The 113,828-nt window shown below is 57.6% G+C and carries 120 protein-coding genes (2 of these 120 running past the window's edge); 49 read left to right on the top strand and 71 right to left on the bottom strand.

From position 1 onward, the window contains the following. Positions 1-483: the start of a pyridoxal phosphate-dependent aminotransferase gene (locus HW561_RS07240; protein WP_176863151.1), read on the bottom strand. It extends 681 nt beyond the left edge of the window; the window shows 483 of its 1,164 coding nt (coding positions 1-483); it begins with the start codon at positions 481-483; the stop codon falls past the left edge of the window. Between HW561_RS07240 and HW561_RS07245 the strand changes: the two genes are divergently transcribed. From HW561_RS07245 to HW561_RS07255, 3 genes are all read left to right on the top strand, one after another. Further along, positions 482-1,864, top strand: coding sequence for a M48 family metalloprotease (locus HW561_RS07245; protein ID WP_176863153.1), 1,383 nt, complete (start codon positions 482-484; stop codon positions 1,862-1,864). The genes HW561_RS07240 and HW561_RS07245 overlap by 2 nt on opposite strands. After that, positions 1,861-2,619 (top strand): DsbA family protein, encoded by a 759-nt coding sequence (locus HW561_RS07250; protein ID WP_176863155.1) that lies wholly within the window; start codon positions 1,861-1,863, stop codon positions 2,617-2,619. Before HW561_RS07245 ends, HW561_RS07250 begins: the two co-directional genes overlap by 4 nt. Positions 2,620-2,690: 71 nt before the next feature. After that, on the top strand, positions 2,691-3,764 hold the full coding sequence (locus HW561_RS07255; RefSeq protein WP_176863157.1) for an agmatine deiminase family protein: 1,074 nt from the start codon (positions 2,691-2,693) through the stop codon (positions 3,762-3,764). A 43-nt stretch (positions 3,765-3,807) separates the two neighbouring features. On the opposite strand, the gene ispG is transcribed toward HW561_RS07255, so the two are convergent. From ispG to hemA, 3 genes are all read right to left on the bottom strand, one after another. Next, positions 3,808-4,929, bottom strand: a complete 1,122-nt coding sequence (gene ispG / locus HW561_RS07260; RefSeq protein WP_176863159.1) for a flavodoxin-dependent (E)-4-hydroxy-3-methylbut-2-enyl-diphosphate synthase — start codon at positions 4,927-4,929, stop codon at positions 3,808-3,810. A gap of 71 nt (positions 4,930-5,000) precedes the next feature. After that, entirely contained in the window at positions 5,001-6,209 is a 1,209-nt protein-coding gene (locus tag HW561_RS07265) for a helix-turn-helix domain-containing protein (RefSeq protein WP_176863161.1), read from the bottom strand. 129 nt (positions 6,210-6,338) lie between these two features. Beyond that, positions 6,339-7,562 carry a 5-aminolevulinate synthase gene (gene hemA / locus HW561_RS07270; protein ID WP_176863163.1) on the bottom strand — a complete coding sequence of 408 codons (1,224 nt, stop codon included), beginning with the start codon at positions 7,560-7,562 and terminating at the stop codon, positions 6,339-6,341. Between the two features lie 333 nt (positions 7,563-7,895). Here hemA and HW561_RS07275 point away from each other — a divergent pair, with 333 nt between their 5' ends. Beyond that, positions 7,896-9,281 (top strand): M20/M25/M40 family metallo-hydrolase, encoded by a 1,386-nt coding sequence (locus HW561_RS07275; protein ID WP_176863165.1) that lies wholly within the window; start codon positions 7,896-7,898, stop codon positions 9,279-9,281. Positions 9,282-9,422: 141 nt separating this feature from the next. Here the strand turns inward: HW561_RS07275 and lpdA are convergent, their stop codons facing one another. Then, complete coding sequence (gene lpdA / locus HW561_RS07280) at positions 9,423-10,817, bottom strand: dihydrolipoyl dehydrogenase (RefSeq protein WP_176863167.1); 1,395 nt, start codon at positions 10,815-10,817, stop codon at positions 9,423-9,425. A 215-nt stretch (positions 10,818-11,032) separates the two neighbouring features. Here lpdA and HW561_RS07285 point away from each other — a divergent pair, with 215 nt between their 5' ends. Further along, the gene (locus HW561_RS07285) at positions 11,033-11,467 is read left to right on the top strand and encodes a hypothetical protein (protein WP_176863169.1); all 435 of its coding nucleotides are present in this window, start codon (positions 11,033-11,035) and stop codon (positions 11,465-11,467) included. Here the strand turns inward: HW561_RS07285 and HW561_RS07290 are convergent. The 4 genes from HW561_RS07290 to HW561_RS07305 all read right to left on the bottom strand — a co-directional run bounded on the left by HW561_RS07290 (position 11,464) and on the right by HW561_RS07305 (position 18,000). Continuing rightward, the gene (locus HW561_RS07290) at positions 11,464-12,042 is read right to left on the bottom strand and encodes a DUF924 family protein (protein WP_176863171.1); all 579 of its coding nucleotides are present in this window, start codon (positions 12,040-12,042) and stop codon (positions 11,464-11,466) included. The genes HW561_RS07285 and HW561_RS07290 overlap by 4 nt on opposite strands. 109 nt (positions 12,043-12,151) lie before the next feature. Then, positions 12,152-13,423: an MFS transporter gene (locus HW561_RS07295; RefSeq protein ID WP_176863173.1), complete on the bottom strand. Its 1,272-nt coding sequence runs from the start codon at positions 13,421-13,423 to the stop codon at positions 12,152-12,154. A gap of 111 nt (positions 13,424-13,534) precedes the next feature. Next, complete coding sequence (queA, locus tag HW561_RS07300) at positions 13,535-14,581, bottom strand: tRNA preQ1(34) S-adenosylmethionine ribosyltransferase-isomerase QueA (protein WP_176863673.1); 1,047 nt, start codon at positions 14,579-14,581, stop codon at positions 13,535-13,537. 44 nt (positions 14,582-14,625) lie between these two features. After that, a complete protein-coding gene (locus HW561_RS07305) occupies positions 14,626-18,000 on the bottom strand; it encodes a YhdP family protein (protein WP_235962830.1) in 3,375 nt (1,124 codons plus the stop codon). Positions 18,001-18,080: 80 nt separating this feature from the next. Here HW561_RS07305 and HW561_RS07310 point away from each other — a divergent pair, with 80 nt between their 5' ends. From HW561_RS07310 to HW561_RS07345, 8 genes are all read left to right on the top strand, one after another. Continuing rightward, the gene (locus HW561_RS07310) at positions 18,081-18,542 is read left to right on the top strand and encodes a peroxiredoxin (protein WP_176863177.1); all 462 of its coding nucleotides are present in this window, start codon (positions 18,081-18,083) and stop codon (positions 18,540-18,542) included. 89 nt (positions 18,543-18,631) lie between these two features. Continuing rightward, positions 18,632-19,450, top strand: a complete 819-nt coding sequence (locus tag HW561_RS07315; RefSeq protein ID WP_176863675.1) for a ferritin-like domain-containing protein — start codon at positions 18,632-18,634, stop codon at positions 19,448-19,450. Between the two features lie 175 nt (positions 19,451-19,625). Then, on the top strand, positions 19,626-20,951 hold the full coding sequence (locus HW561_RS07320; protein ID WP_176863179.1) for a DUF5930 domain-containing protein: 1,326 nt from the start codon (positions 19,626-19,628) through the stop codon (positions 20,949-20,951). Continuing rightward, the gene (locus HW561_RS07325; RefSeq protein ID WP_176863181.1) at positions 20,941-21,441 is read left to right on the top strand and encodes a bactofilin family protein; all 501 of its coding nucleotides are present in this window, start codon (positions 20,941-20,943) and stop codon (positions 21,439-21,441) included. The genes HW561_RS07320 and HW561_RS07325 overlap by 11 nt, the downstream gene beginning before the upstream one ends. A gap of 129 nt (positions 21,442-21,570) precedes the next feature. After that, a complete protein-coding gene (locus tag HW561_RS07330) occupies positions 21,571-22,380 on the top strand; it encodes a M90 family metallopeptidase (protein ID WP_176863183.1) in 810 nt (269 codons plus the stop codon). A gap of 210 nt (positions 22,381-22,590) precedes the next feature. Continuing rightward, on the top strand, positions 22,591-23,280 hold the full coding sequence (aqpZ, locus tag HW561_RS07335) for an aquaporin Z (protein WP_176863185.1): 690 nt from the start codon (positions 22,591-22,593) through the stop codon (positions 23,278-23,280). A gap of 203 nt (positions 23,281-23,483) precedes the next feature. Beyond that, entirely contained in the window at positions 23,484-24,773 is a 1,290-nt protein-coding gene (locus HW561_RS07340; RefSeq protein WP_176863187.1) for an isoprenylcysteine carboxyl methyltransferase, read from the top strand. Positions 24,774-24,945: 172 nt separating this feature from the next. Continuing rightward, on the top strand, positions 24,946-25,788 hold the full coding sequence (locus HW561_RS07345; protein ID WP_176863189.1) for an alpha/beta fold hydrolase: 843 nt from the start codon (positions 24,946-24,948) through the stop codon (positions 25,786-25,788). Positions 25,789-25,829: 41 nt separating this feature from the next. Here the strand turns inward: HW561_RS07345 and HW561_RS07350 are convergent, their stop codons facing one another. Further along, positions 25,830-26,387 (bottom strand): peptidylprolyl isomerase, encoded by a 558-nt coding sequence (locus tag HW561_RS07350; RefSeq protein WP_176863191.1) that lies wholly within the window; start codon positions 26,385-26,387, stop codon positions 25,830-25,832. Beyond that, positions 26,380-26,886, bottom strand: a complete 507-nt coding sequence (locus tag HW561_RS07355) for a peptidylprolyl isomerase (protein ID WP_176863193.1) — start codon at positions 26,884-26,886, stop codon at positions 26,380-26,382. Before HW561_RS07355 ends, HW561_RS07350 begins: the two co-directional genes overlap by 8 nt. Positions 26,887-27,019: 133 nt before the next feature. Between HW561_RS07355 and HW561_RS07360 the strand changes: the two genes are divergently transcribed. From HW561_RS07360 to HW561_RS07390, 7 genes are all read left to right on the top strand, one after another. Beyond that, on the top strand, positions 27,020-28,210 hold the full coding sequence (locus HW561_RS07360; RefSeq protein WP_176863195.1) for a phosphoglycerate kinase: 1,191 nt from the start codon (positions 27,020-27,022) through the stop codon (positions 28,208-28,210). Positions 28,211-28,281: 71 nt separating this feature from the next. Continuing rightward, positions 28,282-28,626: a lysozyme inhibitor LprI family protein gene (locus tag HW561_RS07365; protein ID WP_176863197.1), complete on the top strand. Its 345-nt coding sequence runs from the start codon at positions 28,282-28,284 to the stop codon at positions 28,624-28,626. Between the two features lie 176 nt (positions 28,627-28,802). Further along, on the top strand, positions 28,803-29,102 hold the full coding sequence (locus HW561_RS07370) for an FtsB family cell division protein (protein WP_176863199.1): 300 nt from the start codon (positions 28,803-28,805) through the stop codon (positions 29,100-29,102). Between the two features lie 176 nt (positions 29,103-29,278). After that, positions 29,279-30,268, top strand: a complete 990-nt coding sequence (pdhA, locus tag HW561_RS07375) for a pyruvate dehydrogenase (acetyl-transferring) E1 component subunit alpha (RefSeq protein ID WP_176863201.1) — start codon at positions 29,279-29,281, stop codon at positions 30,266-30,268. Positions 30,269-30,283: 15 nt separating this feature from the next. Continuing rightward, complete coding sequence (locus HW561_RS07380; protein WP_176863203.1) at positions 30,284-31,645, top strand: pyruvate dehydrogenase complex E1 component subunit beta; 1,362 nt, start codon at positions 30,284-30,286, stop codon at positions 31,643-31,645. A 14-nt stretch (positions 31,646-31,659) separates the two neighbouring features. Further along, positions 31,660-32,952 carry a pyruvate dehydrogenase complex dihydrolipoamide acetyltransferase gene (locus tag HW561_RS07385; RefSeq protein WP_176863205.1) on the top strand — a complete coding sequence of 431 codons (1,293 nt, stop codon included), beginning with the start codon at positions 31,660-31,662 and terminating at the stop codon, positions 32,950-32,952. A 155-nt stretch (positions 32,953-33,107) separates the two neighbouring features. Further along, on the top strand, positions 33,108-33,350 hold the full coding sequence (locus HW561_RS07390; protein ID WP_176863207.1) for a hypothetical protein: 243 nt from the start codon (positions 33,108-33,110) through the stop codon (positions 33,348-33,350). A gap of 17 nt (positions 33,351-33,367) precedes the next feature. Here HW561_RS07390 and cysE read toward each other — a convergent pair whose 3' ends face one another. Continuing rightward, the gene (gene cysE / locus HW561_RS07395) at positions 33,368-34,177 is read right to left on the bottom strand and encodes a serine O-acetyltransferase (RefSeq protein WP_176863209.1); all 810 of its coding nucleotides are present in this window, start codon (positions 34,175-34,177) and stop codon (positions 33,368-33,370) included. Positions 34,178-34,260: 83 nt separating this feature from the next. Here cysE and HW561_RS07400 point away from each other — a divergent pair, with 83 nt between their 5' ends. Beyond that, a complete protein-coding gene (locus tag HW561_RS07400) occupies positions 34,261-34,599 on the top strand; it encodes a TraR/DksA family transcriptional regulator (protein ID WP_176863211.1) in 339 nt (112 codons plus the stop codon). Here HW561_RS07400 and HW561_RS07405 read toward each other — a convergent pair. From HW561_RS07405 to HW561_RS07480, 16 genes are all read right to left on the bottom strand, one after another. After that, complete coding sequence (locus tag HW561_RS07405) at positions 34,580-34,876, bottom strand: DUF7742 family protein (protein ID WP_176863213.1); 297 nt, start codon at positions 34,874-34,876, stop codon at positions 34,580-34,582. The two genes, HW561_RS07400 and HW561_RS07405, sit on opposite strands and share 20 nt — an antisense overlap. Positions 34,877-34,884: 8 nt before the next feature. Then, complete coding sequence (locus HW561_RS07410; RefSeq protein WP_176863215.1) at positions 34,885-38,832, bottom strand: baseplate multidomain protein megatron; 3,948 nt, start codon at positions 38,830-38,832, stop codon at positions 34,885-34,887. Next, positions 38,832-39,278 carry an NlpC/P60 family protein gene (locus tag HW561_RS07415; RefSeq protein WP_176863217.1) on the bottom strand — a complete coding sequence of 149 codons (447 nt, stop codon included), beginning with the start codon at positions 39,276-39,278 and terminating at the stop codon, positions 38,832-38,834. The genes HW561_RS07410 and HW561_RS07415 overlap by 1 nt, the downstream gene beginning before the upstream one ends. Beyond that, positions 39,275-40,162 carry a DUF2163 domain-containing protein gene (locus tag HW561_RS07420; RefSeq protein ID WP_176863219.1) on the bottom strand — a complete coding sequence of 296 codons (888 nt, stop codon included), beginning with the start codon at positions 40,160-40,162 and terminating at the stop codon, positions 39,275-39,277. Before HW561_RS07420 ends, HW561_RS07415 begins: the two co-directional genes overlap by 4 nt. Then, on the bottom strand, positions 40,162-40,794 hold the full coding sequence (locus HW561_RS07425; protein WP_176863221.1) for a DUF2460 domain-containing protein: 633 nt from the start codon (positions 40,792-40,794) through the stop codon (positions 40,162-40,164). Before HW561_RS07425 ends, HW561_RS07420 begins: the two co-directional genes overlap by 1 nt. 15 nt (positions 40,795-40,809) lie before the next feature. Then, a complete protein-coding gene (locus HW561_RS07430) occupies positions 40,810-41,472 on the bottom strand; it encodes a phage tail tape measure protein (RefSeq protein ID WP_176863223.1) in 663 nt (220 codons plus the stop codon). Next, the gene (locus HW561_RS07435) at positions 41,459-41,668 is read right to left on the bottom strand and encodes a rcc01693 family protein (protein ID WP_176863225.1); all 210 of its coding nucleotides are present in this window, start codon (positions 41,666-41,668) and stop codon (positions 41,459-41,461) included. Before HW561_RS07435 ends, HW561_RS07430 begins: the two co-directional genes overlap by 14 nt. Beyond that, on the bottom strand, positions 41,665-41,985 hold the full coding sequence (locus HW561_RS07440) for a gene transfer agent family protein (protein ID WP_176863227.1): 321 nt from the start codon (positions 41,983-41,985) through the stop codon (positions 41,665-41,667). The genes HW561_RS07435 and HW561_RS07440 overlap by 4 nt, the downstream gene beginning before the upstream one ends. Positions 41,986-41,989: 4 nt before the next feature. Next, positions 41,990-42,403 carry a phage major tail protein, TP901-1 family gene (locus tag HW561_RS07445; protein WP_176863229.1) on the bottom strand — a complete coding sequence of 138 codons (414 nt, stop codon included), beginning with the start codon at positions 42,401-42,403 and terminating at the stop codon, positions 41,990-41,992. 20 nt (positions 42,404-42,423) lie between these two features. Next, the gene (locus HW561_RS07450) at positions 42,424-42,837 is read right to left on the bottom strand and encodes a DUF3168 domain-containing protein (protein WP_176863230.1); all 414 of its coding nucleotides are present in this window, start codon (positions 42,835-42,837) and stop codon (positions 42,424-42,426) included. Then, positions 42,834-43,172 carry a phage head closure protein gene (locus HW561_RS07455; protein ID WP_176863232.1) on the bottom strand — a complete coding sequence of 113 codons (339 nt, stop codon included), beginning with the start codon at positions 43,170-43,172 and terminating at the stop codon, positions 42,834-42,836. The genes HW561_RS07450 and HW561_RS07455 overlap by 4 nt, the downstream gene beginning before the upstream one ends. Continuing rightward, positions 43,169-43,768 carry a head-tail connector protein gene (locus HW561_RS07460; protein ID WP_176863234.1) on the bottom strand — a complete coding sequence of 200 codons (600 nt, stop codon included), beginning with the start codon at positions 43,766-43,768 and terminating at the stop codon, positions 43,169-43,171. The genes HW561_RS07455 and HW561_RS07460 overlap by 4 nt, the downstream gene beginning before the upstream one ends. Before the next feature lie 170 nt (positions 43,769-43,938). Next, entirely contained in the window at positions 43,939-45,120 is a 1,182-nt protein-coding gene (locus HW561_RS07465; RefSeq protein WP_176863236.1) for a phage major capsid protein, read from the bottom strand. Positions 45,121-45,153: 33 nt separating this feature from the next. Further along, positions 45,154-45,699: an HK97 family phage prohead protease gene (locus HW561_RS07470; RefSeq protein ID WP_176863238.1), complete on the bottom strand. Its 546-nt coding sequence runs from the start codon at positions 45,697-45,699 to the stop codon at positions 45,154-45,156. 26 nt (positions 45,700-45,725) lie between these two features. Then, a complete protein-coding gene (locus HW561_RS07475; protein WP_176863240.1) occupies positions 45,726-45,944 on the bottom strand; it encodes a GTA head formation protein, RCAP_rcc01685 family in 219 nt (72 codons plus the stop codon). Next, positions 45,937-47,100 carry a phage portal protein gene (locus tag HW561_RS07480; protein WP_176863242.1) on the bottom strand — a complete coding sequence of 388 codons (1,164 nt, stop codon included), beginning with the start codon at positions 47,098-47,100 and terminating at the stop codon, positions 45,937-45,939. The genes HW561_RS07475 and HW561_RS07480 overlap by 8 nt, the downstream gene beginning before the upstream one ends. A 404-nt stretch (positions 47,101-47,504) precedes the next feature. Here HW561_RS07480 and HW561_RS07485 point away from each other — a divergent pair, with 404 nt between their 5' ends. Continuing rightward, entirely contained in the window at positions 47,505-47,840 is a 336-nt protein-coding gene (locus HW561_RS07485) for a hypothetical protein (protein ID WP_176863243.1), read from the top strand. 173 nt (positions 47,841-48,013) lie between these two features. Here the strand turns inward: HW561_RS07485 and HW561_RS07490 are convergent, their stop codons facing one another. The 4 genes from HW561_RS07490 to HW561_RS07505 all read right to left on the bottom strand — a co-directional run bounded on the left by HW561_RS07490 (position 48,014) and on the right by HW561_RS07505 (position 51,387). After that, positions 48,014-49,384: a DNA-packaging protein gene (locus HW561_RS07490; RefSeq protein ID WP_176863677.1), complete on the bottom strand. Its 1,371-nt coding sequence runs from the start codon at positions 49,382-49,384 to the stop codon at positions 48,014-48,016. Continuing rightward, entirely contained in the window at positions 49,293-49,637 is a 345-nt protein-coding gene (locus HW561_RS07495) for a hypothetical protein (RefSeq protein WP_176863245.1), read from the bottom strand. Before HW561_RS07495 ends, HW561_RS07490 begins: the two co-directional genes overlap by 92 nt. A gap of 386 nt (positions 49,638-50,023) precedes the next feature. Beyond that, on the bottom strand, positions 50,024-51,004 hold the full coding sequence (gene speB, locus HW561_RS07500; RefSeq protein ID WP_176863247.1) for an agmatinase: 981 nt from the start codon (positions 51,002-51,004) through the stop codon (positions 50,024-50,026). Next, the gene (locus tag HW561_RS07505) at positions 51,004-51,387 is read right to left on the bottom strand and encodes an arginase family protein (RefSeq protein ID WP_328803261.1); all 384 of its coding nucleotides are present in this window, start codon (positions 51,385-51,387) and stop codon (positions 51,004-51,006) included. Before HW561_RS07505 ends, speB begins: the two co-directional genes overlap by 1 nt. A 785-nt stretch (positions 51,388-52,172) precedes the next feature. Between HW561_RS07505 and HW561_RS07510 the strand changes: the two genes are divergently transcribed. After that, on the top strand, positions 52,173-53,435 hold the full coding sequence (locus tag HW561_RS07510; protein ID WP_176863249.1) for a DEAD/DEAH box helicase: 1,263 nt from the start codon (positions 52,173-52,175) through the stop codon (positions 53,433-53,435). Between the two features lie 109 nt (positions 53,436-53,544). On the opposite strand, the gene mltG is transcribed toward HW561_RS07510, so the two are convergent. The 7 genes from mltG to fabD form a co-directional block, all read right to left on the bottom strand. After that, positions 53,545-54,705 (bottom strand): endolytic transglycosylase MltG, encoded by a 1,161-nt coding sequence (gene mltG / locus HW561_RS07515; protein WP_176863251.1) that lies wholly within the window; start codon positions 54,703-54,705, stop codon positions 53,545-53,547. Beyond that, entirely contained in the window at positions 54,706-55,971 is a 1,266-nt protein-coding gene (fabF, locus tag HW561_RS07520) for a beta-ketoacyl-ACP synthase II (protein WP_176863253.1), read from the bottom strand. Between the two features lie 196 nt (positions 55,972-56,167). Beyond that, a complete protein-coding gene (locus HW561_RS07525; protein WP_176863255.1) occupies positions 56,168-56,911 on the bottom strand; it encodes a 1-(5-phosphoribosyl)-5-[(5-phosphoribosylamino)methylideneamino]imidazole-4-carboxamide isomerase in 744 nt (247 codons plus the stop codon). Between the two features lie 123 nt (positions 56,912-57,034). After that, complete coding sequence (locus HW561_RS07530; RefSeq protein ID WP_176863256.1) at positions 57,035-57,574, bottom strand: GNAT family N-acetyltransferase; 540 nt, start codon at positions 57,572-57,574, stop codon at positions 57,035-57,037. 139 nt (positions 57,575-57,713) lie between these two features. Further along, positions 57,714-57,947 carry an acyl carrier protein gene (locus HW561_RS07535; protein WP_008756330.1) on the bottom strand — a complete coding sequence of 78 codons (234 nt, stop codon included), beginning with the start codon at positions 57,945-57,947 and terminating at the stop codon, positions 57,714-57,716. A 211-nt stretch (positions 57,948-58,158) separates the two neighbouring features. Continuing rightward, positions 58,159-58,896 (bottom strand): 3-oxoacyl-[acyl-carrier-protein] reductase, encoded by a 738-nt coding sequence (fabG, locus tag HW561_RS07540; RefSeq protein WP_176863258.1) that lies wholly within the window; start codon positions 58,894-58,896, stop codon positions 58,159-58,161. A 42-nt stretch (positions 58,897-58,938) separates the two neighbouring features. Next, positions 58,939-59,877 carry an ACP S-malonyltransferase gene (gene fabD / locus HW561_RS07545; RefSeq protein ID WP_176863260.1) on the bottom strand — a complete coding sequence of 313 codons (939 nt, stop codon included), beginning with the start codon at positions 59,875-59,877 and terminating at the stop codon, positions 58,939-58,941. A gap of 175 nt (positions 59,878-60,052) precedes the next feature. Between fabD and HW561_RS07550 the strand changes: the two genes are divergently transcribed. Further along, positions 60,053-61,279, top strand: a complete 1,227-nt coding sequence (locus HW561_RS07550; protein ID WP_176863262.1) for a cytochrome b/b6 domain-containing protein — start codon at positions 60,053-60,055, stop codon at positions 61,277-61,279. Between the two features lie 64 nt (positions 61,280-61,343). On the opposite strand, the gene HW561_RS07555 is transcribed toward HW561_RS07550, so the two are convergent. Then, positions 61,344-61,916 carry a YceI family protein gene (locus HW561_RS07555; RefSeq protein ID WP_176863264.1) on the bottom strand — a complete coding sequence of 191 codons (573 nt, stop codon included), beginning with the start codon at positions 61,914-61,916 and terminating at the stop codon, positions 61,344-61,346. A 126-nt stretch (positions 61,917-62,042) separates the two neighbouring features. Continuing rightward, positions 62,043-62,561, bottom strand: coding sequence for a hypothetical protein (locus HW561_RS07560; RefSeq protein ID WP_176863266.1), 519 nt, complete (start codon positions 62,559-62,561; stop codon positions 62,043-62,045). 284 nt (positions 62,562-62,845) lie between these two features. Here HW561_RS07560 and rpsF point away from each other — a divergent pair, with 284 nt between their 5' ends. From rpsF to HW561_RS07590, 6 genes are all read left to right on the top strand, one after another. Beyond that, positions 62,846-63,199 (top strand): 30S ribosomal protein S6, encoded by a 354-nt coding sequence (gene rpsF, locus HW561_RS07565; protein ID WP_176863268.1) that lies wholly within the window; start codon positions 62,846-62,848, stop codon positions 63,197-63,199. Between the two features lie 27 nt (positions 63,200-63,226). Beyond that, positions 63,227-63,454 (top strand): 30S ribosomal protein S18, encoded by a 228-nt coding sequence (gene rpsR / locus HW561_RS07570; protein WP_005982441.1) that lies wholly within the window; start codon positions 63,227-63,229, stop codon positions 63,452-63,454. Positions 63,455-63,466: 12 nt separating this feature from the next. Beyond that, positions 63,467-64,087 (top strand): 50S ribosomal protein L9, encoded by a 621-nt coding sequence (gene rplI, locus HW561_RS07575; RefSeq protein WP_176863270.1) that lies wholly within the window; start codon positions 63,467-63,469, stop codon positions 64,085-64,087. Between the two features lie 155 nt (positions 64,088-64,242). Then, entirely contained in the window at positions 64,243-64,728 is a 486-nt protein-coding gene (locus HW561_RS07580; RefSeq protein ID WP_176863272.1) for a lytic transglycosylase domain-containing protein, read from the top strand. Positions 64,729-64,953: 225 nt separating this feature from the next. Next, on the top strand, positions 64,954-65,655 hold the full coding sequence (locus HW561_RS07585; RefSeq protein WP_176863274.1) for an autoinducer binding domain-containing protein: 702 nt from the start codon (positions 64,954-64,956) through the stop codon (positions 65,653-65,655). A gap of 107 nt (positions 65,656-65,762) precedes the next feature. Next, positions 65,763-66,617, top strand: coding sequence for an acyl-homoserine-lactone synthase (locus tag HW561_RS07590; RefSeq protein ID WP_176863276.1), 855 nt, complete (start codon positions 65,763-65,765; stop codon positions 66,615-66,617). 93 nt (positions 66,618-66,710) lie between these two features. Here HW561_RS07590 and tig read toward each other — a convergent pair whose 3' ends face one another. The 3 genes from tig to HW561_RS07605 form a co-directional block, all read right to left on the bottom strand. After that, a complete protein-coding gene (gene tig, locus HW561_RS07595; protein WP_176863278.1) occupies positions 66,711-68,042 on the bottom strand; it encodes a trigger factor in 1,332 nt (443 codons plus the stop codon). Positions 68,043-68,229: 187 nt separating this feature from the next. Beyond that, complete coding sequence (locus tag HW561_RS07600) at positions 68,230-69,354, bottom strand: porin (RefSeq protein ID WP_176863280.1); 1,125 nt, start codon at positions 69,352-69,354, stop codon at positions 68,230-68,232. 308 nt (positions 69,355-69,662) lie between these two features. Beyond that, positions 69,663-71,240: an NAD(P)H-hydrate dehydratase gene (locus tag HW561_RS07605; protein WP_176863282.1), complete on the bottom strand. Its 1,578-nt coding sequence runs from the start codon at positions 71,238-71,240 to the stop codon at positions 69,663-69,665. 169 nt (positions 71,241-71,409) lie between these two features. Between HW561_RS07605 and HW561_RS07610 the strand changes: the two genes are divergently transcribed. The 5 genes from HW561_RS07610 (at position 71,410) to HW561_RS07630 (ending at position 75,613) form a co-directional block, all read left to right on the top strand. Further along, complete coding sequence (locus HW561_RS07610; protein WP_050602105.1) at positions 71,410-71,748, top strand: P-II family nitrogen regulator; 339 nt, start codon at positions 71,410-71,412, stop codon at positions 71,746-71,748. 32 nt (positions 71,749-71,780) lie between these two features. Next, the gene (gene glnA, locus HW561_RS07615) at positions 71,781-73,187 is read left to right on the top strand and encodes a type I glutamate--ammonia ligase (protein ID WP_176863284.1); all 1,407 of its coding nucleotides are present in this window, start codon (positions 71,781-71,783) and stop codon (positions 73,185-73,187) included. Positions 73,188-73,342: 155 nt separating this feature from the next. Continuing rightward, positions 73,343-73,621: a hypothetical protein gene (locus HW561_RS07620; protein WP_176863287.1), complete on the top strand. Its 279-nt coding sequence runs from the start codon at positions 73,343-73,345 to the stop codon at positions 73,619-73,621. A 90-nt stretch (positions 73,622-73,711) separates the two neighbouring features. Next, positions 73,712-74,509, top strand: a complete 798-nt coding sequence (locus HW561_RS07625) for a lytic murein transglycosylase (RefSeq protein ID WP_176863289.1) — start codon at positions 73,712-73,714, stop codon at positions 74,507-74,509. 198 nt (positions 74,510-74,707) lie between these two features. Beyond that, on the top strand, positions 74,708-75,613 hold the full coding sequence (locus HW561_RS07630) for a hypothetical protein (RefSeq protein WP_328803262.1): 906 nt from the start codon (positions 74,708-74,710) through the stop codon (positions 75,611-75,613). A 36-nt stretch (positions 75,614-75,649) separates the two neighbouring features. Here the strand turns inward: HW561_RS07630 and HW561_RS07635 are convergent, their stop codons facing one another. Then, complete coding sequence (locus HW561_RS07635) at positions 75,650-76,393, bottom strand: heme-dependent oxidative N-demethylase family protein (protein WP_176863293.1); 744 nt, start codon at positions 76,391-76,393, stop codon at positions 75,650-75,652. 123 nt (positions 76,394-76,516) lie between these two features. On the opposite strand from HW561_RS07635, the gene dddP reads away from it, so the two are divergent. Then, positions 76,517-77,860, top strand: coding sequence for a dimethylsulfonioproprionate lyase DddP (gene dddP, locus HW561_RS07640; RefSeq protein WP_176863295.1), 1,344 nt, complete (start codon positions 76,517-76,519; stop codon positions 77,858-77,860). 10 nt (positions 77,861-77,870) lie between these two features. Here dddP and HW561_RS07645 read toward each other — a convergent pair whose 3' ends face one another. Next, entirely contained in the window at positions 77,871-78,065 is a 195-nt protein-coding gene (locus tag HW561_RS07645) for a hypothetical protein (RefSeq protein ID WP_176863297.1), read from the bottom strand. A 284-nt stretch (positions 78,066-78,349) separates the two neighbouring features. Between HW561_RS07645 and HW561_RS07650 the strand changes: the two genes are divergently transcribed. Continuing rightward, on the top strand, positions 78,350-79,564 hold the full coding sequence (locus HW561_RS07650; RefSeq protein WP_176863299.1) for a bifunctional alpha/beta hydrolase/OsmC family protein: 1,215 nt from the start codon (positions 78,350-78,352) through the stop codon (positions 79,562-79,564). Between the two features lie 38 nt (positions 79,565-79,602). On the opposite strand, the gene HW561_RS07655 is transcribed toward HW561_RS07650, so the two are convergent. The 5 genes from HW561_RS07655 to HW561_RS07675 form a co-directional block, all read right to left on the bottom strand. Next, positions 79,603-79,938 carry a hypothetical protein gene (locus HW561_RS07655; protein ID WP_176863301.1) on the bottom strand — a complete coding sequence of 112 codons (336 nt, stop codon included), beginning with the start codon at positions 79,936-79,938 and terminating at the stop codon, positions 79,603-79,605. 11 nt (positions 79,939-79,949) lie between these two features. After that, on the bottom strand, positions 79,950-80,510 hold the full coding sequence (locus HW561_RS07660) for a hypothetical protein (RefSeq protein ID WP_235962831.1): 561 nt from the start codon (positions 80,508-80,510) through the stop codon (positions 79,950-79,952). Between the two features lie 140 nt (positions 80,511-80,650). Next, a complete protein-coding gene (locus HW561_RS07665) occupies positions 80,651-81,238 on the bottom strand; it encodes a biotin transporter BioY (protein WP_176863303.1) in 588 nt (195 codons plus the stop codon). A 76-nt stretch (positions 81,239-81,314) separates the two neighbouring features. Further along, on the bottom strand, positions 81,315-81,737 hold the full coding sequence (locus HW561_RS07670; protein ID WP_176863305.1) for a DUF6314 family protein: 423 nt from the start codon (positions 81,735-81,737) through the stop codon (positions 81,315-81,317). Beyond that, positions 81,734-82,066, bottom strand: coding sequence for a hypothetical protein (locus HW561_RS07675; protein WP_176863307.1), 333 nt, complete (start codon positions 82,064-82,066; stop codon positions 81,734-81,736). Before HW561_RS07675 ends, HW561_RS07670 begins: the two co-directional genes overlap by 4 nt. Before the next feature lie 88 nt (positions 82,067-82,154). On the opposite strand from HW561_RS07675, the gene purB reads away from it, so the two are divergent. The 5 genes from purB (at position 82,155) to HW561_RS07700 (ending at position 86,609) form a co-directional block, all read left to right on the top strand. Continuing rightward, positions 82,155-83,459 carry an adenylosuccinate lyase gene (purB, locus tag HW561_RS07680; protein ID WP_176863309.1) on the top strand — a complete coding sequence of 435 codons (1,305 nt, stop codon included), beginning with the start codon at positions 82,155-82,157 and terminating at the stop codon, positions 83,457-83,459. Positions 83,460-83,583: 124 nt separating this feature from the next. Beyond that, the gene (locus tag HW561_RS07685) at positions 83,584-83,736 is read left to right on the top strand and encodes a hypothetical protein (RefSeq protein WP_176863311.1); all 153 of its coding nucleotides are present in this window, start codon (positions 83,584-83,586) and stop codon (positions 83,734-83,736) included. Between the two features lie 103 nt (positions 83,737-83,839). After that, entirely contained in the window at positions 83,840-84,382 is a 543-nt protein-coding gene (locus HW561_RS07690) for a tetratricopeptide repeat protein (protein ID WP_176863313.1), read from the top strand. Positions 84,383-84,448: 66 nt separating this feature from the next. Next, complete coding sequence (locus tag HW561_RS07695; protein ID WP_176863315.1) at positions 84,449-85,546, top strand: flagellar motor switch protein FliG; 1,098 nt, start codon at positions 84,449-84,451, stop codon at positions 85,544-85,546. A 139-nt stretch (positions 85,547-85,685) separates the two neighbouring features. Beyond that, complete coding sequence (locus tag HW561_RS07700; protein ID WP_176863317.1) at positions 85,686-86,609, top strand: lysophospholipid acyltransferase family protein; 924 nt, start codon at positions 85,686-85,688, stop codon at positions 86,607-86,609. On the opposite strand, the gene HW561_RS07705 is transcribed toward HW561_RS07700, so the two are convergent. Then, the gene (locus tag HW561_RS07705; protein ID WP_176863319.1) at positions 86,610-87,311 is read right to left on the bottom strand and encodes a DUF1223 domain-containing protein; all 702 of its coding nucleotides are present in this window, start codon (positions 87,309-87,311) and stop codon (positions 86,610-86,612) included. 224 nt (positions 87,312-87,535) lie between these two features. On the opposite strand from HW561_RS07705, the gene acnA reads away from it, so the two are divergent. Beyond that, on the top strand, positions 87,536-90,226 hold the full coding sequence (gene acnA / locus HW561_RS07710; protein WP_176863321.1) for an aconitate hydratase AcnA: 2,691 nt from the start codon (positions 87,536-87,538) through the stop codon (positions 90,224-90,226). Positions 90,227-90,305: 79 nt separating this feature from the next. Here the strand turns inward: acnA and HW561_RS23690 are convergent, their stop codons facing one another. Continuing rightward, a complete protein-coding gene (locus tag HW561_RS23690) occupies positions 90,306-90,467 on the bottom strand; it encodes a globin family protein (protein WP_211198544.1) in 162 nt (53 codons plus the stop codon). Between HW561_RS23690 and HW561_RS23695 the strand changes: the two genes are divergently transcribed. Together HW561_RS23695 and HW561_RS07720 are read left to right on the top strand one after the other, a co-directional pair. After that, positions 90,466-90,651: a hypothetical protein gene (locus HW561_RS23695; RefSeq protein WP_211198545.1), complete on the top strand. Its 186-nt coding sequence runs from the start codon at positions 90,466-90,468 to the stop codon at positions 90,649-90,651. The two genes, HW561_RS23690 and HW561_RS23695, sit on opposite strands and share 2 nt — an antisense overlap. Positions 90,652-90,811: 160 nt before the next feature. Further along, the gene (locus HW561_RS07720) at positions 90,812-91,504 is read left to right on the top strand and encodes an SDR family NAD(P)-dependent oxidoreductase (RefSeq protein WP_176863323.1); all 693 of its coding nucleotides are present in this window, start codon (positions 90,812-90,814) and stop codon (positions 91,502-91,504) included. Between the two features lie 25 nt (positions 91,505-91,529). On the opposite strand, the gene HW561_RS07725 is transcribed toward HW561_RS07720, so the two are convergent. The 10 genes from HW561_RS07725 to yajC form a co-directional block, all read right to left on the bottom strand. After that, positions 91,530-92,069 (bottom strand): DsbE family thiol:disulfide interchange protein, encoded by a 540-nt coding sequence (locus HW561_RS07725; RefSeq protein WP_176863325.1) that lies wholly within the window; start codon positions 92,067-92,069, stop codon positions 91,530-91,532. Beyond that, positions 92,062-92,220 (bottom strand): heme exporter protein CcmD, encoded by a 159-nt coding sequence (gene ccmD, locus HW561_RS07730; protein WP_176863327.1) that lies wholly within the window; start codon positions 92,218-92,220, stop codon positions 92,062-92,064. Before ccmD ends, HW561_RS07725 begins: the two co-directional genes overlap by 8 nt. Then, the gene (locus HW561_RS07735; RefSeq protein ID WP_176863329.1) at positions 92,217-92,990 is read right to left on the bottom strand and encodes a heme ABC transporter permease; all 774 of its coding nucleotides are present in this window, start codon (positions 92,988-92,990) and stop codon (positions 92,217-92,219) included. Before HW561_RS07735 ends, ccmD begins: the two co-directional genes overlap by 4 nt. A gap of 61 nt (positions 92,991-93,051) precedes the next feature. Next, the gene (ccmB, locus tag HW561_RS07740) at positions 93,052-93,708 is read right to left on the bottom strand and encodes a heme exporter protein CcmB (RefSeq protein WP_176863331.1); all 657 of its coding nucleotides are present in this window, start codon (positions 93,706-93,708) and stop codon (positions 93,052-93,054) included. Next, positions 93,705-94,319 carry a heme ABC exporter ATP-binding protein CcmA gene (gene ccmA, locus HW561_RS07745; protein WP_176863333.1) on the bottom strand — a complete coding sequence of 205 codons (615 nt, stop codon included), beginning with the start codon at positions 94,317-94,319 and terminating at the stop codon, positions 93,705-93,707. The genes ccmB and ccmA overlap by 4 nt, the downstream gene beginning before the upstream one ends. Before the next feature lie 67 nt (positions 94,320-94,386). Next, on the bottom strand, positions 94,387-94,740 hold the full coding sequence (locus HW561_RS07750; RefSeq protein ID WP_176863335.1) for an Mth938-like domain-containing protein: 354 nt from the start codon (positions 94,738-94,740) through the stop codon (positions 94,387-94,389). A gap of 9 nt (positions 94,741-94,749) precedes the next feature. Next, positions 94,750-95,547, bottom strand: coding sequence for a TSUP family transporter (locus HW561_RS07755; RefSeq protein WP_328803263.1), 798 nt, complete (start codon positions 95,545-95,547; stop codon positions 94,750-94,752). After that, positions 95,489-96,463, bottom strand: coding sequence for a protein translocase subunit SecF (secF, locus tag HW561_RS07760; RefSeq protein ID WP_176863337.1), 975 nt, complete (start codon positions 96,461-96,463; stop codon positions 95,489-95,491). Before secF ends, HW561_RS07755 begins: the two co-directional genes overlap by 59 nt. Position 96,464: 1 nt before the next feature. Next, a complete protein-coding gene (gene secD, locus HW561_RS07765) occupies positions 96,465-98,126 on the bottom strand; it encodes a protein translocase subunit SecD (protein WP_176863339.1) in 1,662 nt (553 codons plus the stop codon). A gap of 33 nt (positions 98,127-98,159) precedes the next feature. Beyond that, complete coding sequence (yajC, locus tag HW561_RS07770; protein WP_176863342.1) at positions 98,160-98,447, bottom strand: preprotein translocase subunit YajC; 288 nt, start codon at positions 98,445-98,447, stop codon at positions 98,160-98,162. A 201-nt stretch (positions 98,448-98,648) separates the two neighbouring features. Between yajC and HW561_RS07775 the strand changes: the two genes are divergently transcribed. Together HW561_RS07775 and serS are read left to right on the top strand one after the other, a co-directional pair. After that, entirely contained in the window at positions 98,649-100,310 is a 1,662-nt protein-coding gene (locus HW561_RS07775; protein WP_176863344.1) for a mechanosensitive ion channel family protein, read from the top strand. Between the two features lie 86 nt (positions 100,311-100,396). Further along, positions 100,397-101,689, top strand: a complete 1,293-nt coding sequence (gene serS, locus HW561_RS07780) for a serine--tRNA ligase (protein WP_176863346.1) — start codon at positions 100,397-100,399, stop codon at positions 101,687-101,689. Positions 101,690-101,754: 65 nt separating this feature from the next. Here the strand turns inward: serS and HW561_RS07785 are convergent, their stop codons facing one another. The 5 genes from HW561_RS07785 to HW561_RS07805 form a co-directional block, all read right to left on the bottom strand. After that, positions 101,755-102,366, bottom strand: coding sequence for a helix-hairpin-helix domain-containing protein (locus HW561_RS07785; protein WP_176863348.1), 612 nt, complete (start codon positions 102,364-102,366; stop codon positions 101,755-101,757). 93 nt (positions 102,367-102,459) lie between these two features. After that, positions 102,460-103,446 carry a fatty acid desaturase gene (locus tag HW561_RS07790; RefSeq protein ID WP_176863350.1) on the bottom strand — a complete coding sequence of 329 codons (987 nt, stop codon included), beginning with the start codon at positions 103,444-103,446 and terminating at the stop codon, positions 102,460-102,462. A gap of 163 nt (positions 103,447-103,609) precedes the next feature. Beyond that, positions 103,610-105,073: a ribosome biogenesis GTPase Der gene (gene der, locus HW561_RS07795; protein ID WP_176863351.1), complete on the bottom strand. Its 1,464-nt coding sequence runs from the start codon at positions 105,071-105,073 to the stop codon at positions 103,610-103,612. Between the two features lie 48 nt (positions 105,074-105,121). Then, entirely contained in the window at positions 105,122-106,444 is a 1,323-nt protein-coding gene (locus HW561_RS07800; RefSeq protein WP_176863353.1) for a PQQ-like beta-propeller repeat protein, read from the bottom strand. Positions 106,445-106,484: 40 nt separating this feature from the next. Next, the gene (locus tag HW561_RS07805) at positions 106,485-107,156 is read right to left on the bottom strand and encodes a hypothetical protein (protein ID WP_176863683.1); all 672 of its coding nucleotides are present in this window, start codon (positions 107,154-107,156) and stop codon (positions 106,485-106,487) included. A gap of 225 nt (positions 107,157-107,381) precedes the next feature. Here HW561_RS07805 and HW561_RS07810 point away from each other — a divergent pair, with 225 nt between their 5' ends. Both HW561_RS07810 and HW561_RS07815 read left to right on the top strand, forming a co-directional pair. After that, positions 107,382-108,614, top strand: coding sequence for an efflux RND transporter periplasmic adaptor subunit (locus tag HW561_RS07810; RefSeq protein WP_176863355.1), 1,233 nt, complete (start codon positions 107,382-107,384; stop codon positions 108,612-108,614). Continuing rightward, positions 108,611-112,408, top strand: coding sequence for an efflux RND transporter permease subunit (locus HW561_RS07815; protein WP_176863357.1), 3,798 nt, complete (start codon positions 108,611-108,613; stop codon positions 112,406-112,408). Before HW561_RS07810 ends, HW561_RS07815 begins: the two co-directional genes overlap by 4 nt. Positions 112,409-112,457: 49 nt before the next feature. Here HW561_RS07815 and HW561_RS07820 read toward each other — a convergent pair whose 3' ends face one another. The 3 genes from HW561_RS07820 to HW561_RS07830 all read right to left on the bottom strand — a co-directional run. Next, positions 112,458-112,781 carry a hypothetical protein gene (locus HW561_RS07820; protein ID WP_176863359.1) on the bottom strand — a complete coding sequence of 108 codons (324 nt, stop codon included), beginning with the start codon at positions 112,779-112,781 and terminating at the stop codon, positions 112,458-112,460. Between the two features lie 120 nt (positions 112,782-112,901). Continuing rightward, positions 112,902-113,306: a DUF2147 domain-containing protein gene (locus tag HW561_RS07825; protein WP_235962832.1), complete on the bottom strand. Its 405-nt coding sequence runs from the start codon at positions 113,304-113,306 to the stop codon at positions 112,902-112,904. A 58-nt stretch (positions 113,307-113,364) separates the two neighbouring features. Next, positions 113,365-113,828: the 3' portion of an ABCB family ABC transporter ATP-binding protein/permease gene (locus tag HW561_RS07830; RefSeq protein WP_176863361.1), read on the bottom strand. The gene runs 1,360 nt beyond the window's last position; only the last 464 of its 1,824 coding nucleotides appear in the window; its start codon lies off the right edge, out of view — the gene reads right to left on this strand; the stop codon is at positions 113,365-113,367.

Genomic DNA, 113,828 nt, shown 5'->3' on the forward strand with positions numbered 1-113,828 from the left:
CTGCAGATCCAGCCCGGCAAAATCTGCGGAAACAGGTTGCAACCGGTTCTCCGGCGCAGTCGGCAGGTCGACAGGCACCAGCCCCAGCGCCTTGAGAATCTGGCGATAAGACGGATATCCCGGTGCGCCGATGCCGACACGATCACCACTGTCAAACAGTGCGGTGAAGGCCAACAGAAATCCGCCCGAGGACCCGGGAGTGATCACCACCCTCTCGGGGTTCAGATCGACATTGTACCACTCGCCATACAGCTGCGCGATCCGCTGTCGCAATGCAGGCAAACCCAAAGCCACGGTGTACCCCAGTGGGGCTTGCTGCATGGCCTTTGCCAAGGCATCAACTGCCCCTTTTGGTGCTCCGGTTCCGGGTTGGCCAACTTCCATATGAATAATGTGGCGCCCGGCCTCTTCGGCACGGCGCGCAGCCTCCATCACATCCATCACGATAAAGGGATCGACCCCGGACCGGGTTGAGTTTCTCATGCCCATCTCCCATGTTGCAGCCATGGCTTTTGAACGCGTATCCCGGCTGGCGTCAATCCCGGCCCTGATGCTGACGGTTGTCGTTTGGCTGACGGCAGCAGTGCAGAGCCATGCGCAAAGCCTGATCCGCGATCCCGATATAGAACATGGGCTGCAAGAACTGGCCTTTCCGGTGTTGCGAGCTGCGGGTCTGAACACAAACCGCGTCAGAATACTTGTGGTCAACGACAGCACCTTCAACGCCTTTGTCATCGACTACAATGCCATCTATCTGAACTACGGTCTGATTCTGACGGTGGACAGCCCCGAAATGCTGCAAGCCGTCATCGCGCATGAGGCCGCCCATATCGCCAACGGTCATCTGGCGCGACGGGTTGAAAACCTGCGGGCGGCCCAGCGAAACGCCGGGCTTGGCACTGCCCTTGCCCTGATCGCAGCTGCCGCAGGGGGTGGTGAAGCTGCGGCGGGAATCGCTGCAGGCACACAGGCCTCTGCGTTACGCAGTTTTCTGGGCCATACACGGGCCGAAGAATCCTCGGCTGACCGCAGTGCGGCCAGTTATCTGCGACAGGCAGGTATCTCGCCCATTGGCATGGTCACACTGCACCGCAAATTCGCCGGTCAGGATTTGTTGAGTACGGCAAGGCAAGACCCTTACATGCGATCGCATCCAACAAGCCGAGAGCGTCTGCGCGCTGCCGAGACATTTCTGGAGCAATATGGCGATCAGTCGAATCCAAACGCCCGCGCTGATTATTGGTTCGCGCGTGTAAAAGGCAAGTTATCTGCCTTCCTGCGCTCACCCACCTGGACCTTGCGAAACGCCAAAGGCGAACCTGACCGCGATATTCGCATGATGCGCGAGGCCTCGGCCCATCATCAAAACCGCGATCTGGCCCGCGCGCGTGCAGCAATCGGCGAAGCCCTGACCATTCGCCCGGACGATCCTTTCTATTACGAGTTGAAAGGACAAATCCTGTTGGAAAACAGACAAGTGCAAGAGGCTGTCACCGCCTATGGTCAAGCGGTTGAGATGGCCCCGAACGATTCTCTGATACTGGCTGGGTATGGGCGTGCACTTCTGGCACAGGGGCAAACGAAGGAAGCCTTGCAAGCTCTTGAAAAGGCTCGCGCACGCGATTATCGCAACGCCAGATTGATGCAAGATCTTGGCGCGGCTTATGCCAAAGTTGGCAACAACGGGATGGCTTCAGCCGTCACCGCTGAACGTTACGCCTTGCAAGGCCGACTGGCCGATGCGGGCATCCACGCAAAACGCGCGGTCCGACAATTGCCCGAAGGTTCTCCGGGTTGGCAAAGGGCACAGGATGTGTTGATTGCCTCGGAACGCGCAAAGAAAAACAAAAGGAAACGGAAATGATCCTCAGACATGCTGCACCCGCCCTTCTGGGGCTTTCCCTGATTACTGGCCCGGCGCAGGCGCTGGACCTGAACGCCCTGAGCGACGCAGAGAAAACCGAATTCGGCGCGCAGGTCCGCGAGTACCTTCTGGAAAATCCCGAAGTGATCATCGAGGCGATCAACATCCTTGAACAGCGCAATGCTACAGTCGAGGCACAGGCGGACAAGGAACTGGTCGCGGCCAATGCCGATGAACTGTTCAATGACGGGTTCAGCTGGGTCGGCGGTAACCCGGACGGCGACATCACACTGGTCGAGTTCATGGACTACCGCTGCGGCTATTGTCGTCGTGCGGTTCCGGAAGTGGCCAACCTGTTGGCTGCAGACGGCAATATCCGTCTGGTGATCAAGGAATTCCCGATCCTGGGCGATGCTTCAGTCGTGTCCTCGCGCTTTGCGCTGGCAACCAAGCATGTGGCAGGTCGGGACGCTTACAAACAAGTTCATGACGCCCTGATGGAATTCAGTGGTGAGCCTACCGAAGTTACTCTGCGCCGTATCTCAGACGGTCTGGGTCTGGATAGTGAAGCGATTGTTGCTGCAATGGACAGCGATCAGGTCACGGATGAAATTGCCAAAACCCGTGCTCTGGCGCAGCGGATGCAGATTTCCGGGACGCCTTCATTTGTGCTGGGAACAGAAATGCTGCGTGGGTTCCTTCCTGCGGATCAGATGCAGCAGATTGCAGACGGGGTTCGTGCCGAGCAAGGCTGAAGAAACACAAGCATCGTTGGTTCGCGCCAGCGATGCTCTTCTCGACAATCAGTCATGAAGGTCACTGTGGTATGAACAGGCGGGATTTACTGATTACCGGTGGAGCGTTGGGGATTGTGAGTATTGCAAATCAGTCGTTAGCCCAATCAGCTTTGGGTTTTTATGTACCCGCAGAAGAAACGCGACATCAACGCACGTTCATGCAGTGGCCCAGCAGCCGCAAGGTCTATTCCGACCGTTTCCTCCTGGAGATCGTACAACAAGCAATTGCGGATATTGCCAATACCATTGCCGAGTTTGAACCTGTTGTGATGCTGGCTGCGGCCAAGCATCACGCGCAGGCGCGTCGCAAACTCTCGTCCTTGGTAGAGCTTTGGGATGTTCCCACCGAAGACCTCTGGTGCCGGGATGCGGGGCCAGTCTTCGTGATAAGTGACAGCGGCGGGCTCGCTGTCAGTCAGATACAATTCAACGGTTGGGGAAAGAAACAAGTTCACAACCATGATGCACGTATCGCTGGGCTGGTTGCCAAGCACTTGGATCTACCCATTTTACCAACCGGTTTATTTGGCGAAGCGGGTGGTGTTGAGCAAGACGGTCGCGGCTTGCTCATGGCACATGAAAGTTCCTGGGTGAACGACAACCGTAACCCCGGACTAACCCGAGATGAAATCGAGGGCCGGCTGCTGGCAGCTTACGGAGCAAATCGCATGATCTGGTCCGACGGTGTTTGGGGCGAAGATATTACGGACTATCATATAGACAGTCTGGCGCGCTTTACCGGGCCAAACCGCGTTTTGATGAATCTGCCGGACAAGCCTGATATGAACGACCCCTTCCATACCTCTGCTTTAGATACGCACGATCGGTTGCTTGCCGAAAACGTACAGGTTGAGACTATCCCGGAGCCAAATATTCGGCGCGTCAGTGATCTGGAGTTCGTTGCATCATACGTAAACTACTATGTCTGCAACGGCGCTGTTATCACGTCTCAATTCGGTGACAGAGAAACAGATGAGATTGCGCAAGAAGCGCTGAGCCGCCATTTTCCCGGGCGCGAAATCGTCGCGCTGAACGTAGATATACTGGGGGAATTGGGGGGAGGTATTCATTGCGCAACGCAACAGATGCCTGCCGTTCAGTAGCAGCCCGTTCGGCGGGACCATAAACCCCTCCAAACCAAATGGGTTACTCCGCCGCTTCCTGCGCGGCGTCCAGCTCGGCCGCCTTCTTCTCGACCTCTTCCACGATATGGTCGACCATCTGATCGTTCGACATCTTGTGGCTGGCCTTTCCGGCCAAATAGACCATGCCAGCCCCCGCTCCGCCGCCGGTGAACCCGACATCGGTCATCAGCGCTTCGCCAGGGCCGTTCACCACGCAACCGATGATCGATAGCGACATCGGCGTTTTGATGTGTTCCAAACGGTGCTCCAGCGCTTCGACCGTTTTGATCACGTCAAAACCCTGCCGCGCGCAGGACGGGCAGGAGATGATGTTGACACCACGATGGCGCAGACCCAGAGATTTCAGAATCTCGAAGCCGACTTTGACCTCTTCGACCGGATCGGCGGACAGGCTGACGCGGATCGTATCGCCGATGCCCATCCACAAAAGGTTACCCAGCCCGATGGCAGATTTGATGGTGCCTGAAACCAGCCCGCCTGCCTCGGTAATGCCAAGGTGGATTGGGGCGTCCGTCGCCTCGGCAATGCCTTGATAGGCCGCGGCGGACAGAAACACGTCGCTGGCCTTCACGCTGATCTTGAAGTTGTGAAAGTCGTTATCCTGCAGAATGCGGATATGGTCCAAACCGCTTTCAACCATCGCCTCAGGGCACGGCTCACCGTATTTTTCCAGCAGGTGCCGTTCCAGACTGCCCGCATTCACCCCGATGCGGATCGAGCAATTGTGGTCACGCGCAGCCTGAATAACCTCTTTCACCCGTTTTTCGTCGCCAATATTGCCCGGATTGATCCGCAGACAGGCTGCACCAGCTTCGGCCGCTTCGATGCCGCGACGATAGTGAAAATGGATGTCCGCCACGATCGGCACCGGGCTTTCGCGCACGATGTCTTTCAGCGCTTTTGACGATGCCTCATCCGGAACAGAAATGCGCACAATATCAGCGCCAGCCTCAGCTGCGGCCTGTACCTGCGCGACTGTCCCTGCCACATCAGTGGTCAACGTGTTTGTCATCGTTTGCACGGCGATTGGCGCGTCACCCCCGACAGGTACGTTACCCACCATGATCTGACGGGATTTGCGGCGATAGATATCGCGCCAGGGACGTACGTGATTAAGGGACATATGGACGGATCCGCAACTGCCTAGGTTCCGACTTTAAATAGTTCGGCAACCGCAGTATCGCAATGGCTAGATCACTCGGCGGGCGCTTCTGTCACCTGTGTCTGAAGTTCGGCCACCAATTGCTTGAGCGCGCTGTTATGCTCGGCTTCGAGATCGGCAACGTTATAGGTATCGGAAACGGCGTCCTTGGACAGGACAACGCCTTTGGCCACCGTACCGGGTGCACCCGCAGGCCCGAAATGCTCACCGTTCATCGAGAAATAAACCGATCCCGATGCCCCTGCGCGCAGCAAAGGTGGCTCTTCGGTCAACGGTACCTCGAACACGTTGCCCTGTTCGACGGTGCCAAGAGTACCCTCGAATATCACACTGCCATCCGCAGCGGTGACCCGCATCCACGCCGGGTCAACGGCAACAATCTTGAGCGTCGAATCGACCTGTTCGACAACCTGAGGGAGGGCTGGTCGTTCGACCGTGTGTATGTCAGCAACCTCGAACTGCGGCAATTCCGGCGGACGAAACGCACCGACATTGCGCGGATCAAGCGTTGAAATCGGCGCATCGCGGGCGACCAGAACTGGTACGTCCAGCGCCTGCGGACGATACAGACGGTCCAGCGCTTCGGTGTTCGGAGCCTCCGCCGTTTCAACGTCACCTGTGCTGAGGCGTGCTGCATCCAGCGGATCAAGATCCGAAAGAACCACAGGCGCCTGTTCAACCGGGCTGACCTGTACCTGCTGGATCTTGTTCAAAACCGCCCAACCGCCATAGCCAATACCGCCAATCAGCGCCAGCAGCACCAGCGAAGACCCGATAGCGCGCGGTTCAATCTGACTGACCAGGGATTCCTTGCCCGGAATGTAAGGTGTATTCGGCGAGATGAACGGATCGCGCCCCATTGGCCCCCGTGAAGGCAAATCACCCGTAGCCTTGCGGACAACCGACGCCTCGGCGGACATGCCATGCGCCACCTCAAATCCGCTTTCCAGACAGAAGGCGGCAAAGGTTTCGTCGGGGTTCATACCAAGATAACGGGCGTAAGAACGCACATACCCGGCGATGAAGCCGGGTGTGTCAAATGCGTCAGGATCGGCATTTTCTATGGCAGCGATGTAGTTGGCTTTGATCCGCAACTCGCGCTGAACGTCCAGAAGGGACTTGCCCATGGTGGCCCGTTCGCCACGCATCTTATCACCAAGCCGCACCTCGTAGTCGTCAAAGCCCTTTGGCCTGACATCCATACCTTCTTCGGAATCGCGCTGTGATCTGCGCCCAATCATCCCTGCTGCCCCATTTTGCCTGTCGCGTGTTTCACGCTAACGGCGAATCATCCCTATAATGATTCGTCCGATACTTTTGTTAGCGTAATCTTAACACGCGACAACCGAGTTGCACACTTTGGCGTGATATTATCCGGCAAGTTCGGCGCGATTTAGCGCACAATGTGACCAAAGTTCGTCCATCGCCTGCACCAAACGGTTCATTTCGTCAGGTCCATGCACCGGAGACGGGGTAAAACGCAGACGCTCGGTTCCGCGCGGAACGGTCGGGAAATTGATCGGCTGCACATAGATACCGTGATCATCCAGCAACATATCGCTCAACTTTTTGGTGTGCACAGGGTTGCCGACGATCACCGGCACGATGTGGCTACCGTGATCAATCAGTGGCATGCCCAGCCCCTTCAGCCGCAGCTTGAGGATCTTCGCCTGTGTCTGGTGCTGCTCACGCAGCTCCGGTGCGCGCTTCAGATACGCCACCGATGCCGCCGCACCAGCAGCAACCGCCGGTGGCAGAGATGTGGTGAAGATGAAGCCCGGCGCATACGAGCGTACGGCGTCACACATTTTCTCACTGGCGGCGATGTATCCACCCATCACGCCATAAGCCTTGGCCAGCGTGCCATTGATGATATCGATGCGATGCGCCAGGCTGTCCCGTTCGGTCACACCACCGCCACGCGGGCCATACATGCCGACTGCATGAACCTCATCAATGTAAGTCAGTGCGCCAAATTCGTCCGCCAGATCACAGATCTCTTCGATGGGTCCAAAATCGCCATCCATCGAATAGACCGACTCAAATGCGATCAGTTTGGGTGCAGCCGGATCATCGGCCTCAAGCAGCTCGCGCAGATGAGCGACATCATTGTGACGGAAGATGCGCTTTTCCCCGCCATTGCGGCGGACACCTTCAATCATCGAGGCATGGTTCAGCGCATCGGAATAGATAATCAGGCCGGGGAACAATCTTGGCAATGTGCTCAGCGTCGCATCATTGGCAATATACGCGCTGGTAAACAGCAAGGCAGCTTCTTTGCCATGAAGATCTGCCAATTCGGCCTCGAGCCGCTTGTGATACACCGTGGTGCCCGAGATGTTGCGCGTCCCGCCCGAGCCTGCCCCGGCCGAATCGACGGCCTCGTGCATCGCATCCAGAACGACGGGATGCTGCCCCATACCCAGATAGTCGTTCCCACACCAAACGGTGATGTTCTGCTGCGAGCCATCCAAGCGGGTGCGCACCGCATGCGGAAAATGACCGTTGCGACGTTCGATATCGATAAAGGTCCGGTAACGTCCTTCGTCATGCAGCCTGGCAATCGCTGAATCGAGCTGAGCAGTATAGTCCAACGGACCCTCCTTGACTGCCCGGTGCACAGTACCGCCTCCGGGCAAGAATTCTTTCACGCGCGACAGTTTCCACTGCCTTTGCGAATTTGCGTTCCCCTGTCCCGACTGCGTACAGTCTAACCGGTGAACCCAACTTTGATTTGCATCAAATATCGGCTCGGTCCACATCCGACAAGTAAAGTTACGTCCATCAGACGCGAGGAAACGACGCAGGCACCCAATCTTGGGTCGGCAAGTTTCCGATATTAAACCAATTTCAAGCTTAACCACACTGGACGACGGCGACAACGCTGATAGGTTTCGACCAGGAAATGATACCATGCAGGAGCTCCTATGTCGCTAGACCCCGTGCTGACCCGGATCGACGAAGATCTGCAATCCTCGATCGACCGTTTGATGGAGCTGCTGCGCATCCCGTCCATCTCCACTGATCCCGCCTTTGATTCTGATGTCAGCCGCGCCGCGGACTGGCTGGTCGCTGACTTGCAAAGCATCGGCATTGCGGCTGAAAAACGGGATACGACTGGCCACCCCATGGTCGTTGGACATGTGGGCGAAGACGGTGACGGCCCCCATGTTCTGTTTTATGGCCACTACGATGTGCAACCGGTCGACCCGCTGAACCTGTGGAAACGCGATCCGTTCGACCCGGCGATCGAAGACACCGAACACGGCCCGGTCATCCGGGGCCGGGGTTCTTCCGATGACAAAGGGCAACTGATGACCTTTGTCGAGGCCTGCCGCGCTTGGAAAGCTGTTCATGGCACCCTGCCCTGTCGCATTACCTTCTTTTTTGAAGGTGAAGAGGAATCCGGTTCGCCGTCGCTGATCCCCTTCCTCAGAGAAAACGCAACTGAGTTGAAGGCCGATCTGGCATTGGTCTGCGACACCTCGATGGTATCGCGCGGCGTGCCGTCGATTGCGGCGCAGCTGCGAGGCATGCTTAAGGATGAGTTCACCATCGTCGGGCCTCGCATTGACCTGCATTCGGGCCATTATGGCGGCCCTGGTCTGAATCCTCTGCGCGAACTGTCGAAAATTGTCGCCTCATTCTATGATGATGAAACAGGTCGCGTCGCCGTGGATGGGTTTTACGAAGGCGTGCACGAAGTTCCACCTGAACAACTGCGCCAATGGCAAGGCTGCGGCTTTGACGAATCGGATTATCTGAATTCGGTTGGATATACCCAACCCCATGGCGAAAAGGCATATTCCACGCTGGAACAACAATGGGCCCGCCCAACACTTGAGGTAAACGGCCTGTGGGGTGGGTACAATGGCGCGGGATCCAAAACGGTGATCCCGTCCGAGGCGCATTGCAAGATCACCTGCCGTCTTGTCGGCGACATGGATCCTGACGCGCTGCGCGCCAAGATCCGCAAACACGTCGCCGAGAACCTGTCTCCGGACGCCAAAGTGATCTGGGATACGGACATGGAAGGATCGCCCGCTTCGGTGATGAACATCAACCGCCCGGAATTCGAGGCGGCACGCGGCGCCTTATCCGACGAATGGGACCGCGAGGCCGTCTTTACCGGCATGGGCGGATCGATACCCGTTGTCGGTTATTTCGACACCGAACTTGGGTTGGATTCGATGCTGGTAGGATACGCCAATGAGGATGACGCGATTCATTCACCGAACGAGAAATACGATGTCAAAAGCTTTCACAAGGGCATTCGCTCTTGGGCTCGCATTCTGGATGCATTGACACGCTGATCTGTCAGTATTTTGCGAGGCTCTGCCTCGCGCTCCGAGGTATTTTCGGCCAGATGAATAGCGGATCCTCTGCTTCATCTGGCCGAAAATACCTCGGGGGGAGTCGCGGCTTGCCGCGGCGGGGGCAGAGCCCCCCTTTCCCTACATATGAATCACACGCCCATATGCATCCAACACGCTTTCATGCATCATTTCTGACAGTGTCGGGTGCGGGAAGACGGTATTCATCAGATCCTCTTCCGTTGTCTCCAGCTGACGACCCACCACATAACCTTGGATCAGTTCGGTGACCTCAGCCCCAATCATGTGGGCGCCCAGTAGTTCACCGGTCTTGGCGTCAAAGATCGTTTTGATCAGACCTTCGGACTCACCCAGAGCAATGGCTTTGCCATTTCCGATGAACGGGAAGCGACCAACCTTGATGTCATAGCCAAGTTCCTTGGCCTTGGCCTCGGTATATCCCACTGATGCGACCTGCGGCTGGCAATAGGTACAGCCCGCGATGCTTTCGGGTTTCACCGGATGCGCATGCTGGCCAGCGATCAGGTCGGCAACCATGACGCCTTCGTGGCTGGCCTTGTGCGCCAGCCAGGGCGCGCCAGCAATGTCACCGATGGCATACAGCCCCTCGACACCAGTCCGACAATATTCATCTGTAACGACATGCGTGCGGTCGATTTTGACACCCAGCGCCTCAAGCCCCAGATTTTCCACGTTACCAACGATACCAACGGCTGAGATCACTGTGTCAAAATCGTGCTTTTCGACCTTGCCCTTGACCTCGATATGGGCCGTCACCTTGCCCTTGGCACGATCCAGTTTCTTAACCATGGCCTTTTCCATGATCTTCATGCCCTGCTTGGTGAACGCCTTCTTGGCCAACCCGCTGATTTCGGCATCTTCAACCGGCAGCACACGGTCCATAACCTCGACCACAGTCGTGTCAGCGCCCAGAGTGTTATAGAAGCTGGCGAATTCGATACCGATGGCACCCGAACCAATGACCAGCAACTTTTTCGGCATACGAGGCGGTTGTAGGGCGTGCTTGTAGGTCCAGACCAAGTCTCCATCTGCCTCCAGGCCCGGCAGTTCACGCGCCCGCGCACCGGTGGCCAGAACGATGTTCTTGGCGGTCAGTTCTTCGGTGCCCTTGTCGGTTTTGACACTGACCTTGCCCTTGGCTGGGATCGTCGCTTCACCCATCACAACGGTGACTTTGTTTTTCTTCAGCAGGTGGCCGATACCGCCCGACAGCTGACCCGCGACTCCCCGCGATCGCTTTACAACGGCGTCCAGATCGTAACCGATCTTGTCCGCCTTCAGACCAAAGTCCTTTGCACGCTCCATCAGATGGAACACCTCGGACGAACGCAGCAGCGCCTTGGTCGGAATACAACCCCAATTCAGGCAGATGCCGCCCAGATGCTCACGCTCGACAACGGCAGTCTTCAGGCCCAGCTGCGCCGCGCGAATGGCAGCAACATACCCCCCCGGACCAGCGCCAATTACGATCAGATCAAAAGATTGTGCAGCCATGTGTCCCTCTCGGCGCAGGTCGGTGGAAAATTAGTTTACCATTAAACTAATTTTCACAATGCATCAACACGCTGGCTCCGCGACAAAAGCGACGCGGGGTCAGCGCAACAGGAATTTACAGATTTCAGCCTATACCCGACGCATCTCAATGGCTAGAACAGAAGGATCAAAACCGTTCCGACTTTCCTAATCACAAGTCATTCGAAAGGCTTACCATGGCCAGAACGCTCAAAGATCTACTGCTCGCCCTACTGAACGCCACACTCATTCTGGTGGCCCTGTGTCTGTTTCTGGGATGGAAACTGGCCTCAACCGTAGACGGTATCACCTCCAGGTTTTCCGAAAATCTGCAGATTGTCACCGCGTTGCGGGAAGACGCTCAGGGAATCCGAGGTGAGTTGGCAGCCCTGCGCAGTGATCTAGCAACGATTCCGGTCGATGGCGGCGTAGTAGATAACATCACGGCTCAGCGCATTACGACAACCCTGACCCGGCTGAACGATGTGGAAGACAAACTGAAATCTGCCCAAGCCAAGTTTGCAGATCTGGCGGACTCGCCGGATGTGCTGATTGATCAGGCCATTCAAACCTCGGCCGACGTTATCGCCGACCGGGTCATTGCCATTCGTGGATGTGTGCCGGAAACCTAGCCTGCGGCCTGCAACTCACGCACGGTCGTGCCGTAGCCACCCATATTGACATAGGCGGCCTCATGCTCGGTCGTGGGCCGGGACAAGGCTTCGTTGCGATACGGGAACCGACCGAATTTGCGGATCACTTCGCGATGCGCCCGGGCATGCAGCAGGTTGCTGGCATCGCCATCTGTCATGTTCTGACACATCAGGCGCACGCAGCGTTCCTGATCACACAGGTTTTCCGAATGCATCATCGGCAAATAAAAGAACTGCCGCGCCGGCTCGTCGATCTTCAGATCCCAGCCTTTGTCGACAGCACATTTCGCTGCTGCCAGCGCTGCGCGGTCTGAAGAAAAGGCCTTGGCCTCACCCCGGAACATGTTGCGTGGGAACTGATCCATCAAAATGACATAAGCCAGTGAACCACTGGGATAGGTCAACCAGAGCGAAAACCTGCCCTGGCTTGCGGCCTCCCATGTCTTCAGGAAACGATCGCGGATTTCAGCATCCAAAGCTTCATCCTGCAGATACCACCCCTTGGGACCAACATCATCTAACCAAAAACTCAATACGCTTTCAGGCCCTACCATTGCCCTAAACTCCGTCTTTTGCCCTCCCCAGGGACGTAACGTTATTTAAGTCCGTTTTACAGATTTATAACAGTAACATATTGCAACACTTGCGACATAAATTCGTGTCCTAGGCAACATCTTGCGCGTCCTGTTCGGCCTCGGCGGCTTCGATGGCAACTTCCTGAGCTACCTCAAGCACCACAGGCGAGGCGGTTGGATACAACGGAGACATGGTGCCCGTTTCGTCCACAGGGATCGCAGCACGCTGGGTCATACGGTAGATCGCATAGCCAGCCATCACGAACAAAAGCACTGCGATAAACAGGAAAAATCCCTGAGGGCCAACTACGGCGTCGCCCATCAGCCAACCGGTAATCAGGGGCCCTGCAATCGCCCCCAGGCCATTGATAAAGAGCAGCCCACCGGACGCCGCCGCCATGTCCTCAAGTTCCAGAAAGTCGTTCGTATGAGCGATTAAAAGGGAATAGAGCGGATTGGACATCCCGCCTATGAAAAAGGCAGCGCCCAAAAGGATCGGGAATGTCACCCCGAACAGCATCCCCACTGTGGCGCCGCATCCGCCCAAAAAAGAAGCGACCAGGATCAGCACCCGTCGGTCCATCCGGTCCGAAAACCAGCCCAGCGGGTATTGCAACACAACGGCCCCCACAAAGAACGCAGCAACGAAGGTCGAGATTTCCACCAGTGTCAGTCCAGCCTGGGCCCCGTAGACAGGGGCCATACCAAACTGCGCCGAGAACACACCGCCCAACAAAAACATGCCGACGCAGCCCATTGGCGATTTCCCCATCAGCTCGCGCAGGGTCATCGGTTTGGTGGTGTCAAACGCTGGTGTTGGCGAGATCGACAGCAGAATGGGCGCAAATGAAACTGACACCAAAATCGACGCGATCACGAATGTTTCATACCCGGCGGGGTCACCGACCAGCATTAGCGCCTGCGCGCTGATGATACCCGTCATCTGGACAATCATATAGAGTGACAGGGCCTGACCACGGTTTTCATTGCTGGCCGCGTTGTTCAGCCAGCTTTCCGCCGTGACATACACACCCGAGAAACAGAATCCGATCACGACACGACCCAGTACCCACGCAACTGGGTCGGTCAGCATTGGATACATGATCATCACGGCTGAAATAAACGACGCCAACGCAGCGAACACCCGCACATGACCAACCCTCCGGATCATCTCTGGCGCCAGACGCGATCCGCCGAGGAAGCCCATGAAGTAAGCCGACATGACAAAGGACATCTGCAGGGTCGAAAACCCTTCGATTTCACCACGGACACCCAGGATCGTGCCCTGAAGACCGTTTCCGACCATCAGCAGCCCCATACCTAGAAGAAGAGCCCATGCGTTGGACAAGACCTGAATCATTGGGGCCTCCGAGAAATGCCGACCTGAATTGAGACTCGTTTTGCGATCAAAGAACGCCTTGGTCGCGCTTGTCTACGACATTCCCGGAATTTGATCCTGTGAACGCGGCCCTCAGGGGATCAAAAGCGACGCATCGCCGTAGGAGAAGAAGCGATACTTCTGATCAATGGCATGGGCGTAGACATCGCGCATCCGGTCCTGCCCCATCAGGGCAGAGACCAGCATCAGCAAAGTGGACTTCGGCAGATGGAAATTGGTCATCAGCGCGTCGGTCACATGGAACTGAAAGCCGGGATAGATGAAAATGTCCGTCTCGCCCTCCCACGACTCGATTGCGCCGCTGCTCGCCGCACTTTCGATCAGACGCAGCGCTGTGGTTCCCACAGGTATAATCCGCCTGCCGGCAGCTTTGGTGGCCCGGATTTCTTCGACGGTCTCGGCACTGACACGGCCCCATTCCGCGTGCATCTTGTGCGTCGTCAAGTCCTCGACCTTGACCGGTAGAAAGGTTCCGGCACCGACATGAAGGGTCACATGGCTGAAGGTGACACCCCGTTCGCCCAGCGCCCGCAACAGCGGCTCATCAAAATGCAGGGACGCGGTCGGCGCCGCCACCGCGCCTGAATTGCGCGCCCAGACCGTTTGATAATCAGTCTTGTCCTGCTCGTCCGCCGGGCGTTTGGCCGCAATGTAGGGCGGTAAGGGCATCGCACCAGCCTGTTCCAGCGCGGCATCGAAATCCTCACCACTCAGGTTGAAGCGCAGATAGGCCTGCCCGTCTTCCACCCGTTCCAGAGTTGCACTCAACTGGTCCGAGAATACGATCTCTTCCCCCAGCTTCACCTTTTTCAAAGGTTTGATCAGGGACGCCCAGGTGCCATCGGCCTGAGGTTCCAGCAAGGTCGCCTCTATCCCGGCCGACACCGCACCCTGCGCGCTGTTGCGGTGACGGCGACCATTCAGCCGCGCCGGAATCACGCGTGTATCGTTCAGTACCAGCCGGTCACCGGGTTGCAACCATTCGGTCAGATCGAACACATGATTGTCCGTAACCATATCCCCTTGCGCCACCAGCAGACGTGCGGACGACCGTGGGTTGGCCGGCCGGGTGGCAATCAGATCATCGGGCAGGTGGAAGTCAAAATCGCTGAGTTTCATGCGCGCGCCATACAAGGCCGTAACAGATTCGGCCATATGTCGGTTCAACGGTCGCTTAGCGGCGACCCAAAGGTGCGCTTGGGTTCGTCCGGCTTCTGCGATTGCGCATTAGGCCCGTCCGAAACAGTTGGGGCCGGAGCCCGCAGCAAGTTGCGCAGGAACAGCGGCGCCAGACCCGACAAAGGGTTCACAGATACCTTTGGATTGGTCAGTGGCCCTTTCAATGTGTAGTTGAAGCCGATAACCCCTTCCCCCTTGCGTGTGAACACACTGCCAATCGCATTCACCAGATAGATCGGAGAGATCGCTCCGCGTAGGTTCAGCATTCCTGCCACAGTGTCGATCGTTCCGTCAAAGGACAGACCCATCGAGGGGCCAACGGCGCTGCCGCTCAGCACCTTGATTTCTGTCGGGGTGATCCGCATCCGGCTGTCGATGGTCGAGAAAAAGATACCCTGCCCTGCCATTTCATCAATTAAACCCACCAAGCTGATCGCGTTAAGCAAGGCCGCCATGGCCGGTGCGTCGGTGATCCGGGTGTTGAGGATCTTTAAGATCACATCATAGTTCCCTGGTGACGTCACCGGCTCGAGCTGCAAATCAAGGCTGCCGTCGCGCGCCTGCGTCAGCACCCCGGCAGCCCGCAGGACGGCACCTGCGTTTCCAGACGTCAGAGTGACAGCGCTGCGCTTACCCCGCGGAGTAACCTGTCCGCGCACAGCAGCACTGCCATTGACCTGGGCCGTAAAGGCGCCGTTGACGCCCCCGGTGGTTTCGAACGCGCCCTTGAACCCCGTCAACGCGATTGTTTCCGTGACCTGCAACCGATCCAGCGTGACATCCAGCTTTGGTCCGGCACCGGATCCACCGCCCGCACCGCTGCTTTCGCCAAACGTCGCGCGCCCCATATTCAGGACACCGCCCAAAACGCGAATGTCCGGAACCGCCGCACCCCGCCCGACCAGTTCCGCCGGAACCGCCAGCCAATCACCCAGATCAAACGAGCTGAATTGCACGCGGTCAAAATCACCGCCGTCCCGGAATGAGATCGACGCCAAAGTCCGCAGGCCGGCAGCCTCTAGCCGAAGGGAATCGACACGCAGCTGATCACCCAGCGTCGCCTCGGCCGTCAACGTTCCGCTGGTGCGCGCGCTTTTGCTCCAGCCCAGTTCAGGAATGGCCAGCGCGACGCCAACCAGATCGGAAGAAGCAGAGAGTTTCGGAGGTTCGCCCGCTCCGATACCCAAAACGATATCTGCTGTGCCCTGCCCAGTCAGCATCCCCTGTGGCAAGCCTGCGTTGATTTCGTTCATCAGACGCGGCGACAGCTCGATCTGACCAGTCAACTCGCTGCGTTGCGCCGTCTTGCCATCGATCGGCTGCCGCCAGAGCGCTTGAATGGGCACGTCGCCAAACAACCCCTGCCCCTGAATCTGAACGCCGGTTTGATCCCCGCTGAGATCCAACAGATCCGCGCTTACCGAAAACCCCGGCACCAACCGGTCGCTCTTCAGGTTGCCCAGATCCCCGTTGAAGTGAAACTGCGTGTCTTCAAACTGCAGTCCTTTTTTCAACGGCAGAGACAGTGTTCCTGACAACCCGACAACCCCTTCAGCCAGATCTACCGGCAACCCGGCCTTGGTCAGCAATTCCAGCGGTGGGCGGTCCAGCAACGACAATGCTGCTGTCACACTGCCCGCTGCATTGATCCGCGCGATGGCAGGTGCGGACTTCTTGATGTCAGTGTCGGGAATGATGAAGGACGTCCCGGATGCGTCTACTGCACCACCCTCGTCCGCGATCACCACACCACTTTGCGCGGTGACAGTAAATCTGCGGTTGATCAGGCTGGCCTGCCCCTGCGCACCCTCGACCGGAGGCAGCGTTTTGGCGAATCTGACCTTGGCCTTATCGAACCCGAAATCCAGATAGATATCCGGTTTGGAACCAGGCCGCAGACGCAGGGCAAAGTCCATGTCCGAAAGCTCACCCTCGTACAGGTTCTGCGTCACCCACTCGCGGGGTTTCGGCGCCAGACGTTCCGGCCAATAGCCCAGAACCTGATCGGACGTCATACGGTCCAGATGGGCGTCCAGATCAACGGCCCAACCGTCGGGCTGCCCGACCAACGTGCCGGACGCGCGCACCCGGTGATCAGGATCATCAACCGTCATCTGACCAAGGTGCAGCCGGAAGGGCGCAAACTTCATCTGAAAATCCAGATCCGCCTGCGTCAGTTCCAACGCCTCAGGAAACAGATTTGCGGGATTCACGTTGATGCCCGTCAGGCGCAGCTGAGCCGCCAGACTCTCCAGCACGCCGTCTTCTACCCCGTTCAGGAAGGCTTTGCCCCCGGCTTGCACCGACCCCCATGCGGACACCACCGAAACTTCGTTGAAATCCAACGCCTGCTGTACGGGATCATAAGTGAAATAGGTGCGCGCCGATTCAAAAGGAATGGGACGGGTTTCAGGGTTGGGTTGTACCGCACCCGCAGCCAGATTGAGCGTCGCAAACAAGGGACCAAGGGCACCGTCATCATCAATGCTGCCACGCAATGCACCCGAGATCGGGGCATTCAAAACCTGCAACCAGGCCAGAGCGGGGCTTTGCCCGGCAATGTCCTCGGCGGGCAGGTCCGTGATGGTAACACCGAACCGTGCCGCGGGCGTCCCCAACACACTGGTATAATTCGCTTCGATTTCACTGGCGTAGTCCCGACCAGCAAGAACAGAGAATCCGGTCGCAAGACGCACTTCACTGGCTGTACGGGTGGCCTGAATGTGCCCGCCGTCCAGAATCCAGGATCGCCCCAATCGCAGATCACGAAAATCAAGCGTGATTGCATCCAGCTCTACCGATGTCAGTGCCGATAATGCCGGCGACAGGAAAACCTGATCCGAGGATTCGATAAGCTGTGCGAGGTTCGGTGCCTCCTGCACCGGCGCGCTGTCAGCTCCGACAGTCAGGGTCAAAGCTCCGTCTTCATCGCGTGTCAACGATATCTGTGCCCCACGCAGGATAATGCGCTTGGGCCGGACATGGCCCCGCAGCAAGGGCCGCATGGCAAGGCTGGCCCGCATGTCGGACACCTGGGCAATCTGTTGCCCTGCCGCATCGCGGATACTGACATCCGTTAGCCGCAGACGGGGTCGCCAGCCTTCGTGGATGATGAAACTGACATCGCCAAACCGGATTTGCAGTCCTCCCAGGCTCTGCTCAAGCCGGGCCTCGACCCGGTCGCGCAACCAGGCCGGGGCGTGCATTCGTTGACCGATAACCATGAAACCCGTGAAGAGCGCCAGAAAAACAAGCAGCAGCGCGCCCCGCATGGCCCAGAGCCCAGCGGTGCGGCGGCGCGAGCGACGGCGCGGGGGTTTACCCGCTGTTCCCTCACCTTCTTGTTGCTGCTGAGCCAATTTGTTTTCCGCGCCTTTCAACCTGCCCGTGTCGCCCTATGATGTCGGGCAGCCCTTATAAACCTTTAGCGGAGTTTCCAATGCCCGACGTTTCAGACATCGCCCCCGATTTCACGCTGCCACGCGACGGCGGCGGCGAGGTGACATTATCGGACCTGCGCGGCGGCACCGTCGTTCTGTTCTTTTATCCCCGCGATGATACGCCGGGCTGCACCAAGGAATCCATCGGTTTCTCGGAACAACTTCAAGCCTTTGCCGATGCAGACACTCAAGTTTTCGGCATCTCGCGGGATACTGTGGCCAAGCATGACAAATTCGTTGCCAAACATGGACTGACAACGCCGTTGCTGTCGGATGAAGGATCGACCGTGTGTGAGGACTATGGCGTTTGGGTGGAAAAGAATATGTACGGTCGCAAGTCCATGGGGATCGAAAGGTCGACCTTTGTGATTGATGGCGAAGGCCGCATCGCGCGCGTCTGGCGTAAGGTCAAGGTGCCCGGACATGTAGACGAGGTATTGGAGGCTGTGAAGACCCTGTAACCTCCTCTCGACCTACGTCGCCATCCGGTTTATGTCCCGCCCTGACGTATGACAGGCGGAGCAAACCAGTGCCCAAAACACTGACCCAGATGGCGACCGAGGTTCTGACAACTGCAGACGGACAGGCAAAGACCGCCCTATCCAAGCAGCATGCCGCCGCATGGTTTGCCTCGCGCAAGGGCGAAGCCCCTGAAATCGAAGTTGGCACGGCGACGCCGCCCATGTCCCCCGCCCGACCGGAACAGCCGGAACTACTGTCCCCCCGCGACGTCCCGAAACGCCGACCCGGCACCGAGGCCGGGCGTATCGCGTTGCTGCATGCCGTCGCGCATATCGAGCTGAACGCCGTCGATCTGCATTGGGACATCATCGCGCGGTTCGGACATGTGCCCATGCCCATCGGGTTCTATGACGATTGGGTCAAATGCGCCGAAGAGGAATCCCGCCATTTCGAGATGGTTTGCGAGTGCCTGAAACAGATAGGCAGTTTCTATGGTGCCCTGCCCGCCCATGCCGGTATGTGGCGCGCCGCCGAAGACACTGCCGACGATCTGATGGGTCGCCTCGCCGTCGTGCCCATGGTGCTTGAGGCGCGCGGTCTGGACGTCACCCCCGGCATGATTGACATCTTCCGCAAAGCAAAGGCAGAAGACGCCATCGCAGCGCTCGAGATCATTTACGCCGAAGAGGTCGGCCATGTGGCGTATGGATCAAAGTGGTTCCATTTCCTGTGCGGTCGCGAAAATGCCGATCCCAAGGATGTGTTCCACCAGCTTGTCCGCCACTATTTCCACGGCGTATTGAAGCCACCGTTCAACGAGGAAAAACGGGCCGAGGCAGGCCTGCCGCCCGACTTCTATTGGCCGTTAACCGAGGATCTGCCAGCGCCGGGCGCAGCCTCGAAATGATCAATTTCGGGTGATTTCGGCAATTTCTCGCCGATAACATGCGGGAATTCTCTGGTCTTCGCTTCGAATTGGTCAACAAACTTGCCCGAACGCAAATGCCCCTTTATGCAATCGGCCCAAGGGGCGGCGATCCACTCACGACCGGTCCCGATCTTGGGGATGAGAGGGAAGACGCGTGAGAACACGTCTGGCAATAGAATTACACTCACTATTCGAACGGTTTTTTCCGGAACGCCGGTTGTTTCTGAAGTCCGACAACGACACACGGTTCATCCGCCTCAGCTCGGAAACCCAGGTGGCTGCCGTCGCTGGTGTCGCGGTCATGGTTGGCTGGACGGCTATGGCAACCGCGATCTTGCTGATGGACAGCATCGGGTCGGGCAATTTCAGGGAACAGGCCAAGCGCGATCAGGCCACCTATCAGGAACGTCTTAACATCCTGTCGGGCGAACGCGACATGCGCGCCCACGAAGCACTGGCAGCGCAAGATCGGTTCAACGCGGCGCTGGAACAGATTTCAGCCATGCAATCGGAACTGCTGGCCTCGGAAAACCGTCGCCGTGAACTGGAAACCGGGATCGAAGTGATCCAGACTACTCTGCGCGCCACCATGAAGCAGCGAGAATCGGTTCGAACCGAATTGGCTGAGCTGCAGCAAGAGACCGGCGGCACGGACATATACATGGCCGCCGTCGCCAACCCCGCCCAGATGGAATTCATGACCGAAGCGCTGTCGCGCACGGCTGCGGAACGCGATCAGATCGCCTCGGATGCGCAGGACGCGTTGAGTCAGCGGGACGATCTTGAGCTGGAAATCCAGCTGATGCAGGAACGCAGCGACGAGATATTCCGCCAGTTGGAAGAAGCCATGGTGATCTCGGTCGAGCCGCTGGACAAGATGTTCCGCAAGGCTGGCATGCCCACTGATCGCATCATCGAAGAGGTCCGGCGCGGATATAGCGGTATGGGCGGTCCGTTGACCCCTTTAACGTTCAGCACACGCGGTGAGGAGCTGTCGGCAGACGAAGTCCGCGCAAACACATTGCTAAAGCAGATGGACCAGTTGAACCTGTATCGTATTGCGGCGGAAAAGGCCCCCTTCGCCAGCCCAGTACGCGCTGCGGTCCGCTTTACCAGCGGCTATGGCACCCGACGCGACCCGAAGACCGGTGGACGTCGCATGCATAACGGGACAGATTTTGCTGGCCCTCGCGGCACAGACATCTTTGCAACTGCCGATGGCGTTGTCTCCCATGCGGGCTGGCAATCCGGTTTTGGCAAGCTGGTCAAAGTCAAACACGCCTTCGGGATTGAGACACTTTATGCTCATAACAGCAAGATCAACGTGAAGGTCGGCCAAAGGGTCTCGCGCGGGGATCATATTGCTGATATGGGTACCACCGGACGGTCGACCGGCACACATCTGCACTATGAGGTGCGTGTGAACGGAAAACCTGTTAACCCAATGACTTACATCAAGGCTGCGAGAAATGTTTTCTAAAAGCAAAATCAACGAGCCCGCATCCAAGGCACCTGAGGCGGCCAAACCTGCCGCTCCGGCGACCCCAGCGGCCCCTGCCCCCGCCGAAACCAAGGCCAGCACGCCGCCCAAGCCCAAGCCGCCCGCGTCGGTTCTGTCCTCGGACCTGCACATCACCGGTAACATCAAGACGACCGGTGACATTCAGGTCGAAGGCACTGTCGAAGGTGACATCCGCGCGCATTTGCTGACCATTGGCGAAACCGCCACCATCAAAGGTGAAGTCACCGCCGATGACGTGGTGATCAATGGCCGTATCGTGGGCCGTGTCCGGGGCCTCAAGGTCCGCCTGACCTCGACCGCGCGGGTCGAAGGCGACATCATCCACAAGACCATCGCCATCGAAAGCGGTGCGCATTTCGAAGGCTCGGTCCAGCGTCAGGACGACCCCCTGAATCCGGGCCGCAGCGCGAAACCCGGTGCCAACCCGGCAGCGGAAGTTAAACAGTAACTTCGCCTGCCAGATGAATGCTTGGACGCCGTGGGTAATCCTGCGGCGTTTTTTATTGGGCTTTCCATTCGCAATCGCCGCAAGACGATTTGAGTTCCAAGGTGGGATTGATCTGGATAAAGTCATCCCATGCTGATTTTCTTCATAATTCTCTTATTGATCGCGGGCGTTGTGATCTTTCGCTTTTGGTCCAAGAGACAAGCGCGCGAGATGCTGCTTGCGACCGCACTAACGGACCCTCAACGCCGTATCATTGAAGCCGAGGTTCCGATTATTCGACGTCTGCCACCAGAATTGCGCGAGCAGCTGGAGGGCAAGATGAACCTGTTTCTGGATCAGGTCAGGTTTTTTGGCTGCGATGGTCTGGACGTGACAGAAGACATGCGGCTGTCGATTGCAGCGCAGGCCTGTCTTCTCGTCGCCAACAGCGACTTATGGTACGATAATCTGACGACCATCCTGATTTATCCCAACGCCTTCAAATCCCGTCAGAGCAAGCACAGCGGATTTGTCGTGACCGAAAAGGAAATTGTGCGCACGGGAGAAAGTTGGGATCGCGGGCCAGTGATTTTGTCTTGGGCACACAGCAAACAAGGCGCGATGAATGACCGGGACGGACAAAACGTCGTGTTTCACGAGTTTGCCCACCAGATCGATGACTTGTCCGGTGGCACCAATGGCGTTCCCGTCCTGAGCGCCGGGCAGAGCTTTGCCGAATGGGAGCACGTCTTTGTCACAGCGTACGACGCCCATGTTCAGGCCGTTGAAAACGGACAACATACTGTCATCGACCCCTATGGATCAGTGGGCCACGAAGAGTTTTTCGCTGTTGCGGTTGAGGTGTTCTTTGAAAGGCCCCGCGCTTTGAAGGATGACGTTCCGGCGGTGTACGATCAGCTGGCCAAACTGTTTCACCTTGACCCCATAGCGTGGGCTTAACGTTTCCAAGGCCGCCAGCCATGTCAGACCACCTTCGCCCAGCGGCCAAGGTGTTTAGTGTCAGGTGGGCTTTCTGCCCCATATTGCGCTTGCCTTCGCAACTATCTTTGCCGGTGACAAAAGATCGACAAAAATCCCCGTTCCTGCTTAGTTTAACAAAAGGTATTTTTTGAATTACAGTTAAACCTATTGTTTTGCGGAGGAGTTTTCATGTCATCAAAACTAATGGCGGAGTTTTTCGGCACCTTCTGGCTGGTCCTTGGTGGCTGTGGCAGCGCGGTGCTGGCGGCAGGTGTCGCCGATGTCGGCATCGGATGGCTGGGCGTGTCACTGGCCTTTGGTCTGACGGTTTTGACCATGGCTTTCGCAGTCGGCCATATCTCGGGCGGGCATTTCAATCCAGCCGTCAGCCTTGGTCTGATGATCGGCGGACGCTTTCCGGCAAAGGATCTGCTGCCCTATTGGATCGCCCAGGTGATCGGCGCGATTGCGGCAGCAGCCGTTCTGTATCTGATCGTCAGCGGAGCGCCCGACTTTACCGGCGTCGGCGGCTTTGCGTCGAATGGGTATGGCGAGGCGTCACCCGAAGGGTATTCGATGATGTCGGCACTGGTGATCGAGATCGTGATGACCGCCTTCTTCATCATAATCATCCTTGGTGCGACCTCTGATCGTGCGCCAGCGGGTTTCGCCCCGATCGCCATTGGTCTGGGTTTGACGTTGATCCATCTGATATCGATTCCGGTGACCAACACATCTGTCAATCCGGCGCGCTCGACCGGTGTGGCCCTGTTCGCCGACGGCCCTGCCCTTGCCCAGCTTTGGCTATTCTGGGTCGCTCCGCTGGTCGGCGGTGCCATAGGGGCGTTGATCTGGAGAGCCATGGCGCCTGACGAATAGAAACTCGCCAAAGGTGCCACCGTCCAGGTGGCGCCTTTTGATCCACGCGCACCCAGTTGGTTTGGCCGCGCGTCAGCTGCACCCTCAGCAATTTGAACTCTGCATGACACACATCGTGCAACTTTCCGACACTTGGAAACTGACCGGTTGAATTCCGCGAAAAAGCCGGGAAAATCCGGCCTCATGTGTGCGAGTAATAATTCATGACATCTCGATCCGGTTTCAAACGACCCGCTTCGGCAATCCCGGCAACATCCGGCCTGATCGCCATGATCAGCATTCCGGTACTGCACTACCTTTGGCCGGACATGCCCAGCATCTCGGATCGAGATCAAACCGTGATGTTCGCCTTGTCAGTTTTCGGACTGCTGGCCTTGTCCGAGATATTCTTTGCCAAAATCCACAAAAAACCGGGCAGCGGACTAGTCTACAGACCACAAAACTTTTTCGATCCTGTCTATATTCAGGACCTACAGATCAAGCTGGTCGGGCTGGCGACAAGTGCTGGCCTGCTGGCACTGTTTTATTGGTCTGCGGATTTATACCGGGGGGATTGGTATACACCGTTCTTCTCGCTGCTGGCAGACTATTGGGGGCTTATCCTCGCGCTTGTTCTAACGGTCGTAACTTCGGTGCATTTCATGATGCGCCACCCGCGCGACGGGATGTGGCATCTGGGCCGGGTCGTTCTAACCTTGGGCCGCCAGTCCATTCGTGCGCGCGGCCTTAAGGTCTATCTATTAGGCCTTGCCGTCAAAGGATATTTCCTGCCGCTGATGTTCTGCTATCTGGTCTATGACTGGGCGTTTTTTCAATCCAGATCGCTGTGGGCTGCGTCTGATTTCCCCGAGGTTTATGAATACCTCTTCAGGTTCTCGTTCTTTCTGGACCTGACCGTTGTGGTCATAGGCTATGCCACGGCCACGCGACTGCTGACATCACATATTCGGTGGACAGAAACGACAGTCAGCGGATGGATGGTCTGCCTCATCTGCTATGCGCCGTTCTGGCAGGTCTTGTCGCGAGACTACTTCAACTACGTTCAGGACGATTTCGCCTGGGGCGCGTGGCTATGGGACTATCCGGTTATCTACACGATCTGGGGCAGTACAATACTGTTCTTTCTGGGGATCTACTGCCTGACCGCCGCCCGTATGGGCCTGCGGTTTTCCAACCTCACCTATCGCGGTCTGGCCTGCGATTTCCCCTATAACATCAGCAAACACCCATCTTACATCAGCAAGAACATAAGCTGGTGGCTGGTGTCCATTCCTTTCATCGCAGTGGATTTCTGGACCGGTGTTGCCAACTGCATCGCCTTACTGGGCGTGAATTTCATCTATTTCATGCGCGCATGGCACGAGGAAAGATGCCTGTCACAGGCCCCTTCTTACCGAGCCTACAAACGTCACATAAACGAAAACGGCTGGCTTGCGCGTGTCAAAGGCCTCGTGTCCGGATCGGCGCCGCAGACCTCGAAAGAGATCAATTGAAACACACACCCTGACTGAGTTCCTGAACATCTGGTGATCGACGCCTTCGTCGGGCCGGGTGTCGATCAAAAATATAATCCTGCCCTCTTTCCCATTTCTGTGGCTATCATTGCCCTTATCCGCGCTCAGCAGGGCAAATGCCCCTGAGCGATCATGTTACAGGGAGAGAAAAATGCTGAAACTGGCAATCCCATTGGTACTCGGCTGCATGGCAACCGCAAGCTGGGCCGAGGACATATGGCTGACCATTCCACAACCGCCAGAAATGCCCGAGGCGACCTCCACCGGTCTGGCCGATGTCAACGGTATCAAGATGCACTACGCCACTTATGGCAAGGCAGATGACACTCCGATCCTGTTGATCCATGGCGGTTTGGCCCATGGTGACATCTGGGCAGCACAGGTGGCGGATCTGTCCAAGGATCACACAGTCATCGTGGCAGACACCCGCGGCCATGGACGGTCGTCGAATGATGGCAGCGACTACAGCTATGATCTGCTGGCACAGGACTATCTGGCCTTGCTGGATCTTCTTGAGGTCGATCAGGTGCATTTGGTGGGATGGTCGGACGGTGCCAATATCGGCTACACGATCTCAAGCTCGGCGCCTGACCGGCTGGCCAGTCACTTTGCACATGCCGGGAACGTCACACTTGATGGCATCGACCCTACGGTCGAGAACAACGAGGTGTTTGGCGCTTATGTTGGCATGATGGCCGAGGATTACAGCAAGATGTCGCCCGCGCCCGACGGGTTCGACGCCTTTCTAGGCGGGGTCGTAGCCATGTGGGGAACCGAAAAACCCGGAGGGATGGAGGCTCTGAAATCCATCACAGTTCCGACTTTGGTCGTGCAGAGCGAACGTGACGAAGCCATTCTGACCGATCATTCGAAGGCAATCGCGGATGCTATTCCGGAAGCCAATCTATTGATCCTTGATGGTGTCAGCCATTTTGCGTCATTTCAAGAACCTGAAATGTACACACAGGCGATCCGCAGCTTTATCGACCAATAGAGGGTGAACCCGGCGCCACGATCGGCGCCGGGTCACATGTCTTACTCGGTAACGGTGACTTTTTTCATCACGTCAGGCTGCCCAACAACGGCACCGTTCTGACCGGCGCCGAGCTTGATGGCATCGACAATATCCATCCCATCCGTGACCTGTCCAACAACCGTGTATTGGCCGTCCAGAAACGGACCAGGCTCGAACATGATGAAGAACTGCGAATTGGCGCTGTTCGGATCCTGCGACCGCGCCATGCCCACGACACCGCGATCAAAAGTGGTGTCCGAGAATTCCGCTGGCAAATCCGGACGCTGAGATCCGCCACGCCCGGCGCTGCGGATATCGAAGTTCTCGGCGCTCTGGTCACCGAACTCGACGTCTCCGGTCTGCGCCATGAAGCCTTCGATCACGCGGTGAAACACAACGCCGTCATACTGACCTTCACTGGCCAGCGCCGCGATCTGCTCAACGTGCTTTGGGGCAACGTCATCGAACAGGTCGATGGTGATGGTGCCATTTGCGCCTTCGCCTTCAACCTCAATCTCCAGACCCGTGGCCAGCGCGGGGCTGGCCAGCAGGGCAAAAGCGGCGGCCAGCTTACGCATCTGCAGCCACCTTGACACTGATCATGCGATCCGGGCTTGCAGGCGGTTCGCCACGAACGATGGCGTCTACGTGCTCCATCCCGTCGATAACGCGGCCATAAACGGTGTATTGACCATTCAGGAAATGGTTGTCGCTGAAGTTGATAAAGAATTGCGAGTTGGCCGAATCCGGGTTTTGCGAGCGTGCCGCACCCAGTGTGCCACGATCATGCGGCAGCTTTGAAAATTCCGCAGGGACGTTCGGCAAAGACGATCCGCCAGTGCCTGCCATACGCAGGTTGAACCCGTCTTCCATGTCGCCATGCTGCACATCACCGGTCTGCGCCATGAAGCCGTCGATAACGCGGTGAAAGGCTACGTTGTCATATTCGCCCGAACGCGCCAGTTCTTTCATCCGTGCGCTGTGCTGGGGTGCCACGTCTGGCAGCAACTCGATGACGACATTGCCGCCGCTCAGCTCAACGATGATTGTGTTTTCGGGATCCTTGATCTCGGCCATGTGGCCCTCCTGTCGTTTAATCTTGGGCAATTACCTATTCGCAGGGCGCACGAATGCCAAGTGACGCATTGACCTGAAGGCAAAATGCAGGAAAAGAACCGCCTAATCGGTATCAAATCACGAGGATTGCGCGATGGGCTGGAAAACGCTGGACGATATGGACCTGAATGGCAAACGCGTGCTGGTGCGCGTCGATATCAACGTGCCGATCGTGGACGGCGTCGTAACCGACGCAACCCGCATCGAACGCATCGTTCCGTCGGTTCGGGATATCCTTAAGGCAGGCGGCAGGCCCATCCTTCTTGCTCATTTCGGCAGACCCGGCGGTGAACGCCGCGAGAACCTGTCGCTGAAACAGTTGGTACCCACACTTGAAGCCGCGTTTGGTGCCAAAGTTCTGTTTGCCGCCGATTGTGTTGGCACCGAAGCGGAGCTGGCCGCGCAGGAACTAAAACCTGGTCAGGTTTTGTTGCTGGAAAACACCCGCTTTCACGCAGCCGAAACCAAGAACGACGCTGATCTGGCCGCGGGCATGGCCCGGCTGGGAGATGTCTATTGCAACGACGCCTTCTCGGCCGCGCACCGCGCCCACAGCTCGACCGAGGCCATCGCGCGCCTATTGCCCGCCTGCGCTGGTCGCCTGATGCAGGCCGAACTGCAAGCACTGGAAGGCGCTCTGGGTGCGCCCAAACGACCTGTCACTGCCGTTGTCGGGGGGGCAAAGGTGTCCACCAAGCTAGAACTGCTGGGCAACCTGATCGACAAGGTCGACTATCTGGTGATCGGTGGCGGCATGGCCAACACCTTTCTGGTCGCCAAAGGCGTGAACGTCGGCAAATCACTGGCCGAGCGCGAGATGAAAGACACCGCCGCTGACGTGCTGGCCAAAGCGGAGACTTCGGGCTGCACGATCGTTCTGCCCACTGACATCGTTGTCGCCGAAAAATTCGAAGCCAACGCTCCGCATCAGGTTCTTCCCGCAGATCAGTGCCCGGACGACAGCATGATCCTGGATGCCGGTCCCGACAGCGTGGCCGCAATCTCGGACATCTTCGCCCAAAGCCAGACATTGATCTGGAACGGCCCGCTGGGCGCGTTCGAGCTGGAGCCATTCGATGCGGCCACCAATGCGGCGGCCCTCAAGGCTGCTGCGTTGACCCGGTCCGGTCAGTTGATCTCGGTTGCTGGTGGTGGTGACACAGTTGCAGCCCTGAACGCCTCTGGCGCGGCGCATGATTTTTCCTACATCTCAACTGCGGGCGGGGCGTTTCTGGAATGGATGGAGGGCAAAACCCTTCCGGGTGTCGCAGCGCTGGAGAAATAGTACCAGAAACCCGGCTTTTGCCAGTTTCAAAGAGCCCATGGTAGAATCTCCCTTTCAGTCGGAGATTTACCATGAGAGCTTTTACGACCTTCCTGGCGGCCCTCATCCCTGCTTCGTCCGCCGCGCAATCCAGTTGTGGCGGCCAGACCCAGGTCGACGCCAACTTTTGCGCCAAGGAACAATGGGAAATTGCGGACCGTGAGTTGAACCTCCTCTGGAAAGAGATCAAGCCATTGGCAGATGCGCGCGGAAACGGTCAAACCTTGCTGGAAGAACAACGCACCTGGCTAAAACGTCGGGATGCGACCTGTGATCAGGAACTTGCAAGCGGTGGCAGTGCCGCTGCTATGTTCTATTGGACCTGCATGGAAGAACAGACACAACAGCGCAATCAGGCGCTGGGTGCATGGCGCTGAGCCGGCTGCGTCCATGCGCGGACGCTTGGACCCTCATCTTCGCAATCGTATTTTTGATCAAAGTCCGAAAATTGGCGAATCAGGGGATTCACATCCCGAATCACCTGTGACATAGTGCAGGCAGAGGCCCGCAAAGGGCCCGTTTTTGAGGCAGACTTCATACGGCGGTAAACAGAGTGTCCCGTTCCCATCGGCCCGGTTTGGGCTCAGTCGTTTTCTTTTCGGTGGCTTTCATGCTGGGTGTGTATTTCACCTTTGCCGCCGTGCAGGGCGACTATGGCCTGTTCAGACGGGTCGAAATCGCATCGGAACGGGACGCCCTGTCACGCGACCTGGCCTCTCTGAGTTCTGAAATTACCGAGATGGAAAATCTGACCCGTCGCCTGTCGGACACCTATCTGGATCTTGATCTGCTGGATCAGCAGGCCCGTTCCGTCCTTGGCATGATCCGCTCGGATGAAATCGTCATTCGATAGTCGGGTCTCGACTCTATTATGAAAAACCTTGCCTTCCGAGATGTTTGCCTGCGTTTCCCAAGCTGGATTCCGCAGCTTCTGCCGCTGCGTCACATTTCCCCTCGCCAGAAAGCGCCAAATGCTTTATGAGATAGTTTAACGCTAAACTATCTGTCCGGAAGGGGGAGACCGCCACGATGGCCGCGCGAAAAACCACAAAGAAACCAAATGTTTCTGCGGAAGAGCTTACCACCTATTACCGCGAGATGCTTTTGATCCGCCGATTCGAGGAAAAAGCTGGTCAGCTTTATGGTATGGGTCTGATCGGCGGCTTCTGCCACCTTTATATCGGGCAAGAAGCTGTTGTTGTTGGCCTGGAGGCCGCGACCAAAGAAGGCGACAAACGCATCACCTCCTATCGCGATCACGGTCACATGCTGGCCTGCGGAATGGAACCGGGCGGCGTGATGGCCGAACTGACCGGGCGCATCGGCGGTCTGTCCAAAGGTAAGGGCGGTTCGATGCATATGTTCTCGAAAGAGAAACACTTCTATGGCGGCCACGGTATCGTAGGCGCGCAGGTTCCCTTGGGTGCGGGTCTGGCATTCGCCGACAAGTACAAGGGAAATGGCGGCGTCACGTTTACCTATTTTGGCGACGGTGCGGCCAACCAGGGCCAGGTGTACGAAACCTTCAACATGGCGGCGCTTTGGGAATTGCCTGTGATCTTCGTGATCGAGAACAACCAATACGCCATGGGCACCGCGCAATCGCGTTCAACCTCGACCAAGGACATCTTCCACCGAGGCGAGGCCTTCGGCATCCCGGGCGAGATCGTCAACGGCATGGACGTGATGGCGGTCAAGGAAGCCGGTGAAAAGGCCGTTGCGCACTGCCGTGCGGGCAAAGGCCCCTATATCCTCGAGGTCAAGACCTACCGCTATCGCGGTCACTCGATGTCTGACCCGGCCAAGTACCGTACCCGCGAAGAGGTGCAAAAAGTCCGCGAACAAAGCGATCCCATCGAACATGTGCGCGAATTGCTGCTGTCCGGCAAACACGCGAGCGAGGATGACCTGAAGGCGATCGACAAGGAAATCAAAGAGATCGTGAACCAGGCCGCCGAATTCTCGAAAGAAAGCCCCGAGCCGTCGCTGGACGAGCTCTGGACCGATATCTACGCCTGAGAGGACGAATAAGACATGGCAACCGAAATTCTCATGCCCGCCCTTTCTCCCACGATGGAAGAAGGCACATTGGCCAAATGGCTGGTCAAGGAAGGCGACACCGTATCCTCGGGCGATATCATGGCCGAGATCGAAACCGATAAGGCAACGATGGAGTTCGAGGCTGTCGACGAAGGCATCGTCGGCAAGATCCTGATTGCTGAAGGTTCCGAAGGGGTCAAGGTGAACACCCCCATCGCGGTATTGGTCGAAGAAGGCGAAGACGCCTCCGCCCTGCCCGCGGCAGCAGCGGTTGCCGAAGCCGCCCCTGCGGCGGTTGAGGCACCCGCTCCGGCGGCATCAGCACCCGCAGCGCCGGTGGTCGATCATTCACCGGACTGGCCTGCAGACGCCGAGATGACACAACAGACCGTGCGCGAAGCGCTACGTGATGCGATGGCCGAAGAAATGCGCGGTGACGAAGACGTCTACCTGATGGGCGAAGAAGTTGCCGAATATCAGGGCGCTTACAAGATCTCTCAGGGTCTGCTGGACGAATTCGGCTCCAAGCGCGTTATCGACACTCCGATTACCGAACACGGTTTCACAGGCATTGCCGTCGGGTCTGCCATGGCAGGCCTGAAACCGATTGTCGAGTTCATGACCTTCAACTTCGCCATGCAGGCGATGGACCAGATCATAAACTCGGCCGCCAAGACGCTTTATATGTCTGGTGGACAGATGGGATGCCCCATCGTGTTTCGCGGCCCCAACGGTGCCGCAGCACGCGTGGCGGCCCAACACAGTCAGGACTACACAGCCTGGTACATGCAGGTACCGGGGCTCAAAGTGGTCGCGCCTTATTCAGCGGCGGACGCCAAAGGCTTGCTGAAATCCGCTATTCGCGATCCCAATCCAGTAATCTTTCTGGAAAACGAAATCCTCTATGGCCGCTCGTTCGACATGCCTCAGGTGGATGATCTGACCATCCCGCTGGGCAAGGCCCGCATTTGGCGTGAAGGCTCGGATGTGACCATCGTCAGCTTTGGCATCGGCATGCAGCTCGCGTTGGAAGCCGCTGACAAACTGGCCGAGGACGGTATCAATGCCGAGGTCATCGACCTGCGCACCATCCGCCCGATGGATACTGGCGCGATCATCAACTCAGTGATGAAAACCAACCGTCTGGTGACCGTCGAAGAAGGATGGCCCCAAGGTTCAGTTGGCAGCTATATCTCGTCCGTGGTGATGCAGGAGGCGTTCGACTATCTCGACGCGCCCGTAATCACCCTCACCGGTAAGGATGTTCCGATGCCTTACGCTGCGAACCTCGAAAAACTGGCGTTGGTGACCACGGATGAAGTGATCGCTGCCGTCAAACAAGTGACCTACCGGTAAGGAGCGACAGACAGATGCCCACCGAAATTCTGATGCCCGCCCTTTCACCAACGATGGAGGAAGGCACGCTTGCCAAATGGCTGGTCAAGGAAGGCGACACCGTCTCCTCCGGTGACCTGCTGGCCGAGATCGAAACCGACAAAGCCACGATGGAATTCGAGGCCGTTGACGAAGGAACTATCGGCAAGATCCTGATCCCGGAAGGTTCCGAAGGGGTCAAGGTCAACACCGCCATCGCGGTTCTGCTGGAAGACGGCGAAAGCGCCGATGATATCTCGGCAACACCCCCCAAGGCTCCTGAGGCGGCACCAGCCGCTGCGGGTAACGAGGCTGCGACACCCGAGGCGCCAGCCCCTGCCCCGGCGGCTCCGGCCAAGGCAGATGGCGGACGGATCTTTGCCTCACCGCTGGCTCGTCGCATAGCGGCCCAGAAGGGCCTCGATCTGGCTCAACTGTCGGGTTCGGGTCCGCACGGGCGCATCGTCAAGGCGGACGTCGAAGGCGCGATGGCGACAGCGCCGGCAGCAACACCGGCGCCAGCGGCCGCAGCTTCCGCTCTGGCTGCAGCCCCAACCGGGCCGTCGGCGGATATGGTGGCCCGCATGTACGAAGGCCGGGACTACCAAGAGGTCAAGCTGGACGGTATGCGCAAGACCATTGCTGCCCGTCTGGCCGAAGCCAAGCAAACCATTCCGCATTTCTATCTGCGCCGCGATATCAAGCTGGACGCGCTGCTGAAGTTCCGCAGCCAGTTGAACAAACAGCTGGAATCCCGTGGCGTGAAGCTCAGCGTCAACGACTTCATTATCAAGGCCGTCGCCAACGCGCTGCAACAGGTTCCCGAATGCAACGCCGTCTGGGCAGGTGATCGTGTTCTGCAACTTAAACCATCCGACGTGGCTGTAGCCGTCGCAATCGAAGGTGGTCTGTTTACTCCGGTCCTGCAGGATGCCGACACCAAGTCGCTGTCAGCTCTGTCAACCGAGATGAAAGACCTTGCTGGTCGTGCCCGTGAACGCAAGTTGGCGCCGCATGAATATCAGGGCGGCACCTTCGCGGTCTCGAACCTGGGCATGTTCGGCATCGATAATTTCGACGCCATCGTGAATCCACCCCACGCGGGTATTCTGGCCGTCGGCACTGGCGCAAAGAAACCCGTTGTCGGCGACGATGGCGAGTTGACCGTCGCAACGGTGATGTCCGTGACCATGTCGGTTGATCACCGTGTCATCGACGGCGCGCTTGGCGCTCAACTGCTGCAAGCGATCGTCGACAATCTGGAAAACCCCATGGTCATGCTGGCCTGATCGGGTTCAAAACATAAGCCCCGCCATACCGATCACCGGCGGGGCTTACCGGATCACTGCACAGATGTGAGCAGGCGTGATCACCCAAATCGTTGCCCAATTAGGTCCATGGACCCACCTTTTTGCATGTAAGTTCTACGTGCCGAAGGTGTCTCATGACCGTCCCGAATTCAGCCAAGATTCTTTTGTTGTTGTCACTGCTGACCGTGATGGCCCCTGATGCCACACTTGCAAAGCCCAACGGCTATCCGGGGGAAAACTCGACCTTCAGGCCGCTTGATCCTGCCGTGGCCGCACAGCGGAAAGCAGATCGCGAAAAACGTATCGAACTGCGGAAAAAGCGGCGCGAGGAGCGTCGGCTCAAGCGGCTGAACAAGAAGAACAGCCGCTCAAAATAAACCTGCAGAAGGTGGTATTACTGGTCTTTACCCAGCATGTGATCCATCGAGATCGAAGGCTGATCGCACCCGGCCTCACCGACAATTTTTGCCGGAATACCTGCCACGGTCTTGCAGGCGGGAACCTCTTGCAGGACCACTGATCCAGCGGCGATGCGGCTGCAAGGGCCCACCACGATGTTGCCCAGAACTTTGGCGCCGGCGCCGATCAGAACACCATCGCCGATCGTGGGGTGGCGCTGTTCCTCTTCCTTGCCGGTCCCGCCCAACGTCACCGAATGCAGCATCGAAACATTGTCGCCCACCACTGCCGTTTCACCGATCACGATGGAATGGGCATGGTCGATCATGATGCCTTTGCCGATCTTCGCGGCCGGGTGAACGTCGATCCCGAAAATCTCGGACGAGCGCATCTGGAAGAAATAGGCCAGATCGTAGCGACCTTTGCGCCACAGCCAATGGGCCACGCGATAGGCCTGCATGGCCTGATAGCCTTTGAAATAGAGGATCGGCTGCAAAAGCCGGTGGCAGGCTGGATCGCGTTCGTAAACTGCCATCAGATCGGCCCGCGCGGCTTCGAGCAAGGTTGGATCGTCGGCATAGGCCTCATCCACGATCTCACGCAGAACCATCATCGACATTTCGTTTGAACACAGCTTGGCCGCGACCCTGTAGGACAGAGCCCGCTCGAGGCTGCGGTGATGCAGGATACAGGCATGCACAAGACCGCCCATCAGCGGTTCCTTTTCTACGGCCGCGTTGGCCTCAGATGTGATGCGATCCCAGACCGGGTCGACGGATGTCACGTGGCTGCGCGTTTCGAACATGGTTTTGATCCTTTGCTGCGCCTAGAATGCCATTTAGTGACAAAATTACCAAACGCAAACCCGTGAACCGTGGTGCAACAAAAATGAATGAGAAAAAACGCGCCTATTTCGAAACGCGTATTCGCGAACGGATGGCGGAATTGGACGATCTTTCCACCTCGGGCCAGCAAGCTCAGGCGATTGTCGAGCTTGATCAGCAGGCCGTTGGGCGACTCAGCCGGATGGATGCGCTGCAAAATCAAGCGATGGCAAAGGCGCAGCAGGCCAATCGCGATCTGGAAGACCGCCGCCTGCAAGCTGCATTGATCCGCATTCGGGAAGACGAATACGGATATTGTGAAGACTGTGGTGACGAGATTCCAGACCGGCGGTTGGATCTGGATCTGGCCGCCAGCAAATGCATCAGCTGTGCTTCCGGTTGATGTGAAACCGGACCAGATGGCGTAAAACCAACTCAAAACACTGACAATATTGCACATCATCAAAGCCCGGCTCATCAACCAGAACCCGGTTGCGTGCGGTCGCCATCAGCGAACCATTTCCATACAACGGATGCAGCCGCCCGGTTTGCCCCACATGTACATCAGCAAGTTCGGCCTCGGTGATCATCCGGATGCACAGGCGGTCGCGTTCAGGCTGCGGCGCGGCTAGCAAGGCGCGCGCCGCAGAACTGACATCACCATGAAGAACAGGGCGCATGATCCGGTTTAACCAATCGCCAGATAGGACGACACGCCCGGCCCGTAGATGGCAGAAACCTGAGCCACTTCGATCTCGTACGACCCGGTCAGACCATCCGCCATCTTCATGGCCGTGGAATACGTCCATCTGGGTTCAGCCGTGACAACTTCGCGCAGCAACGTACCCTCGGCGCGGACACGCAGCAGATAAGATTCGCTCTCCTCACCCAAGGGAACGTCCAACCCGGCCCAGTCATCGCCATCCTGCCGCGTGCGCCGTATCCAGGAGACATCATCACTCGCCGAAGACGATCTGACCCGTAAATGCGCGGGCGCATAGGGGCGCAGACCATTGCCGTCGAACGTCTCGACCAGATGCTCATACGACGCGTCGTCATAACTGCGTGTGGCCGGGCCGATACGGTAATGCTTGGCCACGCGCCGCTCGGTCCGGAGCAGGCTGGTCTGCTGAATCCGGTCATTTAACAGCACGAACATCGATCCATCGGGCCAGACGTCAGGCATCAATGCGTCGGTGCCCAATTGCCCCCGAAGCCGGCCTGACAAACTGTACACGCCCGGGTCCTGCAACGTAGCGTCCGCAAACTGGAACACCTCCCAGTTTCCGGGTGTGCCGTCCCCGATCGCGGCCAAGTTCAGACCGTTCAACAACGCCTCGCGCGGGTGCGATTCCAACAGACCGTCGATCAGGCTAACCCGCAGCGCCGCTCCTTCATCCCAAATCCCCGCGCTGGCTCGCCTTAGCGGCGTTTCGGTAAAGCCGATAACGGCCTGCCCAGTGATCACATCACTCAACGTGTAATTCTCGTCGTTGGATGAGCTGAAGACCGCTGCGCTGCCGGGCCAAGGATCGGCAGACACAGCCAGATACGGCGCATGCGGCACTTCAGAGCCGGTGATCAACGGCAGGTCCATGAAGACCGGCAGCACGGGAACAGGCGCAATGTACGGTTTTACCGAGACGGGATCCTCTTGCAGTTCCGATGCCTTGTAGACCCCCTGCTCGATCCGCACCGCTTCGGCCAGTTGCATGTCGGACTTCTCCAGCCGGTCGATCCGGTACAGCGCATTATGGTCATCCTCGGACAAGCGCACCACGTCCCCAGCGCCCAAGTGCATTTGGGACGGCGGCAGTGCAAACCGCGCAGTATCACGGGACACGCGTGCTTCGCTCAACCAGCGTTCGGCAGTCTGGCGACCTTCCGAACGCGTCATCGACAGCGGCATTTCGTTTACGGACACCGAATGCGTACTGGTATCCGGCAGCACCGCCTCTTCAGCGACCAGATCGTGATCCGCGTCGGACTGGACAAAGCGCAAACGCACGCGCCCCGTCATCTCAGCCTCGGCTTCCCGGCGGAATTCGACACTGCCTTCAAGATCTGAACTGACGGCCAGATGATCGGGCACCAGCGGGATCGCTCCGTATCCGTCCCGCATCTGGAACCGCAACACGCCATCCCGCTCAATCGCGTCAAATCCATAGCGCAACATCAAAGGTTGCAGAGCCGAGCGCGCATCGGACACGTCCTGAATCAGATACCCCCGCACAACACCGTACAGCGCCGAGACATCAATATCCGTGACCCCGGCCCCATAACAGATTTCCGTCACCACCGACGCCAGAGTTCGTGACCCGGACCGACCATTCAACCAGTGACCTCGGGCATAGTTCTCACCATCGCTCCACTGATTCAGCAGGTTGGGAAACGTCGGGAACGGGCGCGCGTCCCAGGCCCACACATAAGCGTTGGACAGATCCACCATGGGTGCGCCGTAGATCCCCGAAATCGGATTGATCTGTGAATCCGCCCAATAGCCCAGCGTCGCCGTCAGGTACTGAACCTGAATGAAGTCGTCCCGCAACCCGTTGGAATGGGGCGGAAAACTTGATTCAGAAGACTTGGGATCCAGGAACTTGTTCGGCCGATTGGTGCCCTTGTCGATGGCGGCGCAACCTAGCTCGGTAAACCAGATGGGTTTCGAGCCCGGCACCCAGTCTGTCGGGTTCGCCTGTCGAACACCTCCAATCCGCTCGTGGTGAGTATTCGACCACCAATTGCGCAAATCCTTATATCGCCAGATCCACGGCTCGCCATGCTCTGCGTCCTCGATCGGCGTCCTGATCTGGGCCTCGGCCTCTTCGGGCGAGGCATAGTACCAATCATAGCCCTCACCGCCTTCGACGTTACCGCGTAGATAATCCAGATCATAGACGGACGGCGCACCCGATGCAGCGTCCAGATGGTCCTCGCCTTCGCGCCAATCCGACAACGGCATGTAGTTGTCGATACCGATGAAATCGATGTTGTCATCCACCCAAAGGGGATCGAGATGAAAGAATCTGTCGCTGGTACCGGGCGGCTGATAGCCAAAATATTCACTCCAGTCCGCCGCATAACCGATTTTCGTGTCCGGTCCTAAAATCTGGCGCACCTCGGCTGCCAGACCGCGCAGTTGCGCCACCGCCGGAAATCCCGAAAGCCCGCGAATCTGGGTGAGGCCGCGCATCTCGGAGGCGATGCAGAACGAATTGACGCCACCCGCAGCTTTACACAACGCAGCATAGTGAAGGATGAACCGCCGCAGCCCCCATTCATCCGGCCCGCGATATTGTACGGTTCCGGCGCCTACGACAAAATCACTGGCGCGCGCCTGTCCGAAAAACGCCGCAACTTGTGCATCAGCCGCGGCTGTTTGATCCGGCGATCCCGTCTGTCCGGGCGCGATGTCCAGCGTAATTCGCCCGCGCCATGGCAGATGTGGCTGGTTAGTGGCATCCGACCATGGATCGGACAACCCATTGCCCTGCAACTGATCCATCAGGATAAAAGGGTAGAACATGACGCGTTTACCGGTCGCTTTCAGATGCCGAATGGCCTCGACCACCGATGCATCCGCGGGGGTGCCGCCATAGACCGGACGGTCATTCTGGTGTCGGACGACCTGTGCCGTTTTGCGTTTCAGGCCCGACACGGACCAAGGCATGTTCTTTCCATCAATGTCGTCGCGTACAACCTTGGGTGTGATCTGGCAGGCGCCACAGCGTAGATCACCCCCGAACCACGACACGATCAGCGAGGCCGCCTCGCATCCCGGTAATTCTTTTTCCAATGCGCGGGTCGAAGTCACCAGATCCGACAACCCGGACGCAGAATTGACATTCGCAGCCCAGCTTGTGCCACGCTGCTTGGAATAGTTCACCTGACTGCTGGCCAGCGCGTATTCACCCGTGCCGGGCATCAGTGCCACGGCGCGGACAATCCGGGATATAGACTCATCGTGATCCGGCATGCCGGGTTGCGCCGGGCGCACCACCTCAAACGAGAATTGTGGCACCCGATTGCCAAAAGAGGACAGTTGGAAATCCTCGATCACGACATATGCCGTTCCGCGATAGGCCGGAACAGTACCCCCGCCCTCAATTGCCTCGATCAATGGGTCGGGCAATTGGTCGTCGGTGCCACGATAGATACGCATGTTCAGACCGGCGCGCTCCTGCTCTTCACCGTCTGCCCAGATACGCGCAATATCGGCGATCTCACCCGCCCCCACCGCAATGGCCAGCGAAACCGAATAGCTATAGGTGACCGTTGTCACCTTCGGCGGTTTGGGAGATCCCTTACCCCCACCGCCACCCTCGGTTGTCGAGCTGCGGGTTTCCAGAAAATCCGATGCCCAGATCACCTGCCCACCAACGCGCATCCGGCCAAACGTGGTCGCGACCGACGCACCTTCACCTGTTTCGGTCAGGCGGAACCGGTCCAGACGACCGGTCTCGACCACCTCGCTGCCGCCGCCCATGACGGACTGGCTCATCAAGCGTTGGTCAATGACACGACCCAGCGTGGCCCCCACCGCCCGCCCGATGACTGCGGTCGACAGACCCGCGACCGTACCCCCGATCGAACCGCCCAGCGCAGCGCCAGCTGCGGAAAGAAGAATAGTAGCCATCAGAGCTCCTCCACCGGGAATTCAAAACAGGCGACGACCCTGCGGCGCCACGGTTCGCTCAGCGTGTTTTCCACCACGCCATAACCGGAATAGGCATGGATAAAGCGCGGCACATCCCCCGCACCGCTCACGATACCAAGGTGCTTGGCCACGCCGCTGTCGCGCATCCGGAACAACAGCACATCACCCGCCGTCAGGTCTGCAATTGATTTTTCCACCAAATGTCGGCGCGCCGCTGCCCACATGCGTTCCTCGCCCTGTGGCTCGGACCAGTCCATGCTGTAGACTGGCACCGCCTCTGGTTCCCGCCCGACCAGCGCGCACCATACGCCACGCAGCAAGCCCAGACAATCGGTGCCAGCACCCTTCACCGACGCCTGATGCACATACGGCGTCCCCAGCCACGTGCGCGCCTCGTCCACAATGTCCTGCCTGTGTATCGTCACCGTATGCTGCCCCCTGTATTCGACTTCTCTTTCTTGGGCACTGCCATTACCCAATCCTCACCCGGAAGGTCGGGAAAGCCTTGAAAGTTCAGAAAGTTGTTGAATTTCAATCGACAGGTCTGCATGCGCTTGTCGCAACCCGCCGTCAGCCTCACCTTATGGCCAGCGCTCAATCCGCCGCCGATGCTGGACCACAGCGTAATCTCGCGACCACCACGCACCAGGCGATCCTGCTTGATCGAAGCCCACAGACCAGCCGCAGGGCCGGACACCACATCCAATCTGCCGCGTTCGAACCATCCCTCATCAGCGGCATCTCCTCCGGCCAGATGCAGCGACGTGCCGCCGTCAAATCCGACAATCTCGGCCTCGGCCCAATACCCCGGAGCGTCGGTGTTGAACCGGCATTCCCCGTCCCCCAAAACGGCGGTGCACGGCTTTTGGTAGATACGTCCAAGTGGTCGGTTCAGCAGATCTGTCAAGCCGCGCAATTCGGCATGAAAGGCACCGCCTGTCCGGCGCAGCTCTCCGATCGAGCCCCTGAACTGCAGCACGCGCTGATCCAGATTGGCCCAATTGACAAGCCAGGCGCGCACTTCCGCTCCGTCAAAGCGTCCCGCCTCGATATCATCCTCGCGCACGGCCGCATCGGACAGCGCGCCCATCGCCTCGGTGTTGTCAATCGACAAGCCCGTGGCCTGTTCAATCGCGGCCGCCGTCAATCCGGTGCTGGCCTTGAAGATCAGCCCGTCAAAGGCAAGTTCCATGTCGTGATCGGTAAACCCGAAAAACTGCCCGTCGGTGCGGGTAATTGCCCAGCACCGGCACACGGTGGTCAACCCGCTTTGCAGATGGGCCTGCAAACCCTGTTTGTCCCCGCTCATCACACGCGCACCTCGACGACCGGAACATTAGGTGCGTCGCCCGCCTGAAAGCTGGCCACGCTGGTCTGGATCTTGTCGGTATCAAAGCGCACCGGAACGTCAAACTCGAACCCGGCGGTGATTTCCACCTGTTCCGGTGGTGGATCCGCAAAGGTGATCAATCCGTGCGTCAGGTCCACATCAAAGTCGACACCCTCCTGGATCTCGTCCTGATCCAGCCCCAGCCGCACAGTTCCCAACACCGGCTTGGTAATGGGCCGGACATAGCTGACTCCACCTGAGCTATAGGTCTTAACCAATTGAAATTCAGTCTGAACACCATCGCCGCGCGCAACGACCTGATCACCCTTTTCCACATCCGCCGTCGCCGCGCCGGATTTGAAATCCGACCAATCCTTCCACCGAAAGCCGAACATCTGCCCCTGCCGCGCCTCAAAGAACGAGATCATGATCTCGATGTCATCCAGCGACCGCATCCCCAGACCCGCGTCATAGCGGCGGCGTGAATGCGCCCAGGGCGTATTGCGCTCTTCGAAACCATTGGCCAGCGTCACGATATCCGTGCGCCGTTCGGGCCCACCGACTGACCCGAAACTCAAGCTGGCGGGAAATCTCACCTCGTGGAAATTCATGACATCCTCCGGAAATTATCTATTGCGATTGCCACGGCCCAACGCGCGGCTCATCTGGGCGGCGATCTGGCCCTGACTGCGCCGGAACCCCTGCACATCGGGTGTCGTGACGTTCATCACCACGTTCACTGCCCGACCGCTGCCCGAATTGCGCACGCCCAGCTTGCCATCGGGGCCGCGGGCCAGCGGCATGATCGCTTCCGGCCCTGCCTCGCCCATCAATCCGGTGCCACCGCGCATCGGAAAGGTGGTCGGGCCGCTGACCACTCCACCATTGGCGAAGGGCATCACCCGACCCTGAGAAAAACTGCCGCCATCGGCAAACGGCAAAAGCCCCTTCACCAGACCGCCGACAGAGTTCGCCAGCATGCCGCCAAAATGATCCGTCACCGGCTTGATTGCAGCCGAATAGGCCGTGCGGATCATCGAGTTCTTCAACACATCCAGCGCATCCGACAGGTTCATCCCGTCCAGCACCACCCCGTCAAAAGCTTTGCGCAAACCGCCGGACATACCGCGTTCCAGTGTCGCGACATCCTTGCCGGTCTCTTCAAAAGCCGCGCTGATCCGTTTCATCTGCCCGTCAAAGGCAGCAGCCATAGACGCCGCATCCCCAAGCGAGTCGCCCAGCGCCGCGCCCCGTTCCTCCAGGTCGTCTAACCCGTCACGATCCGTCATCACGCTCTCCTTGTGTCTTGTCCGGGTATGCTGCCAACAACGCATCCAGCCCGGTCCGGTTCATCGCGGGCATCCCAGCGCCCTGCCCCAGCATCAACCGCAGCTCTGCCGGGGTCAGACGCCAGAATTGCTCTGGCGTCAGGCGCAGCCCCAGAAATCCGGCACGCATCAATGCAGGCCAGTCGAACCCGCTCATGCCTGCTCCGGCACCATGAAGGCCCGTGCCAGCAGTTCCGCTGCCGCCCGCGCACCCGCCATCGGGCCGCCTTCGATCTCGGCGCGCAGCAGGTCGGCACGGACCACATCAGTCCCACCGCCCCGCAACCCTGCCACGATCAGCGCCAGCACATCGCTGCTGGAGTAAGCCCCGCCTTCAAATCGCTGCACCAGTTCCACCAGCGACCCGGCACCCAGCTCCTGTTCCAGTTCAACCAAAGCGCCCAAAGTCAGCTTGAGCACCCGCCGTTCCCCATCAATGGTCAGCGCCACCTCGCCCGTCCACGGATTGGCCATCGGCTTACAGCGCGGTAAAGGTCAGGGCGCCGGCGCTGGCCAAGCTCATCTCGTACGTCGCCTCGCCATTATGCGAGCCCGCATACTCGATGCCTGTGACCTGAAACGCGCCTTCAACGATGCCAAAATCCGGGATGATCACCTGAAACGCCGGTGTTTCGCCGTCAAAGAACAGTTGTCGCGCACGTTCATCCGTGCCCGCATCCTTGAACACGCCCGAACCCGAAATCGCGGCCGATTTGACCCCCGCACCGGACAGAAGCTCGCGCCAGCCTCCCTGGCTCTCAAGGCTCGTCACGTCCACACTTTCGGCGTTGAAGCTCACTCGCGCGGCCCGCAGCCCCGCGATGGTTTCAAACAGGCCCGAGCCGTTCATATCCACTTTGACCAACAGGTCTTTTCCGTTCTGGGCACCCATATGCTCTCTCCAATGATTGCTTAGTCGTCTTCCACGCGGGCGCGGAATTTCAGGTCGATCTGGCGGATTGCGCCACCGGTTCCCGTACGTCTGGCGCGGGCGCGTTCGAACCACAGCCCCACCAGACGCCCCCGATCCAGGGTCAGTGCCGCGCCCGCAAGCGCATCGCACACCGCCCCGGCCAATGTCTTGGCCGCGCCAAATCCGGCGGCCTCGGACACTACGGACACAGTGAACCGGTGCACCGCACCTGCGCCCGACCGATCCGAGGCTTCACGCACGTCTTCCGGGCCCAGTGTCACGTAGGTCTGCGGGACCGCTCCGGCGGGCACGGCGTCATAGACCGCACCGCCAGAAAGTGTGTTCACATCGCCATCTGTTGAGAGCTGCTGATAGACCGCAGCTTGCAAGGCGGCTGAAACGCCATAGCTCATGCCGCCACCTCCTCGTCCACAAAACAGGTCAGATACTGACCTCGCGGATCACGTTCAGCGACCGCGCGGATCACGAAGCGACGGTTGCCTTCCCGAAACCGCTGATCCGGCGCCGGGCGCATGCTTGACCCTTCGGATGCACCACGCACGACGATGCGATAGCTGACCCGTGACACCGGAATGCCCGCAATCGCCCGCTCTGATCCGCTGCGCGCCGTAACCTCGGCCCACAGCGTCCCCAGGGCCTCCCAAGTCTCAGTGTATCCACCCGCACCATCGGCGCTGCGAACCGGCGCTTCCAACACCAGCTTTCGGTTCAGACGTGGCGCTTTCATTGCACCACCCCCGACCCAAATCGCACCATCCGATAGCGCTGGATCAGACTGGTGACACCAAATGGCATGCACCCATCGCTCAGCGCCGTTTCATCGCGGTATTCGTAGTAATGTGCGGCCAGCAGCAGCACCGCCTGCCCCAGATCAGCGGGCAGCCCGCCCCAATCAGCAGCCATACCCGCGATAAAGGTGATCTTTACCGACCCACCGGTCGCAATCGCAGGCAAAGCCGACGCGACAGGGCGCAACCGAGGACGCTGACTATCGCGCTCCAACCGGTAGACGTCCGGAGTGGCAGCACTCTCGGCTCCCACCGCATCCGTCATCGTCACCGCATCAACGACAGTCACAGGCGCAACTGGCAAAACCTCACCCGCCTGATCTCTCCATTTGCTCAGGCTCCAGGAGAAATCACGTTCGATCAGAACCTTACCTGTTCGGGCCTCAATCGCCGCAATCGCCGCGCGTAGAAAGCCTTTCAGCACCTCATCCTGCACATTGGCCTCGGCAAAGCCCGTGCCCAGCCGCAAATGCGCCTTGAACTGATCCACCGGCAGCGCCGCATCCGCGATGGCGGTTTCTTCGATCAACATCATCCATTCACTCCGCAATCTCGGACCCCTCCGGGGGCCTCACTCAAGAAAATGGCGGGCACGCGCCGCCCCACGTTGCTCGGACGGAGGGGAGCAGCTAGACAACGCGGGGGATCTCACCCCGGCCCGCGCCCGCCGCCCGAGGGGCCAAGGCCCCCCGGATTCAGCCCGCCTTAGGCGGTGCCGAATTTCACCAGCTTGATTGCAGCAAAGTCGCTCACATCGCCGCCAACGCGCTTGGTCGCGTAGAACAGCACATGCGGCTTGGCGCTAAACGGATCGCGCAGCACACGCAGATCAGGACGTTCGGCGATGGTGTAGCCCGACTGGAAGTCACCAAAGGCAATCGAGAAACTGTCAGTGCCCGCATCCGGCATGTCCTCGGCAATCAGCACCGGGTACCCCATCAGGCGTGCGGGCTCACCGGCAGCCAGACCATCCGACCACAGGAAACGACCATCGCTGTCCTTCAGCTTGCGGATCAATCCGGCGGTTTTCGAATTCATCACGAAGGTACCGTTCACTCGGTATTGCGCACCCAGCGCATAAACCACATCGACAATGGCATCCGCATCGACATCCCCGTCGATGCCCGTCGGCACATAGCCCAGATTGCCCCAGGCCCAGACGTCATTATCCACCTTGGCGTGGTTCAGAATGCCCTTCGGCTTGTCGGCACCGTCACCCGCAATGAACGCCGCCGCCTCGGCCCGCGCGAACCTGTCGGCGATACGACCGGCCAGCCAACCCTCAACGTCAAAAGCACTGTCATCCAGCAAACGTTGCGAGGCTTTCGGCAGCGCGCTCAGCTCGTGCAGCGCGATGGAAATCCGGTCAATCGACGGGGTCGCCGTCTCGGTCGCAGCCGAACTCTCATCCGCCCAGCCCGCGCCCACATCGGTGTGGTCGATCAGCACGTCGAACGAGTTCGCCTCGACATTTACCACCGACGCGATCGAGCGGATCGAGGCAGTGGATTTCAACACCGACTTGATCATCTCAGCCGTCTGCGGATCAACCAGATAACCGCCATCGCTGTTCACAGCGCTGGACAGCGATTTCGCCTCCATTTCCAGCCCGCGCAGCGCATCATCGTCGCCGCAGCGCACATAGGCGTCAAAGGCCTTCTGGTGCGGCGCGCCGTCTTGGGTCGAGGCTGCAAGATGCGGGCGCGCCGCGATGGTTGATTTACGATCCAGCATGGTCAGTCGCTCTTCTGTTTGTTGTAATTTGGTATTAACTTCAGCCTTCAGGCCCTTGAATTCGTTCACGAAGCCAGTCATCGCCTGCTTCACCTCCTGAACAACCAGGGGCACACCCTCTCCGGTCAAGGCCGGGGTTTCGGTCTTGCTCATCAGCACTTCCTTTTTGGGTGGGTTTGGGGCGCGCTAGGTCCGCGCCAGCTCCTGCCGGGCGTGATCAAACACCTCGACAATACTGCGCCAGGTGTCGTCGACATCGGGATCCGTCCCTTTTGCCGCCACCCGCGCACTGGGCAGCATCGGGAAGGTCACCAACGACACCTCCCACAGCTCCAGTTCGATCAGGACCCGCTGGCCCTTGTCATTCTTCACAGCCCGCTTGGTACGATAGCCAATCGACAGTCCGTCAATGGCACCCGCCCGGGTCAACTCCGCCGCCTCACGACCTTTCTGCGTGCTCTCCAGCAAACGCCCTTTGACCCACAGGCCCCGGTCATCTTCGCGCACCTCGTCCCATACCCCGATGGGCTGCGCGGGGTCGTGCTGCCACAGCATCTTGACCCGCTGACCCGCAACTTTCAGCCCGTCCAGCGAACCGCGATAGGCACCTTTCTGCACCACGTCGCTGCCCTGATCGACCTGGCCGAACAGGCTGGCATAGCCTTCGATCACTGCATCCTCGGCCACCGACAACCCGTCGCCGAACCGTGCAAACTTGTGTTCCAAATCCATGAACACCTCCTCGTAAGCCTCTGAATTCACGGCGTTGCCGCCAGAATGGATTGAAACGCCTGCGCCAGGATCACTGCCGCCACGCCATAAACCGCCAGCCACAACCGTTTCTCCAGTCGCTCCATCATCTCTTCGATCTGATCCAGCCGCCTGCACAGATGCGCGTGCTGAATCTCTGCCACCCGCTCATGCGCAGCCAGACGCAGGCCCGGCGCGCAGTCGAACGGCGGATATCCCTCACTCATCGGCACGCTCCGGCAACCCCAACAGTGCGCGTTTCTCGGCATCCGTCAGGAACTCGGCCCGGCTCACCCGCGTCCATTGCGCATCGCGCTCGGCAGACAGCGCGGGCACCTGATCCAGATCGGGCTTCAGCATCAGGTCCTCTCCGGTAAAGCCCGCCAGCCATTCCGACACCGCCGCCGCCACCCGCGTCACCAGGGGCAGCACGGTCAGGCGATAAAACGCCCGGTTGGCCTCCTGATAGTTCGAATAGGTCGCGTCGCCCTGAATCCCCAGCAACATCGGCGGGACCCCAAAGGCCAGCGCGATCTCACGGGCGGCGGCTTCCTTGGTCTTCTGAAACTCCATGTCCGAAGGGGAGAAGCCCATCGGTTTCCAATCCAACCCCCCTTCCAGAACCATCGGCCGCCCGGCGTTGCGCGCACCTCGATAGTTCTGCTCAATCTCATCGGACAAGCGACGGAATTGATCCTCGGCCATAACGCCGTGCCCATCGCCGCCCTTCCACACCAGCGCCCCCGAAGGCCGCGCCGCATTGTCCAGCAGCGATTTCGACCACCGAGACGCGCTGTTATGCACATCAATCGCCATCGCTGCCGCCTGCATCGGCGAGAACCCATAATGGTCATCCTGAGGATGGAACGACTTGATGTGACAGATGACCTCCGCCGCAAACCGATGTGTCTTGCCCCCGGCCGTATAGTCATACGCCTTGGGCCAGCCATCCGCCCCCGGCACCACGCTCATCCGGTCCGAGCGCAGAACGTGCAATTCGACCGGCAAGCCATCCTCGGCCTGAACCGCCTCGACATAGGCGTTCCCCGACAGCAGCAACTGCCCGAACAAGGCTTCCATCAACTCTGCCCGCCCCTGCGCCGCATTCGGACGTCGCATCAACCTGAGGATTGGATGCACATCAAACCGCTGCGCCTGATCCTGCAGCACCAGAGGCAGAGCCGCCGCCGCCTCGGCAATCAGCTTGACGGATCGAAACCCCACCGGGTTCCCCGAAAACCCCGTCCGCGTCAGCGAGACCGTATCCCGAGGGCTCCACGCCACGCGCCCGCCCGTCTGCCACGCCACCACAGGCCCCGCCGCGCTCGCCTTTGCCTCCGGCGCGCTCCCAGCCGATCCACGACGCAAGAAATCGAATACCATCTGTGCTCCTTTCTGCCGCCGCTCTGCCCGGCTTGTTGAAAGGAGTTATGACGGAAAGAAGTTTAGGGCTTGGGAATGGAGCGTACGGGGGGTGGGCAACGGGATAGCTGTAGCTGCATTGACATGGGGCTACGCAGCCGAAACGAGTTCAAATCCTATGCTGATGACACTCCTGTCGAATCCGCAACTTCATGCAAGCAAGATCGGATCATTATGAGTAGTTTCTCAGCCTCCGGAACATAGTCCAACAGTATAGGATAGTATGTCCTGCCTAAGAGCATCGGATGGCCGGGATGGGATAGTCCAAGCCCGAATGGTTGCACCTGCTGTTCCGAAAGAAGAATGCCAACTTCAAGTGATGGATAAGGGCGGCTATCGACTATTGAATACGGAAACGTCGGTGAATGTTCACACGAAACGACATAGAGCCGGACACCAAGCCTCCAGTTTCTACCCCGCCGGCAAACAATTACCCGGCTGTTCGTAACAAAATAGGCCAAGTTATACAGGACGTAGTGCCGTTGACTCGCGATGCTAAACGAAAAGACAACGAAAGCGAACGTCATTGCGCCGTATATCCAATACGCATCAAAGCGGCCAAACTCGGCATCGGCATTGATGAATGGAATAGTAGCCCACATGACGACCGAAGCGATCAACAGGAAAACATGAATCTTCCGCTCATCACCTACGGCCTGAAAGAACTTGCGGCCATATCCGGGTTCACCCGACCAAAGTAACTTATCGTTGGGGGCGAGAATATCTTTTAAATCAAATCTGTTGGTACTGGTTGTTGTGACCCTTTGCATAGCTTAGCCTTTACACTGTCAAATCTCCAGAAACCAGCCGCAAACAGTTGATAGTAAAGCTTGGTTAGAGCTTTGTTGTCGTCATTCCTTCCCGATCGCTAAGTTCACAACGCCCTTACCCTCGGCCGCCGATACGCCCCCGCAGGCCCCACAACCAGCTCATGCAGCGCCCAGACCAGTGCGTCGACGCGGTCGGGCGATCCCTGCCCCTCGAAGCCGCGCCCGGTCATCTGGCACATCTGTTCTTCCAACGCATCCAGCCCCGCCACATGCACCACCCGCCCTTGCTCGTAAAGGGCCGCTACAGGCTCGGCCCGCGCGACCTTGCCGCGAGACGCCCGCACCGCGCGGAACGGGACCAGGGGGTCCACTTGCCGCACAACCTCTTCCACCAGTTGCCCGCCCTGATTGACCTCAGCCACCAGCCGTTCACCCCCGAACTCATCCATCGCGTCAATCGCCGCCTGCGCCCAGCCCGCCGGGCCAACGCCCTGCACCGTCCGGTCTGCCAGCACATAGGCGCGCCACTCCTCGGGCAGTCCTTGCAATTGTGCGCCGACCACCACGATCCCGCAGGCATCCGCATTCGACCCCGCCGTCACCGCCGGGTCCAGCGCCACCACGATACGGTCCAACTCGGGCACTTGGCTAACCCGCGCCGCATCCAGCATCGACCCGGTCCACAGCGCTCCCTCAGCATCCGACAGCAGAACTCCGTCCAACTCCTGCCGCCCCAGCCGCGTGCCCGCGTACCGCGCCCGCACCTCCGCCAGAAACGAGTCCGCCAGATTGGCCCGGTTCGCCTCGGTCGGGGCATGGGTTTCAACTGTGGACGGAGACGCCAGCAATTCCTTCAAAACCTTCACATTTCGCGGCGTCGTCGTCACACAGACCCGCGGACTTTCCCCCAACCGCAATGCAAACTGCAACATGTCCCAAGTCTCACCGGCCTTCTTCCACTTGGCCAGTTCATCCACCCAGGCCGCATCAAACTGCGGCCCACGCAACCCCTCCGGATCGTGCGCGGAAAACACCTGCGCCTCGGCCCCGTTGGGCCAGATCAGTTTCCGCTCCGATGCCTTCCACTGGGGACGACGATCCGGCGGCGAGCACTGCAATATCCCGCTATCGCCAAAGATCATCACGTCGCGCACCTGATCAAAGGTCTCCCCCACCAAAGCCACCCGGCAAGCCTCCCCACGGTCTAACGGCAGTGACCCCTCGACCATCGACCGCACCCATTCAGCCCCGGCTCGCGTTTTACCCGCGCCGCGCCCCCCCATGATCACCCACGACCGCCAGTCGCCTTCGGGCGGTAATTGATGCGGCAACGCCCAGAACTCAAAAAGGAAAGGGAGGGCGCACAGCCCCCCCTCCCCGATCTCACTCAGAAATCTGTCTCGCACCGCAGCATCTGCGGAGGCGAGCCAACCTGCACCCGATCTCAGATCGCGCGCGCTCCAGGTCGAGCGCATAGCCCCCTTGGGCAATTCCGGCTTGTCTGTGATGTTGTTCGACAAAGCTTGTCTCCACTTTCTGACAACTTCGGATCAGCCCCTCTAACTGACCGAGTTGCTTGGCTGAACCAGCAAGATCTGCATCCTCCCCGGTACCGATCTGCTTGCGCAGGTCTTCCGCCGCTTGCCGCAGACCGCGAATGGATGCCTCCAGCGACTGCAACAGTTCTGCCGTCTGGGACATCCGCTCTTCCGGGGTAATCAAAGTCATGTTTGCCTGTGACCTCATGCGTGAGTGTTCTCCGCACGAGAGAAACGAAAAACGGCCACCGGGTCATCCCGGGGCCGTTGCCCACTTCTTCTAGCATGACACAACCTATACGGGAATAAGTGCGCTGTGTCAAGATCGTGCGCAACAGGGGCGCAACGGGCAGCGCACGCAGGTGGTTAAGAATTTCCTAACGAACAAGAGGTTTTGAGAGGTGCCTGATTTCCCACCCATATGTTTAGGGAGCCGGATCAAACTCCTATCCGCCACCAGCAGAGAGCCTGAAGGCACCATCAAGCTCACTTCGGTCCCAGGGTCAGGATTCTAAAGACCGTTTTGCTTCGTAAAGGACCGTCTCCGTTCAAACTTAGCCGCCCAAAGCAGCAATCCTATGTTGATCGCGGAACAATTGCCTGGGACAACACGCACATCAGTTCGAACATCAACGAAATACCCAGCCACGCAGTTCCGCCTGTTGCATCAAAAGGTGGCGAGACCTCGACCAGATCTGCCCCAATCAGGTTCACACCGCTTAACTCTCGGATGACCTGCTGCGCCTGAAAACTGTTCGGTCCGCCAATCTCAGGCGTGCCTGTCCCCGGGGCAAAGGTGGGATCAACGAAATCAATGTCATAGGTGCAATAGGTCGGCTGGTCTCCGACGATCTCGCGTGCTTCGGCCATGACATTGGGAATTCCCCGCTCGAACAATTCTTCTACGCGGATGATCCGCACGCCCTGCTCGATACCCCAGTCGATATCCTCGGTGTTGTAAGCGGTGCCACGGATGCCGATCTGAACAAAGCGTTGAGGATCGATCAGCCCTTCCTCGATGGCACGACGGAACGGGGTGCCATGGGTGAACTTATAGCCACCAAAATAACTGTCGAACAGGTCTGTGTGGCTGTCAAACTGGATCAATCCCAGTGGCCCGTCACTGGCCAGCGCCCGCAGGATCGGCAGCGTCACCAGATGGTCTCCACCTCCGGTCATCGGCGTGACGCCATGCGCCTTCATGTCAGTGTAAAACCGGGTAACCCGGTCCAGACTGTCGTGGATGTCCACCGGGTTCGGCGGCACATCGCCAAGGTCGGCGCAGTTGACCATGGTGAAAGGGTTAACACCGGTGGCCGGGTTCATTGCCCGGATCATGGTCGAACAATCCCGCAATTGACGGGGTCCGTGTCGCGCGCCGGGGCGGTTTGTGGTGCCGCCGTCCCAGGGCACACCGACCAGCCCCATTTGCACCTCGTGGTATCGCGGATGGTCTGGGGTCAGGTTAGGCAGCCGCATGAAAGTCGGCACACCGGCGAACCGTGCCAACTCCATCGCTGAAACAGGTTGAAAGAAATCCTTGCTGCTGTCGCCCATTATGCATTCTCCGCTTTCACGTTTTCCGCCACTATCGGGACCATTTCGAACATGATGACCGAGGCCGTCAACGCCGTGATCTGATCGGGGCTGTCTGTGGCCGGCATCATACAGACGATGTCGCCGCCAACTAGGATCGGGCATGCACCTGCAGCATCGATATCGGAATGGAGCTTTGTGATCTGTTCTATGCAGCCCTTGTTGTCAGTGGCACGTGGAAAGGGAACATTGTCAACATCCGCGATCTTTGCCGCTTGCCACGGGTCTAGCTGAAATCCCCCATGAACCCGCCCTGCAACCAAAGACGCATTTCGCAGCGCGCGCGACCCAGGATGCTGGTCCCGTTCTGTGATGCCGGTGGAATGAGGTACACCGACAAGCACGATGCCCTGCCTGCCCCTCCGGTTCTTCGTTCGGTCAGCCCAACAGAGTCGGAATGCCCCATCAATACAGGGTGCCATCTCAGATTTAAGGTGTTCGTCAGCCATGCTAAATATCTGTTTCAGCCAAGATATATTCACCCCGGCTGTGATCGGGACACACCGGGACAGTTAAGGGGGCGTCCCACGGTCTGCCAACCTTGCTGCGGTACATGCCCTGAGCGATCCGGTCGATGACCGTACCTCAGAACAGAACCGTGAGCCCATCCACCATCCGTCAGCTAAAGGGCCTGCAACGCCCAAGACGATGTCTCAAGCCGACTGACCCTGCACCCGACGTTAAGGATATATTTTGTACAAATTGTACAAATGACCTTTTCGACCGCGTACAAATCGTACAACTGCGGAAAATGGCCTAATAGCACCCGATCTTTCCCCACTCGTCACCCCACACCACCCGATGACGATCCTATGCCGTTTCCAACTCGGTACGTTGGCTGTTTGACCTCGCATCCAGACCAGACCTTGACAAACCGCCCCATAACCTTCATCTGCCCCATAACACAGCGCTGACGCGTGAGCATCGGCTGGCTACATCAGTGGCCCCACAGCGCCCAAACCATTTCCAGTTCCCCTTCACGCAGGGTTCTTAACGCGACGACCGGATGCCGCAGGAACCGCCTGCATGTCCAGAGGTCTCGCACAACCCTGCCGGTCGCGCGCCCTGCGTGACCCGTCACACTTGTCCGTTGGCTTTGAATAAACTGCGGATTACAAAGGAATATTACGTGTTCGACTTTGACATGCTTGGCCTTGCGCCAGCTCTGAACGATGCGCTGAAACGCGCCAAATTCTCGCAACCGACCCCGATCCAAAATCAAGCCATTCCGCTTGCGCTGAAAGGTCATGACATTTTGGGTCTCGCCCAAACCGGCACCGGCAAAACACTGGCTTTTGGCCTGCCGCTGATTGATCACCTTCTGGCCCAACCCGGCAAGCCTGACCCTAAAACGGCCAAGGCATTGATACTTGCCCCCACCCGCGAACTGGTTAACCAGATCGCCGACAGCCTGCGCAATCTGACAGGCGACACAAGACTGCGCGTTGCAACAGTTGTGGGCGGCCAGTCGATCAACAGACAGATCTCGGTTCTGTCTCGTGGTACCGACATTCTTGTGGCCACCCCAGGACGTCTGATGGACCTGATGGATCGTCGGGCCGTTGATCTCAGCTCGGTACGCCACCTGGTGCTGGACGAAGCTGACCAGATGCTTGATCTGGGTTTCATCCACGCCCTGCGCAAAATCGCACCTCAGCTGGGGACACCGCGCCAGACGATGCTGTTTTCGGCCACGATGCCAAAACAGATGGAAGAGCTCAGCCGCGCTTACCTGACCAACCCACAACGCGTTCAGGTCTCGCCTCCGGGCAAAGCAGCAGACAAGATCACCCAATCCATCCACTTCGTCAGCAAGCCCGGGAAACCGCACAAGCTGCGTGAGATTCTGTCGGCGGATAAAGATGCACTGACCTTGGTCTTTTCGCGCACCAAACATGGCGCCGAAAAACTCATGAAGGGTCTTGTTGCGGACGGATATAACGCAGCATCGATTCACGGCAACAAAAGCCAAGGGCAGCGCGACCGCGCAATCAAAGCGTTCCGGTCAGGAGAAATCAATGTCCTCGTCGCCACAGATGTGGCCGCGCGCGGCATCGACATTCCCGGCGTTGCCTACGTGATCAACTACGACTTGCCCGAGGTACCTGACAACTACGTCCACCGCATCGGCCGCACCGCGCGCGCCGGACGCGAAGGTCAGGCCATCGCGTTCTGCTCGGCAGAAGAGGTTGATCTGCTGCGCCAAATCCAAAAGCTGATGAAAATCAATATCCCCGTGGCCAGCGGTACGCAGCCCGAAGCCGTCGAGCCTAAAAAACCGACGCGGAACCAGAACAACCGCCGCCGCAGCTTCAAGCCGCAAGCGGCCAATGGTGGATCCAAGCCTGCTGCATCAAAAGGCCGCCGTCCACGGCGCAAGCCAGCGGCATAGCTGGCGCTTCGGCACCTCAATCTCCGCAGTTTAGAAATGACCCGCTAACGCCAGTTACTCTCTGGCGTTAGCAATCTGGACCGGTCCAACGTACACGCGAGAGATTGCCTCAGTTTCCGGAACTATTTTGCTCGGCTTCGATTTCGCGCCATTTGGCAACGTTGCGATTATGCTCCTGCAACGTCTCGGCAAAGGCATGGCCACCGGTACCATTCGCAACAAAGAACACATAGTTGGTGTCGTCCGGCGCAACGGCCGCTTCAAGGCTCGCCTGCCCGGGATTAGCGATCGGCGTCGGAGGCAAACCATCAATCACATAAGTGTTCCAAGGTGTTGCACGGCGCAGCTCGCTCCGTCGCAAACCACGGCCCAACGTCCCCTGTCCTTTGGTCACTCCGTAGATTACGGTCGGGTCCGTCTGCAGCTTCATACCTTGGTTCAACCGGTTCACAAAAACACTGGCAACTTGCGCACGTTCCCCAAGAACACCCGTTTCCTTTTCGATGATCGAGGCCAGGATCAGCATTTCTTCGGGGCTGTTCAGCGGCAATCCGTCCTGCCGGTTTTCCCATGCCGCATTGATCCGCAGCTGCTGTTTGTCCTGCATCGCTTGCAACACGGCATTTCGGTCCTGCCCTGATGTGATGTCGTAACTGTCAGGTGCCAGCATTCCTTCAGCCGGAATCTCTGTGATCTCGCCGGTCAGCGCATCAAACGCCTTCAAAGCCTCGACCACTTGCCAGGAGGTAACACCTTCAGCCAGAGAAACACGGTACCGGGTGTCCGCCTCTTCACGCTTTTCCGTATAGGCTGCGGGACTCTCTTCTTCAGAGACGTCAAAGGACGCAATATCAACAAATTCCAGTGTCGCCGGGTTCAATTCGCGTACACGGGTTTGGGTGCGGGCTACGCCAATGCGATATTCGATTTCGGACCCGCAAGTGCTGGCGCCGCTGCTGGTGATCTCGTCGATGATCTGCTGCATTGACGCGCCTTCGCGTACCAGAAAGCTGCCCGCTTTCAGTCGCTGCGCCCGATCAGTGTAGTCTGCCGCCATCCGAAAGACCGTGGCGTTGCTGATCGCGCCCTGATCCTCCAACTCGCGGCTGACCCGCGTCATGTTTGAACCGCTTTCAACCTGCAGGCAGATGGCGGTTTCCAGTGGGCCTTCGGCCTTGTATTGCGACTGACCCCACAGGATCAGCCCCCCCATCAGGAACAGGCCGACCACTAAAATGGTCAGCGCGTTTGATGCAACGGCCCGCCACATTTAGCTAACCTTTCCAAAGATCACGCTGGCATTGGTGCCACCAAACCCGAACGAGTTCGACAGGGCCACGTTGATCTCACGCTCTCGCTTTGCATTGGGCGCCAGATCAATAGGTGTCTCCACCGCCGGGTTGTCCAAATTGATGGTCGGCGGCGCGACCTGATCGCGGATCGCAAGGATCGAGAAGATCGCCTCGATCGCACCGGCCGCGCCCAACAGGTGACCAGTGGCCGACTTGGTCGAACTCATGGTGGCCGAGCTGGCGTGATCACCCAACAGCCGCTCTACCGCACCCAATTCGATCGTATCCGCCATGGTCGAGGTGCCATGCGCGTTGATATAGTCCAAGTCTGTTGGCTCCAGCCCAGCGCTGCGCAATGCGGCTTGCATCGAACGTTGTGCCCCATCGCCATCCTCGGACGGTGCCGTGATGTGATAGGCGTCGCCTGACATACCATAGCCCAGAACTTCGGCGTAAATCTTGGCACCGCGCGCTTTGGCGTGCTCATAATCTTCCAGAACAACAATGCCCGAGCCTTCGCCCATAACAAACCCATCGCGGTCGATGTCATATGGACGGCTGGCCGATTTGGGATCATCGGCATATTTGGTCGACAGCGCTTTGCACGCATTGAAACCCGCGATACCAATCTCACAGATGCAGCCCTCGCCGCCGCCCGCGATCATCACATCCGCGTCGCCTGCCCGGATGATGCGGCTGGCGTCACCAATGGCGTGCGCCCCGGTGGAACAAGCGGTTACGACCGAGTGGTTCGGCCCCTTGAACCCATGACGGATCGAAACTTGGCCCGAAGCCAAATTGATCAGCGCGCCCGGAATAAAGAACGGCGACACCCGTCGCGGACCTTTGTCACGGATAAGGTTTGCCGTGTTCGCAATCGAGCCCAGACCGCCGATGCCCGAACCGATCAGGACGCCTGTACGCAGGCGCGATTCCTCGTCTTCGGGCAGCCAGTCGGCATCCTTGCAAGCCATCTCGGCCGCAGCGATGGAATAGAGGATGAAATCCTCGATCTTGCGTTGCTCTTTCGGTGGCATCCAGTCGTCGGGGTTGAACGTACCGTTTGTTCCATCCCCGCGCGGCACCTCGCACGCATAGGTCGTGGTGACCCCACTTGCCTCCGCATCAAACAGGGTGATCGGACCAGCGCCAGACTCCCCATCCAAAAGACGCGACCAGGTTTCCTCGACCCCGCTGGCCAAAGGAGTGACCAATCCCAGACCAGTTACAACGACTCTGCGCATGAATTGCCTCTTGCCTGCTTCCTGTTATGAGAACCGCTCATACCCCGGCCCGGGGTCTGGGGGCAAGAGCAACGGCAGTTTCCATACCGGTATCATTTCGCCGATCCCGGGAATTCAAGGCGTGACGTCTGTTTGGAAATTTGCCGATGAAAGAAACCCGCCCCTTCGCACAGTTCGGAAGGGGCGGAGTTTATTATTACTGAAACTGTGCCACGGGCTCGTGTGCGGCCGTCGCAACTTCCAGTGCTTCATTCAGGTCCAGCATCTTGCGGAACAGTGACCGCCCAACCAAAGCGCCTGCAATGTTCGGGATATAAGCCAACCTTGAAATGTCATCCGCTGTTCGCACCACACCGCTGGCAATCACAGGTGTACGTGAATGCTGCGCAAGCCCCGAGATCAGGCCCAACTGCGCCTCAACGTCTTCCATGTCACTATTGATATCGGTGACTAGAATAGCCGCCAAGGGCGCGTCAGCAAAAGCGTCGATGAATGCTTCAGGCGTAAAGGCGCTTTGGTTGCGCCAGCCTTCAGTCATGACGAAACCCTGCCACACATCGACCGCCAGCACGATCTGGTCAGGATAGAGCTTGGCCAGCTCCTTGACCAAATTCGGATCCCAAGCGGCCAGCGTGCCAATCACGACCCGCCCGGCACCCTTATCAATCCAATGTTCCACCTTTTCGCGGGTGCGCATACCACCGGCCAACTGGACCGGCATTTCTGCTGTCCGGATGATCTCTTCGACCAGCTCGGTATTGGTATCCCGGCCTTCGATCGCGTCGAAATCCGTCAAATGCATCCACTCAGCCCCGGCGGCAGCCCAGCTTCGCGCCGTTTCAGTCGGGTTCACATGCCAGATCATCGCCTCGTCCAGACGGCCTTTGTCCAGTGTCACACACCGACCGTTCTGCAGTTCCATTGTAGGGTAAATCCTCATGAGCTTGCTCCTCCGCCCAATCTCTCCGAAATTCCAGAGTAACATACACGTTCAAGAGGCAACTGATTCTACCGGGATCGGCACAGTCTGGTCATTTTGCGGCATGACCGTATAGCGGCGGATTTACGCCCGCGCTGGCGGCCCATTGCGCTTTAGCAAGTGTACAGGAGTCCCGTTGTACTCTCCCTCACGCATCAAGAGGTAGCCAAGCTTTTTCGCCAGCTTTTGCGAAGAGTTATTGGCCGCATCAACCATTGCCACCAGCGGTCCGGGAATGACGCGATCAAACCAGTCATGAGCGGCTTGTGCAGCCTCAAAACCCATTCCCTGACCTTGCGCTTCGGGCGCCAGTATCCATCCGGCCTCGGGAAAGCCGTCAAAATCCTCGCCCATCGAGCGGTTGCTGTAAAAGAAACCAGCCTGGCCGATCAACTTGCGATTCGACTGCTGCAGGACGGCCCATTGCCCGAACCCAACCATGTGCCAGTGCCCGGCATTGCGCAGAAAGGAATCCCATGCCTCCCCCCGCGAGCGTGGAGTCCCGCCAATATGGCGCACGACACAAGGGTCACGCCAAATCTCGGCGAACCGATCAAAGTCTTCCGGCCGCATCGCACATAACGTCAGACGGGCCGTGTTTATCATTGGGGTGGATCTTATCATGCCCTGCCCGCTTCGAATTATGCCTCAGAGGAAACAGTGCGAAGCCAACAAGTATCGCGCAAGCATGAATTTCGAGCAAACACAAAAAAACGGCGCCTCCGTTGCCCGGAAGCGCCGCTTTTGATCAGTTTAGAAACGCTTACGACGCTTCACTGATGAATTTGACGGCGTCGCCAAAGGTCTGGATGGTCTCGGCTGCGTCATCGGGGATTTCGATGCCGAACTCTTCTTCGAAGGCCATAACCAGCTCAACAGTGTCCAGGCTGTCTGCGCCCAGATCGTCGATGAAAGACGCGTTTTCCGCTACTTTGTCTTCTTCAACACCCAGGTGCTCAACAACGATCTTTTTAACGCGATCTGCGACGTCGCTCATGTCTATTCCTCATTCCTAGTTCAGGGCGGTTCGCCCGGTTCTGCCCTTGCCCGCTCGGGATGGCTTTGGTTTGCCCGTTCCGGGCGGTTTGTGTCCCGGGTTACCGGGAAAGTAGAAGGCCGACCTGAACGACCGGCCTCTGCATGGATGCGCCGCCTATAGCACAGACAACGCGAGAGGCAAACGCTTTCGCGCTCGCCCCGATCCGCGCTCACAACATGGCCATACCGCCATTCACATGCAAGGTGCTTCCGGTAACATAAGCTGCTTCGGGGCTGGCTAGGTACAGAACGGCTGCGGCAATCTCAGTAGGTTCGCCCATACGGCCGGCAGGAACCTGCTGCAACAAACCGGCCTTTTGATCGTCGGTCAGCTTTTCGGTCATCGCTGTGGTAATGAATCCCGGTGCCACAGCGTTGACGGTGATACCGCGCGTGGCAACTTCATGTGCCAACGCTTTGGAAAAGCCCACCATTCCTGCCTTGGAGGCCGCATAGTTCGCCTGGCCCGGATTACCGATCGCGCCCACAACGGACGAGATGTTTACGATCCGACCCCAACGCGATTTCATCATCCCACGGATCACGCCTCTGCACAGTTTCATTGTGGCAGTCATGTTAATGTCAATCACACTTTGCCACTCATCGTCTGACATCCGCATGAACAAATTATCCCGCGTGATCCCGGCGTTGTTTACCAGAACATCGACCGATCCCATGGCTTCGATTGCTTGTTTCGGCAAGGCTGTAACGGCCTCGGGGTCACTCAGATTACAGGGCAACACATGCGCGCGTTCACCCAGTTCATCCGCAAGCGCCTGCAGCGGTTCAACCCGCGTGCCAGACAACCCGACCGTCGCACCGGCGCCATGCAGCGCGCGCGCGATGTCGCCTCCAATCCCGCCTGACGCGCCGGTGACCAGCGCGTTCTTACCTGTCAAATCAAACATTCGGTTTCCCTCTTGGTTCGTCTGTTGTGACGAGTTTTGAGTTTACGATTCGGCCCCGATGGCCTTTTGTACATCCTCAGGCGTGCCAATGGCTTTGCCTGAAACAGAGCGGTCGATCTTGCGGATCATGCCCGATAGCGCCTTCCCGGCGCCGATTTCCCATGCCTCGGTCACTCCCTGCGCTGCCATGTACTGCACGCTTTCACGCCAGCGGACCGATCCTGTGACCTGCTCGACCAACAATTGCCGGATCAGATCCGGATCACTGATTGCCTCGGCGCGCACATTTGCCACCAGCGGTACAGCAGGCGCCTTGATATCGACCGTGGTCAAAGCTTCGGCCATAACGTCAGCGGCAGGCTGCATCAGGGCGCAGTGAAACGGCGCGCTGACCGGCAGCATTACAGCGCGCTTGGCGCCTTTTTCCTTGGCAATATCTGCGGCACGTTCAACCGCAGCCTTTGCACCAGACACAACCACCTGCGTGGGATCGTTATCATTTGCGGCCTGACAGACCTCGCCCTGCGCGGCCTCTTCGGCAACAGCACGTACCGCGTCAAGATCCAGACCCAAAATAGCCGCCATGGCGCCCTCTCCTACCGGAACGGCACTTTGCATCGCCTGGCCGCGCGTCCGCAGCAGACGGGCCGTATCAGCCACTGACAAAGCGCCAGCTGCGGCCAGGGCCGAGTATTCGCCCAGTGAATGACCCGCCACGAACGCGGCTCTAGTCACCGAAACACCTTCGGCCTCCAACGCGCGCAACGCTGCCATCGACGTCGCCATCAACGCTGGCTGTGCGTTTTGCGTCAGCGTCAGCTCGGCAATATCGCCTTCCCAGATCAGGCTGCTCAGCTTTTCGCCCAGCGCCTCGTCCACTTCGTGAAAAATGGCCTGTGCGGCGGGATATGCCTCGGCCAGAGCTTTGCCCATTCCGATGGTCTGGGCGCCCTGCCCCGGGAAAACGAACGCGAGTGTCATTGCAACCTCTTGGATGACGTCAGGTTGCGGCGGGGTGTAAACCGACAAGCCACGCGGCACAAGCGCTGCGTTCGCTCTGTATTCGGACACCTTAGCTGTGCATTTCCTCGGACTTGTGTCTTATGTTCGCGGCATTAGTTTGGTCTCAGCCAACAAGTCCCGGAGCCTTCGATCAATGCCATCAACCAATACCTTCGCCAGCTATGGCAGTGTGACCAAAGCCTTTCACTGGCTGACAGCGTTGCTGATCTTAACAGCCCTGCCTTTGGGCTGGATCGCCAGCGATCTGGCTCACGCCATTTATGATCCGACGATTCCCACAACCGAAGATGACATTGCGTGGGCAGCCCGGCTGTTCTCGGTCCACAAGACTGTCGGCGTCACTATATTCTTTGTCGCCCTTGCCCGCATTCTTTGGGCGGTGACACAAACCAAACCGGGCCTTCTGAACGCGGAAAACAAACCCGAAGCCTTCGCCGCCGAAACCGTGCATTGGATGCTTTATGCTTCTTTGGTATTGGTACCGCTGACCGGTTGGCTCCATCACGCCGCTGCTGAAGGGTTTGCGCCGATCCTGTGGCCCTTTGGCCAAAACCTGCCCTTTATACCCAAGTCGGCATACTTGGCAGAGTTAACCGCCAGCCTGCATTGGTTGTTTATCTGGGTTTTGGTGGGTTCTTTGACGCTGCACATTTTAGGCGCTTTGAAACACCATGTGGTGGACAAGGACAGCACCCTTCGTCGCATGCTGCCCGGCTCATCAGAGGCCCCCGAACCGCCCGCTCAGCATCATTCAATGGTTCCCGCCTTTGCCGCATTGGCTGCTTGGGCGGCGGTCCTTGCTGGCGGTTGGGGTCTTGGCGTTTTCTCGGATCACTCTGCCGCAAGCACGGACACCGCCGAACTGGCCGAAGTGCAATCTGACTGGCAAGTGCAAGATGGCACGCTGTCGATAACCATAACGCAATTAGGCAGTCCCGTTACCGGCGCCTTCGCTGATTGGACCGCGGCAATCACCTTTGACGACCCCACCGCACACGGACCTGCGGGGTCTGTCGATGTTACCATCGCGATCGGATCGCTCAGCCTTGGCACAGTGACAGATCAGGCCATGGGTGCTGATTTCTTTGACAGCGGTCAGTTCCCAACAGCCAGTTTTTCAGCTGACCTGTTCAAAACCGACACAGGTTATGAAGCGCGCGGTCCCTTGACCATCCGTGACAAAACCCTCGACGCGGTTCTGCCGTTTACACTTGAAATCCAAGATGGCACGGCGACGATGGCTGGGGCTCTGGAACTCGACCGGTTGGATTTCGGTGTCGGCGCATCAATGCCCGCCGAAGATTCACTCGCCTTTGCTGTGACGGTTGCAGTCGAACTGACAGCAACCCGAGGCGAATAAACCCCGCATAAAGAAACCGCCGACGCGCAAGGCACCGGCGGTTTCCTTTTCTGCTAAGCAAGAGTTACTCGGCCTTTTCAGCCTCAACCGAAATCTGAATCTGCACTTCGTCGCTAACGAACGGTGCGAACTGACCCAGTTCGAACTCGCTGCGCGTCACAGTCGTTGTTGCGTTGAACCCGGCCCAGGGTTTGTTGGCCATCGGATGCTGATCGACTTTGTTCAACTTGGCATCCAGTACAACCGATTTGGTCACGCCATTCATGGTCAGGTCACCGGTGATATTGGCGGTGTCATCGCCCGTTACCTCGATCCCGGTCGAGGTGAAGGTGATCAGATCACCCTCTGCCGCGCCAAAGAAGTCTTCGGTCATGAAGTGATCTTCGCGTGGTTTCCAGCCGGTGAACATCTCCAGAACTGGCATTGACACGGCCACGCTCGAAGCCGCCGGATCTTCCTGGTCGAACATGATCTCGCCCTCAAAGCCCGAGAACATGCCGGTGGTGGTTGAGAATCCAAGGTGGTTGTAGGTGAAAACCACCTGGCTGTGACTGGGGTCCAGAGTGTATTTCTCAGCGCTGGCGAATGCCGTGGTCGCCGATACGGCCAGGGCTGCAGCAAGAAGGGTGGATTTCATGACAATCTCCGCGTTTTTTATGAATGCAATCCAACTGGGTTGCTCAAAAAGAAAATGTGCCGCCTAACGGCGGCACACAACCCTTTTTGATTCACAATCTCTGTTTCTTTTTGAACAGAACAAAAATCAGGCGAAAATTGTTACGCTTTGGCTCAGTTGTCCCTTCAACGCTCGGCTGACATCCGCCGATTCCAACGGCAGTTTCATCAGCAGGCTGCCATCCACGTCGAAAAGCTGCACCTCTTCGTCCTCAAAATGCGCGCCACCCAATGAATCATAGCTGCGACGCAACACGGTTTGAGGGCGCCCATTTTCGTTCTTTTGCAACACCCGAACCTCGCGGCGGATTGGGTCAAAATAGGCGTCCGGACGCGGATCCAATACTTCCACGGTCAGCAAGCTTACTCCGACGATCAGGAACAGCATCGATGCCGCCATTTTGATCGGCCAGACATCGGCACCAATGACCGATCCCGGCATCAGCCACATGGAAAACGCCGACACGATCAGAAACGCGCCAATGACCCGCGACAGAATCATCCGGGCTTTCCAATTTGGGGCGAACGCAATCATGACCGGCACAGAATGTTCAAAGCGCGTGCCGGGCGCTTGGTCTTGGAAGGTGTTCGTGTTTATCGCGGTCATAACATTTTACCCTGTATAAGGTTACCGTCGCAGGTTTGTTCAAGCCGGTTAGTTTCCGGTATGCGAAACAACTTTGAGCCGAAAAGCGTCAGGAATTGGGCGGCTCGAAGGAAATTGGGCGGCGTCTCAAAGGCATATGTGGCAGGGCTTGCCCCGGGTGAATAAACGTGTATACGAGGCCTTCCTTCGCAATATGTATGAATCGCGCAGCCTCTCGTGGCAGGGTCGCGAAGGATCGGATGGCCCCGTCTTTGAAATGCGCCTTGATAGAAACAGGAGTGCACATGCCACTGTATGAGCATGTAATGATCGCGCGTCAGGATTTGTCCAACACGCAAGCAGAAAGCCTTGTCGAACATTTCGGCACCGTTCTGGCTGACAATGGCGGCAACGTCGTCGACAGCGAGTACTGGGGTGTCAAGACGATGGCCTACAAGATCAACAAGAACCGCAAGGGTCACTATTCCTTCCTGAAGACCGACGCTACCGCTGGCGCCATTCAGGAAATGGAGCGCCTGATGCGCCTGCATGACGATGTTATGCGCGTTCTGACCATCAAGGTCGACGAGCACAACGAGGGCCCTTCGGTCCAGATGCAGAAGCGCGACGAGCGCGAAGGCCGCCGCGAGCGCCGTTGATCAACGCCTGACGAAAGGACTTAAACCATGGCCGCAAAACCATTTTTCCGCCGCCGCAAGGTCTGCCCGTTCTCGGGCGACAACGCGCCGAAGATCGATTACAAAGACACCCGTCTGCTGCAACGCTACATCTCTGAGCGCGGCAAAATCGTTCCTTCGCGCATCACCGCCGTTTCGGCAAAAAAGCAGCGTGAACTGGCCCGTGCTATCAAGCGCGCCCGCTTCCTCGCCCTGCTGCCCTACGCCGTGAAGTAAGGAGACACTGACATGCAAGTTATCCTTCTGGAACGCGTTGCGAAATTGGGTCAGATGGGCGACGTCGTTGACGTCAAGTCTGGCTACGCCCGCAACTTCCTGCTGCCCCAAGGCAAAGCGCTGAGCGCTTCGGACGCCAACGTCGCGTCATTCGAAGCTCAGAAAGCGCAGCTTGAGGCCCGCAACCTGGAAACCAAAAAAGAAGCTGAAGCGCTGGCTGAAAAGCTGGACGGACAGCAGTTCATCGTGATTCGCTCGGCATCGGATGCTGGCGCTCTGTACGGTTCGGTCACTCCACGTGACGCCGCAGACGCCGCCACTGAGGCTGGTTTCACCGTTGATAAGAAACAGGTCATCCTGATCGCACCGATCAAGGATCTGGGCCTGCATTCGGTCGCGGTGAAACTGCACCCCGAAGTCGAAGTCCAGATCAAGATGAACGTTGCCCGTTCGGAAGAAGAAGCCGAACTGCAAGCATCTGGCAAGTCGATTCAGGAACTGGCCGCCGAAGAAGAGGCAGCCGCCGAATTCGAGATCGCCGAACTGTTCGACGACATCGGCTCGGCCGCATCGGATGACGACGACCTGGCCGCCGAAGCAGCCCCGGCTGAAGAAGACGAAGCCAAGGCCTGAGCTGGCTGAAGTCTACGAATTAAAGGGTCGCGCGTATTGCGCGGCTCTTTTTCTTTGCGCACCCCACACGAGCAAAATTCGGCCAAATTTCGACCGTAAGCTTGCGGTTCGACTTGCGCCCATTATCATCGCCGCTCGCAGTTTGGAGATTCAATATGGCAAATATTCCGCGTCGCAGCCTTATCGCGTTATTGCTTTTGGCGCCTCTCGCCGCCTGTAGCGGATCAGAGGTGTCCCGAGGGGACGCGCAGCCATTCGATCCCCCTCTTTACCCAAACGAAACGCCTGAACTGCGTGCGTCGATCAACAAATGGGCTGACCACTACGAACTGCCACGCGAACTGATCCATAAACTGGCAATCCGCGAGAGCACACACCGACCTTGGGCTGTAAACAGCCCATATTATGGCCTGTTGCAAATCCTGCCCGCCACGGCGCGTTCCATGGGATATTCCGGCAATGCAAAGGGGTTACTGGATGCGGACACGAACCTTGAGTTTGCCGGAAAGTACCTGCGCGGCGCCTGGCTTCTATCGGATGGGGATCAACAACGGGCGATCTTCTTGTACGCCAAAGGGTTCTATCCCGAGGCCAAAGCACGTGGGATGTTGGTGGAAACAGGTCTTAAATCTGCGCCTTAGCTTTTTTCTGGTCTCAGTTAGCAGTCATGGCAGAATAGTGACAAATATGCTCTAACTTCCAGACGCAACGAGGCGAAATGCGCAGACATTTCCTGCATCGTCTTGTCATATTTTCAAAAATATGATGTTCTGCCTGACGTGAGGTAAAATGGGTTCCACTCTGGTTAACAGCAGGCTCGACGACACCATCGAGCTGCAAGATGGGCCGCAGTTGGTAGGCGCCACATGGAAATTGTCGATCTGAGCACACTGCCGGATTCAGAAACTCGTTATACCGAGTTCCTGAGGCAAATCTGTGAGAAACACGACATGGACCATGCGGCTTATGCCGGCATGAACCCTGCGGCAGGCACAGTAGCCGGCTTTGTGACTTATGACGACGCGTGGACTGAGCATTACCAGAACCAGGGTCTGATCATGGTTGACCCGACTATTCACATGGCCCGTCGCAGCATCGCGCCCGTGGATTGGAGCCGGTTGGAACGCAGCCCCGATTTTCAGCGTGTCTTCAGGGATGCAAGCGATTTTGGCCTTCCTAATCAAGGGGTTACAATACCGGTTCGCGGCCCGTACGGGGACATCGGCCTCCTCAGCGCGACCCGTAAATGCAGCAAAGATGAGTGGCGCAAACTATTCACGCATGTCATCAGCGATCTTCAGTCCATGGCCGTGCATATTCATGACAACGTGGTCTCGTCCGACGAACTGACAAATGTGCTGTATCACCCAACCCTATCCACTCGCGAAGCCGAGATTTTGCAATGGGTGGCAGCAGGGAAATCACAGCAGGATATCGGTGATATTCTTTCCATTTCGCACCGCACAGTCGAAGTTCATTTGCGCTCCAGCCGTGAAAAACTCAGTGCCTTGACGACGCCGCAAGCCGTAGGCCGCGCGATAGCAATTGGCCTGATTACCCCAAGCTAATCACAAAAAGCACTAAATTCCGTCAAAATACGGGAATCCCCCAATAGAAAATCCCCCTCAAAACGGTAACGTCTAGTTTACCGACTAACCACTCGAAGGGGGAAATTATGATCATCGTGGTAGATGGCCTGAACAGACACCTGTTCAGTGAAGTTCTTGACGACATGTTTGAGCTGAGAGCGCGCGTATTTGGCGGTCGGCTTGGGTGGGACGTCAATATTCAGGATGGCAAAGAGATCGATGAATTCGATCATCTGGACCCGGCATATGTGATCGGACTCGACGACGGGGGGAATGTCGTCGCAGCCGTGCGTGCCCTACAGACCACTGGACCTCACATGTTGGCCGACGTGTTTTCAGCCATTCTGGACGGAGAGGCCCCTATTCGCAGTGCCACCATGTGGGAATCAACCCGCTTCTGCGTCGACACCCAACGCCTGAATCGTGGTAAGGACAAAAACTCAGTGTCCTATGCGACGTGTGAACTGATGATCGGTTCGCTTGAATATGCGAAAAACTCCGGCATTCAGGATATCATCACCGTTATTGATCCCATCATGGATCGGGTTCTCAAACGGTCCAACTGCGCACCTTACGACTATGTCGGCAAAACAGCTCCGATGGGTAAAGTCTCTGCCCTGGCCGCTTTGCTGGATTGCACAGAGGAACGTATTTCCGGAATTCGGGAATTCGCCGGTATCCATCAGGATGTTTTCCTCGAAGAGGAAGAAGCACTGGAGCTGTTCAAAGCCAAGAAATCAGCCGAAATCAACCCTGCAAATCGTGATCACAAACCGCTGACCGAGCTCGAGAAGTACTTCGTCGAGCAGATGAGCGCAGCACGAAACGAAGCGGAAAGACAAGATGTTCTGAAGCTGATTGAGGCGCTGACTGACACCTTCACGACAGAGCAAAAGACCGCTCTGCTACAGACCCCCCGTGCTTTTGCTCATGAGGCCTGACCCCCTCACCTCATAGCACAAAGCCACCCATGCGGAGCTGCCGATTTTCCGGCGGCTCCGCTTTTTTCTGTGCCCCCATAGGGGGGAAGAGGATTATTCCTCTTCCAGAGCCTCAACGGCCTTTTGCAGATCGTCTTTGCTGACTTCCTTGTCCGAGACTTGGGCCAGCTCAAAGACATAGTCGACGACCTTATCTTCAAAGATCGGCGCGCGCAGCTGTTGTTGCATCTGGGCGTTCTGCTGAACGAACTCAAAGAACTGACGTTCCTGACCAGGGTACTGACGCGCCTGGGTCATGATCGCTTGGGTCATCTCGGCATCAGTGACTTCAACCTCGGCCTTTTGGCCCAGCTCAGCCAGCAGCAGGCCCAGACGGACGCGGCGCTCGGCCAAGCTGTTATGCTCGTCGGTGGGCTCGATCGGATCGTGATCGTGGCCTTCAACCTCGGGGTTCTCTTCGTGCCACAGTTGATGCGCGATCTGCTTGGCTTCGGCTTCGACCAGCGACGGCGGCAGATCGAACGACACTTTGGCATCCAGCGCGTCCAGCAGACCACGCTTCATCACAGCCCGTGCAGCGCCAGTGTATTCGGCCTCAAGGCGCTCAGCGATTTGACCTTTCAGTGCGGCCAGATCTTCGGCGCCAAACTTGGTGGCCAGCTCGTCATTGACCTCGGCTGCGACCGGCTCTTTTACCTCTTTGATGGTGCAGCTAAATACGGCGTCCTTACCGGCCAGATGCTCGGCCTGATACTCCTCAGGGAAGGAGACGTTAACGTCTTTTTCTTCCTCGGCTTTCACGCCAACCAGCTGCTCTTCGAAACCGGGGATGAAGCTGTTGGACCCCAGAACCAGCGGATAGTCTTCGGCAGCACCACCTTCGAACTCTTCGCCGTCAACCTTGCCGACAAAGTCGAACACGATCTGGTCGCCATCCTTGGCTTTCGAGCCTTTGCGACGGGCTTTGAAATCCTGCGCGGTTTCGGCCAGGTTGTTCAGCGCTTCTTCGACGGCGGCATCGTCCGCTTTGACAATCAGCTTCTCCAGCTCAACCGATTTCAGATCGACTTCGGGGATCGCGGGCAGCGCCTCATAGGCCATCTCGACCTCGACATCGTCGCCTTCTTTCCAGTCCTCGTTGGTCATCTTGACCTCGGGCTGCAGTGCAGGACGCTCACCGCTGTCTTCGAAATGCTTGTTCATGGCACCGTCGATGGTTTCCTGCATCGCTTCGCCCAGCAGACGCTCACCAAACTGCTTTTTCAGCAGCGCCATCGGCACCTTGCCTTTGCGGAAACCTTTCATTTCGACTTCGGGCTGTGCTTCGGTCAGCTTCTCGTTGACCTTCTCGTCCAGCTCGGCAGCGGATACGACAATGTTGTAGCCGCGTTTCAGACCTTCGTTCAGCGTCTCGGTAACCTGCATTCTGGTAGTCCCCATAGGATTCGGGGCGCGCAAAACGGGCGCGCCGGGCAAATTTGACGCCTTCTATTTGCCCAGCCGCCCACGTGCAAGGGGCAATGGCCAGATCAGCCTTAATTTGCCGCCCTTTCAGACAAAAAAACGCCCCGGCCAAAGCCGGAGCGTTGGTCAGTCGAAAAAGGACTGGCGATCAGAATTTCCAGCGCGCGCCCAGCACCCAAGCTTCGTTATTTTCGAATGAGGTGCCATCGTCAAAATCGTGGTTGCGATACTTCAGATAGGCATCGGTGTTGATTGCCTCGATCTTCTGTACCACTGCGATGCCCCAAGCCTTTGTGCTGGATCCGTCGGTGTCGAAATCAGAACCATCGAAATAGTCGATACCGATACCTGTTTTGCCCCATGAGACCCAATCACCTTCATAGGCAATTTTGCCGTACCAGTAATTCGGGTCCGAAGCCCCCGCAGAGTCATCATCGCGCGTACCAACTGCAGCCGTGAAACTGAACCCGCTGGGCAACAGAACCGAGGCCGACCCGATCGTATCCTTGCGGTTATCGGAACTGCCGTCCCTGTCACGCACCGCATAAGCCAGCCCCGCAGCGAATTCGATACCACCGGCAAAGGTATTCGCGTAAGAAAGCCCGATATCATAATAGTCATCGTCATCACTGCTGGACAGAATGTTCTGACCATATGCGATGCCCGCCGAGAACCCATTGACGGTGGGCGTGTCATAGCGAACGCGGCCACGACGTGAGCCATCAAAGTTGCTGCTGGAGTCGCCAACAGTGATATCGCTCAGCAGATCGTCGGTGCCCCGATAGAAAAAGCCCGAGTTTTCATCATTCGTGAACGAGTAAAGCGCGGTGCCGACATAAGACAAGTCCACCTCGGCGGCGCCATCGGATACCATACTGCCCTGACCGGCCGAGAACTTACCCCAGCCGCCTTTCAAGGCGAAATCAACGTGACGAATGTCTTCACGGTTCCAACCATCGGCATTTGTTCCAAACTGGTTAGCCGATGCTGATCCAGGCAATCCCAGCCCGGTTTCAAAACGGAAGGTGAACTCGTTGTTACCAAAAGGTTGCAACAGGCGCAGACCGACGCGGCTGTTGGACAGGTCGTTGTCCAGCACGCGGGTTTCGCTTTCCTGCCCATCATCGACCGAGATCAGGGCCGGGTTCAACTGTCCGTACAGCAACACATAGCCGCCGCTATTGTTTTCATATTTCAGCTCTGCGGCGGCGGGGACCGCGGTGGTTGCTGCCAAAACTGCAGCAACCGAAGAGCGTTTTAGATTAAAGATCATTTCACTCACCATGAAGGATTCCGGTTTCAGGTATTGCCCAAATGCTCCTAGAACGCTGCGGTTCCAATAACGGTCAGCTCATACCTTTCAAGCATTGCATTTCCGCCACAGATGGCATCAGGGCGAAAGTTTTCTTTTATATATTTATCAATAGATTAAGTTCACATTCACAGAGCAAGAGAGCACTCTCCAAATAAATTCTGCCGTGCAGTCATGCATCTGGCAAATACTTGCTGTGCATTAATGCACGACCTGACAGCGGATTCCCGCCGAAGCCACCACAGTTAGGCCATTCCTCGCGCACAAAATCAAATATTCAGCTGTTTAAAAACATCTGGCAGTTGCTCAGGCAAATCTTCGGCGATCAGACCCGGTCCAAAACTCCTCGCGCACTCCACATGTAACCACGCAGCCGTTTCTGCCGCCTGCATCGGCGCAAACCCACGCGCCAACAGTCCAGTAATGAACCCGGCAAGCACATCTCCTGATCCCGCAGTGGCCAGCCAGGGTGCAGCCCGTTCATAGTGAGCCGAGTTGATCGAGCATCGCCCATCAGGCGCAGCGATCACAGTGTCAGGCCCCTTGAACAATACAGTGCACCCTGCCCGCTTGGCGGCTTCTCGGGTCGCATCGACTTTGGAGTAGGCCGGGCCCTTGATTGGGACGGCTGCCAGTTTCTCGGCAATGTCCGGAAACAGCCGCATGAATTCACCGCCATGTGGGGTCAGAACACAATTCTCGTGCAAAAGGTCGAACAGTGCAGCCGGATCATTGGCGAAGGCCGAGAGCGCATCAGCATCCAGAACCGTCTTTCGCCCGACCGCAAGCGCCACAGGCACAAGGTCGTAAGCGCGCTGCGCCCCCAATCCGGGGCCAAGGCACAGAGCATTCAATCGCTCATCCTTCAGAACTTCGGTCAATGCGCTGGCATCTTCAACCCGCTGTAACATGATGGCCGTGACATGGCTTGCCACCTCCATCTGCGCCGCGGGGGGCACGCCCAAAGTCACCAACCCCGCTCCGATCCTCAGAGCCCCGCGTGCGGCCAACCGCGCCGCGCCGGTTTTTCCAGACCCTCCTGAAAGGACAAGCGCGTGGCCGTGAGAATATTTATGCGTCGGCTTATTCGTTCGAAGGTCGGACGCGTATTTTCCGGCCGCATGCCAGCGGAAATTCCCGGTCTCATACTGAATAGAATAGTCCCGCCGAAAAGATGGTACAAAGTCAGATATTCCGATTTCCTTGACCCTCAACGTTCCTGCCTGATCCGCCAAAAGGCCAAGTTCGTGGCCAAGCCTCTTCCGTTCGAACGTTACAATTAGCTCAACGCCCTCGGGACCATCGTAGAACGATGTTTCCTCGTCTAGGAACTTCCCACTATCGGAACAGAATCCAGAGGGAACATCGATGGCCACATCAATTCCAACCTTGAACATCTCAAGGCAAAACGCCTTTGCGTCACCAGATAGCGGGCGTGACAACTCTGTTCCGAATACGGCGTCAACAACGATGTCAAATTTACCCTGCCGCAATTCATCAACTACCGGATTACTTCCTTCAATCGCTCCAATCTTGCGCCATCGCTCACAGTTCGCCCTAGCGTCCGGCGGCAGCTTGTCCGGGTCGCCGTACAGATATACCTGCACCTCCCAGCCCCATTCCTTCAGCAGCCGCGCGACCACAAACCCGTCGCCACCATTGTTCCCCGGCCCGCACAGCACCACGGCCCGACCCGAGGTCTTCGACAACTCTGGCCATTCTTCGAAAATCGCCTCGACCACGCCCTGCCCGGCGCGCTCCATCAGTTCCAGACCGGTCACCTGACCAGACTCGATTGCTGCCTGCTCAATCGCCCGCATCTGTGCTGCTGTCAGCAATTCCGTCATCCCAAACCCTCACGCGATTCAGTTTTGATTACTTTTTGTGCAACCTGACTAAAATTTCACCCACCGTCCAAAATCAACCTATCCATGACAAGCCAATTTCGCATTCACATTGCCGCCTGATCTTAGACGTGATCATTGCGATCCTGACAACCATACGAGGTGAGCCAGGATGAAAAAGATCGAAGCGATCATCAAACCGTTCAAACTGGACGAAGTGAAAGAGGCATTGCAGGACGTCGGCGTCCAGGGCCTCAGCGTGATCGAAGTCAAAGGCTTTGGCCGTCAGAAAGGTCATACCGAACTGTATCGCGGTGCGGAATATGTTGTGGACTTTCTGCCCAAGGTAAAGGTCGAGGTCGTGTTGGACGACGATCAGGTCGATGCCGCCATCGAGGCCATCGTGTCTGCCGCCAAAACCGACAAGATTGGCGACGGCAAGATCTTTGTCTCACCCGTTGAACAAGCTATCCGCATCCGCACCGGCGAGACCGGTTCGGACGCTCTGTAACCCGAATATACTCTAGCAGAGGACATGAGAGAATGAGCAAGGACGCAGTTCTTCAGCTGATCAAGGACGAAGGCGCCGAATACGTCGACGTTCGTTTCACCGACCCGCGCGGCAAGTTGCAGCACGTGACCCTGATCGCCGATCAGGTTGACGAGGATTTTCTGGAAGAGGGCTTCATGTTTGACGGCTCGTCCATCGCGGGTTGGAAGTCGATCGAAGCCTCCGACATGAAGCTGATGGTCGACACCGACAGCGCCTATGTCGATCCCTTCTACGCCGAGAAAACCATCTGCGTGCATTGCTCGGTCGTAGAGCCTGACACGGGCGAAGCCTATAATCGCGACCCGCGCGGTACCGCGCAGAAAGCCGAAGCTTACCTGAAAGCGACCGGTATCGGCGATGTGGCCTATATGGGTCCCGAAGCCGAGTTTTTCCTGTTCGACGATGTCCGTTTCTCCAACAGCATCAACAAAGTATCCTACGAAGTTGATGCAACTGACGCGTCCTGGAACACTGACACCGAGTACGAGATGGGCAACATGGGCCATCGCCCCGGCGTCAAGGGTGGTTATTTCCCGGTGAACCCGATTGACGAAGCGCAGGACCTGCGCTCGGAAATGCTGTCGACCATGAAGCGTCTGGGCATGAAGGTCGACAAGCACCACCACGAGGTTGCGTCCTGCCAGCACGAACTTGGTCTGATCTTTGACAGCCTGACCAAACAGGCGGACGAGCTGCAAAAGTACAAATACATCATCCACAACGTGGCGCATGCCTATGGAAAATCGGCCACCTTCATGCCGAAACCCATCGCAGGCGACAACGGCACCGGCATGCATGTGAACATGTCGATCTGGAAAGATGGAAAGCCGCTGTTCGCAGGCGACAAATATGCCGACCTGTCGGATGAGGCCCTGTGGTTCATCGGCGGCATCCTCAAGCACGCCAAAACCCTGAACGCCTTCACCAACCCGGCGACCAACAGCTACAAGCGTCTGATCCCGGGCTTTGAGGCCCCCGTTCTGCGCGCCTATTCGGCCCGTAACCGTTCGGGTTGCGTCCGTATTCCGTGGACCGAAAGCCCAAAAGCCAAGCGCGTCGAGGCCCGCTTCCCCGATCCGGCAGCAAACCCCTATCTGTGTTTTGCCGCTCTGCTGATGGCCGGTCTGGACGGCATCAAGAACAAGATCGATCCAGGCGAAGCCATGGACAAAAACCTGTACGATCTGCCCGCCGAAGAACTGGCTGATATCCCGACCGTCTGCGGCTCGCTGCGTGAGGCGCTGGAAGCTCTGGCATCAGATCACGACTTCCTGCTGCAGGGCGACGTGTTCACCAAAGACCAGATCGACGGCTACATCGCGCTGAAGATGGAAGAGGTTGAAACCTACGAACACACACCGCACCCGGTTGAATACGGCATGTATTACAGCTGCTGATCCGACAGTTCGAGTTGAGATCTAAGAAAGAGCGTCCTCGTGACGCTCTTTCTTCATTTTGAACGCCCGCTAGAAAACGCCTTGACTGAATTGGTGGATCGTCAGAGCCTTCCTGTATTCATTTGATTGCAATTTCATGACCGTAGGAGACAGCGATGCGCCTGATGTTGAAGTTCACAATCCCGGTTGAAAAGGGAAACCAGGCCGAACGGGATGGAACCCTGGGTAAGGCGATTGCAGCGCTGATCAAGGATGTAAACGCCCAAGCATCTTACTTTGCGTTGGAAGACGGCAAGCGCATGGGCATTGTGATTTTTGAAGAAGACGATCAGGCGCGTATGCCGGTCATCAATGAGCCGCTGTTTGCCGCGCTGGATGCCGCGATCGAAATTCAACCGGTTTTAACCGCCGAAGACTTGCAACGCGGCCTATAGGTCCGGCCCATTCGGCACGGCAAGTCGATCTGCTATAACGATGTGACTTTCCTCTGGAAACGATAAAACAAAAGGGAAGATGTTTTGCGAATGCGTCCCCTCACACTCCTGCCGTTGATACTGGCAACCTTGCCGTTCTCTGCACTCAATGCCGCCCCCTGCGGAAATACAAGCAGCGGTTTTGAAGCCTGGAAATCGGATTTCGCGAAACAAGCGCGCCGTGCAGGCGTAAAGAAGAAAGGGTTGCAAGCGCTTGCCCAGACCCAATACGCAAACCGGACTATTGCTGCGGATCGCAATCAAAAAAGCTTCAAATACTCGTTGGATAAATTCATGCGGGTCCGGGGTGCCGACACCATCGTGGCCCAGGGACGCAAACGGAAAGCTGCCAACCCGCAATACTATGCCACACTGGAACGGCAATACGGCGTGCCGGCCGGCGTTCTGATTGCAATTCACGGCATGGAAACCGGGTTTGGAAATTTCATGGGGGACAGTCAGGTTGTTTCCGCAATCACAACATTGGCCTATGATTGTCGCCGGTCTGAGTTCTTCGTACCCCATGCCATTGGGGCGCTGAAACTTGTCGATCAGGGCAGTATCACCATGGCGACAAAAGGGGCAAAACATGGCGAACTGGGCCATACACAATTTCTGCCCGGCAATGCCTTGACCTATGGAGTCGACGCCACCGGTGACCGTCGTGTGGATTTCTACAATCAGACTGACGCGCTGGCCTCGACCGCAAATTTTCTTCGTAAGAAAGGGTGGAAGCCCGGTCGCGGATATCAACAGGGACAACCAAACTTCGCAGTCATTCAGCAGTGGAACGCAGCTTCGGTTTACCAGCAGTCCATTGCAATCATGGCGGCGCGAATCGATGGGTAGGCAGGCGCATTGTCGACCACCCCAAAACTCAATTTAGCCACATTGTCGCCACACTGGTCACTGGATAGCCTTAGTTTCTTGGTTTCCAAAGCGTAATCAATCGTGGGAATTTTTCTTTTTTTTGCATTTTCGTCAAATTCTCCCCCAGATCACTTGTTAGCCTTAACCCTCAGACAAGATGTGACAAGGATCAGGGCAGTGGCTCGGAATCACAGTTATCATGGCGGCTTGCAATTCGAGGGCAACACCGAAGGCGCGATAGAGCGGTTCGGAACAATCGTCGCGGCAACGCTGGAAGATTACGGTCATCTGGTTGAACGCAAAGCACTGCTGAGCAAAACCGAAGCCAGTATCGTGTCCAGCCAGTATCTGGTGCGCCTGACACTGGACACCGATTCTGCCGAGGCTGGCGACCGCTATGAACGCATGGATCGTGCGGCAGGCTTGAAGACAATCGTCAGACCGTATGTAACCCGCCCCCGAAACAGGCTGGCTATTTCTGTCTCGCCGGTGTCTCCCCTTTTGGACGACAGTGAGATTTCTGAACTCATGTTGGTGGTCGCCCTGTATCGCATGGTCGATATCTGCTCGACTCGACGCGTCGAATGGCTTTCTCCGAACACCGTTCTGACCGTCGAGCAATTCATGAGTGCCTTTGACACTTTGGCGCATAACCGACCCCGAGACAGAAAACAGATCTTTCAATCGGTGACTGGACAGTTTGCTGGTTTGGATATCTCCGAACCGGATGATCAGGTGACTGACCCAAAGAAACCTGCGGCCCGACCTATCCAGCTGTCAGATGAGCAGCTACTGAGCATCTCATTTCGGACCGAGGACGATGAGCCAACCCCCGCCAGGCCTGCCCCACAGGACACCGACGACCCTGAACGGCCCAGCGATGTTCTGCGGCTAAGCAGTTGGTGCATGACCGGCGTCATCGCCAGCGTGTCAGCTCCGATTGCTCTGTCGATGGCCGCCGTCAACCTGATCCGGGGCGAAGATTTCAGACTGAACACGCAAGTTCTGGTCTTTACGATAGCCATCGTCGCATTGAACACCAGCGGCGCTTTTGCGGACGTTGCCAGCGCGCTGGCCAAGTAACCGAATTACCAACGACCCTCCTTGGAGGCCCCGTCGTCAGGCGGGGTTTTCCATTTCTGGCAAGCGGTTTGCGGCCAGAACATAGGTATGGATCGAGAACACAACCGCGCGTGTTTCTGGCAAGCGCAGCAACGTCTGACGCTCGCTGCGCAGGTACGGAGCGTCACCTCGATCACGGATCTTACGCGGATCAAGGGCACTGCGGGGTTGAAACAACTCGGGGTCCTCATACCATAGCGCGTTGAACCGCCAGAGGGGACGGCCCGATTGAATTCCATCGAACAAACGCTGCACCCGGCGAGCGATGTTTTCGCTATAACTTTCGACAGGTACGTGAATATCCACAAGCGGACGCATGTATTTCTCGGACAGGCGCCAACTGGCGGGAAAGCACAAAACGGCGCCGGTCAGGACATGCTCGTCGCCATGCTTTTGCAATATACAAAAATCTTCCTGCACCAATCGGCATAGCGTCTCAAGTGGTCGCGCCCTGTCAATGACTACAGACACACCATCTGGACGGGCTACATGATCCGTGGAACCGGGATAGGTTTGAGCCAAGACCAGATCCAGCAGCTCTTGCGCGGCGAGTTCGGCGTCGGGATGCAGCGCCAGAACATCATCGCGGCGTTCGGCCAGCAAGGTTTCGCGACGCTGCATTTGGGCTGAAAATGCATCATCCATGTGCAGCCACGTTTCCATCTGGGTCGGTAGAATACCCGGCAGGGAGTGCGCGCGACGAGGGTCATACGGAATTTTGTCTTGCAAAATGACGGCCATACGTCCGAATTATCATTGGTTTCAGTCGTTGTCGGTCAAAAAGCGACAACCAGACCGTCGCAATTCTCTGAGACGGCAAACGGTTGAGTCCACAAGCTGAGCAGGCAAGCAGGGAGGCTAGCCGTGAACCACCACTATCGGGATACCCGCAAAATCGATCCGACCCGGGGCGCAACGTTGGGTGATGGCACACCAAACGACAATGACCGGATCGAGATCGGTCCGACGCAGCTAGCCTTCGACGAATGGGCCGCGGCGGGTTTGGAATTGCCAAACCTCGAACGGATGCGGGAACACCGCTGGAAACGGTTGACACAAGCCATTGTCGATCGCGGCTATGGCGGTTTGCTGTTATTTGACCCTTTGAACATTCGCTACGCCACCGACAGCACCAATATGCAGCTGTGGAACACCCATAACCCGTTTCGGGCCGTACTGCTGTGCGCCGATGGTTACATGGTGATCTGGGACTACAAGAATTCTCCCTTCCTGTCCAAATTCAACCCGTTGGTTCGTGAGCAACGCTCGGGCGCGGATCTGTTCTATTTCGACCGAGGCGACAAGGTTGATATTCAGGCAGATGTACTCTCGAACGAAGTGCGCGTTCTGATCGACGAACATGGTGGCGGGAACAAGCGCCTTGCCGTGGACAAGATCATGCTGCACGGCCTCCGCGCGCTCGAGACGCAGGGGTTTGAGATCATGGAGGGCGAAGAGCTCACAGAAAAAACCCGTGCCGTGAAGGGGCCGGACGAGATCCTGGCCATGCGCTGCGCCAACCATGCTTGTGAAACCGCCGTGGCCGAGATGGAGAAATTCGCGCGCGCCAATGTGGGCGATGGCAAAACCTCGGAAGATGACATCTGGGCCGTGCTGCACGCTGAAAATATCCGGCGCGGCGGCGAGTGGATCGAGACCCGGTTGCTGGCCTCGGGGCAACGTACGAACCCATGGTTTCAGGAATGCGGTCCAAGGATCACGCAACAAAACGAAGTTATCGCGTTTGATACCGATCTGATCGGGTCTTACGGCATTTGCATCGACATCTCACGCACCTGGTGGATCGGGGGTCAGAAGCCGCGGGCCGACATGGTCGAAGCCATGCAACACGCGCATGACTTTATCATGCACAACATGTCATTGCTCAAACCCGGGCTGATGATCCCCGACCTGATCGCGCAATGCAAAACCCACCCTGCCAAATACAATCAGCAGAAATACGGCTGCCTGATGCACGGCGTTGGCCTCTGTGATGAATGGCCTCTGGTTGCCCATCCGGACAAAGCGGTGGAAGGCTCGTTTGACTATGCGCTCGAGCCTGGAATGGTTCTGTGCGTCGAAGCCGCTGTGGGAGAAGTGGGCGCAGATTTTTCAATCAAGCTTGAGGATCAAGTCCTGATTACCGAAGACGGGTATGAAAACCTGAGCACCTATCCGTTCGACGCACAATTGATGGGATTGGAGTGAGATATTGACCTCACTCTGACCACGTTGATCGCCGGACATTCCCGTGCCAATCCTCGATCTCCGAGTTAACTTGACTGCGCCCTGTGACGTCCGTGGCCGGCCATGACTGGCCGAGAGCAAAGCCCAATACGCCGGTCAGGACGATCGCAACCAATGTTCCAATACGCGCCTCGGGGACTTGGGGCGGTGATGCGGTATGTGCCATTTGTGCCTCCTGCTAAATCATCTACAGCAGCAAGATGGGCTTTGAAGTTAAATTACCAAAACGAATAATTGTTTGGATATACATAACATTTCTTGATATATATGTTCCACTTGATTGCCGTTCCAATGATCAAAAGCTCTGTTGAGATTACAACACGCTACAACTGTTGACGGAATCGCTCGCCTGATCCTCACCTTCACGTGACGCCTTTGACATAGGGGTTGTGACGCGATGGGGATGCACACAATATTGGGGCTGTTCCCCCCAGCAAACAAGGAGCCGACATGCCCACGGAACGCATCACTTTTGCCGGACATGACGGCAGTCAACTGGCTGCAAGGCTGGATCTTCCTGACGGACCAGTTTTGGCGACGGCACTTTTTGCGCATTGCTTCACCTGCTCAAAGGACATCCCTGCTGCGCGTCGCATTTCCTCCCGGTTGGCAGCAATGGGAATTGCTGTTCTGCGTTTCGATTTCACCGGTCTTGGGCATTCAGGCGGAGAATTCGCGAACACGACCTTTACCTCGAATGTCGAGGATCTGATCGCTGCTGCGCAGTACCTGGCAGGGCGCAATATGGCCCCTGCCCTGCTGATCGGGCATTCTCTGGGCGGTGCTGCTGTTCTACGCGCGCGGGCGGGTATCCCGTCGATCAAGGCCGTCGTGACCTTGGGTGCTCCTTCAGACCCGGGGCACGTATCTCACCATTTCCAAGAGGCTATGCCCCAAATTCAGCAGGATGGCAGCGCCGAGGTCACGCTGGGCGGGCGCCCGTTCCGAATTGGCAAAGCTTTCGTGGATGACATCTCTGAATCCACTTTGACCCCGACCATTGCGGATCTTAAGGCCGCATTGCTGATCCTGCATGCACCGCGCGATGAAACGGTCAGTATCGAAAACGCAAGTGCGATCTTCATGGCCGCCAAGCATCCCAAAAGCTTTGTGACACTTGATGACGCCGATCACCTGATCACCCGCGCCGCCGATGCCGAGTATGCCGCAGACGTCATCACGGCTTGGGTGTCACGCTATGTGCCCCTGTGTCCACCGGCCCCCCCACCCGGCACGCCGGAAGGGGTCGTGCGCGTAACGGAAGCGGACCGTACCGGATTTATGCAGGACATTCAGGCAGGCCCGCGCCATCACGTGGTCGCGGACGAGCCTGCCTCGTACGGCGGCACCGATCGGGGCATGTCGCCATATGGCTTTATCTCAGCCGGACTGGGGGCCTGCACATCGATGACAATTCGCATGTATGCCCGGCGCAAGCGGTGGCCGCTGACCGGTATCAGCGTTGATGTATGCCATGACAAGGTACATGCGCAGGATGCGGGTTTGGCGAACGAAGGCAAAGTCGACCAGTTCCGGCGTAAGATCCGTCTGGAGGGCCCGCTTGATCAGGAACAACGCGCGCGCCTGTTGGAAATCGCCGACAAATGTCCGGTGCACAGGACGCTGGAAGGATCCGCCCACATCACGACCATACTGCTGCCGTGAATTGACCGCCTTTGGTGACCCAAAGGCGGCCAGGTTGTTTACCGCCGACGTGGTGCAGGGCGGTGAATTGGCGGCCGGGCAGCAGGTGGACGCGCCACCGGAGGTCGGGGTCGCGCGGGCGGCTTGGCAATCGGTGGCTTCGGACGCGCGGGCGGGTTCGTAATCGGAGGGTTTGGACGATCCGGCCTGTCCGGGCGGTCCACATCGATATCGACGTCGACATCGTGGTAGTAATCATTCCACAGCATCGAGTCATAAAACGGGTCATAACCATACCCGACCCCAACAGAGACGCCGTCACAGGCCGACAGGGTGAAACTGGCCGCACCAAGACCCAAGGCGAGAATGGACCGTTTGATTAACTTTCTGGTCATCTGCATCTCCCTCACTGAAGCGACCGGAACGACGCGAAAACGGCGTTCAGATCATCAGCATAGGCCGGATCGGCCCCGTCTCGCAGGATTGCAATGGCAATGACAACCCGATTGCCCGGCAGGTCAATGACAGTCGCCGTAAAGTTCACACCCCGCCCGTCACGGCTGCCGGTTCCCCGGAATACCTGCGCAGGCAAACCGCCAATCCGAGTGTTGCTGGTGCTGTTGATGGTCGGCTCTTTCACAAGGAACTTATCGACATCCTCGAGATACCGGATTCCGTCTTGAATAGTGGCAACTCCGGTTGGTGAGACGAATCCCATCCAGACATTATCGTCTGTAACCGGTCGCATCCCCATCACGCGCGCCACCGCCCGGGCATCCCCCAGTTTTGTATCTTCGATCTCGCGTGGGCCGCCGGTACGAAGCATCCAGAAATCCGGAACCGCGAACCGAAACAGCGCGCGACCTTCGTTAGTATAGGTCACCGGAGTATCCGCAGAAGCCGGTTCGACAGCACCCATCCACAAAGCTGCACAGGCGGCAAACGTTGAGGTCAATAAAATACGCATATCTCAATAGCCTAATGGTTTCTTTGCGAACAGATTGGCCCGCTGGTGGCGGCTTTGTCCAGTACGAGCTTGGTGTAGAACGAAAAAACCCGCGCCGGGATCACTCCGGCACGGGTCAATTCAATCGTATGGATCAAAATTTAGGTCCGGGCGTCGCCCACCAATTTCCACAAGGCCGGGATCAGCAGCGCGGCCAGACCCAACTTGATCGCATCACCCAGCAGGAATGGTGTCAGACCCCATTCCAAAATCGGCTTGTCCCAACCATATAGCTGACCCAACCACAGCAGACCGGGCGCGTAGATGACAACATTTGCCAGCACCAAAGCCAGCGCCATCATGCCAACCGAGCGATCCCAGCCACGCGCCGCAAGTACGCCCAGCAGTACGGTTGCCAACAGATAACCGACCAAATAGCCGCCTGTGCCGCCCATCATGTAGGTCACACCGAATTTCTCGGCCGTAGAGCCAGCGAAGACGTCAAAGCCCAAAGCGCCAACCAACAGGTAACCCAGCATGGTGACCAGCCCGAGACGGGCTCCGTAGGCAGTACCGATTGTCAGGACCGCAAAGGTCCCCATGGTGATCGGAACCGGCCACATCGGAATTTTGATCTTGGCGGCAATGGCCAGCGCCACAATACCCAAAGCAACCAGCGCAACCTGTTTGACACGCAGCGCCGTTCCCTCACGCGGGCCGATCGCCTCGGCCAGAACATTCGCATTCATATTCGTTTCTCCACATTCGGACAGAATTTCTGCACCAGCAATGCCTGTTCCGGCCCGTTGCTGCAAGATGATTACGCTATCGCGGGCTGTATTCCGTGTTCATTTCATAGGATTTTCGCGGCCCGGACACTGTCCAACGCACGTTCCAGCAGGGCCAGCCCGAGAAACCATAGACTGCATCATAACTGTCCGGAGGGCAGTCATGATGGTCTAGTACCCGCGGCAAGCCCAGTTTCAGAGTATGGAAATACCGACCATCTTCAAAGTAGATAGCTATGGCACCCTCCGCTTCACGCCACTGATATCTGCGGGTTCCCTTCATTGGCACCTGCCCCGGGACACACAGCGTGACCTCTTCTTCATAGATCAGGCCGTCGTCGGATCGCTTCAGACTTGCCTGGCCGTCCGCATGCACGATCTGACCAGCCTTCGCGTCCTGTATCACCCGTTTCAGATGCCATTGGCCTTCAAAATCGGAAATCTTGTTTGGCAGGGTCACTGGACATAGGTTCCGTCTGTAAAGTCGCCGCCATCACCGACAAACCGGATCGTTTCACCATTTTGAAAAAAATCGTAACAGGCCCACAAATCCGATGGTGGCCATTGCGAACAATACCGTTCCTCGCGCACGGCCCAACGACCCGCACTTGGCCCACCCGAGAAATACTGGGTCAGCATCACTTCGTCGAATGTCTGCCAAGCACCGTTACCATACCCGAGCTTCTTGCCGATCAACGCTGACAGGATCTCGCCGCCAGATAGCTGCCGGAACTCATCTGCTGCCAGGAACCCGGGCCAAAGTGCTAAAATCAGGGCAAACCGTCTCATTTCCGCACTCGTGCCTTGTTCCCCTGCGCGCGCGCGTTTAAACCCCGCGCCATCGCCTCATCCCAACCACAAAAAGGTCCCGCTGCCAATGATTCCACGTTACTCCCGCCCCGACATGGTCGCCATCTGGTCACCCGAGACCAAGTTCCGCATCTGGTACGAGATCGAGGCGCACGCTTGTGACGCGATGGCCGATCTGGGTGTGATCCCGCGCGAAAATGCCGAGGCTGTGTGGAAAGCTAAGGATGTGGAATTCGACGTGGCCCGCATTGATGAGATCGAGGCCGTCACCAAACATGATGTCATCGCCTTCCTGACTCATCTGGCCGAACATGTTGGCAGTGACGAGGCGCGCTTTGTGCATCAGGGCATGACCAGCTCGGACGTGCTGGACACCTGCTTCAACGTGCAGCTGACCCGCGCCGCCGACATCCTGATCGCCGATCTCGAAGGTCTGCTGGCCGCACTCAAACGCCGTGCGATCGAACACAAGGAAACCATCCGCATCGGTCGCAGTCATGGTATCCACGCCGAGCCCACAACCATGGGCCTGACCTTTGCCCGCTTTTATGCCGAGATGGATCGTAACCTGTCCCGTATGCGCGACGCGCGGGCCGAGATCGCAACCGGCGCCATTTCCGGTGCGGTCGGCACATTTGCCAATATCGACCCGCAGGTCGAAGAGCATGTGTGCGACAAGCTGGGCCTCGTCCCTGAGCCGATCAGCACGCAGGTCATCCCGCGCGACCGCCACGCGGCGTTCTTCGCCACGCTGGGTGTGATCGGCAGCAGCATCGAAAACATCGCCATCGAAATCCGCCATATGCAACGGACCGAGGTGCTGGAGGCCGAAGAGTTTTTCTCGAAGGGTCAAAAAGGTTCGTCGGCGATGCCGCACAAGCGCAACCCTGTTCTGACCGAAAACCTGACGGGCCTCGCCCGCCTCGTGCGCATGGCCGTTGTGCCTGCGATGGAGAACGTAGCGCTTTGGCACGAGCGGGACATCAGCCACAGCTCGGTCGAGCGTAACATCGGACCGGATACAACCATAACGTTGGATTTTGCCTTGTCGCGTCTGACCAGCGTCATCGATAAGCTGGTCATCTATCCCGATAACATGCTGGCCAACATGAATAAGTTCCGTGGGTTGGTCATGAGCCAGCGGGTACTGTTGGCATTGACACAAGCCGGCGTCAGCCGTGAAGACGCCTATCGTCTGGTACAACGCAACGCGATGAAAGTCTGGGAAGAAGGCAAGGATTTCAAAACCGAGCTGCTGGGCGACACGGATGTGGTTGCGGCGCTGAGCGTGGCAGAGATCGAAGAGAAATTTGACCTTGGCTATCACACCAAGCACGTCGACACGATTTTCGCGCGCGTGTTCGGCGAATAAGATCTTTAGCCTCATGGCTGATACCAAAGCCCGGTCTGCCACACGTAGGCCGGGTTTTGTTCTTTTGCCAGAACAGCGCGGATAGGCTATCCTGCGAGTGTATTTTCCACGAAGGAGAAGCACCATGACCCGAACACTTGTATGTGCACTGGCTCTTGTATGCTTGGCTTCGGCCAGCCTCGCCTGTGGCGCACATTCCAAACAGACCCAGTCCTGCGCACCGGGCACATTCTGGGACACAGAGGCCCAAAGCTGCATGAAGATCGTCAATAGTTGACGATTTTGTTTCCTACTTGTGAATAAAAGCGACAAACCAACTGTTAGCTTTTTTATAGATCACACTATGCTTTTGTAAGCAGCCCCGAGAACGGAGTAGGAAGATGCGCCTTGTATTAGTTTCAGCAATTGCCATTCAAGCTTTTGCCTTTGCACCTGTTGTTCACGCCGCAGGCGGCGGCAGCAGTAACCCGCCCAAGCCAACCAACACCACCAAGAAATGCCTATTTGGGCGCGTCTATGACGAAGCGGCGGGCCGGTGCGTCAAGCCGAACAAGACCAATTTTACCGAAGATCAACTGTATGACGCCGTGCGTGAAATGGCCTATGATGGTCAGTACGAAAATGCACAGGATATCCTGCGCGTCATGGATCAGAATGATGATCGCGTGCTGACTTACTGGGGTTTCACCTATCGCAAAATGGGCGAACTGGAACTGGCGAACGCGTTCTATGAAAATGCAATCGCCGCCAATCCGGACAACATCCTTGCCCGCAGCTACATGGGTCAGGGGTTTGTTTCCGAAGGTAAAACCGATCTGGCCATCGAGCAATGGCGTGAAATCAAGGCGCGCAACGGCGAAGGCACCTGGGCCGAGGCATCCCTGCGTGAAGCGATTCAGACCGGGTTGACATTCAGCTACTGAGCTTCAGCCTTTCTTTACCTGACTCTCCCTATTCTGCCTGTGGAACAGATTTGGCACCACAGGCAGATGCAAGACACAAACGCACTGATACAGATGGCACCCGGCTCAATCCCGATTGCCGATCGGGATGACACAGCACCGCGTGTCGTACCCCGAACGCTCAACAGTCGGGAAAAAGCCGCTGTTGTCGTGCGTCTTCTATTGAATGAAGGCGCAGACATTCCACTCGAAGAACTTCCCGACGATTTGCAAGAGAAGCTGACCCATCAACTGGGAAAAATGGGCCTTGTAGATCGTGTGACACTGGACGCGGTCGCGCAGGAATTCGGGGATGCGTTGAACAACGTCGGTTTGGCGTTTCCACACGGCCTTGCCGGCGCATTGGATGCAATCAATGGCAAGATCGCTCCGACGACGGCCGCGCGGCTGCGTAAGGTGGCGGGCGTGCGTCAGATCGGCGATCCCTGGCAACGCCTTCGCGAAATCCCAACCGAAGATCTGGCTAAAATGGCCCAGGCTGAAAGTATCGAAGTCGCGGCCGTGATGCTGTCCAAGCTGGCGACTGCGCAGGCGGCGCAATTACTTGCTCACCTGCCTGGCCCGATTGCGCGCCGGATCACATATGCAGTTTCCAAGACGGCCAACGTCACGCCCGAGGCGGTCGAACGCATTGGCTGGTCTCTGGCCGCTCAATTGGATCAGCGGCCGGCCCAAGCCTTTGTCGATGGCCCAGGCGCGCGAGTCGGCGCGATACTGAATCAATCTGCGGCTTCGACCCGGGATGGCCTGCTAACCGCACTGGACGAAGAAGACGCCGATTTTGCAAGCATTGTGCGGCAGTCCATTTTTACGTTCGCGCACATCTCCAACCGCATCGTGGCCCGGGACATACCGGCGATCCTTCGGGACGTGGATCAGCCCGTTCTGGTGACCGCACTTGCTGGGGCCGCTGCAGACGACGACAAGGTGTCGGTCCAGTTCTTGCTGTCGAACATCTCCACACGCATGGCTGACAATCTGCGAGAGGAAATGGCAGATCGTGGTCGGGTCAAACAGTCCGAAGCCGAAGACGCAATGACTCAAATCGTAGGCACCATTCGTAACATGGTCGACGATGGGACAATTATCTTGATCGAAACGGATGAGGAGGAGGATGCAGACTGACGCCTCACCACCGGGGTTTGACTGGCCGCAGTCCGGCCAATGCAAGGCTGGCACACTGTCATCGGTTGGGCGCTTGAGGTTGGTGGCTCTGGGCTGTATGTCTGGTTTTGCAGTTCGCAACACGCGGTGAGACACCTCCATGCCCGTCGAAAAGTCGGAGCTCAGTCGGTTTGAGCTTGGAAAATATTATGTCGCCAGTTTGTTCCTGAAAGGAGTAATCGGCGCCATGCGCTTGTTGCCATACGAACGGCGCATCGCAGCGATGGGGGCCATCGTACGTGGCCTGGCGCCTGTTGTCGGGTTTCGCAACCGGGTGCGCCGAAACCTGAAACTCACCTGCCCCGAACTGCCAGAATCCGAGGTGAAACGTATTTGCAGCGCCGTTCCCGACAATGCGGGGCGGGCCATCATGGAGCATTTCTCGCCCGAGGGGTTCAACGAACGGCAAAGAAACGCCAAAGTATCCGGGCCAGGTGCCGCCGCCTTTGATGCTGCTGTGGCCGAAGGGCAACCGGTCATGATGATCACCGCACATTTCGGTCACTATCTTGCTGCACGTGTCGCGTTGCAGGCCCGCAGCGGCCAACCAATTGGTTGTCTGTATCGTCGAATGGCCAACCCTTATTTCAACGACGCCTATGTCGAAGCATTCTACAAGACCGGCGCTCCGATGTTCGAACAGGGCCGCCGCGGTATGGTCGAAATGGTTCGCACGTTAAAAAAAGGTGGCATCATTGCGATTGTTTCAGATCTGCATGCCCATGGCGGTGAAGAGCTTATGTTTTTTGGAAAACCGGCTGTTACATCCGTTCTGAACGCAGAGCTGGCGATAAAATACAACGCTGTGCTGATCCCGTGTTATGCCGTGCGCCAATCCAACGGGATCGATTTCGAGATCGTCCTGCATGACCCGGTACCACATACCGACGCAAAGACGATGACCCAGTTCACCAACAACGATCTCGAATCGATGGTGCGTCAGCACATGGGGCAGTGGTTCTGGATTCACCGCCGCTGGAAAGAGTGGAATGGACTGGGTGTGCAGCCCGAGGACATGCCCTGATCACTTTACATGCGCGGCAGCGACGATTGGTCCATGCCCTGCCTTTTGAACCAAAACAACCGTTGGCAGGTCCGAGGTAAGCTCAGCCGAGAATCGCTGCGGCGACGCTCCGTTCCATTGCCCGACGATCTGCCAGGATTCTACAACATTGGCGTAATCCAGCTCGTGTCCAGCCAGTTCGCCACTGCGAATAGACGCATGGCGCATCGGTGCGTATTGCACGAGCCGCACGTCATAGGTCTCGCCCGCGGGCAATTCGACGGGGGTGACGTCCACAGTCACATCGTTTCCGGAGCGAACCGCCAGCACTGACGCCTTTGGTGCGGCTTTCAGATGGGCGTCGATCAACCTGTCAAGCTCTCGGGTTTGGGCCCCAACGACATCCTGTTGGCCGTTTACAACCATCTGCGGCGTATAGATCATCGACCGCCCGCCTTGCCGCGCATAAGCACGCTGGCGCCGCGTGTGATCAGGATCGGCATACTCATCCTTCCATCCGATATAGTCCCAATAATCCACATGCAGGGCCAGACCGATCACATCATCGCGCTTTGCCAGATCGTGCATGATCTTATCGGCCGGAGGGCAGGACGAGCACCCCTGTGATGTGAAAAGTTCGATTACAACGGGGGCTTCCTGGGCTGCAACGGATGCAGCCAGAAAAAGAGATACAACAGCGGTCGCGGCGGTGGATCTGAACATGATTTGTCTCGGTTTGATGGGCGGTTTAAAAGGTTTATTCCTTCTACAGTTCAATAACCAATCAAGGTTTCTTGAGACCGGGCTTAAGAAGTCTCCCAATAATGTGTGCAATGGTATACAAAAATACCGCATATGACCTGTTGCACCTTGAACCAATCGCCTTGGTAATGCAGATAACTTGTAGCGAATCCCATGATCCCAGTCATTTGAGAGGGAGGCCACAGATGCCCATCAAAGTCGGACAGGATACAGCCAACACACGCCGCAATCTGAGCGTGAATGGTAAATCCATTTCTTATTACTCGATCCCCGCCGCGCAAGAGGCCGGTCTGGGTGATTTCTCGAATCTTCCTGCTGCGCTGAAAGTCGTGTTGGAAAACATGCTGCGGTTCGAGGATGACGGCTTTTCCGTCTCGGTCGATGACATCAAGGCGTTTGCCGAATGGGGCGCCAAAGGCGGCAAGAACCCACGTGAGATTGCCTATCGCCCGGCCCGCGTGCTGATGCAGGATTTCACCGGTGTTCCTGCCGTGGTTGACCTTGCCGCGATGCGCGATGGCATCAAGGCACTGGGTGGCGACGCGCAAAAGATCAATCCGCTGAACCCGGTTGATCTGGTCATTGACCACTCGGTCATGATTGATGAATTCGGCAACCCCCGCGCCTTCCAGATGAATGTGGATCGCGAATATGAACGCAACATGGAGCGTTACCAGTTCCTGAAATGGGGTCAGGGCGCGTTCAACAATTTCCGCGTTGTTCCCCCCGGCACCGGCATCTGCCACCAGGTGAACCTGGAATATCTGGCGCAGACCGTCTGGACCGACACAGATCAGGACGGCAATGAAGTCGCCTATCCCGATACGCTGGTCGGTACTGACAGCCACACCACCATGGTCAACGGCATGGCCGTGCTGGGTTGGGGCGTTGGCGGGATCGAAGCCGAGGCCGCGATGCTGGGTCAACCGATCTCGATGCTGATCCCCGAGGTTGTGGGTTTTGAACTGACAGGTGATCTGGTCGAAGGCACCACCGGCACCGATCTGGTTCTGAAGGTCGTCGAAATGCTGCGCGCCAAAGGCGTCGTCGGCAAATTTGTCGAATTCTACGGAAGCGGTCTGGACCGTCTGCCATTAGCTGATCGCGCGACCATCGCCAACATGGCACCGGAATACGGCGCGACCTGCGGCTTCTTCCCGATCGACAGTGAAACGCTGCGTTACATGCGCAATACCGGCCGGGATGAAGACCGCATCGCTCTAGTCGAAGCTTATGCGAAAGAGAACGGATTCTGGCGGGATGCCGATTATGCGCCAATCTACACCGACACTCTGTCGCTGGACATGGGCACCATCGTGCCCGCAATTTCGGGCCCCAAGCGCCCGCAGGATTACGTCGCGCTGACCGACGCCAAGGCCGCGTTCACCAAGGAAATGGCCGAGACCTTCAAGCGCCCCATGGGCAAGGAAGTTGTCGTCAAAGGCGAAGACTACACGCTCGATTCTGGCAAGGTCGTGATTGCTTCGATCACATCGTGCACCAACACCTCGAATCCGTATGTGATGATCGGCGCCGGTTTGGTGGCACGTAAAGCCGCCGCGCTGGGGCTGAACCGCAAGCCATGGGTGAAAACCTCGCTGGCACCGGGGAGCCAAGTCGTGTCCGCCTATCTTGAGGCCGCAGGTCTGCAGGAAGATCTGGACAAGATCGGCTTTAACCTCGTGGGCTATGGCTGCACCACCTGCATCGGCAACTCGGGTCCGATCCAGAAAGAGCTGTCCGAGGCGATCGCCGAGGGCGATCTGGTTGCCACTTCGGTCCTGTCGGGCAACCGCAATTTCGAAGGTCGGATCAGCCCGGACGTACGCGCCAACTATCTGGCTTCGCCGCCGCTGGTTGTTGCCTACGCTCTGGCCGGGACGATGGATATCGACCTGACGTCCGAACCAATCGGTCAGGATCAGGATGGTAATGATGTCTACATGAAAGACATCTGGCCGACGCAACAGGAAGTCGCCGAGCTGGTTGAACAAACCGTCACGCGTGAAGCGTTCCAGTCGAAATACGCGGATGTCTTCAAAGGTGATGAGAAATGGCAAGCGGTCGAGACCACTGACGCCGAAACCTATGACTGGCCACCGACCTCGACCTATATCCAGAACCCACCCTATTTCCAGGGTATGGACCCCCAACCGGGCACCATCTCGAATATCGAAGGCGCCAAGGTTCTGGCGGTTCTGGGCGACATGGTCACCACCGACCACATCTCGCCCGCTGGTTCATTTGCGACCACGACGCCTGCGGGCAAGTACCTGACCGACCGTCAAGTGCAGCCGCGCGAGTTCAACTCGTACGGGTCGCGCCGTGGCAACCACGAGGTGATGATGCGCGGCACCTTCGCCAACATCCGCATCAAGAACGAGATGCTGGATGGCGTCGAAGGCGGCTACACCAAAGGCCCTGATGGTCAACAGACATCGATCTACGACGCGTCGATGGCGTATCAGGCCGACGGCACGCCGCTGGTCATCTTTGGTGGTGAGCAATATGGCGCGGGCTCGTCGCGCGACTGGGCGGCCAAGGGCACCGCGCTGCTGGGCGTCAAGGCCGTGATTGCGGAAAGCTTTGAGCGTATCCACCGCTCGAATCTGGTTGGTATGGGTGTGATCCCGTTCGAATTCACCGGCGGTGACTCGCGCAAGTCGCTGGGCCTGACGGGCGATGAGACTGTGTCGATCCACGGCTTGGACACAATCGAGCCACTGCAGGAAGTCCCGTGCACAATCACTTACGCCGATGGGGCCGAGACAACCATCCAGCTTAAGTGCCGGATCGATACCGCGCCCGAGATCGAATACGTCGAAAACGGCGGCGTCCTGCACTATGTGCTGCGCAATCTGGCCAAGGCCAAATAAACTACAGCTTCGATCAGAAAAATGAAGACCACCAGCATTCCGCTGGTGGCTTTTTTGTTGGATCGAAACGAAGCTATGCTCAGGCTTCGACGATGTCGCTTTTTAAGCCACCTACAAACTCTGCGATCTGCCCTTGCAACGTCTCGGGGATCGACAGGGCGTTCATGGTATCTACGGCGTGACCCAGAAAATAGCTCCAGTCCTCTTCGCTGATTTTCATACCTACATGGGTGACTTTCATGTCGCGTCCGGTATACAGCAGCGATCCACCGGTTTTTTTCCACAAGATAATCGATCAGCAACTGATGTTCGCGGGCAATACCATCGGCACCACGATGCGTCCAGAAACGGCCCAGCACCTTATCCCCCATCAGTTTTGGCATCAGGGTATCGGCAAAGGTTGCGATGGCGTCATAGCCACCTAGTTGGCTGTACAGGCTGGATTGGTCCGTCATTTTCGCTCCTTCCGTCAGACTACAATACCAATCCATTACGTCCGACAACGCCGGATCGCTTGACTTCGATCAATCAGCCGGATCACCTTTTGTTGAGCCGGTTCAGGCCATGTGAAGGAACGGAACGCGAATGACAAAAGTTGCATTGGTCACAGGCGGAGCACGCGGGATCGGGCGGGCGATTGTCGAAGATCTGAAGCAGGATCACCGGATCGCCTATACATGGCATTCAACAGAACCACAGATGGACGGAGATGGTTTGTCAGTGCGCACCGATCTGACAGAGCCCGATCAGCCCAAAGCCGTAGTCGAACAGGTCATGGAGCATTTCGGACGCTTGGATGTGATCGTCAACAATGCAGGTCTCGTCAAACCCACACCCAAGGACAAATTTCAGCGCGATGACCATCGGGCTGTTCTAGATCTGAACCTGCTGGTCCCTGCCGCATTACTGGCTGCAGCCCTGCCTCATCTGGATCGCGGAGCGGCGATCGTCAGCATCTCTTCGGTCAACGCGGTATTGCCACCTCGTGACGCAGTCACCTATGGGGCCAGCAAGGCAGCACTGAACCTGTGGACCCGCGCAATGGCTAAGGAACTGGGACCGGATGGCATTCGCGTCAATGCCGTCGCACCGGGAGCCATCAATATCCCCGAAGCCCCGCGCCCGGAGGAACTGACCAAATTGTTCGTCCGGGAAACGGCCCTAGACCGTGCCGGAACGCCCGAAGACATCGCCGGTGCGGTCCGGTTTCTGTCCTCTGACGCCGCATCTTTCATCACGGGTGAGGTTTTGACTGTATCGGGCGGGTACCGCCTGTGACAGAGGCGCGTCCCAAGCGAAGCGGTTACTGACCGGCTGCCTTTTCCAGTGCGGGCCGAATGGTGTTTTCGATCACACGTTGGGTGATCGGCCCGGCAAAGCGCAGGATGACCGTACCTTCGCCATCAATCACATAAGTCTCGGGTACGCCATAAAGGCCCCAATCCAACGCCACGCGCCCTTTCTCATCCCTGCCGATGGCGCGGTACGGATCACCAAGTTCGGTCAGGAAGGTTTCTGCGTTGTCCAGTTGATCTTTGTAATTGACTCCGTAGACCGGGATACCTTCGTCTGACAGAGTTTGCAGATTGGGATGTTCCACCCGACAGGGCGCGCACCAACTTGCCCAATAGTTCACCAGCTTGACCTCTCCGTCGCGCAGCGTAGCGTCATCGAACAGGGTTTTGCCGGGGAACTCGGTCAAGACTATGGGCGGTGCCGTCTGGCCTTCGCGCGCCGACGGCAACGCATTGGGATCCTCACGGAACATGCCGATGCCCGCCAACACGGCAAAAGCACCAAAAATCAGCGGTGGCGCAAGCATCAAAGGTGAAATTTTAGCCATTGCGCATCATCCTTTGTTCCACCTTCTCCATCTCGGCCCGCACTTTGCGACCGCGCAGCACGCTGAACACGATCAGCGCCACCAAAAGTACAATGGACGCGACATAAGACGACAAGACCGTATCTGAGTATTTTCCAAGATCGGGGATCATCCGCCTACCCTTTCCCGCGCCAGCAGTGCCTTGATCCGACGGGCCCGGATTTCGGTGCCCGTACGATACAGAACCAGAGCGATGAACAATAGCACAAACCCGATGATGCAGATCATCAAGGGGTAGAAGAATACATTACTGACCTTCTCTTCTGTGTCTGTACCTGTGATCGCACCCGCCCGCATGACCGATGCGCCCTGATGCAGCCCCTGGTTCCAGAAATTCACCGCATAGCGGCTGAGAAGGGCAAAAACCGAACCCACCAGACACAAGACCGAGGTCAGGTCTGCGGCAGTATCAGGGTCTTCGATCGCCTCCCACAGGGCGACATAGCCCAGGTAGAACAGGAACAGGATCAGAAACGAGGTCAGGCGCGGGTCCCACTCCCACCAAGTGCCCCACATCGGTTGCCCCCAGATCGCACCTGTCACAAGCGCAATCAATGTCATTACGATGCCGATGGGTGCCGCGGCCCGCGCGGCTAACGCGCTGACATGGTGGCGCCGCACCAGCCAGACTAACGAGGTCACCAGCATCATCAGCCAGCAATTGATCGCCATCAGCGCAGTGGGGACATGCAGGTAGATGATCTTTACAGTCGAGCCCTGCTTGTAGTCATCCGGGGTAAAGAAGAATCCCCAGACCAACCCGACAACGATGCATGCGATCGAGGCGACCCAGAAAAACGGCAGGACACGCTCGCTGGTCGCGAGGAATTTTCGCGGGTTGGCATATTCCCAGAGGGCATTGGCTTTGGCTGCTATCGACATGGGCTCTATCTAGTCCGACTCGGTGCTGTTCTCAATTGACATCGGTCAAAGTTTCGATCTCTCACCGCAGATTGATCCGCAGCACAGCTGCGCTGGCGAAGGGAAGCAACGCAATGGTGGCCGCCGTGATCCCTGCCAGCATCAACAGCGGCGTTTGTGTTTCCATCCCCGTGGCGCCACGGCGCGCAACCTCGGCCCCGAAAATCAGGGTCGGCACGTATAGCGGTAGGACCAACAGAGACAGCAACAGGCCACCACGTTTCAATCCTACGGTCAAAGCTGCACCGAAGGTTCCAATAACACTCATGGCTGGGGTGCCGATCAACAGCGACATCACCAACCAGAAGAAACCCGGCACCGGCAGGTTCAGCAGCACCCCCAGAAACGGCGCCGCCAGAACCAGCGGCAGACCCGTTGTCAACCAATGCGCAAGCGCCTTGATTGAAACGGCAGCCTCAAGCGGCAGAGGCGCGGTGGCCAGCAGGTCCAGCGATCCATCTTCCCAATCCAGCGCCAGCAAGCGATCCAATGACAAAAGGCACGCCAGTAATGCACCCAGCCACAAAACACCCGGCGCAATCGTGGACAGCAGCGACGACTGCGGGCCAACCGCGAAAGGCACCATCACTGTCACGATCAGAAAAAAGGCCAGACCCAGACCAAAGCCTCCACCGGCGCGAAAGGCAAGTTTCAGGTCACGCAGCAAAAGGGCGATCACAGGAAGCCTCCGTCGAAATCGTCGATGGGTTTGGGTTTGGCCTTGTTGGAACCGACGTCCAGAACCTCTCCATCAAGGCCAAGGTCGATATGGGTGGCTATCAGGGCAGAGCCGCCCTGCCCCAGATGCGCCCGCACCGCGTCGGCGAACATCTGCACTGCATGTCGGTCCAGTGACACGGTGGGCTCATCCAACATCCAGATCGGGCGACCGGTGACCAGCATCCGCGCCAGACCCAAACGGCGTTTCTGCCCTGCCGAAAGGTTGCCGGCGTGGCGGTCGGCCAGTTCATTCAACGCAAATGCGTTCAGAGCAGGCTGAATACTACTGGTACCAAAGACCGAGGCCCAGAACGTCAGGTTTTCTGTGACCGTAAGGGTCGGCTTCAATCCGTCCGAATGCGATGCATAGGCGATCTGATCCTCTGCTCCGTCGATATGCCCCTCGAGCGGCGGCTGCAAGCCAGCAAGCGTACGCAGCAAAGTGGTCTTTCCGATCCCGTTGGGGCCGCGCAGAATTATGGCCCGACCGGGCCGCAGCTCAAAGCTCAGCCCTTCCAGGACAGGAACGCCACCACGGGTAATGGCCAGATCGGTTACGGTCAGAGTCATGGGACCCGCTTATCTCATTGCCGTCAGGGGCAAAAGGCGAGATTTGCCGCAGGCCTTTGTCCCCGTCTCAGACCGGCAGCAATGCCAGCGCAATGCGGCGACCCTCGGATAGCAATACGTTATAGGTACGGCACGCTGCTGGAGAATTCATGATTTCAACGCCTATTCCGGCGTCCTCCAACACCTGCCGCAACTCAGGCGGGATATGGGAAAGCTCTTTACCGGTGCCGATGAACAAGACATCCACCTGCCCTGCCAATGCCAGCAATGGTGTGTGATCCGCATATCCGCCCCAAGCGCCTGTCCCCTCAGGCCCGGTCAACACTGCACCGTCATGAACCTGATCGCCGATACGAAAAAATCCCGGCCCGTAACCATCAACCGGAGCCGCATTGTTGTAGGTGATCTCATTTAACCGCATGGGTATCTTCTAGCCCCAAAGCGGCAGGCCCGACAAGGCTGCAAGGGCAATCGCCAGATAGGCGGCGGCGCGGTACAGCCTCTCTCGGTCGGGGCGAAACAGCCAGCCACCCAACCAATTACCTGCCAGATTGGGGATCGCCAGAACCAACCCAAGACCAATTGTCCCCAGCGTCACGCGCCCCATGCCTGTCAAAAATCCAAGGATCAGAAAATCAAAGGCAAAGAGAAACAGCAGGATTGTGGCGCGGATCACTTCAACCGGCAAAGGGCGGGACATGTAAAACAGGATCACGGCTGGACCGGGCAAGCCAGCGACGCCCCCCAGAAACCCTGCGGCCCCGCCAATGCCCGTTACCATGGTACGGCTGACCCGGCCTTGATACCGCAAGCCAAGGGCTAGAATCGCCAGCATGAACAGGGCAACCAAGCTTACCGCATAGCGAAACACCTCGGGCTCGACCTGTGCCAGTAACCAAAGCCCAACAGGCAGAACCAGTGCGCATCCCAGCACCAAGCGTACCAAATCCCCTTGATTCACAGCCGTCCAGGCGCGGCGAAGGTTAGGCAGCGGGCCTAAGATGTCCATGATCGTCAACCCAATCAGAGCACCGAATGGGCCAAGATGCGGGGTCGCAATGGGTAAAAAGACGAGCGCAGTTCCAAAACCGGAGAACCCGCGCACGATGCCACCCATCAAGGCCGCAAAAAGAATAATGGCCAGACCCTGCGGGGACTGGCCAAAAACCTCATGCATCAACGTTGGCAAATTGGTTGCCAGCGTTTTTTGACGGCTTGGACCAGTCACGCTTGACCCCCAGCCACAGTAGGATGGTCGAGGCCACAAAGACCGAAGAATAGGTGCCCACGATCACACCCCAGATCATCGCAAAGACGAAACCACGGATCACATCCCCACCCAGAACATAAAGCGAGATCAGCGCCAACAAAGTGGTAACCGAGGTCATCACCGTCCGGCTGAGCGTTTCATTGATCGAGATGTTCAGAACCTCTTTCAGGTCCTTCTTCTTGTACTTTCGCAAGTTTTCACGCACGCGGTCAAAGACGACCACGGTATCGTTCAGTGAATACCCGACAATGGTCAGAAGGGCCGCGATAATGGCCAGATCGAACCGGATCTGCAGTTCCGAGAAAATGCCGATGGTCAGGATCACATCGTGCACCAACGCAGCCACCGCCCCCAACGCAAACTGCCACTCGAAACGTAACCAGATATAGACAAGCACGGCTCCGATCGCCAGCGCAACAGCCAGAACAGCGGTCTGGATCAGTTCACCAGACACTTTGGGACCGACGGATTCGATACTGTCAAACGGTAGTTTCAATTCCGGATCGGCCTCGGCGAGAACTTCGCCAACCTTTTCGACCATTTCGGCTGTGACCGCTTCTGACCCTTCCTGAGCCTGAATACGGATCATGGCCACATTTTCAGTCGGCCCGAATGTGGGGTCAAATATTTCGGTGATTGAGACATCACCAAGATCCAAGGGTGAAATTGCATCCCGATAAGCGCCTACGTCGATCTCTTGCGCGCTTTGAATGCGTATCGTAGTGCCCCCTCGGAAGTCGATCCCGTAGTTCAGTCCTTGCAACATGAAAGATGTAAATGCCACAATCATCATCAGGCCAGAAATGCCCAGCCACAGTTTCCAGCGGCTGAAGAAATCGAACGAGGTGTGTTGGGGTACGAGTTTCAGTCTCATGTCAAACCTCGATCATTTTCGGGCGGCGGCGTTCGAACCAGATGACGATCATCAGGCGCGTCACGAAGATCGCGGTGAAGACCGAGGTCAGAATGCCCAAACCCAGAGTGATGGCAAAGCCACGTACCGGACCGCTGCCCATGGCAAACAGGATCACCGCCGTGATGAAAGTGGTCACGTTAGCGTCCAGGATGGCCGACAGCGCCTTTTCGTAACCCAGATCAATCGCCCGGGCCGGACCTTTGGCGGATTTCAGTTCTTCGCGGATACGTTCGAAGATCAGCACGTTGGCATCCACGGCCATACCAACCGTCAGCACGATGCCCGCGATCCCTGGCAAGGTCAGCGTCGCCCCGATCAGCGAAAGCAGTCCAAAGATCAGGCCCACATTGATGATCAGTGCGATGTTGGCAAAAATACCAAACAGACCATAGCTCAGCGCCATGAAAGTCAGTACCGCGACAAATGCCACGATGGTCGCCACTTTACCCGCGTCGATACTGTCCTGCCCAAGCTCTGGGCCAATGGTACGCTCTTCCAGGAATTCCAGCCGCGCAGGCAGAGCACCGGCGCGCAGCAAGACGGCCAAGTTGGTACTTTCTTCGACGGTGAAATTGCCTGTGATGATGCCCGAGCCACCCGGGATGTGCTGATTGATCACTGGAGCTGAGATCACCTCGTCATCCAGAACGATGGCAAAAGGCGCCCCTACATTGTCACGCGTATAGTCGCCAAACCTGCGTGCACCGGACGTATTGAACCGGAAACTCACCGCCGGCTGACCGTTCTGGTTAAACGAGGGCTGTGCGTCCACAAGATCCTCGCCCGTCACGACCGGAGCGGACTCGATGGTATAGTAAACACCGCTCTCGTCGAGCGATGGTACAACTTCCTCGCCAATACCCGGCACGGCATCCGGGTCGGTGCCACGCCCGGCAACCGGGTTAAAGGTCAACTGCGCGGTGGTCCCGATGATATCTTTCAGCTCACCCGCACTGCCGATTCCAGGTACCTGGATCAGGATACGGTCTGTACCCTGACGCTGAATAGTAGGCTCGCGGGTGCCGACCTCATCGATCCGGCGGCGCACAATCTCAAGTGACTGACGCACGGTTCGATCGTCCGAGGCCAGCTTTTCAGCCTCAGACAGCTGTATCACGATCGTGTCGCCCTCGGCGCGTGCCTCGATATCCGTTGCACCCACGCCAGTCAGGGTCTGCACCTGACGCGCCAACCCGCGGACAACCTCCAGCGCGCGGGACATGCCCTCGGGCTGGCTGATGCGTACACGAATCTCGTCGGGCTCCGAGGCTTGTTTGCGGATGGTGCCGACAGATTCACGTTCGTCCCGCAGAGCATCACGGATTTCGGGCCACATCGCCTCCATTCGGGATTCGTAGACATCACTGACCCGAACTTCGGCCAGAAGATGCGCTCCGCCGCGCAGATCCAGGCCGAGATTAACCAGCGAAGATGGCAACCAATTGGGCCACTGCGCAGCCTCTGCCTGCATCTCCGGTGTGTCGATGCCCAACTCGATGGCGGTTTTGGCATCATTGGATTGTTCGACGCGCGTGTAAAACGCATTCGGCAGAGCCATGAGCAGGCCGGTCACACAGACCAGCCAGATCAGAACCCGCTTCCAGGTATCAATTTGCAGCATTACCCTGCCTTTTCAAGGATTTGGAACGCGAAATTACTTCGCAGGCTCGGTCTTGTTCAGAACCTGAGCGAGGGTCGATTTGACCACGCGCACCTTGACGCCATCGGCGATCTCGACCTCGATCTCGTTGTCGTCTTCCTTGACTTTGGACACCTTACCGATCAGCCCACCCTGGGTCACGACCTGATCGCCCCGGCGCACGGCTTCGACCATGGCCTGATGTTCCTTCATCTTCTTCTGCTGCGGACGGATCAGCAGGAAATACATGATCGCAAAGATCAGGATCAGCGGGAGAAATTGGGCGATTGAACCACCATCCATGGGATATTCCTTTGTTCAGATCTTGCGGCACCGTTCCGCAAATTTGGCCGGAACCTATGCCTTGAAATGAGCGTTTGCAAGCAGAGGCAGCGCTGTGACCCTCTCAGATGTTGTTGCTGCGGACAAAGATGATGGCGACCGTTGCAGATATGCCCTAGGAAGACGATCCAACTTGGCTATAGTTGGGCGACTGGAGGCGCGATGACATATCACTACAAACCATTCCAATTGCTGACGCTTTTGCTGTTGGCTCTGGCATTGGTTCTTTCTCTCTCCATCCCCGGATTAGCGCAAGAAGCGGCTCCTGAGAGTGGCGAGGCAGAGGTTGCTGAATCGGACACCTTCAAGGCACCAGTTATCGTCGATGGCGACACTTTGTTCTTCTTGCGTGGGTCCAGCGCTCTCCCTGCCCCAGAGCGGGCCGAACGGGTTCAGAACAGCATTATTGAAGTCGCCGAAAGTTCGGAAAATCCAAGTGTCGAGATTACCTTTGAAGAAACAGAGCTTGGGAACCGTATCCTTGCAGACGGCATCATAGTTTCGATCGTCACCACAGCGGACGCCGAACTGGACCAGATGACTCTGGACGTTCTCAGCATTCTTCACCGCGATGCAATCGAAGAGGCCATTGTTGCCTACCGCGCCAACCGCACCGAACAGGCACGCGTGTCAGGCGCCATCGAGGCTGCCGCGTGGACAATTGGGTTTGCCCTGTTCATCGTAATAATCCTGTGGCTGCATCGCAGGATCAGGCGGCGCACGCTAAAACTGGTTATGCGCTATCTCAGCGATGTCGAAACCGCCACCGCAAAGAGTGTCCAGGCCGAGGCAATTGCCGCCCTGATCCGCTATGGCCTGAATTTCGTTCTACTGGTCTTCTTCTTCCTGGGTTTCTATTATTACCTGTCCTTCGTTCTACTGGCTTTCGCTGAAACCCGTTACTTTGCGCAACTGCTGCTAACGTACCTGACTGAACCGGTCATGGTGATCTTCCGAGGCGTTATCAGCTATATCCCCAACCTGATCATGCTGGGCCTGATTTCCTGGGTCACGTTGTATGTCATAAAGGGCATGCGCGTGTTCTTCGACGCCGTCGAAGCGGGCACGTTCGAGATGGGTGATTTTGAAAAACACTGGGTGAACCCAACCTTCAACATCGCCCGCGTCGTTACCGTCATGATCGCATTGGTCTTTGCCGTTCCCTATATCCCCGGCTCGGATTCTGCAGCGTTTCAAGGCCTGACACTTCTGGTTGGGGCCATGCTGTCACTGGGCGCAAACTCGGTTGTCTCCAACATGCTTGCGGGTCTGTTCGTGATCTACCGCCGCTCGACCTCAATCGGGGATCGGATACAGATCGGCGAACATATTGGCGATGTGGTTCAAATCAAACTGATGGAAACACATCTGAAATCCATCAAAAACGAGCTGATCTCGATTCCAAACGCGCAACTGATGAACTCAGATGTGGTGAATTTCTCGAAAAAAACCGACGGCAGCGGGCTACTGCTGCACACCACGGTGGGTATCGGATACGAAGAACCGTCTGATAAGATCGAGGCGATGTTGATCGAAGCCGCCAATCGCACCAAGGGGATCAAGGCCAAGCCTGAACCTTTCGTACTGTGGACCGCTTTGGCCGACTACGCGATCAATTATCAGATCAACGGCTATTCGACACGCGGCAGTATCATTCCGAAAATCAAATCGGACCTGCATCGCAACATCGTCGCAGTGTTCAATGAGAACAACGTTCAGATCATGACGCCTTCGTACATCGCCGATCCACCCGAGCCGAAAATCCCGGCAGAACACTGGGATGGTCATCTGGCTCATGATTCCGACGAGGTCGCAGAGAAGTAAGCGCAATTTGCGCAACCGATGCTACACCCTGCCGGTCAGATGGTGCATAAGCGGCGTTAGTGATTCACGCATTAAGGACATGCACCATGCACGACATCCGCGCCATTCGCGAAAACCCTGCTGCCTTCGACGCCGCCCTTGCGCGCCGCGGGGACGCGCCGGTGTCGTCAGACTTGTTGCGGCTGGACGAAGGTCGCCGAGCCAAGATTCTCGCCGCTGAAACCGCACAGGCCGAGCAAAACAAGGCCTCGAAAGAAGTCGGCGCCGCGAAAGCACGTGGTGATGACGCCGAATTCGAACGCCTGCGCGCATTGGTGGCCGAGAAGAAGGCCGAGATTGCCCGCATGCAGACCGAAGCCAAGGATCTGGACGCGCTACTGACCGATCAGCTGGCACGCATCGCCAACCTGCCAGCCGACGACGTGCCGCAAGGCGCAGACGAAAACGACAATGTCGAGGTGAACCGCTGGGGCACGCCGCGTAATTGCGACTTTGCGCCCAAGGAACACTACGAAATCCCTGCGGTCGCGGCGGCAATGGATTTTGAAACCGCCGCCAAAACCAGCGGCAGCCGATTTGTGAACCTCTCCAAGGGCGTGGCACGTATCCATCGGGCACTGGCCCAGTTCATGCTGGACACGCATATCGACAAAAACGGCCTGACCGAGATGCAGACCCCCGTGCTGGTGCGCGACGAGGCCATGTACGGCACCGATAAGTTGCCGAAATTCGGCGAGGACAGCTATCAGACCACCAATGGCTGGTGGCTGATCCCAACATCCGAGGTCACGCTGACTTACTCGGTGTCGGGCGACATCCTTGAACAAGGCGCCCTGCCCATCCGCATGACCGCACATACCACCTGTTTCCGCTCTGAGGCCGGCAGCGCTGGCAAAGACACCGCAGGCATGCTGCGCCAGCACCAGTTCGAAAAGGTCGAGATGGTCTCAGTCACTCATCCGGACAACTCGGATGATGAGCAGAAACGCATGTTGCGCTGCGCCGAGGATTTGCTCGAACAATTGGGCGTGCCCTATCGCACCGTCATCCTGTGCACCGGAGACATGGGGTTTGGTGCCCGCCGCACCTATGACATCGAGGCTTGGTTGCCCGGTCAGGACGCGTATCGCGAAATCAGCTCGGTCTCGACGACCGGCGCGTTTCAGGCCCGTCGTATGAACGCGCGCTTCCGTCCCGATGGCGGTGGCAAGCCTGAATACGTGCACACACTGAACGGCTCGGGTCTGGCGGTGGGGCGTTGCTTGATTGCAGTGCTGGAAAATGGCCAGAACGAAGACGGCACTGTGTCTCTGCCCAAGGTGTTGGCCCCCTATCTGGGTGGCAAGCTGACGCTGCAGATCGACGGCTCTCTGGCCTGATACAAAGAAACCGGCAACCGTTTAACACGGTGCCGGTTTGATAAGCTCAACGAGGCGAGGAAGGCTTACTTCTTCGCCTTTTTCTTATCCTTCTTCTTGTCTTTCTTTTTGCCGTCTTTCTTCTTCACGTCTTTTTTCTTGTCGTCCTTCTTGGACTTTTTGTCTTTCTTGGACTTGGCCTTCACCTTGTCCTTGGCCTTGGAGAATGCGGCCTCCATCTCTTTGCGTTTCTTGGCGGCTTTTTCTTCCTTGGCCTTGGCCTTGGCTTTTTTCTTAGCCTTGGCTTCAGCCTGTTTGGCAGCGGCTTTTTCTTCGGCAGCTTTGCGCGCGGCTTCTTCCGCCCGTTTCTCGGCAGCGGCGGCGGCTACAGTTTTGCGTGCAGCCGGTTTGCGCGCGGCCGGTTTACGAGCAGTCGTGGTGCGTGTCGGTTCGCGGCGCGCGGTGGGCTTTGCATTTGCGCGCTTCGCCGCCGCAGGCTTTGCCGCAGCCGGTTTTGCAGCAATGGCGGCTTTGGCAGACGCAATCAGCACCGATGCGCGCGCCACACCAATTCGGGAGACCTTGACCAGATCTACAGGTTTTGCCTTTGCTATGTCTTCGGCAGTCTTGAAACCAATGGCAATCAGCGCTTGGCCAAGCGTCTTTCCCACACCTTTAATGTCGGTCACTGCAGTCATTACGGATCCTTTCTCTGTCTCCCTGCGTTTTCGTATATCCGCAGGATATACAGTCCTGCAAGTGATTGGTCTGGCCGCACAAGCCGCCCAGTCTTAACCGCTGTGGGCAAGATCCGCAGTACGCTCTTTTTTCGGAAAGGGCACAAGACGTTTTGCGTCCTCGTCCCATAATTTGAGGTTCAACGCCGCCACAGCCTCGGGGAATTTGATCCGTCGCGGCGTGTATTCAGGTGGCAGGTTATAGTGACACGCTCGCAATCGATAGGACGGGATACGCGCGTTGAAATGATGGATGTCGTGCAGTGTAATACAGGCCACTGCATTGTCGAACCACCAGCCGAAATCCAAAGCCGACGAGCCCTGCAACGCTGCCAACTTCGGATCCAGATCCGGGCGGCGGTCCCAATAGGTGTCCTCAAAGTTATGCTGTAGATAGACGAGGAACACACCCAGCATGCCGCCCAGCAATGAAAATACCAGCCAGACCAGGATTCCGGTCGTGCCGCCAATCAGATAGAGCAACCCCAGAAAGACCACGATCGACAGGTTGTGCAGCAAGACGCCCTCAATCCCAAAGCGCACGGTGTTCTTGGGCCAACGATACCGAATGAAATAAGTAAACAGTGCCCCAACAGGAACGAAGATGAACGGATTACGATATAGCCTGTAAAACAAACGCGTTTTCCAGTTCGCAGAATTCCATTCGCGCAGGGTCATCGTGTTGATTTCACCCGTCTCGCGGTGTTCCAGATTGCCAATACCAGCGTGATGCAGATTGTGGTTCTGCTTCATCACTTCGAAGGGCGCAAAGGTGAAGGGTGACAGTCCGTGTCCTGCCCATTCATTCTGCTGACGGGTTTCAAACAACGAATGATGCCCGCAATCATGCTGCAGCACGTAAAGGCGCACGGCCGAAAAGGCGAAGACGGTCCCGGCGGGAACCATGATGTACCAACGATCAACATAGGCAATCGCCAGAGCCAGCGATGTAAAATACACCGCAAATGTTCCAAAGTAGCTCAGCGCAGCCAGTCGATTGTCCTGCACTGCATATTGTCTCGTATATTCCCTCAGATCCATCCAGCCCGCTCCTACGATGGCCCGGTTATCATTTTTCTAAAAATATGAGCAGTTTGCCCACATGCAAGCAACGCGCATAAAAACAAATGCACGCTAGTGAATGCTAGCGCGCTGAAAAGGGGCTGTCACGCCCCCTGAGCAAAAATGCTATAAATTGGCGCAGTTACGCCTTGCCCTTAAGATGTTTGGCCAGCGCGCCCGCGTTTTTCTTGCGCCGCCCTTTATAGGGATTCTTGTCGCCCTGCCCGCGCAGCGTCAGGCGAATAGGAGTACCCGGCATATCGAAATCCTCGCGCAGCCCGTTGACCAAATAACGGGAATAGCTGTCCGGCATTTTATCGGGATGCGAGCACATCACAACAAACCCCGGCGGCCGGGTCTTGACCTGCGTCATATAACGCAACTTAATCCGGCGCCCCTGTGGTGCGGGTGGCGGATGCTGTTCCAACATTTCTATTAGCCAGCGGTTCAATGCGGCTGTTGGCATCCGGCGATTCCAGACGTCATGAGCACGCAGGATAGCGGCACGCAACCGCTCCAGACCCCGGCCTGTTTTGGCTGAAACGGTCACCAAGGGGGCACCGCGCAATTGAGGGAGCAACCGCTCGAAGGATTCTTTGAGGTCGCGCAGTTTCTCTTGCTTGTCCTCTTCGATGTCCCATTTGTTAACAGCCACGACCACAGCGCGCCCTTCACGCTCAGCCAGATCAGCGATGCGCAGGTCTTGTTGTTCAAACGGGATGGCCGCGTCTAGCAAGACCACCACGACCTCGGCGAACTTGACAGCGCGCAGGCCGTCCGACACCGAGAGTTTTTCCAGCTTTTCCTGAACTTTGGCTTTTTTACGCATGCCTGCCGTATCAAAGATACGCATGGGCGTGCTGTCGCCATCCGAATCCGCCCAATCAATGCGCAGGCTGATGGCGTCGCGCGTGATCCCGGCCTCGGGACCCGTCAACAGACGGTCTTCACCCATGATCTTGTTGATCAGGGTGGACTTGCCGGCGTTGGGACGCCCGACAACCGCGACCTGCAAAGGTCTGGCATCGGTGATCAGGGGGACTTCTCCCTCGCCATCCTCGTCAAGTTCGATGTCGGTTTGGGGCGCATCCTCGGATTGCTGTTCGGCTGCGGCATCTGCCAAAGGCATCAGATGATCATAAAGGTCCGTCATCCCCTCGCCATGTTCGCCCGACAAGCGAACCGGCTCACCCAGACCCAGGTTATAGGCTTCGAGTACGCCTGCATCCGCTGCGTTGCCTTCAGCCTTGTTTGCCGCCAGAATCACGTGTTTCGATCGTTTGCGCAGGATCTCGGCGAACATCTCATCCGTCGGTGTCACACCTGTGCGGGCATCGATCATGAACAGGCACACATCGGCCATATCCACTGCGCGCTCGGTCAGACGGCGCATGCGACCTTGCAGGCTGTCGTCGGTCGCATCCTCAAGGCCCGCCGTGTCAATCACGGTAAACCGCAAGTCAGCCAGACGCCCCTGGCCTTCGCGCAGGTCGCGCGTTACGCCGGGCTGGTCGTCGACCAAGGCCAGACGTTTGCCCACAAGGCGGTTGAACAGGGTGGATTTGCCCACATTCGGGCGCCCCACGATGGCGAGGGTCAGCGACATGATACTCAACTTTCAAGACTCAGACGCGCCCTTTAGCGCATCTTGTCGTCAACGGAAAGCGTGCAGTTCACCCTTGGTCGATACGACATACAGCGTTTGCCCCGCCACAACGGGCGCGGTGGTCGCCCCACCCGGCACCTCGACACGGTGAATCAGGCTGCCATCAACCGGATTGAAAAAGCGCAGATAGCCATCGTTTGAGGATACAACGATACGTCCACCTGCTAGGATTGGTCCATAATGAGCGAAGATCGGGCCGCGTTTTCCCCGTTTGTCTTTGACAAACCCCGGCAAGTCCTGCGCCCAGATGATCGACCCATCTGCAGCGTTCAGACGTACCAACTGACTGCGATCGCTGATCAGAAAGATGCTGTTGCCTGCAGGCCAAACGGTGTCCACGGCTCCTTCGTCCGCTGTCCAGCGCCGCTCACCCGAAGAGCCGTCAAACGCAACGGTTCGGCCTGAATGGTTGCCGATATAGATTGCATCGCCCGCCACCATCGGACCACCGGTCACATCGACGATCTGCGCAGCTGCGCGACCACGGCGCCCACCGGCAACCGAAGCATTCCAGCGCCGAATCCCCCCCTTGCGGAAGGTCGCGGCAATATCTCCCGACCCAAATGCAAAGACCGCCAAGTCCGAGGTCAAGGCTGGCGCGGGCGCACCCAGAACGTTGCCGACGCTCGGCGTACCTTCGATCTGCCATACGATACGGCCGTCTTTGGTATTCACGGTCCAGCCCGTTTCGTCACCGGCCACCAGATACAACAACCCGTCTTTTACCAAAGGCGCCCCGCTGCCCGTGGCATTCAGGCGTTTTTGCCAGCGAACTGCACCTGTTTTAGCATCAAGCGCCGTCAAACGCCCGAACCCTGACGATACGTACAGCACACCATTGGAATAGGCCATTCCACCACCCGTGGCATCCGAATCACCATCATTGGCCGGAATAAGGGTCGTGTCCCACGCCACCTGCCCCTGAGGCGAAACCGCTGTCACGGTCGCACCGGAATCGAGCGTGTAGATCAAACCGCCTGCCACGACTGGCTCGGCTGTAATGCGTTGCTTGCGCGAGTCACCATTTCCGATCGAGGTCGACCAGATCCGCTGTGGTGTTGCGCGCAATGCGGCATTTGTTGTTCGGAACGCCGCGGTCCCCGGACTTTGGGGCCAGCTGGCATTCGCATTTTGCGCCGGCAAGCTGATCGGCTGTGATCCACGGGTTTCAACCGTTTCCGTATCGGACGCTGGGCGAATGTCTTCGCGCGCACCCGGCAGAACGTTCTCGGGCTCTTGGCAGGCGGCCAATGTAGTCAGGGCAATTGCCGTCACCGGCAAACCCATACGGGAGAATAATCTTGTCACCATATCAATCCGAACTCGCCTGTCATATTGTTGTTCCGCCAGATCAGCCTTGCTGGGCCGCCAGCGGTTCCGGTTTCCCACCCAGCGCCACAATCAGCTGAGCCGCACGTTGTTGCAGGTCGACGCCAATCTCGGCGTCCTGCCGTAGCGCTTGCAACCGGTCCAGCGCTGCATCGATATTGCCTTCGGACACATCAATTAGCGCAAGTTGCTCCTCGGCGAGCAAGCGCAACGGCGCGCCGGGCGCGGCCAAGGCCTCGAATTGCTGGCGACGGTCTGCGACCGGCAGTGTTTCACTTTGCAACAGCAGCGCTTTGAAGCTTGCAATCGCGCGATAGATCTCAGGCAGATCACCCTGAACGGCAACGGCGTTCAAACTGCTAACCGCATCCTGTTCGGAGCCAGCGTCGATTTGCGAGGCAGACAGCAGCATGTTCAAAACCGCGTCCCCGCCCGCAGATTGCGCCTGCACGTCCTGCAAACTTGTTGCACGTGCTGCAGAATCGTTTTCGGCCAAGGCTGCCAGAATCGCATCCCCTAGCTCTTGTGCCTGAGATGTATCGCGCGATTTGCGGTATTCGTTGAAGGCTGCACCGCCCACGATAAGAATAACCGCCAAGACGCCAACCCAACCCCAACGGCGCAAAAGCAGGTACAGTCGGTCGCGGCGCACCTCTTCCGTGACCTCATCAATGAAACTGTCGACGTCGCTCATCCCTGCCCCCAGGCTGTGGTTTCCGCTGTAATGCGCCATGTCATACCCCGGCGCCACGGCCAAGCCAAGGGTCGGATTTTGCACATTTACACCGGGACAGTCCGCTCTTGCGAAAAAAAATAAAACGAACTATCCAGTTCAGTGTAGAAAAGGGACATGCCAAGCCCCATTTTGAGGCATGCACGCCAAGAAGATTTTGGCGCAGAATTCTGGGAGAATCACTGTATGCGTTTGATTTCATTCATCAACGCCCTTTTGGTAACCGTCGCTCTCTATTTTCTCGTTTTTGAACGTGACGCGCTGTTTGCCTTTGCGGGCCGGGGCGAAATCGACGCATCCGCAACCGCAGAAGGCGAAACCACCGGGGTGACGCCCATCAGTGAGACCGCCGTCGGAGTCGTGGCACTCCGCTCAGAGGCCCGCGAAATCGACAGCGCTGTGCTGCTGCGCGGTCAGACCAAGGCGAACCGACAGGTCGAAGTATTGGCCGAGACGACGTCAACCGTAATCTCTGAACCCAAGCGTCGCGGTGCCTTTGTCGAGGCGGGCGACCTGCTGTGTGACCTTGATCCCGGCACCCGCCCCGCAAGCCTTGCTGAGGCGATGGCAGGTAGGCTGGAGGCTGAAAGCCGCGTTCCCGAGGCCGAGGCCCGGCTGGAAGAAGCGCACGCGCTGGTGGCTGAGGCGGACATCAACCTGAAGGCCGCACGCAAGCTGTCGGAAACCGGATTCGGTTCGGAAACGCGCCGGATTTCCAGCGAAGCTGCGATGAGCACCGCCGGCGCCGGCATCAAGTCTGCCGAAGCGGGGCTGGAGGCTACGCGGGCTGGTATCGAGGCTGCGGCTGCCGAAGTCGAAGCGGCCGAGCGCGAAATCGACCGTCTCACCATCGAAGCCCCGTTCAAAGGGTTGTTGGAAAGCGATACGGCGGAATTGGGCAGTCTGATGCAACCCGGATCTTTGTGCGCGACGGTGATTCAGCTGGATCCGATCAAGTTGGTTGGGTTTGTACCTGAGACCGAAGTGAACCGCGTTCTCGTCGGCTCTGAAGCATCCGCACAGCTGGTGACAGGTCGCCAGGTCGCAGGGCGAGTAACGTTCCTGAGCCGTTCGGCCGACGAAACCACCCGAACGTTCGAAGTCGAGATCACTGTACCCAATCCTGATCTGACGATTCGTGACGGCCAGACCGCTACGATCCGAATTTCAGCCGATGGGGCCAAGGCACACCTACTGCCACAATCCGCACTCACCCTCAGCAATGAAGGGCAGCTGGGTGTTCGTACTGTTGGTGCCGGTGATGTCGTTGACTTCATGCCCATTCGTATCCTTCGGGACACGGCCGAAGGTGTCTGGATCGGTGGGTTGCCAGAAATCGTTGATATCATTGTTGTCGGACAGGAATTCGTCACACGCGGCGTAACCGTCGCTCCAACATATCGGGAAGCATCAGAATGACCGGTATCGTCAGCTGGGCCGCTGATCGGGCCCGAATGGTTTTGGCCTTCATCGCGATCTCGCTGGCCGTCGGCGGGTTCGCTTATGTAGGGCTCCCTAAAGAGGGCGAACCGGATATCGAAATCCCCGCCCTGTTTGTTTCGGTTCAGTTCCCCGGCATTTCGGCGGAAGACTCTGAAAACCTTCTGATCAAACCGATGGAAACCGAGTTGGCGGATCTGGACGGTCTCAAGGAAATGACCTCGACCGCTGCCGAAGGCTATGCCGGGGTCGCGCTGGAGTTTGATTTCGGTTGGGACAAGACCGCCATCATGGCCGATGTACGCGATGCCATGAACAGCGCGCAGGCCGATTTCCCTGAGGGCGCAGAACAGTATTCGCTGCACGAGATCAATTTTTCCGAATTCCCCATCGTCATTGTCAACCTGACTGGTGCTGTACCCGAACGCACCATGGCCCGCGTAGCCAAGGATTTGCAGGACGATCTTGAGGCGATGGATTCCGTGCTGGAGGCCGGGATTGCGGGCAATCGGGACGAATTGCTCGAAGTTGTCATCGATCCCCTGCGTTTGGAGGCCTACAACGTCACTGCCGCCGAACTGATCAATGTTGTGCGGAACAACAATCAGTTGATCGCTGCCGGTGAGGTTGAAACTGCGCAAGGTACATTTTCGGTCAAAATCCCATCGTCCTTCAAGACAGCGCAAGACGTCTACGGCCTGCCGATCAAGGTCAATGGCGACCGCGTTGTGACTTTGGGTGAGTTGGCCGAGATCAACTACACGTTTGAAGACCGCGAAGGCACGGCCCGATTTGACAGCGAACCAACGGTTGCGCTGCAGGTGGTCAAACGCAAAGGCTTCAACCTGATCGACACGGTTGAGCAGGTCAAAGCAACCGTGGCTGAGGCGCAGACGAAATGGCCAGCCGAATTGCAGGCCGCTGTCGACGTCGGCACCTCGAATGACCAGAGCCGCATCGTCGGCTCGATGGTCAGTCAGCTTGAAGGCTCGGTTCTGACCGCGATTGCACTGGTGATGATCGTGGTTCTGGCCTCGCTGGGATCGCGCGCAGCCCTGCTGGTTGGCTTTGCCATTCCCACTTCGTTCCTGTTGTGCTTTGCATTTCTCGCCGTCATGGGCGTCAGTATCTCGAATATCGTGATGTTCGGCCTGATCCTTGCAGTGGGTATGCTGGTCGATGGGGCCATCGTCGTGGTGGAATACGCCGACAAACGCATCAAGGATGGCGTTGGCCCGATGCACGCCTATGTCGAGGCTGCACAGCGTATGTTCTGGCCCATCGTGTCCTCGACCGCCACAACGCTCTGTGCCTTCCTGCCCATGCTGTTTTGGCCCGGCGTTCCGGGTGAATTCATGGGAATGCTTCCGGTTACGCTGATCTTTGTTCTATCGGCATCGCTTATCGTTGCGTTGATTTATCTGCCCGTCATGGGCGGTGTCTCAGGACGTCTGAGCCGCGTTTTCGACCGCGCATCAACCTGGTTGCGGGCGCGGACACCCTGGTGGTTAAGGGCCGTTCTGGTTGCGCCGTCTTTCTACCTGGTTTTCCTGGGCGCAATGCAGGTGCTGAATCCATCCTACCTGCTTCCCGAAGGGGCATCGGGTGGAGCGATTTTTGGCGCAATTCTGGTTGTCCTGGGCGCATTTGCCGGATCAGTTACCCTAGGCGCCGCGAAAATCGAGCGCGCACCGGACACCCATGTGCATACGGTCAAAGAGCACACACCCTTCGGGTATGTGATCAAGTTCCTGGTCGGCAACCCGATCATGCCGATCGTGTCCATCGTTGCCATTGGCTTTGCCGTCATGATGGTCATGAACATCTTCAGTGCGAACAACCGAGGCGTCGAGTTCTTTGTCGAAAGCGAGCCGGAACAGGCGACCGCCTATGTTCGGGCGCGGGGCAACCTGTCACTGAACGAAAAAGACGCAATGGTCTTTGCCGCTGAACAAGTGATCAGCGCGCATCCGGCTGTGATCAACGTTTTCTCTTTTGCCGGAGAAGGTGGGCTGAATCAGAACAACGGCGGCGCGCAAGCCCCGGCGGACACCGTCGGTCGCGTGCAATTCGAGATCATCCCATGGGAAGATCGCCCCAATGTTTCTGAACCCATTTTGGGTGGCCTGTTTGATCGAAACTCCGTGGCACCGGAATACGATGGTGACTTTGTCCTCGAACAATTGAACGCCCAATTGGCTGAACTGCCCGGGTTTGTGGTTGAGATTTTGGCATTGGAACAAGGTCCAGCCTCGGCCAAGCCAGTGCATCTGCGCATCAAGGGTGACGACTGGGATGATCTGACTTCAGCCACCCTTACAGCGCGCGGGGCATTCGACAACACACCGGGTCTGATCAAAACTGAAGACACCCTGCCCCTGCCCGGTATCGATTGGCAGATTGATGTCGACGTCGCCAAGGCAGGCCGTTTTGGCGCGGATGTCGCGACGGTGGGCGCCATGGTGCAGTTGGTAACGCGCGGTATTCTGTTGGGTGAAATGCGCCCGGATACGACCGACGAAGAGATCGAGATTCGCGTGCGCCTCCCCGAAGAGGATCGGGTCCTGTCTACTCTGGACACATTGAAGGTACGCACGCAGGACGGGTTGGTGCCGCTATCCAACTTCGTGACACGGCAACCGGTGGCAAAACTGGCCGAGATCAACCGCGTAAATCAGGAGCGGTATTTTGACGTAAAAGCTGATGTAGAGCCAGGCCTGAGCAAGATTGTGATCGATGGACCTGATGGGTCTGAAGAGCGGTTGGCCGTTGTACGTGAACTGGAAGACGGGGCAGAATCCAACGGTTCAACCCTGTCCAGCCCTGACGGAAAACGATTTGAGGTTGTGCAGACCACCGGCGCGGAAAGCGTCGAGAGCCTGCAGTCCGCGTTAAAAAACGGTGACGCCCGAGCAGCGCTGATCAATCCAAACGAGCGGATTGCCGTTCTGACAGAGTGGCTGGAAACCGACCCCTTCGACAAGGCAATTAGCTGGGAATGGACCGGCGATCAGGAAGATCAGGAGGAATCTGGTGCCTTTCTGGTCAACGCGTTCGCGGGCGCGCTGGGCCTGATGTTCGTGATCCTGCTGGCTCAGTTCAACTCGTTCTACAACTCCGTTCTAGTGTTGCTGGCGGTGGTTCTGTCCACCACCGGCGTGCTGATCGGGATGTTGGTCATGCAGCAGCCATTTTCAATAATCATGACGGGAACGGGCATCGTGGCGCTGGCGGGGATTGTGGTGAACAACAACATTGTTCTGATCGACACCTATCAGGAATACAGCCAATACATGCCCCGGATCGACGCCATCGTCCGCACGGCCGAAGCCCGCATCCGCCCTGTTCTACTGACGACGCTGACCACAATGGCTGGCCTGACGCCGATGATGTTCGGCCTGACGTTGGACTTCATCAACGGTGGCTACACCATCGACAGCCCCACAGCGCTGTGGTGGAAACAGCTGGCGACCGCCGTTGTGTTTGGACTTGGGATCGCCACGGTACTGACGTTGATCGTGACGCCTTCGTTCCTGGCGCTGCGCGTTTGGGTGGCAACCTATGCGATCTGGCTGGGCAAAGCTCTGGCACGGGTCACTGCGGGCCGGTCCAGCCAAATCGCGCAAGACATGGCCATCGGACGCACCGCGCGGGAAATGCAGTCGACCGAGATTATCTGGAGCGACGGCCCTGTCCTGACACCGACAGCGGAAAGCAGGCAGGATGACCACTCGGACAATCCGCCCGGAACACCGCTCAAGGCTGCAGAGTAACACTGATGGCGAACCCCCGGGGTTCGCCATTTTCTTTCAAGAAAGCCGCTCAGTCCAGAAATGTGTATTCACCAAGGTCACACAGATCCAAGCTGTAATCCTCGACCGAGGAACCATCGTCAAACACACCGCGAATGTCATAGACGCAAGTTTGCAGACCATCCGCAATCAGCACACCAACTTCGTAATTCGGCGCAAGGTACCCGCTGTCCAGCAAATCCCCTTCCCAATTGCCCGAAGACGCCGGAGATACATTGAACTCAACCAGATCTGAACTGGAGTCGTTTACAAGAACAAACTCCAGATCCTCTGCATGAGCCGCAGTTGCGAAAAATACAGCCGCTATGAATTGCACCGCTACGATAGATTTCATCAGTCTTTCCTTGTTTTCGGACATAACACGCACGGGCGTGCGTCTGACCTGCTTTCTCTCGCGGATACGGAAAGGTCAAATGAAAATTCGGAGTAACTTAGTATTACAACTCAACCCATATCACGATTGCAGTCGCGACCAGGTCTGATGTGCGCAGAGCACATGCTCGCATCCTTTGACCTTCAGCGTGTCCCCTTGCAGGGTCATCTGAGGTACGGCATCGACATCGATCAGCGGCACCCAAAACTCGCCGCCGCCGTATTTGCCACTGCCTTCACTGGACACGTCCCAGAACAATTTCTTACCAATATTCGGCGTTTGCACTTCCTTACCTGTGGCATCATAGGCCGACAGGATCTTGCCGCAGAATTTATCACCACAAGCCGTGATTTTAATATGCGAGATCAGATTCTTACGATCAGGTTCTGTTTTCCAGACACCGACAAGAGGGTCCGCCGCAGCCATAGCAGGAAGCAGCAACGCGACTGCAAAGAACATCAGAGTTTTGGCTATCACGTTACGCATAAGAATATCTCCGCAGATTAAAGATTAAATTTGATGTACACGCTCGTCCCGGGCGGCATCAAGCCGCCCGATTGTCTGACTGTTGGCGACTCCAGAGCTGCGCATAACGGCCTTCGCGCTCCAGCAGTTCGTCATGCGTGCCATGCTCGATGATTTCACCGCTTTCCAGCACGACAATCCGGTCAGCCTCGGCGATGGTGCTGAGGCGATGAGCAATGGTAATTACCGTCCGCCCTTCGCCCGCGCGGGCCAACGCGTCCTTGATGTCCTGTTCGGTGTCTGTGTCCAAGGCCGATGTCGCCTCGTCCAGCAGCAGGATTGGCGGATTCTTAAGCAGCGTACGGGCGATGCCTACGCGTTGCTTCTCACCGCCCGACAATTTTAGACCGCGTTCACCGACCATGGTATCATACCCTTCGGGCAGCGACGCAATGAAGTCATGGATTTGCGCCGCTCTGGCCGCATCTTCAACGTCTGCTTGCGAGGTTCCATTACGGCCATAGGCGATGTTGTAGCGGATTG

The sequence above is a fragment of the Ruegeria haliotis genome, from assembly GCF_013377785.1.
GTDB classification, from domain to species: domain Bacteria; phylum Pseudomonadota; class Alphaproteobacteria; order Rhodobacterales; family Rhodobacteraceae; genus Ruegeria; species Ruegeria haliotis.

Bases quoted from the DNA above. Each gene is read 5' to 3' on its own strand.
- HW561_RS07750 (WP_176863335.1), bottom strand. From the start codon at position 94,740: ATGCGGTTAAATGAGATCACCTACAACAATGCGGCTCCGGTTGATGGT.
- HW561_RS07610 (WP_050602105.1), top strand. From the start codon at position 71,410: ATGAAAAAGATCGAAGCGATCATCAAACCGTTCAAACTGGACGAAGTG.
- fabD (WP_176863260.1), bottom strand. From the start codon at position 59,877: ATGACACTCGCGTTCGTTTTCCCGGGGCAGGGCGCCCAGACCATCGGA.
- rpsF (WP_176863268.1), top strand. From the start codon at position 62,846: ATGCCACTGTATGAGCATGTAATGATCGCGCGTCAGGATTTGTCCAAC.
- HW561_RS07410 (WP_176863215.1), bottom strand. From the start codon at position 38,832: ATGGCTACTATTCTTCTTTCCGCAGCTGGCGCTGCGCTGGGCGGTTCG.
- HW561_RS07530 (WP_176863256.1), bottom strand. From the start codon at position 57,574: ATGATAAGATCCACCCCAATGATAAACACGGCCCGTCTGACGTTATGT.
- glnA (WP_176863284.1), top strand. From the start codon at position 71,781: ATGAGCAAGGACGCAGTTCTTCAGCTGATCAAGGACGAAGGCGCCGAA.
- HW561_RS07560 (WP_176863266.1), bottom strand. From the start codon at position 62,561: ATGACCGCGATAAACACGAACACCTTCCAAGACCAAGCGCCCGGCACG.
- HW561_RS07820 (WP_176863359.1), bottom strand. From the start codon at position 112,781: ATGAAATCTATCGTAGCGGTGCAATTCATAGCGGCTGTATTTTTCGCA.
- HW561_RS07785 (WP_176863348.1), bottom strand. From the start codon at position 102,366: ATGACTGCAGTGACCGACATTAAAGGTGTGGGAAAGACGCTTGGCCAA.
- HW561_RS07655 (WP_176863301.1), bottom strand. From the start codon at position 79,938: ATGACCAGAAAGTTAATCAAACGGTCCATTCTCGCCTTGGGTCTTGGT.
- HW561_RS07775 (WP_176863344.1), top strand. From the start codon at position 98,649: ATGACATATCACTACAAACCATTCCAATTGCTGACGCTTTTGCTGTTG.
- HW561_RS07650 (WP_176863299.1), top strand. From the start codon at position 78,350: ATGCCCACGGAACGCATCACTTTTGCCGGACATGACGGCAGTCAACTG.
- HW561_RS07275 (WP_176863165.1), top strand. From the start codon at position 7,896: ATGTCGCTAGACCCCGTGCTGACCCGGATCGACGAAGATCTGCAATCC.
- HW561_RS07290 (WP_176863171.1), bottom strand. From the start codon at position 12,042: ATGGTAGGGCCTGAAAGCGTATTGAGTTTTTGGTTAGATGATGTTGGT.
- HW561_RS07490 (WP_176863677.1), bottom strand. From the start codon at position 49,384: ATGCGCTCGACCTGGAGCGCGCGCGATCTGAGATCGGGTGCAGGTTGG.
- acnA (WP_176863321.1), top strand. From the start codon at position 87,536: ATGCCCATCAAAGTCGGACAGGATACAGCCAACACACGCCGCAATCTG.
- HW561_RS07660 (WP_235962831.1), bottom strand. From the start codon at position 80,510: ATGCGTATTTTATTGACCTCAACGTTTGCCGCCTGTGCAGCTTTGTGG.
- HW561_RS07690 (WP_176863313.1), top strand. From the start codon at position 83,840: ATGCGCCTTGTATTAGTTTCAGCAATTGCCATTCAAGCTTTTGCCTTT.
- HW561_RS07390 (WP_176863207.1), top strand. From the start codon at position 33,108: ATGACCGTCCCGAATTCAGCCAAGATTCTTTTGTTGTTGTCACTGCTG.
- HW561_RS07255 (WP_176863157.1), top strand. From the start codon at position 2,691: ATGAACAGGCGGGATTTACTGATTACCGGTGGAGCGTTGGGGATTGTG.
- ispG (WP_176863159.1), bottom strand. From the start codon at position 4,929: ATGTCCCTTAATCACGTACGTCCCTGGCGCGATATCTATCGCCGCAAA.
- HW561_RS07645 (WP_176863297.1), bottom strand. From the start codon at position 78,065: ATGGCACATACCGCATCACCGCCCCAAGTCCCCGAGGCGCGTATTGGA.
- rpsR (WP_005982441.1), top strand. From the start codon at position 63,227: ATGGCCGCAAAACCATTTTTCCGCCGCCGCAAGGTCTGCCCGTTCTCG.
- HW561_RS07815 (WP_176863357.1), top strand. From the start codon at position 108,611: ATGACCGGTATCGTCAGCTGGGCCGCTGATCGGGCCCGAATGGTTTTG.
- HW561_RS23690 (WP_211198544.1), bottom strand. From the start codon at position 90,467: ATGAAAGTCACCCATGTAGGTATGAAAATCAGCGAAGAGGACTGGAGC.
- HW561_RS23695 (WP_211198545.1), top strand. From the start codon at position 90,466: ATGTCGCGTCCGGTATACAGCAGCGATCCACCGGTTTTTTTCCACAAG.
- mltG (WP_176863251.1), bottom strand. From the start codon at position 54,705: ATGTGGCGGGCCGTTGCATCAAACGCGCTGACCATTTTAGTGGTCGGC.
- HW561_RS07525 (WP_176863255.1), bottom strand. From the start codon at position 56,911: ATGAGGATTTACCCTACAATGGAACTGCAGAACGGTCGGTGTGTGACA.
- HW561_RS07345 (WP_176863189.1), top strand. From the start codon at position 24,946: ATGCTGAAACTGGCAATCCCATTGGTACTCGGCTGCATGGCAACCGCA.
- HW561_RS07365 (WP_176863197.1), top strand. From the start codon at position 28,282: ATGAGAGCTTTTACGACCTTCCTGGCGGCCCTCATCCCTGCTTCGTCC.
- HW561_RS07360 (WP_176863195.1), top strand. From the start codon at position 27,020: ATGGGCTGGAAAACGCTGGACGATATGGACCTGAATGGCAAACGCGTG.
- HW561_RS07695 (WP_176863315.1), top strand. From the start codon at position 84,449: ATGCAAGACACAAACGCACTGATACAGATGGCACCCGGCTCAATCCCG.
- serS (WP_176863346.1), top strand. From the start codon at position 100,397: ATGCACGACATCCGCGCCATTCGCGAAAACCCTGCTGCCTTCGACGCC.
- HW561_RS07340 (WP_176863187.1), top strand. From the start codon at position 23,484: ATGACATCTCGATCCGGTTTCAAACGACCCGCTTCGGCAATCCCGGCA.
- HW561_RS07310 (WP_176863177.1), top strand. From the start codon at position 18,081: ATGCCCGACGTTTCAGACATCGCCCCCGATTTCACGCTGCCACGCGAC.
- HW561_RS07350 (WP_176863191.1), bottom strand. From the start codon at position 26,387: ATGCGTAAGCTGGCCGCCGCTTTTGCCCTGCTGGCCAGCCCCGCGCTG.
- HW561_RS07435 (WP_176863225.1), bottom strand. From the start codon at position 41,668: ATGAGCGGGTTCGACTGGCCTGCATTGATGCGTGCCGGATTTCTGGGG.
- HW561_RS07725 (WP_176863325.1), bottom strand. From the start codon at position 92,069: ATGGCTAAAATTTCACCTTTGATGCTTGCGCCACCGCTGATTTTTGGT.
- HW561_RS07700 (WP_176863317.1), top strand. From the start codon at position 85,686: ATGCCCGTCGAAAAGTCGGAGCTCAGTCGGTTTGAGCTTGGAAAATAT.
- ccmD (WP_176863327.1), bottom strand. From the start codon at position 92,220: ATGATCCCCGATCTTGGAAAATACTCAGATACGGTCTTGTCGTCTTAT.
- HW561_RS07420 (WP_176863219.1), bottom strand. From the start codon at position 40,162: ATGAGCGGGGACAAACAGGGTTTGCAGGCCCATCTGCAAAGCGGGTTG.
- HW561_RS07600 (WP_176863280.1), bottom strand. From the start codon at position 69,354: ATGATCTTTAATCTAAAACGCTCTTCGGTTGCTGCAGTTTTGGCAGCA.
- HW561_RS07245 (WP_176863153.1), top strand. From the start codon at position 482: ATGCCCATCTCCCATGTTGCAGCCATGGCTTTTGAACGCGTATCCCGG.
- HW561_RS07635 (WP_176863293.1), bottom strand. From the start codon at position 76,393: ATGGCCGTCATTTTGCAAGACAAAATTCCGTATGACCCTCGTCGCGCG.
- HW561_RS07665 (WP_176863303.1), bottom strand. From the start codon at position 81,238: ATGAATGCGAATGTTCTGGCCGAGGCGATCGGCCCGCGTGAGGGAACG.
- HW561_RS07325 (WP_176863181.1), top strand. From the start codon at position 20,941: ATGTTTTCTAAAAGCAAAATCAACGAGCCCGCATCCAAGGCACCTGAG.
- secF (WP_176863337.1), bottom strand. From the start codon at position 96,463: ATGAGACTGAAACTCGTACCCCAACACACCTCGTTCGATTTCTTCAGC.
- HW561_RS07675 (WP_176863307.1), bottom strand. From the start codon at position 82,066: ATGAGACGGTTTGCCCTGATTTTAGCACTTTGGCCCGGGTTCCTGGCA.
- HW561_RS07495 (WP_176863245.1), bottom strand. From the start codon at position 49,637: ATGACTTTGATTACCCCGGAAGAGCGGATGTCCCAGACGGCAGAACTG.
- HW561_RS07735 (WP_176863329.1), bottom strand. From the start codon at position 92,990: ATGTCGATAGCAGCCAAAGCCAATGCCCTCTGGGAATATGCCAACCCG.
- HW561_RS07295 (WP_176863173.1), bottom strand. From the start codon at position 13,423: ATGATTCAGGTCTTGTCCAACGCATGGGCTCTTCTTCTAGGTATGGGG.
- HW561_RS07250 (WP_176863155.1), top strand. From the start codon at position 1,861: ATGATCCTCAGACATGCTGCACCCGCCCTTCTGGGGCTTTCCCTGATT.
- HW561_RS07720 (WP_176863323.1), top strand. From the start codon at position 90,812: ATGACAAAAGTTGCATTGGTCACAGGCGGAGCACGCGGGATCGGGCGG.
- HW561_RS07445 (WP_176863229.1), bottom strand. From the start codon at position 42,403: ATGGGTGCCCAGAACGGAAAAGACCTGTTGGTCAAAGTGGATATGAAC.
- HW561_RS07455 (WP_176863232.1), bottom strand. From the start codon at position 43,172: ATGAAAGCGCCACGTCTGAACCGAAAGCTGGTGTTGGAAGCGCCGGTT.
- HW561_RS07705 (WP_176863319.1), bottom strand. From the start codon at position 87,311: ATGTTCAGATCCACCGCCGCGACCGCTGTTGTATCTCTTTTTCTGGCT.
- HW561_RS07685 (WP_176863311.1), top strand. From the start codon at position 83,584: ATGACCCGAACACTTGTATGTGCACTGGCTCTTGTATGCTTGGCTTCG.
- HW561_RS07380 (WP_176863203.1), top strand. From the start codon at position 30,284: ATGGCAACCGAAATTCTCATGCCCGCCCTTTCTCCCACGATGGAAGAA.
- HW561_RS07385 (WP_176863205.1), top strand. From the start codon at position 31,660: ATGCCCACCGAAATTCTGATGCCCGCCCTTTCACCAACGATGGAGGAA.
- purB (WP_176863309.1), top strand. From the start codon at position 82,155: ATGATTCCACGTTACTCCCGCCCCGACATGGTCGCCATCTGGTCACCC.
- HW561_RS07620 (WP_176863287.1), top strand. From the start codon at position 73,343: ATGCGCCTGATGTTGAAGTTCACAATCCCGGTTGAAAAGGGAAACCAG.
- ccmA (WP_176863333.1), bottom strand. From the start codon at position 94,319: ATGACTCTGACCGTAACCGATCTGGCCATTACCCGTGGTGGCGTTCCT.
- fabF (WP_176863253.1), bottom strand. From the start codon at position 55,971: ATGCGCAGAGTCGTTGTAACTGGTCTGGGATTGGTCACTCCTTTGGCC.
- cysE (WP_176863209.1), bottom strand. From the start codon at position 34,177: ATGTTCGAAACGCGCAGCCACGTGACATCCGTCGACCCGGTCTGGGAT.
- HW561_RS07315 (WP_176863675.1), top strand. From the start codon at position 18,632: ATGGCGACCGAGGTTCTGACAACTGCAGACGGACAGGCAAAGACCGCC.
- pdhA (WP_176863201.1), top strand. From the start codon at position 29,279: ATGGCCGCGCGAAAAACCACAAAGAAACCAAATGTTTCTGCGGAAGAG.
- HW561_RS07810 (WP_176863355.1), top strand. From the start codon at position 107,382: ATGCGTTTGATTTCATTCATCAACGCCCTTTTGGTAACCGTCGCTCTC.
- HW561_RS07430 (WP_176863223.1), bottom strand. From the start codon at position 41,472: ATGACGGATCGTGACGGGTTAGACGACCTGGAGGAACGGGGCGCGGCG.
- HW561_RS07440 (WP_176863227.1), bottom strand. From the start codon at position 41,985: ATGGCCAATCCGTGGACGGGCGAGGTGGCGCTGACCATTGATGGGGAA.
- HW561_RS07590 (WP_176863276.1), top strand. From the start codon at position 65,763: ATGATCATCGTGGTAGATGGCCTGAACAGACACCTGTTCAGTGAAGTT.
- aqpZ (WP_176863185.1), top strand. From the start codon at position 22,591: ATGTCATCAAAACTAATGGCGGAGTTTTTCGGCACCTTCTGGCTGGTC.
- HW561_RS07625 (WP_176863289.1), top strand. From the start codon at position 73,712: ATGCGTCCCCTCACACTCCTGCCGTTGATACTGGCAACCTTGCCGTTC.
- HW561_RS07460 (WP_176863234.1), bottom strand. From the start codon at position 43,768: ATGATGTTGATCGAAGAAACCGCCATCGCGGATGCGGCGCTGCCGGTG.
- HW561_RS07555 (WP_176863264.1), bottom strand. From the start codon at position 61,916: ATGAAATCCACCCTTCTTGCTGCAGCCCTGGCCGTATCGGCGACCACG.
- rplI (WP_176863270.1), top strand. From the start codon at position 63,467: ATGCAAGTTATCCTTCTGGAACGCGTTGCGAAATTGGGTCAGATGGGC.
- HW561_RS07465 (WP_176863236.1), bottom strand. From the start codon at position 45,120: ATGAGCAAGACCGAAACCCCGGCCTTGACCGGAGAGGGTGTGCCCCTG.
- HW561_RS07480 (WP_176863242.1), bottom strand. From the start codon at position 47,100: ATGGTATTCGATTTCTTGCGTCGTGGATCGGCTGGGAGCGCGCCGGAG.
- HW561_RS07450 (WP_176863230.1), bottom strand. From the start codon at position 42,837: ATGAGCTATGGCGTTTCAGCCGCCTTGCAAGCTGCGGTCTATCAGCAG.
- HW561_RS07585 (WP_176863274.1), top strand. From the start codon at position 64,954: ATGGAAATTGTCGATCTGAGCACACTGCCGGATTCAGAAACTCGTTAT.
- HW561_RS07405 (WP_176863213.1), bottom strand. From the start codon at position 34,876: ATGCGCCCTGTTCTTCATGGTGATGTCAGTTCTGCGGCGCGCGCCTTG.
- der (WP_176863351.1), bottom strand. From the start codon at position 105,073: ATGTCGCTGACCCTCGCCATCGTGGGGCGCCCGAATGTGGGCAAATCC.
- HW561_RS07580 (WP_176863272.1), top strand. From the start codon at position 64,243: ATGGCAAATATTCCGCGTCGCAGCCTTATCGCGTTATTGCTTTTGGCG.
- HW561_RS07265 (WP_176863161.1), bottom strand. From the start codon at position 6,209: ATGATTGGGCGCAGATCACAGCGCGATTCCGAAGAAGGTATGGATGTC.
- speB (WP_176863247.1), bottom strand. From the start codon at position 51,004: ATGGGCGACAGCAGCAAGGATTTCTTTCAACCTGTTTCAGCGATGGAG.
- yajC (WP_176863342.1), bottom strand. From the start codon at position 98,447: ATGGATGGTGGTTCAATCGCCCAATTTCTCCCGCTGATCCTGATCTTT.
- lpdA (WP_176863167.1), bottom strand. From the start codon at position 10,817: ATGGCTGCACAATCTTTTGATCTGATCGTAATTGGCGCTGGTCCGGGG.
- queA (WP_176863673.1), bottom strand. From the start codon at position 14,581: ATGAAACTCAGCGATTTTGACTTCCACCTGCCCGATGATCTGATTGCC.
- HW561_RS07485 (WP_176863243.1), top strand. From the start codon at position 47,505: ATGTTCACACGAAACGACATAGAGCCGGACACCAAGCCTCCAGTTTCT.
- fabG (WP_176863258.1), bottom strand. From the start codon at position 58,896: ATGTTTGATTTGACAGGTAAGAACGCGCTGGTCACCGGCGCGTCAGGC.
- HW561_RS07825 (WP_235962832.1), bottom strand. From the start codon at position 113,306: ATGCGTAACGTGATAGCCAAAACTCTGATGTTCTTTGCAGTCGCGTTG.
- HW561_RS07805 (WP_176863683.1), bottom strand. From the start codon at position 107,156: ATGAGCGACGTCGACAGTTTCATTGATGAGGTCACGGAAGAGGTGCGC.
- HW561_RS07425 (WP_176863221.1), bottom strand. From the start codon at position 40,794: ATGAATTTCCACGAGGTGAGATTTCCCGCCAGCTTGAGTTTCGGGTCA.
- tig (WP_176863278.1), bottom strand. From the start codon at position 68,042: ATGCAGGTTACCGAGACGCTGAACGAAGGTCTGAAACGCGGCTACAAC.
- HW561_RS07400 (WP_176863211.1), top strand. From the start codon at position 34,261: ATGAATGAGAAAAAACGCGCCTATTTCGAAACGCGTATTCGCGAACGG.
- HW561_RS07790 (WP_176863350.1), bottom strand. From the start codon at position 103,446: ATGGATCTGAGGGAATATACGAGACAATATGCAGTGCAGGACAATCGA.
- HW561_RS07470 (WP_176863238.1), bottom strand. From the start codon at position 45,699: ATGGATTTGGAACACAAGTTTGCACGGTTCGGCGACGGGTTGTCGGTG.
- HW561_RS07355 (WP_176863193.1), bottom strand. From the start codon at position 26,886: ATGGCCGAGATCAAGGATCCCGAAAACACAATCATCGTTGAGCTGAGC.
- HW561_RS07475 (WP_176863240.1), bottom strand. From the start codon at position 45,944: ATGAGTGAGGGATATCCGCCGTTCGACTGCGCGCCGGGCCTGCGTCTG.
- HW561_RS07285 (WP_176863169.1), top strand. From the start codon at position 11,033: ATGGCCAGAACGCTCAAAGATCTACTGCTCGCCCTACTGAACGCCACA.
- secD (WP_176863339.1), bottom strand. From the start codon at position 98,126: ATGCTGCAAATTGATACCTGGAAGCGGGTTCTGATCTGGCTGGTCTGT.
- HW561_RS07605 (WP_176863282.1), bottom strand. From the start codon at position 71,240: ATGACGGAATTGCTGACAGCAGCACAGATGCGGGCGATTGAGCAGGCA.
- HW561_RS07550 (WP_176863262.1), top strand. From the start codon at position 60,053: ATGCCATCAACCAATACCTTCGCCAGCTATGGCAGTGTGACCAAAGCC.
- HW561_RS07535 (WP_008756330.1), bottom strand. From the start codon at position 57,947: ATGAGCGACGTCGCAGATCGCGTTAAAAAGATCGTTGTTGAGCACCTG.
- HW561_RS07800 (WP_176863353.1), bottom strand. From the start codon at position 106,444: ATGGTGACAAGATTATTCTCCCGTATGGGTTTGCCGGTGACGGCAATT.
- HW561_RS07330 (WP_176863183.1), top strand. From the start codon at position 21,571: ATGCTGATTTTCTTCATAATTCTCTTATTGATCGCGGGCGTTGTGATC.